The organism is Nostoc sp. CALU 1950 (assembly GCF_051172895.1).
Classification (GTDB): domain Bacteria; phylum Cyanobacteriota; class Cyanobacteriia; order Cyanobacteriales; family Nostocaceae; genus Nostoc; species Nostoc edaphicum_A.
Genome location: NZ_JBDNJQ010000006.1, coordinates 1 through 115,343 on the forward strand (window position 1 = coordinate 1; position 115,343 = coordinate 115,343).

Annotated in this window: 85 protein-coding genes (1 of these 85 running past the window's edge); 29 read left to right on the top strand and 56 right to left on the bottom strand. The window is 41.9% G+C overall.

Features of this window, described 5'->3' with window-relative positions; translation table 11 throughout:
• Positions 1 to 108 precede the first annotated feature (108 nt).
• Positions 109 to 2,271: a PhoX family protein gene (locus ABF638_RS03085; protein WP_435020163.1), complete on the bottom strand. Its 2,163-nt coding sequence runs from the start codon at positions 2,269 to 2,271 to the stop codon at positions 109 to 111.
• Between the two features lie 751 nt (positions 2,272 to 3,022).
• Between ABF638_RS03085 and ABF638_RS03090 the strand changes: the two genes are divergently transcribed.
• Positions 3,023 to 3,964, top strand: coding sequence for a glycosyltransferase family 2 protein (locus ABF638_RS03090; RefSeq protein WP_435020165.1), 942 nt, complete (start codon positions 3,023 to 3,025; stop codon positions 3,962 to 3,964).
• A 184-nt stretch (positions 3,965 to 4,148) separates the two neighbouring features.
• The gene (locus ABF638_RS03095; protein WP_435020167.1) at positions 4,149 to 5,018 is read left to right on the top strand and encodes a class I SAM-dependent methyltransferase; all 870 of its coding nucleotides are present in this window, start codon (positions 4,149 to 4,151) and stop codon (positions 5,016 to 5,018) included.
• A 166-nt stretch (positions 5,019 to 5,184) separates the two neighbouring features.
• Here the strand turns inward: ABF638_RS03095 and recG are convergent, their stop codons facing one another.
• The 6 genes from recG to ABF638_RS03125 form a co-directional block, all read right to left on the bottom strand.
• Positions 5,185 to 7,671: an ATP-dependent DNA helicase RecG gene (gene recG / locus ABF638_RS03100; protein ID WP_435020169.1), complete on the bottom strand. Its 2,487-nt coding sequence runs from the start codon at positions 7,669 to 7,671 to the stop codon at positions 5,185 to 5,187.
• A gap of 81 nt (positions 7,672 to 7,752) precedes the next feature.
• The gene (locus tag ABF638_RS03105) at positions 7,753 to 8,571 is read right to left on the bottom strand and encodes a hypothetical protein (RefSeq protein WP_435020171.1); all 819 of its coding nucleotides are present in this window, start codon (positions 8,569 to 8,571) and stop codon (positions 7,753 to 7,755) included.
• Positions 8,572 to 8,776: 205 nt separating this feature from the next.
• Positions 8,777 to 9,721 carry a translation elongation factor Ts gene (gene tsf / locus ABF638_RS03110; protein WP_435020173.1) on the bottom strand — a complete coding sequence of 315 codons (945 nt, stop codon included), beginning with the start codon at positions 9,719 to 9,721 and terminating at the stop codon, positions 8,777 to 8,779.
• A 231-nt stretch (positions 9,722 to 9,952) separates the two neighbouring features.
• On the bottom strand, positions 9,953 to 10,747 hold the full coding sequence (rpsB, locus tag ABF638_RS03115) for a 30S ribosomal protein S2 (RefSeq protein ID WP_190941341.1): 795 nt from the start codon (positions 10,745 to 10,747) through the stop codon (positions 9,953 to 9,955).
• Positions 10,748 to 10,960: 213 nt separating this feature from the next.
• Complete coding sequence (locus tag ABF638_RS03120) at positions 10,961 to 11,128, bottom strand: hypothetical protein (RefSeq protein WP_435020175.1); 168 nt, start codon at positions 11,126 to 11,128, stop codon at positions 10,961 to 10,963.
• Between the two features lie 464 nt (positions 11,129 to 11,592).
• Entirely contained in the window at positions 11,593 to 12,507 is a 915-nt protein-coding gene (locus ABF638_RS03125; protein WP_435020177.1) for a helix-turn-helix domain-containing protein, read from the bottom strand.
• A gap of 242 nt (positions 12,508 to 12,749) precedes the next feature.
• Here ABF638_RS03125 and ABF638_RS03130 point away from each other — a divergent pair, with 242 nt between their 5' ends.
• The gene (locus ABF638_RS03130; protein WP_435020179.1) at positions 12,750 to 13,460 is read left to right on the top strand and encodes a DUF4336 domain-containing protein; all 711 of its coding nucleotides are present in this window, start codon (positions 12,750 to 12,752) and stop codon (positions 13,458 to 13,460) included.
• An 86-nt stretch (positions 13,461 to 13,546) separates the two neighbouring features.
• On the opposite strand, the gene ABF638_RS03135 is transcribed toward ABF638_RS03130, so the two are convergent.
• Both ABF638_RS03135 and ABF638_RS03140 read right to left on the bottom strand, forming a co-directional pair.
• On the bottom strand, positions 13,547 to 14,266 hold the full coding sequence (locus ABF638_RS03135) for a Uma2 family endonuclease (protein WP_435020181.1): 720 nt from the start codon (positions 14,264 to 14,266) through the stop codon (positions 13,547 to 13,549).
• 50 nt (positions 14,267 to 14,316) lie between these two features.
• On the bottom strand, positions 14,317 to 15,114 hold the full coding sequence (locus ABF638_RS03140; protein WP_435020184.1) for an HAD family hydrolase: 798 nt from the start codon (positions 15,112 to 15,114) through the stop codon (positions 14,317 to 14,319).
• Between the two features lie 105 nt (positions 15,115 to 15,219).
• On the opposite strand from ABF638_RS03140, the gene ABF638_RS03145 reads away from it, so the two are divergent.
• A complete protein-coding gene (locus tag ABF638_RS03145) occupies positions 15,220 to 16,038 on the top strand; it encodes a hypothetical protein (protein ID WP_435020186.1) in 819 nt (272 codons plus the stop codon).
• A 68-nt stretch (positions 16,039 to 16,106) separates the two neighbouring features.
• Here ABF638_RS03145 and ABF638_RS03150 read toward each other — a convergent pair whose 3' ends face one another.
• From ABF638_RS03150 to ABF638_RS03165, 4 genes are all read right to left on the bottom strand, one after another.
• The gene (locus tag ABF638_RS03150) at positions 16,107 to 16,811 is read right to left on the bottom strand and encodes a DevA family ABC transporter ATP-binding protein (RefSeq protein ID WP_435020309.1); all 705 of its coding nucleotides are present in this window, start codon (positions 16,809 to 16,811) and stop codon (positions 16,107 to 16,109) included.
• A gap of 131 nt (positions 16,812 to 16,942) precedes the next feature.
• Positions 16,943 to 18,097, bottom strand: a complete 1,155-nt coding sequence (devC, locus tag ABF638_RS03155) for an ABC transporter permease DevC (RefSeq protein WP_435020188.1) — start codon at positions 18,095 to 18,097, stop codon at positions 16,943 to 16,945.
• A 275-nt stretch (positions 18,098 to 18,372) separates the two neighbouring features.
• Positions 18,373 to 19,797 carry an HlyD family efflux transporter periplasmic adaptor subunit gene (locus ABF638_RS03160; RefSeq protein ID WP_435020190.1) on the bottom strand — a complete coding sequence of 475 codons (1,425 nt, stop codon included), beginning with the start codon at positions 19,795 to 19,797 and terminating at the stop codon, positions 18,373 to 18,375.
• 1,303 nt (positions 19,798 to 21,100) lie between these two features.
• Positions 21,101 to 21,838: a phycocyanobilin:ferredoxin oxidoreductase gene (locus ABF638_RS03165; RefSeq protein ID WP_420758973.1), complete on the bottom strand. Its 738-nt coding sequence runs from the start codon at positions 21,836 to 21,838 to the stop codon at positions 21,101 to 21,103.
• Positions 21,839 to 22,039: 201 nt separating this feature from the next.
• On the opposite strand from ABF638_RS03165, the gene ABF638_RS03170 reads away from it, so the two are divergent.
• The gene (locus ABF638_RS03170) at positions 22,040 to 22,267 is read left to right on the top strand and encodes a hypothetical protein (protein ID WP_435020192.1); all 228 of its coding nucleotides are present in this window, start codon (positions 22,040 to 22,042) and stop codon (positions 22,265 to 22,267) included.
• Positions 22,268 to 22,330: 63 nt separating this feature from the next.
• Here ABF638_RS03170 and ABF638_RS03175 read toward each other — a convergent pair whose 3' ends face one another.
• The 6 genes from ABF638_RS03175 to ABF638_RS03200 form a co-directional block, all read right to left on the bottom strand.
• On the bottom strand, positions 22,331 to 22,924 hold the full coding sequence (locus tag ABF638_RS03175; RefSeq protein ID WP_435020194.1) for a Maf family protein: 594 nt from the start codon (positions 22,922 to 22,924) through the stop codon (positions 22,331 to 22,333).
• A 134-nt stretch (positions 22,925 to 23,058) separates the two neighbouring features.
• Complete coding sequence (psbP, locus tag ABF638_RS03180) at positions 23,059 to 23,604, bottom strand: photosystem II reaction center PsbP (RefSeq protein WP_435020311.1); 546 nt, start codon at positions 23,602 to 23,604, stop codon at positions 23,059 to 23,061.
• A gap of 199 nt (positions 23,605 to 23,803) precedes the next feature.
• A complete protein-coding gene (locus ABF638_RS03185; RefSeq protein ID WP_435020196.1) occupies positions 23,804 to 24,427 on the bottom strand; it encodes a GDSL-type esterase/lipase family protein in 624 nt (207 codons plus the stop codon).
• A gap of 143 nt (positions 24,428 to 24,570) precedes the next feature.
• Positions 24,571 to 24,900 (bottom strand): ribulose bisphosphate carboxylase small subunit, encoded by a 330-nt coding sequence (locus ABF638_RS03190; RefSeq protein ID WP_069072884.1) that lies wholly within the window; start codon positions 24,898 to 24,900, stop codon positions 24,571 to 24,573.
• A 45-nt stretch (positions 24,901 to 24,945) separates the two neighbouring features.
• Positions 24,946 to 25,356: a RuBisCO chaperone RbcX gene (gene rcbX / locus ABF638_RS03195; protein ID WP_069072883.1), complete on the bottom strand. Its 411-nt coding sequence runs from the start codon at positions 25,354 to 25,356 to the stop codon at positions 24,946 to 24,948.
• A gap of 100 nt (positions 25,357 to 25,456) precedes the next feature.
• Positions 25,457 to 26,887: a form I ribulose bisphosphate carboxylase large subunit gene (locus ABF638_RS03200; protein ID WP_181930930.1), complete on the bottom strand. Its 1,431-nt coding sequence runs from the start codon at positions 26,885 to 26,887 to the stop codon at positions 25,457 to 25,459.
• 824 nt (positions 26,888 to 27,711) lie between these two features.
• Between ABF638_RS03200 and ABF638_RS03205 the strand changes: the two genes are divergently transcribed.
• The 4 genes from ABF638_RS03205 to ABF638_RS03220 all read left to right on the top strand — a co-directional run bounded on the left by ABF638_RS03205 (position 27,712) and on the right by ABF638_RS03220 (position 31,779).
• Positions 27,712 to 28,818 (top strand): ligand-binding sensor domain-containing protein, encoded by a 1,107-nt coding sequence (locus tag ABF638_RS03205; protein ID WP_435020199.1) that lies wholly within the window; start codon positions 27,712 to 27,714, stop codon positions 28,816 to 28,818.
• A gap of 106 nt (positions 28,819 to 28,924) precedes the next feature.
• Entirely contained in the window at positions 28,925 to 29,695 is a 771-nt protein-coding gene (gene panB, locus ABF638_RS03210) for a 3-methyl-2-oxobutanoate hydroxymethyltransferase (RefSeq protein WP_435020201.1), read from the top strand.
• 521 nt (positions 29,696 to 30,216) lie between these two features.
• Positions 30,217 to 31,053 carry a 4-hydroxy-tetrahydrodipicolinate reductase gene (gene dapB, locus ABF638_RS03215; protein ID WP_435020203.1) on the top strand — a complete coding sequence of 279 codons (837 nt, stop codon included), beginning with the start codon at positions 30,217 to 30,219 and terminating at the stop codon, positions 31,051 to 31,053.
• Positions 31,054 to 31,092: 39 nt separating this feature from the next.
• Complete coding sequence (locus ABF638_RS03220; protein ID WP_435020205.1) at positions 31,093 to 31,779, top strand: phosphate ABC transporter permease; 687 nt, start codon at positions 31,093 to 31,095, stop codon at positions 31,777 to 31,779.
• 350 nt (positions 31,780 to 32,129) lie between these two features.
• Here the strand turns inward: ABF638_RS03220 and ABF638_RS03225 are convergent, their stop codons facing one another.
• The 3 genes from ABF638_RS03225 to ABF638_RS03235 form a co-directional block, all read right to left on the bottom strand.
• A complete protein-coding gene (locus tag ABF638_RS03225) occupies positions 32,130 to 33,545 on the bottom strand; it encodes a right-handed parallel beta-helix repeat-containing protein (protein WP_435020207.1) in 1,416 nt (471 codons plus the stop codon).
• 100 nt (positions 33,546 to 33,645) lie between these two features.
• Positions 33,646 to 34,275: a precorrin-8X methylmutase gene (locus ABF638_RS03230; RefSeq protein WP_435020209.1), complete on the bottom strand. Its 630-nt coding sequence runs from the start codon at positions 34,273 to 34,275 to the stop codon at positions 33,646 to 33,648.
• A gap of 125 nt (positions 34,276 to 34,400) precedes the next feature.
• Positions 34,401 to 35,210: a TPM domain-containing protein gene (locus tag ABF638_RS03235; protein WP_435020211.1), complete on the bottom strand. Its 810-nt coding sequence runs from the start codon at positions 35,208 to 35,210 to the stop codon at positions 34,401 to 34,403.
• Positions 35,211 to 35,567: 357 nt separating this feature from the next.
• On the opposite strand from ABF638_RS03235, the gene ABF638_RS03240 reads away from it, so the two are divergent.
• Both ABF638_RS03240 and ABF638_RS03245 read left to right on the top strand, forming a co-directional pair.
• Entirely contained in the window at positions 35,568 to 35,888 is a 321-nt protein-coding gene (locus ABF638_RS03240) for a DUF2281 domain-containing protein (RefSeq protein WP_435020213.1), read from the top strand.
• Entirely contained in the window at positions 35,888 to 36,199 is a 312-nt protein-coding gene (locus ABF638_RS03245; RefSeq protein ID WP_435020215.1) for a type II toxin-antitoxin system VapC family toxin, read from the top strand. Before ABF638_RS03240 ends, ABF638_RS03245 begins: the two co-directional genes overlap by 1 nt.
• Before the next feature lie 56 nt (positions 36,200 to 36,255).
• Here ABF638_RS03245 and ABF638_RS03250 read toward each other — a convergent pair whose 3' ends face one another.
• The 3 genes from ABF638_RS03250 to ABF638_RS03260 all read right to left on the bottom strand — a co-directional run bounded on the left by ABF638_RS03250 (position 36,256) and on the right by ABF638_RS03260 (position 37,921).
• The gene (locus ABF638_RS03250; protein WP_435020217.1) at positions 36,256 to 36,795 is read right to left on the bottom strand and encodes a DUF948 domain-containing protein; all 540 of its coding nucleotides are present in this window, start codon (positions 36,793 to 36,795) and stop codon (positions 36,256 to 36,258) included.
• A gap of 11 nt (positions 36,796 to 36,806) precedes the next feature.
• Entirely contained in the window at positions 36,807 to 37,157 is a 351-nt protein-coding gene (locus ABF638_RS03255) for a YtxH domain-containing protein (RefSeq protein ID WP_435020219.1), read from the bottom strand.
• Between the two features lie 428 nt (positions 37,158 to 37,585).
• Positions 37,586 to 37,921, bottom strand: a complete 336-nt coding sequence (locus tag ABF638_RS03260) for a hypothetical protein (protein WP_435020221.1) — start codon at positions 37,919 to 37,921, stop codon at positions 37,586 to 37,588.
• A 793-nt stretch (positions 37,922 to 38,714) separates the two neighbouring features.
• Here ABF638_RS03260 and ABF638_RS03265 point away from each other — a divergent pair.
• Positions 38,715 to 39,707, top strand: coding sequence for a metal ABC transporter solute-binding protein, Zn/Mn family (locus tag ABF638_RS03265; protein ID WP_435020223.1), 993 nt, complete (start codon positions 38,715 to 38,717; stop codon positions 39,705 to 39,707).
• Between the two features lie 190 nt (positions 39,708 to 39,897).
• On the opposite strand, the gene ABF638_RS03270 is transcribed toward ABF638_RS03265, so the two are convergent.
• From ABF638_RS03270 to ABF638_RS03290, 5 genes are all read right to left on the bottom strand, one after another.
• Entirely contained in the window at positions 39,898 to 40,425 is a 528-nt protein-coding gene (locus ABF638_RS03270) for a GrpB family protein (RefSeq protein WP_435020225.1), read from the bottom strand.
• A gap of 65 nt (positions 40,426 to 40,490) precedes the next feature.
• The gene (locus ABF638_RS03275; protein ID WP_435020227.1) at positions 40,491 to 40,988 is read right to left on the bottom strand and encodes a DUF427 domain-containing protein; all 498 of its coding nucleotides are present in this window, start codon (positions 40,986 to 40,988) and stop codon (positions 40,491 to 40,493) included.
• Between the two features lie 103 nt (positions 40,989 to 41,091).
• Positions 41,092 to 42,675 carry an HlyD family efflux transporter periplasmic adaptor subunit gene (locus ABF638_RS03280; protein WP_435020229.1) on the bottom strand — a complete coding sequence of 528 codons (1,584 nt, stop codon included), beginning with the start codon at positions 42,673 to 42,675 and terminating at the stop codon, positions 41,092 to 41,094.
• Positions 42,676 to 42,770: 95 nt separating this feature from the next.
• The gene (locus ABF638_RS03285; protein WP_435020231.1) at positions 42,771 to 45,779 is read right to left on the bottom strand and encodes a peptidase domain-containing ABC transporter; all 3,009 of its coding nucleotides are present in this window, start codon (positions 45,777 to 45,779) and stop codon (positions 42,771 to 42,773) included.
• Positions 45,780 to 46,596: 817 nt separating this feature from the next.
• Entirely contained in the window at positions 46,597 to 49,290 is a 2,694-nt protein-coding gene (locus ABF638_RS03290; protein WP_435020233.1) for an FG-GAP-like repeat-containing protein, read from the bottom strand.
• A 1,057-nt stretch (positions 49,291 to 50,347) separates the two neighbouring features.
• On the opposite strand from ABF638_RS03290, the gene ABF638_RS03295 reads away from it, so the two are divergent.
• Complete coding sequence (locus ABF638_RS03295) at positions 50,348 to 54,442, top strand: malectin domain-containing carbohydrate-binding protein (protein WP_435020235.1); 4,095 nt, start codon at positions 50,348 to 50,350, stop codon at positions 54,440 to 54,442.
• 140 nt (positions 54,443 to 54,582) lie between these two features.
• On the opposite strand, the gene ABF638_RS03300 is transcribed toward ABF638_RS03295, so the two are convergent.
• The 4 genes from ABF638_RS03300 to ABF638_RS03315 all read right to left on the bottom strand — a co-directional run bounded on the left by ABF638_RS03300 (position 54,583) and on the right by ABF638_RS03315 (position 64,926).
• Entirely contained in the window at positions 54,583 to 61,998 is a 7,416-nt protein-coding gene (locus ABF638_RS03300) for a CHAT domain-containing protein (RefSeq protein WP_435020237.1), read from the bottom strand.
• A gap of 338 nt (positions 61,999 to 62,336) precedes the next feature.
• Entirely contained in the window at positions 62,337 to 63,386 is a 1,050-nt protein-coding gene (locus ABF638_RS03305; RefSeq protein WP_435020239.1) for a S1 family peptidase, read from the bottom strand.
• Positions 63,387 to 63,417: 31 nt separating this feature from the next.
• Complete coding sequence (locus tag ABF638_RS03310; RefSeq protein ID WP_435020241.1) at positions 63,418 to 64,332, bottom strand: S1 family peptidase; 915 nt, start codon at positions 64,330 to 64,332, stop codon at positions 63,418 to 63,420.
• A 21-nt stretch (positions 64,333 to 64,353) separates the two neighbouring features.
• On the bottom strand, positions 64,354 to 64,926 hold the full coding sequence (locus ABF638_RS03315; protein WP_435020243.1) for a COP23 domain-containing protein: 573 nt from the start codon (positions 64,924 to 64,926) through the stop codon (positions 64,354 to 64,356).
• 328 nt (positions 64,927 to 65,254) lie between these two features.
• Between ABF638_RS03315 and ABF638_RS03320 the strand changes: the two genes are divergently transcribed.
• From ABF638_RS03320 to ABF638_RS03330, 3 genes are all read left to right on the top strand, one after another.
• Complete coding sequence (locus ABF638_RS03320; protein WP_435020245.1) at positions 65,255 to 67,024, top strand: ShlB/FhaC/HecB family hemolysin secretion/activation protein; 1,770 nt, start codon at positions 65,255 to 65,257, stop codon at positions 67,022 to 67,024.
• A 281-nt stretch (positions 67,025 to 67,305) separates the two neighbouring features.
• Positions 67,306 to 70,314 (top strand): UPF0182 family protein, encoded by a 3,009-nt coding sequence (locus tag ABF638_RS03325; RefSeq protein WP_435020247.1) that lies wholly within the window; start codon positions 67,306 to 67,308, stop codon positions 70,312 to 70,314.
• 109 nt (positions 70,315 to 70,423) lie between these two features.
• Positions 70,424 to 70,606, top strand: coding sequence for a hypothetical protein (locus ABF638_RS03330; protein ID WP_435020249.1), 183 nt, complete (start codon positions 70,424 to 70,426; stop codon positions 70,604 to 70,606).
• 58 nt (positions 70,607 to 70,664) lie between these two features.
• Here ABF638_RS03330 and ABF638_RS03335 read toward each other — a convergent pair whose 3' ends face one another.
• The 8 genes from ABF638_RS03335 to ABF638_RS03370 form a co-directional block, all read right to left on the bottom strand.
• On the bottom strand, positions 70,665 to 71,132 hold the full coding sequence (locus ABF638_RS03335) for a hypothetical protein (protein ID WP_435020251.1): 468 nt from the start codon (positions 71,130 to 71,132) through the stop codon (positions 70,665 to 70,667).
• A gap of 104 nt (positions 71,133 to 71,236) precedes the next feature.
• The gene (locus tag ABF638_RS03340; RefSeq protein ID WP_181930907.1) at positions 71,237 to 71,539 is read right to left on the bottom strand and encodes a hypothetical protein; all 303 of its coding nucleotides are present in this window, start codon (positions 71,537 to 71,539) and stop codon (positions 71,237 to 71,239) included.
• A 260-nt stretch (positions 71,540 to 71,799) separates the two neighbouring features.
• Positions 71,800 to 73,203: a glycoside hydrolase 100 family protein gene (locus ABF638_RS03345; protein WP_435020253.1), complete on the bottom strand. Its 1,404-nt coding sequence runs from the start codon at positions 73,201 to 73,203 to the stop codon at positions 71,800 to 71,802.
• A gap of 62 nt (positions 73,204 to 73,265) precedes the next feature.
• On the bottom strand, positions 73,266 to 74,075 hold the full coding sequence (locus tag ABF638_RS03350; RefSeq protein ID WP_435020255.1) for an SDR family oxidoreductase: 810 nt from the start codon (positions 74,073 to 74,075) through the stop codon (positions 73,266 to 73,268).
• A gap of 271 nt (positions 74,076 to 74,346) precedes the next feature.
• Positions 74,347 to 75,006 (bottom strand): class I SAM-dependent methyltransferase, encoded by a 660-nt coding sequence (locus ABF638_RS03355; RefSeq protein ID WP_435020257.1) that lies wholly within the window; start codon positions 75,004 to 75,006, stop codon positions 74,347 to 74,349.
• 155 nt (positions 75,007 to 75,161) lie between these two features.
• Positions 75,162 to 76,520: an APC family permease gene (locus ABF638_RS03360; RefSeq protein WP_435020259.1), complete on the bottom strand. Its 1,359-nt coding sequence runs from the start codon at positions 76,518 to 76,520 to the stop codon at positions 75,162 to 75,164.
• Positions 76,521 to 76,770: 250 nt separating this feature from the next.
• A complete protein-coding gene (locus tag ABF638_RS03365; RefSeq protein WP_435020261.1) occupies positions 76,771 to 76,899 on the bottom strand; it encodes a hypothetical protein in 129 nt (42 codons plus the stop codon).
• Positions 76,900 to 77,136: 237 nt separating this feature from the next.
• Positions 77,137 to 77,565 carry a hypothetical protein gene (locus ABF638_RS03370; RefSeq protein WP_181930902.1) on the bottom strand — a complete coding sequence of 143 codons (429 nt, stop codon included), beginning with the start codon at positions 77,563 to 77,565 and terminating at the stop codon, positions 77,137 to 77,139.
• A gap of 1,100 nt (positions 77,566 to 78,665) precedes the next feature.
• Between ABF638_RS03370 and ABF638_RS03375 the strand changes: the two genes are divergently transcribed.
• Positions 78,666 to 79,307 carry a hypothetical protein gene (locus tag ABF638_RS03375; protein WP_435020264.1) on the top strand — a complete coding sequence of 214 codons (642 nt, stop codon included), beginning with the start codon at positions 78,666 to 78,668 and terminating at the stop codon, positions 79,305 to 79,307.
• Between the two features lie 172 nt (positions 79,308 to 79,479).
• Positions 79,480 to 80,805 carry a hypothetical protein gene (locus tag ABF638_RS03380; protein ID WP_435020266.1) on the top strand — a complete coding sequence of 442 codons (1,326 nt, stop codon included), beginning with the start codon at positions 79,480 to 79,482 and terminating at the stop codon, positions 80,803 to 80,805.
• 307 nt (positions 80,806 to 81,112) lie between these two features.
• On the opposite strand, the gene ABF638_RS03385 is transcribed toward ABF638_RS03380, so the two are convergent.
• Positions 81,113 to 81,916 carry a superoxide dismutase gene (locus ABF638_RS03385; protein ID WP_435020268.1) on the bottom strand — a complete coding sequence of 268 codons (804 nt, stop codon included), beginning with the start codon at positions 81,914 to 81,916 and terminating at the stop codon, positions 81,113 to 81,115.
• Between the two features lie 42 nt (positions 81,917 to 81,958).
• Positions 81,959 to 82,195, bottom strand: a complete 237-nt coding sequence (locus tag ABF638_RS03390; RefSeq protein WP_435020270.1) for a hypothetical protein — start codon at positions 82,193 to 82,195, stop codon at positions 81,959 to 81,961.
• A gap of 778 nt (positions 82,196 to 82,973) precedes the next feature.
• On the opposite strand from ABF638_RS03390, the gene ABF638_RS03395 reads away from it, so the two are divergent.
• On the top strand, positions 82,974 to 83,363 hold the full coding sequence (locus ABF638_RS03395; protein WP_069071832.1) for a hypothetical protein: 390 nt from the start codon (positions 82,974 to 82,976) through the stop codon (positions 83,361 to 83,363).
• Positions 83,364 to 83,452: 89 nt separating this feature from the next.
• Here the strand turns inward: ABF638_RS03395 and ABF638_RS03400 are convergent, their stop codons facing one another.
• The 4 genes from ABF638_RS03400 to ABF638_RS03415 form a co-directional block, all read right to left on the bottom strand.
• A complete protein-coding gene (locus ABF638_RS03400) occupies positions 83,453 to 84,583 on the bottom strand; it encodes a site-2 protease family protein (RefSeq protein ID WP_435020272.1) in 1,131 nt (376 codons plus the stop codon).
• Between the two features lie 356 nt (positions 84,584 to 84,939).
• Positions 84,940 to 85,398 (bottom strand): TspO/MBR family protein, encoded by a 459-nt coding sequence (locus ABF638_RS03405; protein ID WP_435020274.1) that lies wholly within the window; start codon positions 85,396 to 85,398, stop codon positions 84,940 to 84,942.
• A 102-nt stretch (positions 85,399 to 85,500) separates the two neighbouring features.
• Positions 85,501 to 86,064, bottom strand: coding sequence for a 3'-5' exonuclease (locus tag ABF638_RS03410; RefSeq protein ID WP_181930897.1), 564 nt, complete (start codon positions 86,062 to 86,064; stop codon positions 85,501 to 85,503).
• Positions 86,065 to 86,217: 153 nt separating this feature from the next.
• Complete coding sequence (locus ABF638_RS03415) at positions 86,218 to 86,652, bottom strand: hypothetical protein (RefSeq protein WP_435020313.1); 435 nt, start codon at positions 86,650 to 86,652, stop codon at positions 86,218 to 86,220.
• Between the two features lie 149 nt (positions 86,653 to 86,801).
• Between ABF638_RS03415 and petN the strand changes: the two genes are divergently transcribed.
• The 6 genes from petN (at position 86,802) to ABF638_RS03445 (ending at position 97,105) form a co-directional block, all read left to right on the top strand.
• Positions 86,802 to 86,891: a cytochrome b6-f complex subunit PetN gene (gene petN / locus ABF638_RS03420; protein ID WP_012408302.1), complete on the top strand. Its 90-nt coding sequence runs from the start codon at positions 86,802 to 86,804 to the stop codon at positions 86,889 to 86,891.
• A 7-nt stretch (positions 86,892 to 86,898) separates the two neighbouring features.
• The gene (locus tag ABF638_RS03425) at positions 86,899 to 87,060 is read left to right on the top strand and encodes a hypothetical protein (RefSeq protein WP_094350864.1); all 162 of its coding nucleotides are present in this window, start codon (positions 86,899 to 86,901) and stop codon (positions 87,058 to 87,060) included.
• A gap of 155 nt (positions 87,061 to 87,215) precedes the next feature.
• Positions 87,216 to 90,368 (top strand): GAF domain-containing protein, encoded by a 3,153-nt coding sequence (locus tag ABF638_RS03430; protein WP_435020279.1) that lies wholly within the window; start codon positions 87,216 to 87,218, stop codon positions 90,366 to 90,368.
• A 668-nt stretch (positions 90,369 to 91,036) separates the two neighbouring features.
• Complete coding sequence (locus ABF638_RS03435; RefSeq protein WP_435020281.1) at positions 91,037 to 92,329, top strand: ATP-binding protein; 1,293 nt, start codon at positions 91,037 to 91,039, stop codon at positions 92,327 to 92,329.
• Entirely contained in the window at positions 92,319 to 94,082 is a 1,764-nt protein-coding gene (locus ABF638_RS03440) for a tetratricopeptide repeat protein (RefSeq protein ID WP_435020283.1), read from the top strand. The genes ABF638_RS03435 and ABF638_RS03440 overlap by 11 nt, the downstream gene beginning before the upstream one ends.
• 254 nt (positions 94,083 to 94,336) lie before the next feature.
• Complete coding sequence (locus ABF638_RS03445) at positions 94,337 to 97,105, top strand: NACHT domain-containing protein (protein ID WP_435020285.1); 2,769 nt, start codon at positions 94,337 to 94,339, stop codon at positions 97,103 to 97,105.
• 59 nt (positions 97,106 to 97,164) lie between these two features.
• Here ABF638_RS03445 and ABF638_RS03450 read toward each other — a convergent pair whose 3' ends face one another.
• The 4 genes from ABF638_RS03450 to ABF638_RS03465 all read right to left on the bottom strand — a co-directional run bounded on the left by ABF638_RS03450 (position 97,165) and on the right by ABF638_RS03465 (position 102,607).
• Positions 97,165 to 97,935: a transposase gene (locus ABF638_RS03450; protein WP_435020287.1), complete on the bottom strand. Its 771-nt coding sequence runs from the start codon at positions 97,933 to 97,935 to the stop codon at positions 97,165 to 97,167.
• Between the two features lie 212 nt (positions 97,936 to 98,147).
• A complete protein-coding gene (locus ABF638_RS03455; RefSeq protein ID WP_435020289.1) occupies positions 98,148 to 99,224 on the bottom strand; it encodes a PstS family phosphate ABC transporter substrate-binding protein in 1,077 nt (358 codons plus the stop codon).
• Between the two features lie 158 nt (positions 99,225 to 99,382).
• The gene (locus ABF638_RS03460) at positions 99,383 to 100,627 is read right to left on the bottom strand and encodes a protein kinase domain-containing protein (protein WP_435020291.1); all 1,245 of its coding nucleotides are present in this window, start codon (positions 100,625 to 100,627) and stop codon (positions 99,383 to 99,385) included.
• A gap of 1,353 nt (positions 100,628 to 101,980) precedes the next feature.
• A complete protein-coding gene (locus ABF638_RS03465; protein WP_181930890.1) occupies positions 101,981 to 102,607 on the bottom strand; it encodes a cytochrome c oxidase subunit 3 in 627 nt (208 codons plus the stop codon).
• Between ABF638_RS03465 and ABF638_RS03470 the strand changes: the two genes are divergently transcribed.
• Complete coding sequence (locus tag ABF638_RS03470) at positions 102,606 to 102,773, top strand: hypothetical protein (protein WP_435020293.1); 168 nt, start codon at positions 102,606 to 102,608, stop codon at positions 102,771 to 102,773. The two genes, ABF638_RS03465 and ABF638_RS03470, sit on opposite strands and share 2 nt — an antisense overlap.
• Here ABF638_RS03470 and ctaD read toward each other — a convergent pair.
• Together ctaD and ABF638_RS03480 are read right to left on the bottom strand one after the other, a co-directional pair.
• Positions 102,751 to 104,487, bottom strand: a complete 1,737-nt coding sequence (gene ctaD, locus ABF638_RS03475; RefSeq protein ID WP_435020315.1) for a cytochrome c oxidase subunit I — start codon at positions 104,485 to 104,487, stop codon at positions 102,751 to 102,753. The two genes, ABF638_RS03470 and ctaD, sit on opposite strands and share 23 nt — an antisense overlap.
• A gap of 67 nt (positions 104,488 to 104,554) precedes the next feature.
• Positions 104,555 to 105,667: a cytochrome c oxidase subunit II gene (locus ABF638_RS03480; RefSeq protein WP_435020295.1), complete on the bottom strand. Its 1,113-nt coding sequence runs from the start codon at positions 105,665 to 105,667 to the stop codon at positions 104,555 to 104,557.
• A 404-nt stretch (positions 105,668 to 106,071) separates the two neighbouring features.
• Here ABF638_RS03480 and ABF638_RS03485 point away from each other — a divergent pair, with 404 nt between their 5' ends.
• Positions 106,072 to 106,992, top strand: coding sequence for a COX15/CtaA family protein (locus ABF638_RS03485; RefSeq protein WP_435020297.1), 921 nt, complete (start codon positions 106,072 to 106,074; stop codon positions 106,990 to 106,992).
• Between the two features lie 323 nt (positions 106,993 to 107,315).
• Positions 107,316 to 108,269: a heme o synthase gene (locus ABF638_RS03490; protein WP_435020299.1), complete on the top strand. Its 954-nt coding sequence runs from the start codon at positions 107,316 to 107,318 to the stop codon at positions 108,267 to 108,269.
• A 185-nt stretch (positions 108,270 to 108,454) separates the two neighbouring features.
• On the opposite strand, the gene ABF638_RS03495 is transcribed toward ABF638_RS03490, so the two are convergent.
• Positions 108,455 to 109,591: a hybrid sensor histidine kinase/response regulator gene (locus tag ABF638_RS03495; RefSeq protein ID WP_435020301.1), complete on the bottom strand. Its 1,137-nt coding sequence runs from the start codon at positions 109,589 to 109,591 to the stop codon at positions 108,455 to 108,457.
• The gene (locus ABF638_RS03500; protein WP_435020303.1) at positions 109,588 to 114,435 is read right to left on the bottom strand and encodes a GAF domain-containing protein; all 4,848 of its coding nucleotides are present in this window, start codon (positions 114,433 to 114,435) and stop codon (positions 109,588 to 109,590) included. The genes ABF638_RS03495 and ABF638_RS03500 overlap by 4 nt, the downstream gene beginning before the upstream one ends.
• Positions 114,436 to 114,921: 486 nt before the next feature.
• On the opposite strand from ABF638_RS03500, the gene ABF638_RS03505 reads away from it, so the two are divergent.
• Positions 114,922 to 115,343: the 5' portion of an MBL fold metallo-hydrolase gene (locus ABF638_RS03505; protein ID WP_435020305.1), read on the top strand. 454 nt of this gene lie beyond the right edge of the window; only the first 422 of its 876 coding nucleotides appear in the window; it begins with the start codon at positions 114,922 to 114,924; the stop codon falls past the right edge of the window.

A 115,343-nucleotide genomic window follows, 5' to 3' on the forward strand; every position in this document is an offset into this window, starting at 1 on the left:
GCTTGACAAGAGGCAGAGCCTCTTTTAAATACATTCCCAGCCTGGAGGCTGGGAATGAGATGACACAAGCCTTTGGGCTTTTCTTAGTGCCATTCGTTCCTATCGTCTTTATAGACCACCAATAACACCACCGTCATTACGAGTAATTACTACCGTTGATGAACGTGGGCGACCTGATGGGCCATAACCTTGACTGTTAGGCCAATTGCTCACTAACGTGGGATTCGAGGTAGTCCCACCATCACCTGGGTGCTGGATGTTGACAAACATCGCTTTGCCATCGGGTGTAGTGATCACACCAGTTACCTCACAATCTGTAGGGCTGGTCAGGAAGCGTCTAACTTGTTTGGTGTTGGGGTCAGCACATGACATAGTGTTGCTACCAATGTTTGTCAAGTCACCGCGACCATCGCCTGCATGGTCAGTCTGAACCCAGAGGCGGCCAAAATCGTCAAACCATAGACCATCTGGTGAACTTAAGTCGTCACCTTTAATGTTGCCCTGAAGATTTGGTTCAGGTCTGGTTTTGTCGCCAGCTTCAAAGAAAATATCCCATTTGAAGGTAGTTGCTGTAACACTGCGTCCATCTTCGCGCCAGCGAATAATATGACCGTAACGGTTGTCAGGACGTGGGTTGGAAGCATTTACGGCAGGACGCGCACCGCCTGCTGCTGTTGTGCCATCTGGCTGGTTGGAGGAAACTGGAGTTGTGCCACGACGAGTATTATTAGTCAGTGTGCAATAGACTTCAATCTCTTTATATCCACCAATCCGAGGACGTACAGCTACCCACTCTGGGCGATCCATCATGGTTGCACCGACTCGATCACCAGCTTGTCTTGTTTTAATGAGTACTTCCGCTTGGCTTCTGAAACCATTCTCTGGTGTCAAACCATTCTGACCGTAGACCAAAGGAATCCACTTACCAGTACCGTTGTCATTGAATTTAGCAACGTACAGAACACCGTTGTCGAGCAAATCGCGGTTAGCAGCAGGATTTCCGGGATTTAAAGGTTGGGCACAAACGAACTTGTAGATATACTCGTTGCGCTCGTCGTCACCCTGATAGAAAGCAACACGGTTATTGTCATCAACAACAACCTGAGCGCTCTCATGCTTGAACCGACCAAGGGCAGTACGCTTGACTGGTTTGCTTTGTGGATTGTAGGGATCAATCTCAACTATCCAACCGAATAAATGGGGTTCAAGTGGGTTGGTGCTGGCATCGAAGCGTGGATCAACTTCCGGCCAGCGATAGCTAGATGATGTTGAAACGCCGTAGCGATTCTGTCCTGCCAGGATATCAGACTTTTCGATGCCTGGAATTGCAGCTACATCCCCTGTGGGGTTAGCAAAGTAGCCGTTCCAGTTCTCCTCACAGGTCAAGTAAGTGCCCCAAGGTGTGTAGCCGTTGGCGCAGTTGTTTATTGTACCGTATGCAGTGTAACCGTCGTTGAGTGTGCCAGTGTCAACAGAGCCAGTTGGCTGAATTGAAAACTTTTTCGACTTTAACAATGCATCGCCAGCCGCAGGCCCCGATACTCGCATCTCGGTGTTGGCGGTAATGCGGCGACCATAAGACGAATTACGATTAAAACTCCACTCATTGCCGTTTTTGGAAATTTCTACAACAGACACGCCATGAGCAGCTTGAGACTTCCGTACCTTGGCAATTGTGACTACATCTAAACCATCAGGATGCAAAATTGATTCCTGGGTGTACTCATGGTTGACGCACAGCAGACCAGTATTGATGGGCTGATTTAAAAAGCCTCTTAATGATCTTGCTTGTGAACTTACTGTCCGACCAACAACATTCCCTGGCTGTAAAGGGAAGTAGTGCATCCCATCATTGTGCATACCAAACTGCTTTTCTTGAGCAGCCGCATCTTGGGAGGCATCTGGTAGCCAAGTTGGGCCACCAGGTGCGATCGGATCTCCCCAAGCAATCAGCACTTTAGCTGTGTAACCTTCAGGAACACTGACAAGATCCTTTTCCAGAAATCCTGTAGCTGGGTTAAGTAGATTTGGTGGAATGCTCTTGAAGCCTATGCCAGCAAATCCAGTTCCCTTGGGAATAGGGGCTGCATCAACACTTTGAAGAAAGCCACCGATGGAAACATCACCCAGAACAGTTAGCACTGATGTACCCACAGCCGTCATGATAAACCGCCGCCGACTCAAACTAACGCGGTCAATCACATCACGAATTGACTCGTTACCGGATGGGTTGAGGGTCAAATTGTTTTTAGGGTGAAAGCGTCCTTTCATTCTTTGTTCTCCGTTTTAAGGCTTACGAGATTGCTATTCAGTTCATCTCTCAATAAGATGAGTAATTTGGTAAAGAAAAACTCTACATACTTACATCAATTACCTAGATATTTATTGAGATTTGACACATTTTTAACAGCCAATAAATAGCAGTGAATAACAAATCAAGACTGGCTGATGCTGCTTACGCAGACTAAAATAATCATGTTTTCTTTAACTTAAGTACTAAGTATTAACGTCAGGTTATATATTGATTAATTTAAATTTATCAACAAATTTTTTTGATGAAAAACATATTGTTCACTAAAAAATAACGATTTCGTGATGAATAATCGTCACGCTAAAAAAATAGAGTTATTAAAAAGAGTGCAAGATGTCAGGTTAAACAAATTTGACGCGATAATTTTTGGCAAAGGACGTTTAAAACATCCTCCGACATACCACACCCACTCTTTAACATGGTTTAAATTAGTCCGATGAACGACAAAGTTTTTCCGCCCATTATGGACAGGATATGTACCAAAATCCAGTGACTAATGGCTAATTAACTCTGAATTACTTGGTTTTTACGAATAAATATAATTAATTGATTGGTTAGCACAGTTCAAAATAATTAAGCTGAGATTATATGTTGATTAACTAAAAATTATCAACCCCTTGCTATTTCCTTAACTCAAATTAGGTAAGGAACAGTGTCAGCGCCCCATCTGTCCTATCCTGGAGATGGATAAATAGTGTTGTGGGTGAGACTGTGTTTTTCAGCGTTGTGATACCGACTTATAATCGCCAACCGATTTTAGAAAAGTGCCTCCGCGCCTTGGAGGTGCAGGAGTTGAGTAAGCCAAGTTCGGTTACTGATTACGAGATTGTTTTGGTAGATGATGGTTCTACTGATGGCACATTGGAGTGGTTGGCAGCACACAAAGAAGAGTTTCCTCATGTGCGCTGGTTTCAACAAGATCATGCTGGCCCAGCTGCGGCCCGGAATTTGGGAGTAGAACAGGCACTGGGAGACACAATTATCTTTATTGATAGTGATTTAGTGGTGCTGAAGAATTTCCTGCAAGCTCATGGTAACGCGCTAGTGGAGGGGAAAAAGAAATTAGGGAGCGATCGCTTTTTCACTTACGGTGCAGTTATTAATACTTGCAATTTCAACAATCCAACAGCTGAACCCTACAAAGTCACAGATTTTTCAGCAGCCTTTTTTGCTACGGGAAATGTAGCGATTCCTAAGTATTGGTTAGAGAATGCCGGACTTTTTGATACCACCTTTCAACTTTATGGCTGGGAAGATTTAGAATTAGGTGTGCGGCTGAAAAAATTAGGTTTGACACTAATTAAATGTCCAGAAGCCGTAGGATATCACTGGCATCCAGCATTTAACTTAGAGCAAATTCCCCGATTGATTGACCAAGAAATTCAACGCGGACGTATGGGAGTTTTGTTTTATCAAAAGCATCCCACATGGGAAGTGCGAATGATGATTCAAATGACTTGGCTGCATCGCTTACTTTGGGGCATTTTGTCACTGAATGGTGCGTTAAATGAACGGACAATGGCTCCGTTATTGCAATGGCTAATTAACTTAGGTAAACCGCAATTGGCTTTAGAAATTGCCCGAATTTTTCTTAACTGGTATAACGTGAAAGGTGTCTATGAAGCGTATGCTCAAATGCAGCAAGCATTGTGATTTAAACACCTTTAGAAAGTACCACCGTGTAATGATCGAGGATGTTGGCTAATGTGGGTTAAGCGACATAGGGTAAAAAGCTTCTACTCTAAAGCATTTAGCGCCAGATTAACTTGCAAGCGATAGAGTCAGGTAATTTTCGGTAAACATATTAACAGACAGATCGTTACACTTGACCTGAAAAATGAAAAATCATCGCCACTGTAAACTTCCAGAGAATTGGGATAACCATGAACAATGGAATCAGTATTGGGCTAATCAATCAGATGCGCTCCCCCAGCCTCAAGTTTGGTCACCCTGGCGCAATGAACCTGAATTGAGATTTATAGACTTCGTGAGGAATCAATCACAACGCAAGGTTTGGTTTGCAGGTTGTGGAATCAGTTTTGCACCTATTTTTTATGCCTGTGCAGGTTGTAATGTGCTTGCTAGTGATGTCTCTGTTGCGGCGATCGATTTTTTGCGACAGGTGAATCAGCAGGGGATAACATCTTTAGTTTCCAATGTTGAAGAAATGAATGCTGACCTTAAATTGGAGGAGACGCAAGCAACTAATCTGCGTTTTCTAGTTCATGATTTTCGTGAGTCATTGGATGAATACGACTTTGATGTAATACTCAACATTAAAGCTTATCAAGGTCTTCCTACAACCAGTATGAAGCAAGCTGCAACTACCTTTTATAACGCTCTTAAAACAGGTGGTTATGCTATCTTCGATACTCAAAATGTTCAAGGGGATTACCGCAATCAAATTGAAGATTCATTGCTTGATGTAGGTTTCTATATCCCGTTTCACAAAAGTGAACGTTGGCATAGAGAGCAATTGAACTCAACAGGAATTGTTTATGTAATGGTGCTTGGTGGTCCCATAATTCCTCAATGGGGGCAATATGGTGATGATGATTGGAATACTAGAGCATCTCAAGACCAAGAAATTCTGTATTCACTTCACAGTGAATATCAAAAGAAACGGGAACAAGAGTCAAAAGAGGTTCAGGAAATATTAAAAGGCAAGCAGACTAAAATAGCCCATGTTGTCTACAATACTGGTTGAAGCTCTGATCGGGCAATAGAGATGCACAGCACTGGTTCTCATAACTCTTGCTCTGGCTCGTTTGCGGCAACTACAGGAAGAACCTCTAGGGGACTTCCAAGGAATAAATTAGTTTTAAAAGTTAGGAATGCATAGTCAGTTTCTCTCTTAAACTAACTGAGATATGTTATGTCAAAATCGCCCCACCCATTAAGCGCTCATATCGATACTTCAATTCTTCTTTCATCAAATACCAGCGCTCTAAACTAACATCCATCTCGATTATTTTTTCCGCTGCTTGCCGCGCTAAAAGTAAAACTTCCTCATCATCAACCAAACTTGCTAAAGTAAAATCTGGCACTCCAGATTGACGAGTTCCCAGTACTTGCCCTGGTCCACGAAAACGCATATCCATTTCAGAAATGAAAAAGCCATCCTGAGATTGTTCCAACACCTTCAACCGTTGTTGAGCATCAGGACTTCTAGAACTGCTCATCAACAAACAGTAAGATTGAGCCGCGCCACGACCGACGCGCCCCCGCAGTTGGTGGAGTTGCGATAAGCCAAATCGCTCCGCATTTTCAATCAGCATAACTGTCGCATTAGGTACGTCTACACCAACCTCGACAACGGTAGTAGAAACCAAAATTTGCGTTTGGTTATCACGGAATTTGGTAATAGATTCATCTTTTTCGGCTGAACTCATGCGACCATGCAACAGCCCTACTTGAAAGTCGGGAAAAACGCTTTCTTGTAGCTTTTGATGCTCATCTACAGCCGATCGCAAATCTAATTTTTCTGATTCTTCCACTAATGGCAAAACCACATAAACTTGTCTACCTTGGACAATTTCTCGGCGGATCAGGTCATAAGCATGGTTGCGTTGCTGACCTGACAATACTGTTGTCTGAATCTTTTGCCGTCCCGGTGGTAACTCATCAATTTGGCTTACATCCAAATCCCCATGTATTGTCAGTGCTAAGGTTCTGGGAATTGGGGTAGCTGTCATAGTTAACACATGAGGTTGATTGCCTTTTTGCTGTAAACGTGCCCGTTGTTCTACCCCAAAGCGATGCTGTTCATCTATGACTACTAACCCTAATTGCTGGAAGTTTACAGGGTCTTGAATCAAGGCATGGGTTCCCACTAACAGAGGTAATTCACCAGTTCCTAACTGAGAATGTATTTGTCTTCGTTTAGCAGCTTTAGTCGAACCTGTAAGTAATTCCACTGGTAAATGCAGCAAGTTAAACCAGCCAACTAACTTGCGATAATGTTGTTCTGCCAAAACTTCTGTGGGAGCCATCAGCGCCGCTTGGTAGCCAGATTGAATTGCTGCAAGGATAGCTAGCACAGCAACGACTGTTTTACCGGAACCGACATCACCTTGCACCAAACGATTCATTGGTACAGGTTTTTGCAAATCGTTGAGGATATCGTTGAGAACTCTTTGCTGTGCGCCAGTGAGTTGAAAAGGCAGTATTTCGTGAAATTTCTCTACAAGTTGACCTCGTGGGACAAGGATGGCGCTGGTTTGAATCGCTCTTGCTTGCTGTTGACGTTGGAGTAACCCAAGTTGTAGGTAGAAAAATTCATCAAAAACTAGGCGACGACGGGCAACTTGTAGGGCGGCGCTATCACTAGGAAAATGGATATTAGCGATCGCATCCTTCAATTCCATCAAACCATACTTCTGTCGCAAACCACTTGGTAAAGGGTCTTTCAGGTTAGCCGCAGCAGGTAAAGCAGCAATTACCGCCTGTCTGACTGTATTCGCCACCACGCCTTCAGTTAGTCCATAAATTGGCACTACCCGCCCAATATTCAGCGATTCAATCGTATCTCCTGGACTTGCTAAAACCTCTAATTCTGGATTATCCAGTGTCAAGCCGTATTTACTTTCTTTCACCAATCCACAGGCCGCCAGAATACTACCTACTGCATAACGGCGTTTTAAACTTTCTTGCCAAGCGCGACTGCTAAAGCGTGTACCTGCGTAAAAACGACCAATTTTGATTTGACCGCTGTTATCTTTGACTATCAGTTCTAAAATTGATAATTTCTGATTTTTAGGGCTAGTAAAGCAGTTGCAACGTTTCACTGTAGCGACTATTGTCACCGTCTCACCTGCCTGTAACTCGCGGATATTCACCTGACGCGCGTAATCAATGTGGTCACGAGGATAATAAAAAAGCAAGTCGCGGACGGTATGTAAACCAAGCCGTGCCAAATTATCAGCTTTTTTGAAGCCTATTTCTGGTAAATCACTGAGTTTTTGCTCAATGTTCGGGGCAAGCCTCCGACTCACCTCAGCAACAATTGGAGATTTCGGATTTTGGATTTTTAATTGATTAATTTTCCCCTGCTCCTCTGCTCCCCTGCTCCTTTGCTCCCCCTGCTCTCCCTGTTGTAGTTGAGAGAGATACCTGCGAGTCTCTGCTACTAAATGTTGTCTTTCTTCCAGTGCTAGATGTGGATAACTAGCAAATTGCACCGCTAATCCTTGCCAACGGCGGCGTTCAGTTTGGGGCAAGCCTGTTGGGAACTTACCCAAAGTTAGGCTCAGAAATTCACTGAAGCGGTATTGTTTGCCTACCAAGTCTGTAAAGCCACGTTCGGCTTCTATTGCCAAGGCTTTGTGCAATCGTATCCAATCTGGTTTTTCATTAGTCATTGGTCATTAGTCATTAGTCATTGGTCATTGGTCATTGGTCATTGGTCATTTGACTCTGGACAAAGGACAAAGGACAAATGACTAATCCTCAAACCAACTAGCACGCCATGCAGCTTCTGCTTCAGCGATCGCCATTTCTCTATGTTTCTTTTGATACTCTCGTCCGAGCTTATTTAGCTGAACTAAAATACTGCGGATTTGCCTACGCTCAGAAGAGAGTGTCACATCAGCAAATTCAATTTCCCCTAACCGCAGGTTAATAGCCATAATTTGTGTCAGACCAGAATCTTCTGACTGCTGCTCATTTTCAATTTCAATTACTAAGTTTAATAAGTTGGGTGGCCCTGGCATTACCTCCGCTGATGCTTCTGATGCAGCTGCTGCCGCTGCTGCTAAAATCGGCTCTGGTAATTTTTTGGGTAATACCCCGGCTTTTTGTAATAAAAGATTAGCATCATGGGAAATTTTTTTCAGTATTTCTTGCGTAACCTCTTCTAAGTTCTGTTGCCATTTTGCCAGTTCTATAGGATTCGAGGTATCTGGAGACAAAGGGGACAAGGAGGAATTTAGTTCCTCATCTCCCACATCTCCCATATCTCCCTCATATCCCACTGCTTCTTCACTTTTAATATAAGTGAGCAATTGTTCAGCTGCCAGTTGACCTAAGCTGCGGAAGGCTTGTTGCAATTGTTGACGCTGATTCAATGACAAATGCAAAAAGTTTTCGGGATACCCTTGGGTACAGAGGTGGTAACTCGCGAGAATCAACTGTTTTCGTACAGCTAGTCCCAAGGTGGCTAGATAACTAGCATAAGCGGTTTGTAGTTCTACTGCGATCGCCCGAATCGCTTCTTTCAGTGCTGCAATATCCCGTTCAATTCGCTCGATTGCTCTTGCCATATCTTTTCGTTCTTGCCCATCTGAACCATTACATAGTACAAATGTACAAATTTATTTTAGGATAACTTTCCAGAGAATTTTAGATTTTAAATTAAATGCGATATTTCGCGTCTTTACTAAATAAAATACAGGTCAGCCTATTTGCTTGACCTGTATCTTAAAGAGTCATTAGTCATTAGCCCTTGGTAAAGACTAATGACTAATATTACTTGCTGCCAATTTGTGCAGCGACTTCATCAGCAAAGCTCATTTCTTGCTTTTCAATGCCTTCGCCCAGTATATAGCGGACAAAGCGGGTCACTTGAATTTCTTCGCCTACCTGCGCCTTCACTTGCTTTACCAAGTCTTCCACGGAAATACTCTGGTCGCGAATGTAAGGTTGATCGAGCAAAGCCAATTCTTTCAGGCGTTTTTCAATCCGTCCCTGAACAATCTTTTCTTTGATATTATCTGGCTTGTTCGCCAAATCATCCTTGCCCATTTCAATGTCTTTTTCTTTTTGAGCAATTTCGGTAGGGATTTGGTCTACGCTGACATACTCGACATTTGGGCAAGCCGCAACTTGCATTGCAGCGTTTCGTGCCAAGGCTTGGAACTCTGAATTAGAGGCCACGGACTCCGTTTGGGAACCGAGTTCTACCAACACACCAACTCGACCGCCAGTGTGAATGTAGCTGTCTACTACACCTTGCGTGCCCTCTGCTAAGGGAAAGTTGACAAAGCGACGCACTTGGATATTTTCACCAAGGGTGGCAATGGTTTGCTTGATAAATTCTTCTACAGTCACGCTTTCATTTTCAATATAATGTTGAGCCAACAAAGACTCGACACTATCAGCGGTCGCTGCTTGCTTTGCTAGGTTCTTAACTAAAGCTTTAAAAGCCTCATTACGAGCAACAAAGTCAGTTTGGCAGTTCACTTCTATTAATACACCCACTCGACCTCCGGGCTGAATGTAAGTGTCTATTAGACCTTCTGCCGCAATGCGATCGCTTTTCTTCCCCGCCGAAGCGATGCCCTTTTTCCGTAGCCAGTCTATGGCTTCTTCTACGTTGCCATCAGTCTCTTTCAGCGCCTTTTTGCAGTCCATCATGCCAGCACCAGTTTTTTGGCGTAGCTCTTGGACGAGTTTTGCAGATATTTCCGCCATGTTGCCTCAATTCCTAACTTGACCTCGAGTTGTAATCGCTCACCTAATTTAGTACTGAGTACTGAGTTTTGTTAGCGTAAGCGGGGCGTTTAGCCCGTGCTGAGTTTTGAGTGTTCAGTTATCAATTTTATTCTTCATTGACAAATCAAAACTTCAAAAATCAAGACTCAGCACTATCCAATTTGCTGAGTCTTTCTATCTTACTCAGCACTCAGCACTCTTCACTCAGGACTATTCCTCTGTTTCCTCGTCGGGAATTACCGCGTCAGTATATTCGGTTTCTTCGTAGTCATCGTCATACTCACTACCGTCGTAATCTTCGTAATCCTCTTCAGCATCCAGCTGACCGTGACGACCTTCATAAATGGCATCTGCCAATTTTCCGACTATCAGCTTAATTGACCTGATAGCATCGTCGTTTGCTGGGATGGGGATATCGACTACATCGGGGTCACAGTTTGTATCCAACATGGACACGATAGGAATATTCAGCTTTTGGCATTCTTGAACTGCGTTATATTCCCGCCGTTGGTCTACAATCACCACGATATCGGGTACTTTCCGCATTGTTTTAATGCCGCCCAAGTATTTCTGAAGCTTCGTCATTTCCCGACGTAGCATTGATGCTTCTTTTTTGGGTAATAAATCTAGTGCCCCAGTTTCTTCACGGCGTTCTAAATCTTTCAGACGATCTACCCGTGTTTTGATGGTTGCCCAGTTGGTCAACATTCCACCCAACCAGCGTTGGTTAATGTAGTGGGAACCACAACGGCTGGCTTCTTGGGCAATAATTCCAGCTGCTTGGCGTTTAGTGCCAACGAAAAGAAACTTCTTCCCTTGTTCTGCGTGCGATCGCATGTAGTTGTAAGCATTATCCATCAACTGGGCAGTTTGCACCAAGTCGATAATATGCACACCATTGCGGGAAGTATAAATGTAGGGAGACATTTTTGGGTTCCAACGCCGGGTCTGATGCCCAAAGTGAACCCCTGACTCCATCATTTGAGCCAATGAAACTACTGGCATATATTTTCTAACTCCGATTCGGGTTAAACCTCCATCCAAGTGCATTTCCCAACTGGGAAACACCCGAATTCTCAGATGTGCGAGATTAGTTAACCATACTAGGTTAGCACATTCGGAAGAGTTGTAGTTGCTTGACCGAGTGAGGGCGAAAAAATAGCGCTACCCACTCAACAATTGGGAAGCGCCATGTTGTATTAAACCCAAAATACCTATCTACTCGCGATCTTCTTGATCTTTGGGTTTGGGTTTTTGCCGCCGTTGTTCTACCTGCTCGTCGATAGTTTCTCTCATTTTCCGATCAGCAGCGTCCATCGCAGAATACTTAAAGCGGTTGACTATACCACTGAACAAGTTGCCAAAGAATCTTTCAATTTCTTGCATAATTTGATACCTCAATATTTAAAGGTAAATTCTTGACTCTACATTGGTCTTGGACTTTCTAGTGGAAGTAGGAAATAAAACGCTAACCTGTCCTTGAAGTATCTGTTAGTCTCTTAGCGTCTCTGGGTCCTTAAAAGGCTGGCGGTTTATTTATCCTTTGATTCAGTTTTGCTTACAAATGACTGTATAAAACAGTCTGATCAATTAAATCAGTATTGTTGAGACTTACTAGGTTGAAACGCGCTGGAGATTTATCTATTGTATTCTCTCTAAGGTAATAAATATAGCAAAGATGCAGGTAACAAATTGTTTACTTGGCATTGGGTTGAGATATAACCAAAAACCTGGAATATGATCTGGAAAGGCTTGATTTGCTGTTGTGAAAAATTCAGATATAGCAAGTTTTCAAACCCAGACAGGATAAAGTTTTTCAGACCGTCTTGCAGAAAACTACACATAAGGTTTTATGTATGGTCTAAAATACTACTCATTTCTTGCTGGTAACGCTTGGGAGTTGTGCGTAGCATTCGTTGAAACACAGATGTCATGTGACTTTGGTTGCCAAATCCCGCTTCTGCGGCTACCTGTGCTAGCGATCGCTTTTGGTTTTGTAAGAGTTTTTGGGCAAGTTCCAGCCGACACCGGAGGACATATTGATAAGGCGATAGTCCAGTTGTGACTTTAAATGCTCGTGCGAAATGGTAGGGACTGAATCCTACCGTAGCAGCAATCTGGTTCAGGTTAAGTTCCTCGGATAGATGCGCTCTGATGTATTCCAAGGCAGACTTTAACAAATTTGGGTCTAAAAACTCTGGTGGACGTTTGAGCCGTCCAGATAGATTTGAACGTCGGTGAATAATCTGTGCTAACACCGCCGTTGCAACTGATTCTAAGTAAAATGCACCACCAATTTGTCCATTATAAAAAAACTCTTGCATAGCGATCGCAGCACTCAAGCCCCAATGAGTCTTCGGAATTTGCCCTGGCTGTAATTCAATTTTCTGTCCCTCTGCTTCCACTTTGACTATCCGCTCTAGAAAAGATTGAGAATATCCAAACACCACAAAACAAGAAGCATCTTCCACCGAACTATAAGTACTGCCTTGAGGCACAATATCAAAACCTCCTGGTAGGGCTTGGTAAGGTTGCAGTCGATCAGCATTGAAGGCAGCAATCCCACGAGTTTCCCCAAAACTTGTTACCACCAGGTTAAGTGGTGAGCGAATATTGACTTCTAAATGTCCTGGCGGAATGATTGCTACCATCAACTCTGGTGTTTCTAGCCAGTGTCCCCACTGCGGTAGAGCTTCTAGTGGGGGCTGATCAAGAGGAATTTTACATTCTGAGGGATTGAATAAAAACTCTTTTAGCAGATTCATGGGCAGAGGCAATCAAGTATTAACAGCAATTTAAATACTTCAACCCGATTGTCTCAAAAAGTAGATTTCGATATTCCGCAAGAATTGAAAAGACAGTAACAATTGCAGGCAAGTATTTTCAAAGTTAGGATTTTGATTCGAGTGATACTTGGCTAGTCTATATCGTCGGTGGTCTGGCTTGTCTTTACTACAGCGTGCAGCAATTTTTATAGTCCAGCGACGGTTCTAACTCAAAAATTATAATGCTTAAAGCAATTGATACTGACCTTTGGGTTGCTGAACAACCCCTAAAATATTTTGGCTTGGAAGTAGGGACGAGGATGACTGTGATTCGTCTAACCAGTGGCAAATTAATGGTGATCTCACCTATTGGCATAGATGACGCAACTATCAATGAGCTAAATCAATTGGGAGAAGTTATTTACATTGTCGCCCCCAACTTGTATCATCATTTATTTGTTGCTGACTTCAAGCTGTGCTATCCTCGTGCCAAACTATGGGCAGTATCTGGTCTAGAGCGCAAACGACCAGATTTGCAAATCGACCAGATTATTAGCGATCGCACTATTCACCTGATTGATGGGGTCGAATATTTATTAGTACAAGGCTTTAACACACTGGATACTAGTGGACTTTCACCACTCAATGAATGCGTCTTTTTTCATGTCAAAAGCCGGACTTTGATTGTCACTGATACAGTTTTCCATTTTGATGATCAATGTTCGCCAAGCACAAGGTTAGTAGCCAAACTTCTAGGTGGTTACAACCAACTTCGTCCATCGTTATTGGAGAAATTTGCAACTCAGGATAAAGTCAAAGTTAAATGGTCAATTCAACAGCTTCTCACTTGGGATTTTGAACGAGTAATCATGGCGCATGGCAGCATAATTGAACAAAATGGTAAATCTCAGTTTAAAGCTGGTTATGAGTGGTTTTTAGAAACTCCTTTGTAGTGATACTTTACTCACATAAAATATATAATTCTGTTTTTGAACTTTACACCAAAATAAAATTAGTCTTTTCAAAAAAGCCGCACTCGTTACTGAATAGTATCGGGGTCTACATTGAGCGATCGCAACCTCGCCTTTAACTGTTCTATTTGCAATTCTGCCTGTTCTGCTCGTTGGCGTTCCTGTTCTACCAGTTCTTCTGCTTGCTGTCTTGCTAAAACTTCCTGTCGTAAAGCCTGTGCCAGTTCACCAGGAATCAGTAATTTTTCCCCTGTATCCTCTCGATAAAACCCAATTAGTTTTCCCTCAACCACCAAACGCAGTTGTAATGGTTCACTGCGTCCATCCTCTATAGGTTCGTAGATTTCTCCCCGCAAGCGATAGCCACGTAACTGTTGTTCCACCCACTCGCTTTTAGGGTCAAATAGCCAGTATTCCTTGACACCTAGCTGCTCATAGAGGGTCTTTTTGAAGATTTCGTCTTGTCCCTTAGTCCCAAAAGATGTCATCTCAAAAATAACTGTGGGTACTTGACCCTCTTCCCAGATTTTATAGTTGTCTCGACCGCCGGGTGCGACATCAAAAATCACCATCACATCTGGCGCTACCCGCAACTTGGGAAAGCCTTGTGCATAGTAAAGAAATTGATTTGCCAAGACTGTTGCCTGACGATTTGCCAAATACTGTTTCAGGACTTCTAAGGTAGTTAGTAAAGCATAAAGGTGGTCGTAGGTTTCTGCCACTGGTTGACCATCAGCACTGGGATAGAAAATTTCTGATTCGACACTAACAGGTAAAGTAGCCATCATGGTTGTAAAATCAGCGCTACAAAATTATTGTAAAACAACTCTAGTTCTTCCTAACTTGGGATGTACAAGCTTTTTAAAATATAACTAGATAACTCACAAAATCCTTCGCCTTCAGCAGCGCTAGTAATATAAGCAGGGTGATATTTCAACTGATTTATATATTCCAGCACGTTTGCCACGCCTACAGAAAGAGGAAAATAACGCTGATCAAATAAACTTTCATCATTGGGACTATCACCCACAGTGACAATTTGTTCTGATGAGTACTGGGGCAAATATTCGCGCAATACTTGCAACAATCCCACAGCTTTATCTTGTCCTTGGGGTTTAATGTGACACTGCACGTTGCTATAGGTAAATCCCCAACCCATTTGTTGACAAAGACTATCTAGGGTTTGTATTTCATCTTGAAGCAAACCAGCTACATCAAAAGTCCAGTCGGTGGTGCGAAAGCGATTATCAGCAGATTCTTTGATTTGGGGAAATTTAGTTTGTAAATTCTCAAAAGTTGTAGCTAACTGCTGGCGATGTTTAGCTAAATCGGGAATGGGTGTTAAAACTACTGGTTTATGGTTCCCCGGTGGAAAGTACAAACCGCCATTTTCTGCGATCGCACCTGCTACTGGCATCAAACTACTCAATCCACTCACCCATCCAGCAGAACGTCCTGTGACAATCAGCACCTTAATGTCAGCTGCCGCTAAATCCTCTAAAGCTTGTAACAGTGCGGGAGTAAATTTTCCTCGTCTGGTTAGAGTGCCATCCATATCTGTGGCTATCAGACGAATATGAAGAAAGCTTGTAGATGAAACTTCAGACAGGGCAGGGACGCTCTGGTGTCTGGACATAGGCAGTTTGTAAAAAGCTGTTAAAAATATTAATGATACAGCAAGATGACCTTGAAGATTTGGGCATCCTAAACATCAGGAGTCAAGTTTTTCAGTTTTCCAACCATGCCCACTTCGATGTTTCTTGCCCAAACCCCAGGAAAGCCTAAAAAAGCATCCCAGGAAGTGCCAGCAAGTAATCCTCAAATGCCACCATTATTGTTGGTAACTTCTGGAGGACTGGCTTTAGCGGTGATTGCTTTGATTGTGTATAGTAAGCTCCAGAAGGATAAGCTGGAGAAAAAACTTAAGTTTGAACAATTCCGCGCCAAAGAACTAGAGAAAAAGTTTAAGCTGGCGCTGGAAACGATTCGCAAAATGGAAACTAATCCCGATTTGGTCAACTCACGGGACTTTAACCTGGATTATCTGCGAATGCGGATGTCAGAGGAGGTGTTTCATTTTGCAATCCTTAATCAAATAAAGATTCAGATCAAAGAAAAAATTTCTCAAGCTCTACGTCCAAATCAAGCCCAACAAGGATCGGTTGGAATTGCTAATAGCGCTGGACGGCAAGTAGATGAAACTTTTGATGTAGAGTATGAAACTGGTAGTCCAGGGAACTCTGCCAAGCGAGTGCTGTTTCGGATTCAAATCCGGTTAATGAAGTTACCGACACAAGCAACTTCTGCGACTATTAGTCAAATTATTGATTGTATAGAAACTTACCTAAGCCCCATAGAAGATGAAGATAGTTGGCAACCCATAATTCAAGGTCGGATTGCTACTATGCATTGGGATCAAAAAGCCAAACCTACGCCTCTATTGGTGCTGGAGCAATCGAATGAAGGCGTGAATGTAACTTTCCGTACTAGTCGCCAACCAAATACCCCAACTCCGCCAAAGTCACCTGGAATGAAAAAATCAGGTTCGGCTAGATTATAAATTATGCCTGTCATTGGTCATTTGTCGTTTGTCATTGGTCATTCACAAAGGACAAATGACTAAAATCATTACTGAATAACTGTATTTGGGGAATTACGGGTTAAAAGACCATCTTCCATTTCTACGATGCGATCGGCTATGTCTAAAATGCGGTTGTCGTGTGTCACTAATAAGATAGTAGTTCCCTGATTTTTAGCTAGACTCTGCATTATTTCCACAACATCGCGTCCTGATTGTTTATCTAATGCGGCTGTTGGTTCGTCTGCTAGCACTAGTGGGGGACGATTTACTAGAGCGCGAGCGATCGCAATTCTTTGTTTTTGTCCACCAGAAAGATTGTCTGGGTAGTAATCAACTCGTTCTTCTAGACCAACGGAACCCAGCATGGCTTTTGATTTAGCTACTGCTTCTGTTTGAGAAATATTATCATTCAGCTCTACTGCCATTTGCACATTTTGCTTTGCAGTCAAGAACCCTAGCAAATTGTGAGCTTGGAAAATATAACCAATGTTGCGTCGCATCTGCACCAGTTTGTTTTGACTGACGCCAACGAGTTCTTCACCTAAAAATTTTAAACTTCCCTCTTGTACAGACCGCAAACCACCAATTAAGCTCAGTAATGTGGTTTTACCTGAACCTGATGGGCCAGTCATAATGACAATTTCACCTGGATAAATGTCTAGGTTAATGTCAAACAATATCTGTTTTCTCAGTGCGCCTTTGCCATAGTAGTGGTTGAGATTTTTAATGGCGATTACAGGTTCTTTTTCCATCATATTTTTGTTAGTTCTAAGTTAGATTTTTCAAGACTTAACTGTAGTGAATTTCAGGAGTTAAATTTGTTTTATTGCCCTTATAATCTATGGCGATAAAAAATATTTATTATCCATTAATTTGAAATTAATTAAAAGATATCTGCTGGATCGGCAGAACGTAATTTTCGGACTGCGATCGCACCGGAAATGATACACATCAGTATAGTCAAAATCAACACCATTACCGCTCGATCAAAACTCATAAAAACTGGTAAAAGTGTTGCGTTTCTGGCACTGTCATACATAAATAAAGTAAATATTATTCCAGGAAAATATCCTAAAACTGCTAATAACAAAGCTTCCTGAAGAATGACTGTTAATAAATAGTTTTGTGTATAGCCTATTGCCTTGAGAGTAGCGTATTCAGCTAAGTGATCTGCAACTTCTGTATAAAGGATTTGATAAACAATCACAGTCCCCACAATGAAACCCATGATAGTTCCTAGTGTGAAAATAAATCCAATAGCTGTACTATTTGCCCAATAATTCCGCTCAAAATCAATAAATTCTTGCTTAGTTAAAACATTTACCTCGTTAGGTAAATACTTTCGTAATTCTTGGGCGACAACTGTAGCATTCGCTCCCGGTTTTAATCTAATTAGCCCAATATCAATTAATCCTTGTTGACGATTGTTGAATATTCGCAGAAAATTGATATCACTTGTAATTAAATTACCATCTGCGCCAAAGGATGCACCTAATGTAAATAATCCTTCTACTTTAATTCGCCGCCTTCGTACTTCTGATGTTACAGTCTTTCCTTGATCATAATTAGCAGCAATTGGGCCATACTCCACCCTAGAAGAACGGTCAAATAAAACTACATCGGGTAGTTTAAGTTTATCTAAATTCTCCTGAACTCCAGGTAAGTTAACTAGATTATTTTCTGGGTTCATCCCAAAGATTAGGATACTCCGAGGACGGCCTGTTACAGGATTTTTCCAGATTGTAAAGTCCAAATATATCGGATGTACTGATTGGACTGCGGGTAACTCTAAAGCTTTATATAAGCGTCGTTGAGAAAAGCTTCTCATCGCCAGGACAGCGCTAGATTGACTGTTAATTAAAACAATATCGCCTTGCAAGCTGTTATGAAATCGAACGTTACTATAATACAGAGCATCCCGGAAGCCGAGTTGCATAAACATTAAAATATCAGCAAAAGAAATTCCTGCTAAAGCCACTGCTAGGCGAGTTTTTTCCCTTGTCAGTTGTAGCCACGACAGAGGTATTTTTTGATTCATTTTATAGGCATCCAAGCACAGTTAAATAATTCGTAATGGGCTACGCCTCGCTTCTCTACGAGACGCTGCGCGAACGCTAACGTAATTCGTAATTGACTGTTGCTATTGATTTAAACCCCCGATATTAGTTAAAGGTTGAGATTTTTCACTCAATTCTGGCAAGGCTAGTATCGAAGTTATAGAATGCTTAAACTTAATTAAACAGTCTACTGAAGAATATTTATCATCCAAAGTATCAAATCAGAAATTGATATTACTGCTCATCCATAACTTAATTAGTTATTAATTTCGACAACTACTTTGGCGTAAGTCAAACCAGAAACTTTCTCGCTATCTTCTGGAGGTAGAGCAATTTTAACTTCTACGACTCTGGCATCCACATCTGCTGCTGGATCTGTATTCAGCACATCTTTTTTACCAATTTTTCTACCAATTTCAGTGACAGTTCCTTTTAATTCGCCGCTAAATGCTCCATTGTCGCTGCTGATAGTGGCGTTTTGACCAATACGCACTTTACCAATACTGTCTTCGGCGACTTCAGCAATCACAAACATTTGGCTGGTTTGTCCAATTTCAGCAATGCCATTGGCACCAATCGCTTCGCCTGACTTGCTGTAAACCTTTAGAATCTCTCCGGCTATTGGTGCTTGAACGTAGCTCAATCTCAGCTCTGCTTCGGCTCTTCTAACATTTGCGAGGGCATTACTAACTTGGGCTTGCGCTACTTGCACATCGGTAGGACTAACGTCCACAATTCTGCTCAGTTTGGCCTTTTCTTCATCGATTTGTCTTTGCAAAGTTGCTACAGTTTTATCGCGGTTAACTTTGGCTTCGATTAGCTGCTGTTGCAAAACTGCTAAATTTTGTATTTGGTTAGCTCTAGCCTCAGCAAGTTGCTGTCGCAGGGTTGCCAATGTCTGCTTTAAGGTAGCCTGGCTTTCGACAACCTGCTGATTAAAAGTTACTGCACTCAAGCGTCTTCTGTCCCGCTCTTGCTGAGAAATAGCACCTTCTCTGTATAAAAAATCATAGCGTCCAGCATCAACTTGAGCATTGCGCTGTTCGGCTTGGATACGTGTAATGGTCGCTCTTAGAGCATCTCTTTGCCCACTAAGTTCAGCTTCTAGACGATTCACGGTTGCTTGTTGGACAAGTTTATCACCACTTAACTGGGCTGCAATCCGGGCGATCGCAGCTTGTTGAGCATTCCTTTCGCCAATTAACTGCGCTTGTAGGCGAGCAATAACTGCTCTTTGGGCTTGAATATCTCTTGGAGATCCAGCCCTAACTTGCGCTAAATTCGCACGGGCTTCTTGCACTTTGGCTTTTGCCTCTTCTAGTCCGGCTATTTGGGTATCACGGTTATCCAAAATTGCCAAAATTTGACCTTGCTTTACCTGTTCACCCTCTCTCACCAAAAGTTGCTGAATTCGTGACGATGGTGCTAATCCTGATGATGGGGCGGACAATTTAACAACTTCACCTCGCGGTTCCAAACGCCCTACAGCACTAATGCTATTGGTAGATGGCATTACAGGGGCAGATGTAGTTAGTTTTCTCAGCTGCTCGATTTTAGCTGTACCTAGTATCCCAGCGGCGATTACTATGGGCACAGCTACAGCGATGCCCCACCAAATTTTAGGTTGTTCTTGGTTAAGTGCCTGCTCACTTGGCTTTGGCTTTTCAGTCACCCTTGACATAGTATGTTGCCCATTTACCTGAATTGTGCTGATGGAAGTAAAAATAAAAGGGTTTTTAATCAACAGCCAGCCGCTTAGGACAAACAACAGTGGTTTAAAGCTGGGTATGGCTTAAAAATCCATTGCGTGATGAACGCTCAACACTATGGCTTTGTAAAATGGTGTTTTCTATAGCGATGTCTACGACGGGCTACGCCTACGCTAGTTTGTATGCAATACATTGACCTCACTTCCATTCCTCTCTCCTTTTAGGCTACGGTGTACACACAAGTCGAAAAAAGCTTGATTTTCCATTCTTCTCTCGTTTATCTCGTTTACCTCGTTTTTATCTCGTTCCCATGTTCTACATGGGAATGCTCCTCGTGGAGGCTCTGCCTAGGCTGTTGACTCTGTACCTTTTAGCCCACAAGACTTCATGCAGAAATTGTGTTTTTTATTTTGGCGTAAAGATGGCTGTTGCGGGCGCTTTCACACAAGCAAAAACCAGCACAAATAATTTTTCGGTAATTCCCAAAAAAATAGCCAAAATCAACAGCCTAGGCTCTGCCTCCAATCTGGCATTGAGTCAGAGACTCAATGAATGCATTCCCAGTCGGAGACTGGGAACGAGGAAATGCTTATCAAGCTAGGTTTTTAGGACTTGTGTGTACACCGTAGCTCCTTTTAGGAGAGACGCTTTGAAGCTTACTTACTCCCCAACACTAGTAGGCAAGGGGCTGGGGGTTGGGGGTTAGGTCTGTATTGAAACTGAGAAACGCTATAGTAGCTGGCTATTCAATAACTCTGAGTATTATTGAGACATGAGTGCAATGGAAGTTAGCAGAATTCACAAGCAGTATGAATCTAGATGCAGAGACGCGATATATCGCGTCTCTACACAAAATCCCAAAATGGTATGATGCGGTACTTTACTGCTACATTGACTACGGCTACAGTTAGTTACAAAATTGAAAAGAAACGTCAAAAATAGACTGTTGCCTTTGCTGGATACAATCTTGCTACAAAAGTTAGTCTTCCTTAAGTGAATCAACGATTAACGGACTAAAAAATATCTGTCAACTTGAGCATTCCTAACATCAGAGTTTCCTTAACTTTCTGGTCAATGAGTTAGCTGTCTCTAGTTGCTTGCACACTACCAAGACAACAAACCATTTTGTGATATTCGCTTCAAAGACCTTACTATTCTCCCTGTTGCTGTTTTAGGACTCCATTAAACTCTCGTTGAATGAATTCTACATTTATCCGTTACCTGAAAACGTAACAGAGCCTACAGATGAGGGAGATGGGGGGATGGAGGGGATAATTAAGTTGGAAGGTCGAATAAAACTGTGGTCATGTAATTTTCTGCCCAAGCTGGCCCAAAGGCTTTTTCTAGTACGCGACGGGTTTTATCGTTTTGCTGCTGTTTGGTGCAATAGTTGTGTTGTCCGGCGAGATTTTGGGTGACTTGTTCGACTGAAACAGGATGTGAGGCGATCGCTTGGGTACAATGAATGTCTAAAAATTCTCGCACCCGCGACAGAAACATTGCTTCTTCTTCGGGAGAACTGGGGCGTACAAAAATGCAAAAATCCGAAAAAATATTTCCCCATTCAGGTAATTCACGGGGTTGGGAAAAGTTAAGCACTGTTAGCTGTGTCAGTTCAGAAGTATACGATTCTGGTAAGGTACGCTCTAATTGAATTGGAGAAAGGTCTGCGATCGCTGCACTAATTTGTCCTCTACCCCCAACTAAATCACAACCAAACATCGGCAGGTTGTATTCTGGACGGGGAAACATGACGCAGTGCAAAATATCCAGCATATTTCCAATTTTTGCCAGTTCCAAATGCATTTTCCGAAACTGGGGCGTTTGATAGCAGCGGTTTTCAATCGTCAGTTTTTCGCCTTCTAGTCTACCTTCCACATACCCCAACTCATCAGGCAAATGGTAGGGCGATAAATCCAGGTGCTGATGCCAAGCTGCCTCAATACAATCAGCTAGCTGACGAATTAGGGGATGTTGTTGCTCACGCAGCGAGGGCATAGAAGTAAATGACATATTCTAGTTGGGAATGCGATCTAGTGGCCAGTCTACAACCTGTTGTGCCATACCTGTTGTGGTCTGCAATATAAGCAAACACTTGCACCCAGCCAACGTAAATTTATAAGACAGATGCTTTTCACAAGGATTATTTATTTTGTAGTCTAGGTTACAGAAATAATTTTAGATTAGCCCATTTGTGAAGGCTAATAGAAAGCTATGAAACTAGATTCTCATAGAACAGATTTTGCTGTGCAAACAAGAAGGCAGACTCTGAGGGGTTTTCAGCAGTTAAGAGCTTCTACTTGGGTGAACCTTTTGCTACTTCCCAACCCCTTTAGTTTTGACGAAGCACTTTTATTATGTCCGGTTTCAGCAGATGAGTGGTTAGCCTGGATTCCAGATCATGGAGAGGCAATACTCAATATTAGGCAATTTAGTTATTAGTCATTAGTCATTAGTCATTAGTCATTTGTCATTTGTCATTGGTTAATAACTTTAGACAAGGGACTATTGCCAGAAATCAGTGACATCGTATTCCAATTCACTTAGCATCTGCCGCAGCATGGGTAAACTGAGGCCAATGACATTACTGTGACAGCCTTCAATTTTTTCTACGAAGAAACTACCAAAACCTTCAATTGCAAAGGCTCCAGCACACTTGAGGGGTTCACCAGTGGCAACATAGGCTTCAATAGCGCGATCGCTCATTTGAGCAAAGTAAACTCTTGTAACTTGAGACTTGACTAAAGTATGGTTTTGTCCGGGGTCAATTAAGGCGTGACCTGTGTACAAGTCGCCAAAGTTACCTTGCATTATCTGCCAACGTGCGATCGCTTCAGAAGCATCTGCTGGTTTGCCGTAAATTTCACCATTCATGGACAAAACTGAATCACAACCCATAATCAAAGCCGATTCAAACTGCGGTGCTACAGTTTCCGCTTTGTACTGGGCAAGAGTTTTGACCAATTCTGCTGGTTCACTGAGTTCAATTTGCGACTCATCAAAGTCACTAGGTTGAACTATCGGTTCAATACCAACAGTTTGCAGCAAGCGGCGTCGGGCTGGCGAAGCTGAGGCAAGTACAAAAGATGGAATTTTCATGATCTAATAAATTTGTTAATTGGGTATTGGGCTTTGGGTAATTTAATTTTAGATTTTGGATTAAATTCCAATCTAAAATCCAAAATCTAAAATCTAAAATCTAAAATTCTTACTCCCTATTCCCCACTCCCCAATTAATAGACAGAAAAAGAATTGACAACCTCATCAATCATCCGTTTAACTTTCTGCCAGCGTTTTTCAGGAATTGAGGCATTGAAGGTAAAAAGTTTACCACGGCTCACAGCAACACTGGCGATGTTGTGTCGTTGCTGTTGATTGGGGAGTTTAACTTCATACTCTAAAAGGTAATATGTTTTACCATCTACTTCTCGCTCTGCGGCATTGACTAATTCAGCCGAACGACCAGAGTCAGGAGGCGCGAGAGCCGCTTTTCCTAATTTGTATCCTACTTCTGTTGGGGTTCCCAATTCTGACAAAGTTTTGCCTTCTGGAACTGGGCTAATCACAACTGAAACATTTTCAGACACCTCAATCAAATCGTGGAAAACCACATCTGGCCCATCGGCAACTTTAACTGGCAACCAGCCGTTAGGATATAAAAACTGATAGCCATCACTACTGTCTACAAAGCTTTTGAGTCCAGATGCAACCGCTACATCAGAATTACTCAGACTGAAGCTCAACACCAATAGCAAAATTAATACAATTCGTTTCAACATTTCTACAGTTTCCTTTGGGCTGGAGACAACACTAGCCAGTTTGTCCAGAAAGCGGGGAGCGGTATAATAACCCATGAGCTTGTCTTATGAATAATTAACACTTCTGAAGTTAATGTTAAGTTTTTTTGAGTACCGCGATCGCTTTTTTTTCACACAAGACACAGTTTAGCGGTGTGAACAGCCGTAATCAACCAAAATATTATAGAAGAATGTTATGGGGAAACCAATTTAACCAAGCGTCCCAATTTTCTACAATTTGGGCAAATTCTGCATAACCGCCTGCTTGCGGATGAACACCATCATTAGCTTTTGCTTCATTTATCCAGATGTTTGATTTTTCTAATATCAGAAAAACATCTAAATAAGGTACATTTAATTCCCTACAAATTAAAGCAAACTGTTTAGATAAATCAGTAGTTCTCTGCTTTCTTCCTGGGTCTTCTCGTTCTTCGTATGGTGCTAATCCAACCATCAAAATAGGATACAAGGATTTTGCTTCACTTAAAATTTCACGGGTATTTTTGATAGAATCTGTAAAATCTACACGAGTTTTACCGTTTTCTACTGTTGTATCATTCAATCCAAAGGAAAATATAACTCTGCCATCATATTCTTTGGGTAAGCGAAGTGATACTTCCTGTAACCAACGCTTTGCGATATCGGTACTAGTATCTCGCCTAATTCCTAAATTATAGTAGGTAATGTCATAACCTTTTTTATTAGCATTAGTGCATATTCTACCTGTCCAACCAAGACATTCAGGATCGCCAGTACCATTAACAAAAGAGTCACCAACAAAACAAATTCTTACTTCTTTTAGCATTATCAGTGTCTTCGGAAACGTATAGGTACATAGAGAATAACTCCGCGTCCCTCTACGTTTCAAAACAAATTTAGTAAATAGGAGAGGTAGATAATTCTACCTCTCCTATGGGGATAAACTAATTACTTAAAGCTAGTGAGCTTTTAGTATCTGTTGGGTTTGTGAACAAGAAAGCTGAGAACTTGGCACTGCTTGATGTTGTCAAAACCTACAACACGGATATAGCTGTTGTTGAATTGAGAACGGCATCCTTGAACTTCGCTCAATACTTCTTGAGTGGATTTAGCACCGAACAAAGGCAACTTCCACATTGTCCAATACAATTCTGTTGGCTCAGAAGTTTCGTTAAACTCGATCGCAGGAATGTAACCTTGATTCAAGATGTACTGGACTTGTTTAGCGATTTGAGCATCAGACAGAGGGGGAAGATAAGAAAGGGTTTCGTAACGACGCTCTTTTGGTAAAGTTTGCATAGCTTTTGATAATGGGTTGCGATTTTTACTACTAGGTTGACCGAACTAATTGGATAAGTTATCCAAATTCTGATCTGAAGTTGTTTGCTGTTCTGGTTGCAGACTGGGGTTAGATGTGTCTACTACTTGTGTGATGCGTTCTAAATGCTGGCGACGCTGCTCCATATTGGCTTGTTGAATGCCAGTGCGAACCATTTCAGGTAAAAATTCTGCAATTTCTTCCGCAATGTGTTCTCTGACAGTCATGATTCGCAAAGCTAAATCTGGTTTTTCTCGCAGCAGTTGCTCAAGGAATGACTCACCATTTTGAATTTTGCCAGACGAAAAGTTATGCAACCAAAGTTCTAATGGCGGATTAGTTTCGCCTAGCTGTGCCAATACTGTCCTTAGAGCCTGATAAGTCAGATAGCTTTGGAGAGTTTTGGCTGTGTCCTTCGCAATTTGCTTAAGATTCATGCTTGACCCCAGCCCTGAAGAGTTATGAGTTATGAGTTATGAGTTATGAATTAATGCAAATCCTAACTCTTAACTCTTAACTCTTAACTGTTAACCCAGATCAGACGGTATCCATTGCTTCAAACTCGAACTTGATTTCTTTCCATAGTTCGCAAGCAACAGCTAGTTCAGGAGACCACTTGGCAGCTTCGCGGATGATATCGTTACCTTCACGAGCCAAGTTGCGGCCTTCGTTACGAGCTTGAACAACAGCTTCTAAGGCGACGCGGTTAGCGGTTGCACCAGGAGCGTTACCCCAAGGGTGTCCCAGAGTACCACCACCGAATTGTAGTACGGAGTCATCACCAAAGATTTCTACCAGCGCGGGCATGTGCCATACGTGGATACCACCAGAAGCAACTGCCATTACACCAGGTAGAGAAGCCCAGTCTTGGGTAAAGTAGATACCACGAGACTTGTCTTGCTCAATGTAGTTTTCACGCAATAGGTCAACGAAGCCCATTGTGATGCCGCGCTCACCTTCCAACTTACCAACTACTGTACCAGTGTGGATGTGATCACCACCAGACAAACGTAGGGCTTTAGCCAATACACGGAAGTGGATACCGTGGTTCTTTTGACGGTCAATTACAGCGTGCATAGCACGGTGAATGTGTAGCAAGATACCGTTGTCGCGGCACCAACGAGCCAATGTGGTGTTGGCGGTGAAACCTGCGGTCAGGTAGTCATGCATGATGATGGGCTGTTTGAGTTCTTTAGCGTACTCAGCCCGTTGCAACATTTGTTCACAGGTGGGGGCGGTGACGTTGAGGTAGTGACCTTTGATTTCACCGGTTTCTGCTTGAGCTTTGCTGATAGCTTCAGCTACGAACAAGAAGCGATCGCGCCATCTTTGGAATGGTGCGGAGTTGATGTTTTCGTCGTCTTTGGTGAAGTCCAAACCACCGCGTAAGCACTCGTATACAGCGCGTCCGTAGTTCTTAGCGGAAAGACCCAATTTGGGCTTAATGGTACAACCCAGTAAAGGACGACCGTATTTGTTTAACTTGTCGCGCTCAACTTGGATACCGTGAGGAGGTCCTTGGAAGGTCTTGATGTAAGCTACTGGGAAACGGATGTCTTCTAGACGTAGTGCCCGCAGAGCTTTGAAACCAAATACGTTACCGACAATTGAGGTCAATACGTTGGTTACAGAACCTTCTTCAAACAAGTCCAAAGGATAGGCAACGTAACAGATGTACTGGTTGTCTTCGCCGGGAACTGGTTCGATGTCATAGCAACGACCTTTGTAGCGATCGAGGTCGGTGAGCAAATCTGTCCACACAGTTGTCCAAGTACCTGTGGAAGATTCAGCCGCAACAGCCGCACCTGCTTCTTCGGGAGGAACACCAGGCTGAGGTGTCATGCGGAACGCAGCTAGAAGATCGGTATCTTTTGGTGTGTAATCGGGTGTGTAATAAGTTAGTCTGTAATCTTTAACCCCGGCTTGATACCCAGACTTGCTCTGAGTCTTCGTTTGAGCGTAAGACATATTTTATCCTTCCCTGAAATCACTCTTAATTAATTATCAAATCACGTTTTGTGCAACTTCCCCTCACCCCGGCTCTTTCCCGCCTAGATGGGGGAGAAGATTAGGAAAATTTTTATTAAGGGTTGCCTTTGGCAGAGGTTAGCAGTTTTTTTGCGGCGGACACTTTGGTAGCGGTGGTAGCCCTCCTCACCAGTGTTCTCCCCTTCTAGGGGTACACGACCTAGCGCTTCTACTGTTCCCTCTTGCTAAAAATCAAAATTCTTTTTTACTTCTTCTTCGCACCCAACTAAACCTTCTCAATTTCACCAAAACTTCCGCGTTTTTGCGGGTAGCATTCAGATAATTCCCCCATAAACTGGGATATTCAGGGGATTGGGCTGGCTGGCACACATTCCCGGCTTTACACTCCCTATATCTTTCCCCTTGATGGAAAAGATACCAGAAAAGAATTTACTTGACAGAGATTTAGCGGAGTGGTGAGCGAAAGATAAAAGAATTGCACACCACGTAATTTGTAACTTGTTTCACAATATATCAAGAATTCGATAAGTTATTCTTTGAAAGTTTTTAACTTATCTATTTAATTTTGTTATTACATAAAGATTTAAACTTTTTGTTACAAATACTTTACAAAGTGTCATCAATGGTTATGTGGGGACTGGGTATTCGGGACTGGGTATTGGGTAATGAGAAAGTATTCCTAAATATTTATTTCCTAGTCCCCAGTCCCCAGTCCCCAGTCCCTATTCTCTAATCCCCAATGTTTAAAAAATCCCAGCTAGGGGAACACTGGAATTAACCCAAAGCCAGTTTAGGTAACGGCTATGGGCACTGTCTCCAAAGGAAATGTCACCGTGGTATTGTTTTGCAAGCGTAATAGTTTATTGATTACTTCTATCCTCCTGGGGTTGATAGCTTTGCCAAGTATGGGATGGGCACAAAAAACCCCTGATGTTAATTCATCTGATTTAACCCCTGCTTACCCAGCTTCCCCACCGCCACCGCGAGTAGAACCCTTACCCGATGAGCGGGGAGTGCAAGAAAATTCGCCAGAAACTGATTATCGTGTTGGTAACTTACTGGGAGATGTTACAGGCAATCTTTGGGTAGGTTCTTGGCGGGGACTATCGCGGATTGATCCTAAAACGGGCAAGATTATTTCTCGTGTTAGCTTACCGAATATTGCCATTGGTGCTTTAGCCCAAGACAAGGTAGGACGTTTGTGGGTAGGAAGTTATGGCGGACTGATGCGAGTAGACCCCCGCACTAACGAAATCACCGCGCAGAATTTATTTTTGCCTTCTAAACGGATATTGTCGCTATTACTTGACAAGCGGGGTTATTTGTGGACTGGAACCGATAGCGGTTTAGCTCTAATTAGTCCCGACCAAGGCTTGATTATGACAACATTAAAAAATCTGCCTGGTGTCAGCGCCAACACCCTGACTTTAGATGCTGAAGGTCAACTGTGGGTTGGCACTCTTGATGGATTAGTCCGGGTAAATACTGCTAGTGCTGCGATTATGAAGCGGATTGCCAATTTACCAGGGACGACTGTACAAGCTTTAGCTATTAGTCCAGAAGGATTAATTTGGGCCGGAATGCCAAATAATTTGCTAGTTATTAACCCAAAAACTGGTGCAGTTTTGCGGTCTGTGACTCGGCTGCGTGGGCGTGACGTAACAGCAGTACGTTTTGCTAAGGATGGTAGTGTCTGGGTCGGGACTAACAATGGTTTGTTACGATTAAATCCAAATACAGGAGCTGTCTTAGATGCAGAAGTTGCTGGACTTCCTTCTAGTCGGGTTCTTGCCCTTGCACCTGACATCGGCAATAAATTATGGATTGGCACTAGTGAAGGTCTAGCTTGGTTAATGCCCAAAACAGACAGTGCAAAACCCCATATTGCTTTCAGTCGCGCTGTTAAATGAGGGAATGGGGAGTGGGGAGTGGTGAGTGGGGAGTGGTGAAATTCCCTAATTCCTAATCCCTCATCCCTACTCCCTACTCCCTACTCCCTACTCCCCACCTAAAAAAATGGCAATCACTACCCAGCAATTAATTCAATGGAAACAACAGGGACGTTCAATTGTGGCGTTGACCGCCTGGGATTATGCGATCGCTCAACTCCTCGACGCAGCTGGTGTAGACTTAATCCTCGTGGGTGATTCTATGGCAGTAGTTCTAGGGTATGAAACAACACTGCCAATCACTTTGGATGAAATTATCTATCATGCCAAATCAGTGCGGCGTGGGGTTAAACGGGCATTAGTAGTTGTAGATTTACCATTTCTGACGTATCAAGAAAGTCTCCAACAAGCGATGCATTCAGCTGGGCGGGTACTGAAGGAAACGGGCGCTCAAGCTGTAAAATTGGAAGGTGGCTATCCAGCGATCGCAGAAACAGTGGCTCGTTTAGTACAAGCTGGAATTCCAGTAATGGGTCATGTGGGTTTGACACCGCAATCAATACATCAACTGGGTTTGCGACAACAAGGAAAAACGCAAGAAGCCAGTGAGAGAATTTTACAAGAAGCGATCGCTCTCGAACAAGCGGGTGTATTTTCTCTAGTGTTAGAGCATATACCCGCAGATTTAGCAATGCAGATTTCACAAAAATTAAGTATTCCCACAATTGGTATCGGTGCGGGAATTCACTGCGATGGACAAGTTTTAGTTACCTCTGATGTCCTTGGACTTGCAGAGAAACATCCACCATTCGCCAAAGTTTACACAAATTTGCGCGAGACGATTACCAAAGCTGTGCAAGATTATGCGGTGGAAGTGCGAGAGCGCAAGTTTCCTTGAAGAAGAATTCCAAATCAATAGAAAAGTTAAAGCAATTAGCGGCTAATCGAGAACACAAAAAACCCCGACTTAATAGCCGAGGTATATAGGAGAAGTCCAAATGTCGATGGGATATTGCAATACCGAAGTCTATTTTTCTTAGTTAACACCCAACGTAACCAAAACTACATAGGTAGTATATAAGGTGCAATTTTGGCTATGCAGCTTATTTTTGGGTTTTCCTAAGCTATGTAAATAAATATAACAATAATATTACAAATGGTCAACTAGACTTGACAAATAAAGGCTGATAGCAATTATAGGCAATACTTATCAAAGCAGCATGAGCGGAAAATAAAACGGGTTACTGGCTAAAATAATGGGATGAAAATGAGAATCGCTCTTTTGGGGAGTAGAAAAAATAAGAGATTAGTTACACAAATCAGGGTTGTCGGAATTAAGCCAGAGATTTGAGAAGCTAGCTACTAGATCGCGAAAGTCTTTACAATTCCTTTGTTGACTCAAAAAGTATTTCTCGATTTATGATAAATCAAGCTCCTATCCCGATTATTGTCAATGGTGCTGCTGGCAAAATGGGCCGTGAGGTAATTAAGGCGGTGGCGCAAGCGCCTGACTTAAACCTAGTGGGTGCAATTGACCACAGTTTGGAACATCAAGATAAAGATGCTGGAGAATTGGCAGGTTTAAGCGAACCGCTGGAAGTGCCAATTACTAATCAATTAGAACCGATGTTGGGATATGTGGCTGGCGACAGACAGTCTCCTCCAGGGGTGATTGTAGACTTTACCCATCCCGATTCAGTTTATGACAATATTCGTAGTGCGATCGCTTACGGTATTCGTCCTGTAGTTGGTACCACTGGCTTAAGTCCAGAACAAATTCAAGACTTGGCAGACTTTGCCGACAAAGCTAGCACTGGTTGTCTAATTATTCCTAATTTTTCCATTGGGATGGTACTGTTGCAACAAGCTGCGATCGCAGCCTCCAAATATTTTGACCATGTGGAAATTATCGAACTGCATCACAACCAAAAAGCTGATGCTCCCAGTGGTACTGCCATTCAAACGGCGCAGTTATTAGGAGAATTGGGTAAAACTTTCAACCCTGGTCTTGTAGAAGAAACGGAGAAATTACCAGGAGCTAGGGGCAGTGTAGCAGATGAAGGGATTAGAATTCATAGCGTCCGCTTGCCAGGATTGATTGCCCACCAGGAAGTGATTTTTGGCGCAGCCGGACAGATTTATACTTTACGACATGATACGAGCGATCGCGCTTGCTATATGCCAGGAGTGTTACTAGCGATTCGCAAAGTCTTAGCGCTAAAGTCGTTAGTATATGGATTAGAAAAGATACTTTAAACTTTAAATACATTATTCAGCATTCATTACTCAGCACTCATGTTAGTACCACTGACTCGCCAGAAATTTGAACAAGTTGTCCCCCTAATTGCCACTGGTTTGCAGTACAAGTACTACTGGGGGAAGTTCTCAAATTTTTTGCAACGGCTGTTAATTTCTGTAGTTGCAGTAGTTGTTATTTTGCTTGTAACAGTCGTTTTCAAGCTTGAGTTTGCTTCAATAGTATTTGTGCTAGGGATAATTAGCGCATTTTTTTGGCTGTGGTATCCAGTGTTTCAAGCAAGTATGCGGAATTTACAATGCCGCCGTTATAAGTATGGCGGCTTTTTCCGTGGTCGAGTCTTAGATTGGTGGATTACAGACCAGTTGATGGGTAAAACCGAAACAGTCAACAACAAAGGCGAATTAGTAATTATAGAAAACCGAGAAAAACAGATAAATTTAGAAATAGGAGATGACACAGGATTTAGCATTGAGTTTGTAGCACCATTACGTTCTGCTCACAAAGTTATTACTCGTGGTCAAATTGCAGAAATGGTAGTAATGTCAAATCGCCCAGATTTAAGTAGTATTGAAGAATTCAGTGATATATACTTTCCCAATAGTAACTTGTGGGTAAGCGATTATCCTTATCTGCGGCGGGATTTCTTTAACGAAGTCGGTCGGCGCTTGCGTGAAGACAAACAACAAAAGCCGCGTCGGCGGCGTCGTAGAGTAGAGGATTAATGAAGCATAGGCTTCTCTTGCAGACACGCGCAAGAAACATACCGACACTAATTAACCAGCTGCCTATTGTAGGCCTTTTAGTAGTTTGTTCTTAACTACAAGTCCCCCTTAAAAAGGAAGGAAACAATAAATCCAATTCCCTCCCTTTGCAACTACGGTGTACACACAAGTCCTAAAAACCTAGCTTGATAAGCATTTCCTCGTTCCTCGTTCCCAGTCTCCGACTGGGAATGCATTCATTGAGTCTCTGACTCAATATTTGACTAGAGGCAGAGCCTCTAAACAGGCATTCCTATGCAGAGCATAGGAACGAGATATCTGAAACTCGTTTCATCAAGACTGGCTAATTACTAACGAGAACATCCAACTTTTATAAGTTTCCCTTGCAAGCGATAAGTCACTGTCCCACAAACAAAACCTGCCGACTGAGGTTCTACATAAGTCCGCTTTGGTGGGTTTTGTTTATCTAGCCGCAACTTCCAATCGCCAGAGATTTTTTCTAGAGTAGGATACTTACTTAAAAATTGTGAGTCTGCAACAATATCACGAGGGCCCTTAACACTTACCTTAGAACTATTGATGTAGATATTATAATCATAAACAACATTTGTATTTTTAGTATTATTATTAACCTGTTTTCCAGGAAAAGCATAAAGAATGTTCCTAAGAATTCTGACATCAGATGACGTATGAGCAAATATTTGCCCGCCATTAATTTCTGGACTTTGATTATTTAAAACAGCTGTGTTATTGACAATATCAACATGCTCACTCAAAAATGCATGAATACCTGATCCACCATTATTAAATGTAAGATTGTTTTGAACTAGAGTGTATCCTTTATATGCACCCAATTTTGAGTTATTCTGATCATTTCTTGTACTATCGATAATAATGCCATTACCGTCTGTGATCTTTCCAACTGCAATCCAAGGGATGTACATGCGATTGTTGTAGGACTTGTTGTTGGTAACAAACATCTTGTATCCCCGGTTGTTGTCAGAATTCCAATTGTTCAACATCGAAATGCCGCTGCAACCATAAACGCTGTACCAGGCATTATCGAACACCACATTATTATCTATTGTCACATAGTCTGATTCAATCGCTGAAATGCCTGCTCCTCCACACTTGTGTACCTTGTTATTGACAATACGTATATGGCGGCTATGACCATTTGTTCGTCCATCTACATTGATGCAGTTTCCATTCGTTAGCGGGTTTAGTTTGTTAGTTTTCTGACTCATCGCATAATCAAGGGTTATATTGGCATTGTTTCCTATGACTTCTAGCCCGTTGATCTCGATATATGAAGCTCCATTTGAAACTAAGATACCGTTCCATGTATTGTGCTGAATTTTTGGTAAATGCCCAGGATATGCTTTATATTTAATCCATGCTTTTGCAGTTCCAGAACGTTTAATATGTACTACACTCCCAGCCTTTGCTGAATTTGTGTACACTCCATTCATAATCAATACTGTATCGCCAGGGTTAGTTAGATTTGCTGCCCTTTGAATAGTTCTAAAAGCGGATGAAGTAGAGAGTCCGCTATTTTTGTCGTTTCCAGCACCACTAACATAGTATGTTTTCGGTGTTGTTTGAGCACTAATTAGCTCACGGCTGGATAGGAGCATTTCCTTGTTAGTGGATATCTGATGGACGTTTTCAACTAAAGGTACTTTTATACTTTCTCCCTCAGCTAAAAGACTTAATACTACAGGAATTGCAAGATATGCGCTTAAACTGAAACCTTGAATTACCACAAAAAAAGGCTCCTTGATATGCACTACTTAACAAAAATATCAGGATATCCAGTGATTTTGAATACTCTTTTGGATACAGAATACAATTGAGCCGACCTGACTAGCTTCCCCGATTTCCATCTTGTCCATAGGCTTGCCAAGCCAAGTCTACCAATCCATCAACGATCGCAGCTGCTACAACTGCGTTCCCTTTGCGACTGTCAATTGTAATATGAGGCACTAGAGAGTCTTGTAAACGCTCCTTAGCTTCATCAGCATTTACAAATCCCACTGGAGTCGCAATTATTAAAGCAGGTCTAATTTCTTCAGCTTCAATTAAATCTACCAGTGCAGTTAGTGCCGTTTGTGCTTGACCCACCACAAAAATACCTTCTGGATAACGTTTTGCTAAGGTTTCTATTCCCCATGCTGCGCGAGTTTTTTCTTTTTGGGGGCGTGTTAAAGCTTCCATGCTGCAATACAGCGGATTAGCAAAGGTGTTTTGAATATCAGATGCAATACCTACTTGTACCATCGGCACATCTACCACAATCGTGGTACGCGCGGCTAGTGCTGCGGCTCCAGCTTGCAAGGCACGCTCAGAAAAGCGAATCAAAGACTTATACTCAAAGTCAGCCGTGGCGTAGATTACCCGCCGCACAATCTCATACTCTGCGGGTGAAAAGACATGAGCACCAATTTCACTATCAATAATTGCTAAACTTTGAGCATCAGTTACGTGCCATTCCATTTTTGTTGAGCTTCTCAAATATTAGCTTTCAGCTTATCAGCTTCAGGGAGTGAGTAGTTAGGAGTTAGGAGTTAGGAGTTTGGAGTTATAAGTTAATTAAAAACTCCTCACTCCTAACTCAGCACTCATAACTCATTACTGGAAGAAGGCCGACTGAAAATAGGAGATAAGTAGGCAACCAAGACGCCAATGAGAAACCCAGAGATATTGCGAACTAGAGGTAACCAGTCACTTGTGCGTGTCACCACTGGCCCAATGCCAAAGGCAATAAACAAGATTCCCCACAAAGGTGAGAAAATTAAAGCCCATTGCCAAGCAAAAATTTGTCCTTTCTCGCGGGGTTGAGCTGCAAATCCACAAATCACCCCACCAATAACTGAGGTAATCAAGGTGAGAATCCACTGTTCTCGTGGCAGTCCGGGGACAACATTGCAACCACCTTTGATTAAACAGCCTTTAACCGATTCTAAAGCTTGCAGAATGGCTTGGTCTTCGCCTTGTTCGCGGACAAAGTACAAATTACCAAAACGGGTTTGCAATTCTATCCAGAAAGTCCGGGGTAAAAGCTTATAAACAGCATCGCCGACACTAAAACTGAGAATGTTACCGCCACGAGAATCGGCAACTAGTAAAATACTTTTGTCATCCAAGCCCCAATATTTTATAACTGCGCGACCTGGGGTGCGATCGTACTGAGTCAATACTCGCAGTTTCCAGCCCGTATCGGCTTCAAACTGCTCTAAATCTTTGACAAGCTTTTCTTCTTGCAGCACAGGCAGAGATTTAGCTAAGTCTACAACTGGGGTAAAGGTGTTAGGGAGTAACTCAGGATTGTCATAAGCCAGTGCTGGGGGAGAATGCATGACCCAAATTGACCCAGCCAGGAAAAATATTGCAATAGATACGAGAATTCGTCGCCAAAAACAAGATTGCATGGACGTTTTTATACAAATATCAACGGTAAAAGCGAACAGGTTGTTTTAAAAGAGTACTAGAAAAATGATAGTTCTTTACACTTGTTTACTTTACTCTAATCTAGGGGATCAAAGCAAAGGGTTTTTGGGGAGTGGAGAATAGATTCTTCTTTAATCCAGATTATGCGTATTTTGTCAATCAGTTAAAATACTCAAAATATCCTTAATGAAAATAATAATCGTAGCTGGGGACAGGGGTCGCAGATAAGCATCTTTCACCTCTTAAATCATGATCGTCAAAGTTTTTAACAACTCAAAATCGACTAAGCCATAGCGGAGTTCCCCATACAATAAAAGGGGAATGATTAGAGGTGAGAAATGACTAACAAAGAATTATTAATCCAAGAAATAGAAACTTTACCGCCGGAGTTGCTAACAGAAGCACTCGATTTAATACGTTCTATTAAGGTTAACTATATAAAAAAGGAGTTGGAAGAAGGTAAGCTTGAACCTATCCCTTTAAGCGATTCTACAGAAACTTCTAGCGAGCAAAAGCAACTTACATATCGTCCTGCTTCGGGACGCTCCATTCTTCGACATGCTGGCACTTGGGAAGGTAACGACTTTGAAGAATGCCTTCAAGCAGTATATGCTACTCGTGGTCAAGCTAAATTTGATGACGAAAACCTATTTGAATAATGTATTTACTCGATACAAATCATTGTAGTGCCATTATTTTAGGCGAATCAAATGTTATCCGTTGCGTGAATGAAGTTGGAGAAAATAACATTGCCACTTGTGTAATTGTCCAGGGTGAACTAACATTCATGATGGAAAAATCTCAACGCAAGGAAAATAATCTGGTTCGCTTGACAGAATTTTTAGAAGATATTCGTATCTACCATATAACAGAAGAAACAGCAACAATTTACGGTCAAATTAAGGCAGCTTTATTCAATCAGTTTGCACCCAAAGATAAAAAAACGCTTTTTTTTAAGCTAATGAAATAGTCCGTTTTGACACCGCAACAAAGAAGATTAGCAATGCCCCATGTCCTTTTTTTTAATCAATCTTCATCATCAAAATTGTTTTCCCAGCTAGCGGCGTCGCTGTAACCGTCATTGACGCGGTATACTTCTGCTTTGCTCCGACGATTTTCTTGCTTTAGCACTTCTCGTTCTCGCAACGTTAGTGGTGGTTTTTCATTGCTTGGTAAGCGATCGCCTGTTCGTCTCGCAGGTTTTTGGCGCGTGAAATTTCTCCAAGCAGCTTTCACGCCAACAAAAATAGTCCGTGTACCTACTTGCAGATTTTGAGCCTGAATTCTTGCACTATCAAGACTTTGGTCAACTTGTTTCACTACTTGACTAGCACTTTTTACACCTTCGCCCACATCATCAGTTAAGTCAGTGATTTCTAAGCCAGTTACGCGGATGGCTTCTAGAGTGGGTGGTAACTCCCGTGAGAGGGTATCAAATAGCTTTTCTGCACTGCGAGCAGCGCGTGCTAACTCCTGCAAAGCCGGTATTGCCGCCACTAAAACCGCAGTCAAGCTTGTGGCGACTAAAAGTAAGGAAAGTCCCAACCAAAACAGGGGTTCAATCACGGTTGTATCATTTATGAGCGTTCTAATTCCTGGGGAAGCGAATCTGAGTCTTCCACAGATGCTTGTCGCTTCAAGACTTGGCTTTCTCGCTGACTGGCATCTACACCAGCTGCGATCGCTTCCCGTAATCTATCTAAAGTCTCATCCCAGTTTCGTAGTGCGCTAGCAGAAAGACGATCTGCCTGGATTTGCACACTCGTTGATAAATCTTCTGCCAATTCTGGGATAGCATTAGCAGATTTTTTCAAAATTTTACGCGTTTCGCGCCCTGTGCGTGGAGCGGCGAGCAAACCGGTCAAAGCACCGATAGTAGCCCCCAGCATCAAACCGCCAATAAATACTCCAGAACGGTTATTAGACATCTTGTTATTTCTCTCCTTACACCCATTTTAGGTGGGTTGTCTCCCCTTGCAAGACTCAACCGATTTTATCCAGTTAATCTATCGTGACAAAATATCAGCCAGAAATGTTGCTTTTATTCATTAATATCAAAAGCATTAATTACTTAATAATCCAAAAATATCCGTATATCACCAAGTTTAGAACCTCCGGCAAGCCTTCTGGCGGGGTTTCTTTGTGTTAGCACATCTGTTGTAGTTCTGTACCCTTCTCCTGACGGAGACGCTCTTGCTAGCAAACTTAAAGAGTAAGGGATGAGAAGGGGGAGCGATGCCTGCGGCGGGCTATGCCTACCCCAGAAGCTAATGCACTATAAGGGATCTTACTACGGACTCCTCTCAGTGTCCCTCGTCAGCCCTAATTATAAATGTTCATGTGAACCTGACATAACTCATTTTGCAACTGTTCTTTTCCCGGTTATTAACTCTAGCTTCGGAAAATAACGCTGCCAGATTTGCCTTCCTAGCAAAAGTAGACTGATAATTTGTCGTACTTGCTGAATTTGTATTTGTAGCGCTTGATTTTTCTGCCGTAAGTTATGGATATTCTGCTGACTGAGATAAATATTTTCGGGTGCTTTATTCAGTGCTGTATAGGTACAACTTTCATAGGCGGTTAATCTATCTGCTATGTATGCTAGCTGCTGCTTGAGTTGCCACACCCGCCAAGCCACATACAGTAGTGTCAGGGAAATGAGGGTGTTAATTATGACAACTAAAATTACCATTGTTTATCTTCAATATTAGCTTTGAGGATTTGTTCTATATACTTTATTTGGCTCTTATTTAATGATTAAGAAACTAGAGGGTGAAAATTTAGTCTAACAAAGGCTGATGGCTAAAAAATCGCCAATTTGCCAATTTTGTAACAACTATATGTCCACACCTCGCAAAACCACAGCTACAATTACTTTAGATTCACGACTCGGTTTGCGAAATCAACCCGTATGCTCAATAAGCCTCATCATTACTACGTCCCACTCCTTAACCTGATAACTCTATTCAATTTGCGATCTTTGTGGTGTGCAAGCACAATGGTATAGCCCCTTCAACAGACGGTGAGAGAACTACACTACACTCCTTGAAGGCTTACCAGCATCGTCTTTATTATTGTGCTCCTACCTCTACCAGTTTTCCAGCCTATTGCGTGAAGTTAACTAAATATAGGACTCGTATTTGATTTTTGAAAAAAACTCAGTACACTTTTATTCCTTCTTCCCTGTTCCCCGTTCCCTGTTCCCTCCCTACGCAAATAATTTCAGGAATCAAAGCGGATTCCTATATTTTGCCTGTAAAAACCTCACTAATGGTTCACCAACCAAAAATTGCTGGGTGTGGACTGGGGAACAGGGAAAGGAAAGAGTCTATTAATTCCTCCTCCCTTAAGCTTTACCCTTTTCTCAGCCGAAGGCTTACCTGTCTCCCCTTAACCTCTTCCCTGCTGAAGACTTCCTCTTGCTATTTCACTAATACTTTACCGATAATGATTATCTTTTTTTATACATCCAGTAGGAGTTGAGGATGTCAAAAAAATCACCATTGAATAATTTCTTCCGAGCTACTTTTGTTACTTTGACAATTGGATTTGTTGGGTGTGGAAATCAAGCTGCAAGAACCACATTCACTCAGACTACCACCCAGGTAGATGAGAATCTTCCTCAAGTCGTAGCGACTACAAGCGTACTATGTGACTTAACCAGACAGGTTGCCGGAAATACAGTTAACCTCACCTGCTTAATTTCTCCTACTGCCAACCCCCAATTTTATAAACCAAAACAGGAAGATCGTGAAGCCATTGAGCAAGCTAATCTTATTCTTTATACTGGTTATAATTTTGAACCAAATCTGATCAAATTAATTAAAGCGACTAAAAACCCAGCACCGAAAATAGCCGTTGGTCAACTAGCAGTGCCTAAGCCACAAAAATTTCAGGCAGGTGGTAAGAATGTAACTGATCCTCATCTTTGGCACAATACCAAAAATGCTATCAGAATGGTGGAGGTAATTAATAGTAACTTGAGAAAATTAGAATCTAGTGATGCAGAGGCTTATACCAGCAATACCAAAAAAATTACAAATGAACTGACTCAACTAGATAGCTGGATTAAGTCAAGAATTGCCAGTATTCCTGCCAAACAACGCAAGTTAGTTACAACCTATGATGGACTGGGTTATTACGCCAAAGCATACGATATTCCATTAGCGGGGGGATTACAAAGTATTAGTACTAACGAAAAACTCACAGCCGCACGAGTCAAAAATTTAGCTACAAATATTAAGCGAGCTAGAGTGCCAACAGTTTTTGCTAAGGTAGAAATTAACCCTAATTTGATTGAATCTGTAGCCACAGAAGCCGAAGTGAAAGTTTCTAATAGAAACCTGTATGCTGAGGGACTTGGAGAAGCAGGAAGCGACGGGGACACTTATCAAAAAATGATGATTGCCAATACACGCACAATTGTGGAAGGTCTAGGAGGGACATATTTGATGTTTGAAGCGAAAGCTACCAGATAGCAATAACATCAATTTAGTAATCCTATAAACCAATACAGTTCAGATAAGACCAAAACACTTGTAAAGACGGCGATTTATCGCGTCTCGAAAACCCACAATTTTGTACACTTAGCCCTTAACTGAACCGTATTGGTTTTTAAACCTATTTTTTAAGATAAAATTCGGATTTTAAACGTTAAAAAAGATTGTTTTATTTAGACTTATCAAGTTTACACCACACCAATGCTTTCCTTTGCATCTCTTTGATAAAACCATCTTTACCATCCATATATCCGATGATATCTTTAGGATACTGCTTCGCTAACTTACATTTTAATTCACTATATTTCTGTGCATCTTCGGGATGTGCAATCATGTAATCCCGAAACGCTAAGTGTCGTTCTACTTCCGATGATTTGGCTTTGAAGGTGTGGACATGATGCGTTCTTGTGCCTGTTTCATTATCTTTACGGAAGAAACGGCGACCTGGAATACCAAACTCGCCCATTGCTTCATAACCTAATGCTTCCATGCCCAAAATACAATTATCTACTTTGGTGATGTTTTCAACTTCAATCAACAAATCAATAATGGGTTTCGCGTAGATATTTGGAATTGCTGTGCTGCCAATATGGTGAATAGCAACTACATTTTCACCTAGTATGAGCGCAACATCCTTTGATTCATCCTCAAATTTACTGTGCCATGTGGAATCATGCGGCACTACTTCTACCTTCATCAGGATTTAGAAACAACTTTCTTGAATTTGAATCCAAAATTTACAATCCAAAATCTAAAATTGACTCACCATCCCCAAGTACCAGGAGCGCCTTTAAATGGCCCAACAATATCACTGGTTATCCAACCGCCGTAGAAGTTACCGGGTTGTGGTTGCACCTCTTCACTATTCACGTAGCATTTATCCATTAAATGAGCGTAAAAAGCTACGTAGTCTTTAATAGATTCAAAGACTGGTGTGGGTTTGGGATAGAACCAACAAGCATTATGAACTTCTTTGTCTCCAACTTGAATTCTGTAGTAAAAAGCACCTCCTTTCCACTCACAAAAGCTAGATTGTGGTGTCATCTGTAGATATTCCATTTTGATATCCGCAGGAGGAATGTAGTAAGAAGGAGGATGACTAGTTTCTAAAACACGTTTGGCGTTGTGGGTATCTGCAATTATTACGCCGTTAAAGATTATTTGGATATGTTTGCTTGTGTCCTCCAGACGAGGAGGACGGGGGTAATCCCAAACTGATTCTTGTCCGGGAGCGGGTTCGATGCGTTGAGAATTAACCATTTTAGATATCAGCAATTAGTAATGGCTTATATTTTTTAATATAAACCATTACTAATGCATTACTTATTTTCCAGCTTCTCACAATTTCCAATCTCAAATTTGTTTAACGCACCTCTTTAAGAGTATCAATTTGCTTGGTAAACAACTCAGTGAATAAACTAAGCACAGTCCGTTCTTCACGCACTTTTATATTGGCGCTGATGGACATACCTGATTGCAAGGTAACATTTTTACCCCTAATCACTAAGGATTGCTTATCCAATGACACTTTTGCCGGGAATCTATAAAACTGATGGGTTTGGTCTGGCGGTAATGCGTCTGACCCTATGTCACTCACTTCCCCTTTGATATCGCCAAACTCGCTGTAAGGAAAGGAGTCAATTCTGACATCTACCTTCATGCCTTTCCGTACAAAACCGATATCTTTGTTGGTGATGAAAACTTCAGCTATATAGTTTTCATTGGGGACAATTTGCAGCAGTTTTGTAGTCGGATTCGCTACAAAACCAGGGTTTTTTGCTTGCAAATCAAAAACTGTTCCAGCTACAGGTGCGCGGAGTTCTTGATATCTAACGTTTAACTGTGTTTGAGATATTTTACTATTGACATCTGCCAAACGCTGTTCATTATCTAGGAGAACTTTCGTGAATTGACTATCGATTTCGGCAATGCGTTTTTTGTTATTAGCTATATTGTCTACAATGTTTTTATCAGAAACAGCTACAGTATTACTTAGCTCTTGCCGTCCTTTTTGAATATCAAACTGGAGGCGTTTCTGTTCTTCACCTAGTTGTGCTACTTCCGCCGCGAGTGTTTGTACTTGTTGTTGTTGGTTGAGATATTGAAGCTGAGAAATACCGCCTTCTTCTGCTAATATTTTAAGTTTATCTAAAATCTGCTGTTGGATTGCTAAACCTGCTTTAGTATCTTCTAGTTTGACTTGGTTTTGAGAAAGTTGTTTCTTGGTTTTCTCTATTTCTAATTCTGCCGCAGCTGATCGAGAATCTAACTCTCTTTTGGCAACTTCTAGACGTTGCTGTTCATCAATACCTAGTCTAGAATCTTGACCAGAATTTTTGAATTGAGTCCGCAATAAGTCATTTTCTGCTACTAATGCTGCCCGACTTTTCAGCAGAAAAGCAGTTTCTTGTGGCAAATTACCGCGCAAAAATAACAGTTCTGAGCCTGTGGCATTACTTGCTCCCATTAATCGGCGATAAATCTGGTTTTCTTTCATTAATGCAATGCGAATCTGGTTCAAAGAATTTAATTCAGCAACAGGGGCTATGGAATCAAAGGTCAGCAGCAAATCTCCTGGCTTTACCTCTTGTCCATCTTTGACGTTAACTGTTTTTACAACTCCACTAACAGGAGCCTGAACTTCTTTGATTGTTCCTTGTGGCTTTAATTGCCCTGTTGCTGGCACTACTTGCTCAATTTTCGCAAAATAAGCCCAGGTAATTCCAAAGCAGGCTAAGGCCATAAGAGTAACCATGATTGTACGCGACCAAATTGGAGATTGGCGCAAGACAACAGATTGCTCAAATTCTTGAGCACTTGAGTTAATTAAAGACTCTTGATCAGCTTTCTGTTGTTTTGTAAGTATCGGTGAATCTTGTTTGGCTCCATTTTTCTGATTGCCATTTTTTTGATTACCGTTGAGATGATTCCCATTAATTTGAGTCATAACGATTTTGGATTTTGGATTTTGGATTTTAGATTTTTTGTAGGGTGGGCAATGTTTACCGATGCCAAAAACCTTTGCCCACAACTAATGACTAATTACAAGTTCACATCTTGTTGTTGATATAGATAATAATAATGACCTTTAGTAGCCATTAATTCTTGATGGCTACCTTGTTCTATAACCCTGCTATTATCCATTACGACAATCATATCTGCGTTACTCACGGTGTTCAGGCGGTGAGTAATAAAAAATACTGTATCGCCCTTGAATGCTTTGGCTAAATTCAGACAGATTTGCCGTTCTGTGGGATAGTCTAGGGCGCTAGTTGCTTCATCCAAAACTAATAATTTTGGTCGTTGTAAAACTGAGCGAGCGATCGCAATTCTTTGTCGTTGTCCACCTGAAAGTGCCGAACCGCGTTCTCCCACCCGTGTGTTGTAACCGTTGGGCAAGTTCATGATAAACTCGTGGGCGCACGCAACCTGAGCCGCTTCGATAATTTCTTCGGTTGTCGCATCGGGATTGGTTAGGGCAATATTTTCCTGAACACTGCCATCAAACAACAACGTTTCTTGAGGAACTACACCAATTTGTCGTCGCAGTGAATAAAGTTCAACTTTGGCGATATCATAACCATCAATCAAGATTCTGCCAGACTCAGTTTCGTAAAGTCTCAGCAGTAATTTCATCATCGTACTTTTACCAGAACCACTTTGTCCGACGATGCCGATAAATTTCCCTGGTGCAAATTCGAGGTTGACATTAGAAAGTTGTAAAGGGCCACTTGTACCAAAACGGAAGGAAACATTTTCATATTTCACTGCTCCCTTGATCGCAGGTAAGGGTATGTTGTAGCGGTCTGTTTCTCCTTCTTGTGGTGTATCGACAATATCGCTTAAACGCTCTAGAGACAAGGCAGTTTCTTGGAAGCTTTGCCAGAGTTGAGCTAAACGCAATATGGGGCTGGTGACGTAACCCGATATGATTCTAAAAGCAATTAATTCACCTAAAGTTAATTCCCCTTGAAGTACTAGATAAGCTCCTACCCACAAAACTAGTAAACTGCTGAGTTTGTTGAGAAAGTTACTGGTAGAGTTCGCGAGGGTAGAAGTCACAACTGTTTTAAAACCAGCGGCGACAAACCGAGCATAACGCTCTTGCCAGGAAAAGCGCGATCGCAATTCGATATTTTGCGCTTTAACTGTTTGAATTCCTGACATCACCTCTACTAAATAAGATTGAGTTTCGGCGTTGCGTTCGGCTTTGGCGCGTAACTGTCTACTAATGGTAGGAGAAGCAATTAAGGTGATCACGATAAACACAGGAATTGTGCTTAAGCCTACCAAGGTGAGTTGCCAACTGTAAATCAGCATTACACCGATATAAACCACCGAGAACAGAGCATCTAACCCCACCGTTAAGGCAGTACCCGTCAGGAATTGGCGGATATTTTCTAGTTCGTTGATACGAGTAGAAAGTTCACCCACTGGTCGGCGTTCAAAATAACGCAGCGGTAAACGTAGTAAGTGGTCGATGATTTGCGACCCTAACCCCATATCGATCCGGTTAGTGGTATCGACAAATAAGTAGGTTCGTAAGGTAGTCAGGACTGCTTCAAATAGTCCGACTACTAATAGTAAAATCCCCAAAATATGTAGTGTACCAATACTATTTTGAGTGATAACTTTGTCGATAATTAACTGGACAACTAGCGGATTTGCCAACGCCGCCAACTGCACGAAAAAGGAAGCAATAAAAACCTCTATTAAGACTCGCCGATGCTTTGACAAATAGGGAATAAACCACCGTAAACTAAAGCGTTCTTGGGGTGTTTGGTTGGTAGCAGTAAGCAGTAATACTCTCGCTTGGGGTGGAAAGTTGGTTGGATCAACATCTAATTGTTCAACCAATTGAGCAGGTTTGCAACGCACAATTCCTTTAGATGGGACACCCACTACCACGGTATTTGCATCCGCTGCATATAAAACTGCAAAATTATCACCATAGCGAATCAATGCCGGTGTAGGAATGCGCGTCACTGAAGCAACTGGTATATCTACCAACTGCGCCTTAAGTCCGATTAACTCCGCCAGGTAAGCAGTAACTTGAAACGATATAGTACCCTGACGTTTGACTTGCTCGGTTAAGATGCGGCGAACCACCTCTCGGCGAAACGGTATCTCTAGGTGCTTTGCGACCATTTGGAAGCAGGCGAAGGCTGTATTTAGTTCTCCCTTACCACCAAAAAACGGGTATTTCTGTTTTGACGAAATATTTGAGGTCTGGGGGGCAATCTGTGGAACTATTTCGTCTGATGCATAAGGGATATCTAATTCATCTTCATCTTGGCTATCTGATTTGGTGTTACTTACCGCAAGTACTATCTCATGGCTATCTTCCAAGATCAAATTTGAGGGATGTATACCAAGCAAGCGTGCGGGATTTTGACCTATGACCTGGATTTTGTCTCTGTCATCGTCCGATTCTAAGCGATCGCCAGGTGATAAATTCGTGACTGTCCCACCGCCACTTACAAACCAGACGCTTTCACTATTCAGTTGGTTGAATGCAGTTTTTCCTGGGGGTAAGTATTGTACTTTCGCCTGTGGTAAAGCTTTTTCTGCCAGTTCTCTGAGGTTTAAAGTCGCGATCGCTTGTTTTTGCCAATAGGAACCGAGAATATCGAAAACTTCTACCAAATAACTGCGGTTCTTACGAGCTTCGGCAAAAGCTGGATACGAAGCCAGAAAGCTAAAATATGCTGATGCACTCAAGGTTAAACAGACTACTTCGGTAGAAGCGATCGCTGTTTCACAGGCGATATCGCGCAACAAACCAATTTCGCCAATAATTTCTCCCGGTTGCAGTAATTTTAGGGTAATTGGCATTTGCGTCTGGGGGTCGTATCCCAACAGGCGCACTTGTCCCTCATAAATAATGGTGATGCGTTCTGGGAGACTTTCTTTACCGATGATTTTCTGACCTATGCGATAGCGCCAAGCTTGCAGCTGTTCTGATAGATTAGCGATCGCTCCATCTGGTAACTGTTCAAACCCTTCTAGGGTGGTGATAAATTCGGTAAAAGTGTTCTTAATATAAGTCATATAAAACAAGTTGAAGGTAAAAGTGAGGAATAAAGTGGAAAATATTAGAGAGTATCTTTTTTACTAACAGTGGCAGTGTTTGGTTTTATGCCACCAGCAGCAAGACTTTTATGGCATTCAGTGTGGCTCAATATGTATAGATACAGAGGGTATTTTAGTCTAATTGCATACCTGCACTTACATCAGATGGTTTCTATTTTTATGCATTGTTCAGAACAAGATAGTGTAAATAGATCGAGAGCAAGTTATCACTTGGTTAACGCTACATAATTTATACAAGTTTAAAATCAATATTTAGCATTGCAACTATGAACGATGGATACTTATGATCAACCCAAGACACAGAAAAGCGGTTGTTAAATTTAAGGTTGCCTATTTGAATTTATGATAATCAACATGAAAGTATCACAGATGCCTTCCTAAGTAAATACCCTATTAAGAATTATGTAATAAAAAAACCTTTAAATTTCTGAGTTATGTTTTACAAATTCTTTAACATAGGGATTAACAGTATTACGTATGGCAAAAGACAGTGAGCTTTCTTGATAAACAGCGTGATACCCGATTATGAAAGAATTTCCCATCACTTTTTGGTAGCTTAATTTAATAAAAATTAACTGGAAAAGTAAAGGTGAAGATTTTTGTCACCCTAGAGGAATCAACCATTAAATTTATGAAGGAAAGACAATAACTGCCTTCAGTAAATTCACTAGTTTAATTTATATCAAGCCAATTTAATCACCATGCATTAAACAACCCCACCCCGCAACCGGGATGAGGTTGTTTGATTTTGCTAAGTAATTACTCGCGTTTGATACTAGGCAGGATTAACACTCAATTTTACCTGCACAATCACATCGTTGTAATCTTTGTCACCACCATTTGGCAAATCCTCAAAACCAAAGGTATTATTTCCCAACAGTCGAATGTGATCTACTTTATCTGAGTTAGCGCCCAAGAATGAGAAGTAAACCTTCTTATTGCCATTGCCATTGAGAATAGCATCGGGTTTACCATCCACAATAATAAATGGTGCAAACAAAGAATTCGGCCCGAAAGTGCCAGTGTAATTTGCAGTACCCTGGTTGTCCGCTACCAAGTCAATGCCTGTAACACGCCCACGCACAGCGGCTTGGGCGTAACCAGCCTGACCAACGAGAATATCTGCTTTGCCATCACCATTGGTGTCAATACCACCATTTTCATCAGCCACTTGATAGAAGCCGACAAAGTTGTTGTAAGCTGCTTCTCTGTTGACTGTAAACTCGGCTGTTACTAACTGCGTCACACTTCGTAAATCAATCAGTTCGCCTTGATATTTGCCTTGCAAACCAGTACCTAAAGATACCTCTTCTTCTGTTGTCTGAACTGTCACAGTGAAATCCTTGAAGTTGAGAGAAAATCCTTCCTCTTCTGTGTTGTTACTTGTAGCTGAAGAAAAAACGACACTTGAGAAAGAACTTTTTCCAGACAGTACAGCCTGAGTAGTACTGTTGGATATCAGATAGAATCTGAGTTTTGTACCAGACTCGAATTCTAAGATATTTTTCAGGTCATCGTTCTTAAAACCCTTGGGCAGTTTAGCGATGGAGGAAAAAATCACCTTTGAACGCTCCAGAGCCACTCGCGTATAACCCTCTGCACCAGGGGCTATGCCGTTAATTCTACCTTCATCATCGTCAACAGCAAATACACACAGTTCATTCACCTCTTTAGAATTGTTGTTTTTAATCTTAAGAGAGAGCTTTCCTTTTTTACCCTTAACTTTACTGTTGACGACAAAGATATTCTGAGTAATATTGACCAGTTGGAAAATTGTTGTTATCTGGGTATTTGTAGTAGACCCAAAGCCATCAATATTAACAACTAAATCCTTTTCAAAAGAAAGTCCACCCAGGTCAGTAGTGCGGACGCGGATGTTGTAACTAGATTTAGTCGCCTCAGATTTAATTTTTAAGCTATCTCCCTCGATGATGAATGCATCAGTATCGCCACTACCTGCTACCAAACTATAAGTGTGCTTATCGTTTTTATCTGGGTCAATGGTGCTGAAGATACCGATGATTTTTTTATCATCATCATCGTCGTCATCATCTCCATCATCTCCATCACCACCATCGTCATCATCGTCGTCATCATCGTCGTCATCGTCATCGTCATCGCTGATAGCGCTAAATATCAAGTCTGTAGGCTTTTCGTTGAGGTCATTGACATTAATAACTAAATCTTTCTCAAAGATAAATCCAGAAAGGTCGGTGCTGGCTACCCGAATGTTGTAAATTGATTTGCTTTCAAAATTGGGGGAATTATTTATTTGTAGGCTATTGTCAACAATGGTGAAGAGAGTATTATCAGTATCGCCAATACCCGCTATTAAACTATAGGTATACTCCTCATTGATGTCTAAGCTAGTGGTGAAAGTGGCAACTTCAGTTGCCGCAGCCACATTCTCATCTACACTGCTAACATTCAACATCAAGTCTCTATTTAGAAGCACAGAGATATTGTTGGAACCGGAATTAGCTACTACCAAATCTAACTTATCGTCACCGTTAAAGTCTGCCACGGCAACGGACTCAGGATTTGAACCGACTGTGAAGTTGGTGGCAGTGCCAAAGCCGCCATTGCCATCGTTCAGCAGCACAGAGATATTGTTGGAACCGGAATTAGCTACCGCCAAGTCCAGCTTGCCGTCACCATTAATATCTGCTACCGCAACGGAACGAGGACTTGTCCCGACTGCGAAGGTGGTGGCAGCGTTAAAGCCGCCACTGCCATTGTTCAGTAGCACAGAGACATTGTTGGAACTATAATTAGCTACTACTAAGTCCAGGTTGCCGTCACCGTCAAAGTCTTCCACAGCAACGAAACGGGGACTTGTCCCGACTGTGAAATTGGTGGCAGCATTAAAGATGCCACTGCCATCGTTCAGCAACACCGAGACATTGTTAGAATCGGAATTAGCTACTACTAAGTCCAGGTTGCTGTCACCGTCAAAGTCTCCCACAGCAACAGAACGGGGACTTGTCCCAACTGTGAAATTAGTAGCAGCGTTAAAGCCACCACTGCCATCGTTCAGCAACACCGAGACATTATTAGAACCGGAATTAGCTACTACCAAGTCCAGGTTGCCGTCACCGTCAAAGTCTTCCACAGCAACAAAATTAGGACTTGTCCCGACTGCGAAGGTGGTGGCAGCGTTAAAGCCGCCGCTGCCATCGTTCAGCAACACCGAGACATTGTTATCAGCAAAGTTCGTTATTACAAAGTCTAGTTGGCTGTCACCGTCAAAGTCGGCTACAGCAACCAAACTAGGACTGCCACCAGCTGAGTAGTTGGTGGCAGTGCCAAAGCTGCCATTATCATCGTTCAACAGCACTGAGACATTATTGGAACCAGAATTAGCTACCACCAAGTCCTTTTTACCGTCACCGTCAATATCTTCCACCGTAACGGAAGTGGGATTTGTTCCAGCTAGGAAGTTAGTGGCATTGGTAAATGATGCGGTCATAATTGTTTTGAAGTATGATATTTGGTTGCCTCACACCTGTTTTTATGGAGATTGAAAGATAGTTAATAAAGGTAATATTCTTTGCTAGCAAGGTGAGGAATGCACTATATAGTTTATTGTATAAAACAAGATAAACCCTCAGTAAATACACTTATCAGAATCCTGTTTAGAACTGATGCAAAGGCTTTATTAGCGATCGCATCGACACATATATAGTTGAAGTTATTACCCGCAAATAAAACAACCCCATCCCGCAAGGGAGATGAGGTTGGAAAGCTATCACTAAAACAGAATTCAGAAAGAACTTTAATCAGGTAACGAAGTTTAAAGAGTCAGAAGTGAGAAGCAAAACAGGTTTTATATCTGGCTTATAGAGTTAAGTTTTTTACTTCACTGAGTTACTTCTTTCCTATGGTTTCTGCAATAATTTGATCTATGCAAGCCTACTCAATAACCTCTTCAAGGGTTTCTGAGTCTGTTAAAACCAGTTCTGATGATGAAACAGTCAATTTTTTCAGCCAATATGCTTGCTACACGCTACTTTCATCATTTCATTTTTTGAAATCTTTCAGAGCGGTATAAACATTACTTATTGATTCAGTAAAATATAGCACGTTAAACTACGCATACTTAATTAGCGATCGCTTTTTGGGAAAAACTTTTTGGTTTACTGTGGATAGTTCAATAACAAAAGCTGATTTTGCAGGACTAAAACTAGCGATCGCTTCTAAAGTAAATGCAAATTATTGTTGTCGTTTTATATAAATTGGTGCTGTTACAGAAATTTCAACCCGATTGGTTAAAAATTTTGTGCTGCTAATTCTCCAGCATATATAACTTTATTATAAATTGATTAAATCCTTACAGTAAGTTAATAAAAAATACATAAAATATTTATCTAGCTTTATACAATTTTTAGAAGTATTTGATTAATATAATGTTCAAAAAAAATTAATATATTTTTTAAATAAAAAACATCATAAATTTATATAAACCCTTGTGCGAAGTATGTCTTTTACGTGAGATTGAGTAAGCAATTACTCGTAGGTAGAACATCATGGTTGCTAAAGCTTCTTTTTTCATCGATGATGCAAATGCCAATAGCATCAATGCCAGTACCTATAATTCCGGCTCTTTTAAGATTGTTAATAATTCCACATCTCAAGAAAAAATAAACAAAGTAGTAATTGACCTCAGCACTAGTATTCTTCCAGATTTAGTCTTTGATCCTTCGGGAACTGCTGGTGACCTTGTAGCGAAGAACTTCACAGTAGATAGTGAAGGCGGAACAGGATTTGCTGCTTTCAAGTTCCTCAAAGCTCGTGACGGTGGTTTTGATGCCGTAGAAATCACTTTTAACAGCTTCGATCCAGGTAAAACATTCACTTTTTCTGTAGATGTTGACCCAACCAGTATCAAAGGTTTACCTGCTCCCGGGCCAAATGAGTCAGGAAGTGTTTCTGGTCTAGAACTAATAGGTACAACGCTCACAGTCGATTTCTCTGATAGTACCAGTTACACAGGAAAGACTTATAGAATTCCCAATAGTTTAGATGGCTCACAGGTTGTTATTCAAGCAAATGCACCTACCCAACCAACAATTCAGGTTTTGGGTCTAGCCTCAACTGCACCCACAACTGTTTCAAATGCCAACCAAACAGTTAAAGTCAGCGGTACTCCAGGGACTTCAGTTAACTTACTAGTGATGGAGGCTGGCTTATTTAAAAATAACGGCGGTGGCTTTGATCTAGATCCTTTTGAAGCCAACTCAGCGATCGCTGTTAATGAAAAGTCTGCCACGATTGGGGCAGAGGGTTTTGTCGATATTCCGATAACCCTCACACGTTCTCAAACGGATGCAGGATTGAACCATATCGTTGCGGTCACTAAAGCCGCCGATGGAACGACAAGCTTACCATCTGTCGTGCAGATTTTAGATTATCAGCCTAACGCTGCACCCGCACCTCTACCTGATTCAGGTAATACTCCACCCAAACCCAACGCAATTCGGATCAATGCAGGAGGTGGAGCGTACACCGATAGCTTAGGTCAAGTTTGGAGCGCAGATCAATATTTCGTTGGGGGCAATCCTTATTCCACCACAACAGCGATCGCCAGTACTGTCGCAGACTCACTTTATCAAACAGAGCGTTGGTTGAGTAACCTGGACTATGCGATTCCAGTACTCAACGGAGACTACACAGTCAAACTCCAGTTTGCAGAAATATACTGGAATGCCGCAGGTCAGCGCATCTTTGATGTCAGTGCAGAGAATCAGCTAGTCGTTGATGACCTAGATATTTTTGCCCAAGCTGGCGGTAAAAACATTGCTCTGGACAAGTCCTTTAATGTTAACGTCAAAGATGGCACACTGAACTTGAATTTCTTGGCCAGTAAAGACAATGCTAAAGTCTCGGCTATTGAAATCATCCCTGTGAGTGCGACTGGGCCAAAGGTAATTGTGCAAGAGACTGGCGGTAATACTGCGGTTACCGAAGGAGCAGCTACTGGTGATAGTTACTCGTTAGTTTTGAATACCAAACCTACAAGCAATGTAACGATTAACTTAGCAGTTGGTAATCAAATTACCCTAGATAAGCCCAGCCTAATCTTCACACCTGATAACTGGCATATAGCCCAAGCTGTTACTGTTAAAGCTGTTGATGATAGCTTAGTAGAGGGAACTCAAACAGTAAATATTAGTCACACCATTACCACTACAGATAACAATTACAAAACTCTTAGCATTCCTAATGTTGCTGTTAGTGTTATTGACAACGATAGTTCTCCAGCCACAGGCAAAGCCATTCGGATCGATACAGGCTCAACTAAATCTTATACCGATACCAAAGGCCAAGTTTGGGAAGCAGATAAGTATTTCGTAGGAACAAGCAATACCTATTCCACTGCTGCTCCAATCGGCAAGACGGAAGACGACGCTGTGTATCAAACTGAGCGTTATGGCAAAAACTTGGCTTATCAAATTCCAGTAGCGAACGGCAACTATGCCGTAAATCTACACTTTACAGAAATTTACTGGACTGACTTTAATAAGAGGATATTTGATGTTTCTCTAGAAGGTCAGAAAGTTTTTGATGACATAGACATTTTTGCCAAATCCAAAAATGCCTTCTTCACAGGTAATAACTCTGCCTTGGTTCTATCTGCCCCAACCCAGACTGTGACTGATGGCATCCTCAACATTGATTTCGCAGCCAGCGTTGAAAACGCTAGTATCACAGGTATTGAAGTCATTGCATTGACTGGGCCACAAGTAGTTTTGCAACAAACAGAAGGCAAAACTGAGGTCACGGAAGGAGGCGCTAGTGATACTTACTCCTTAGTTCTCAATAGCCAACCCACAGCGGATGTGACGATTAATCTTGTACCTGGCAATCAGCTCAGCGCCAACAAGACTAGTTTAACCTTCACTGCTGCTAACTGGAATGTTGCTCAAACAGTCACTATCAGTGCAGTGAACGATAATGTGGCAGAAGGTGCCCAAACAGCCAACATTACTCACACGATCACTACTACAGATAACAGCTACAAAAATCTTACTGTTCCAAATCTTGCTGTTGACATCATCGACAATGACATCGTTGCTATCAGCTTTGACAAGAAAACAGTAGCTACAGTTAGTTCTCCTACGGTAGGAGCTTGGGGCCCAGATGGTAGGTTTTATGTGGGCACTTACAGTGGTGAAATCAAAGCATACACCTTTGATCAGAACTACAACATTACTGCTACCCAAACAATCACCACTATCAAGAACCTAGATAATAAGCAAATATTAGGGATCGCTTTTAACCCTTACGATACCTCTGGTGCCCCAAGTATTTATGTTGCTCATAGTAAGCTATATGCCAATAATGGTGGTAAAGGCTTTCCTAAAACTGAACTTTCTCCTTATAGTGGTGAAATTTCAATACTCGAAGGAGCTAATTTTTCGCAACGGAAATCTTTAGTTTCAGGGCTACCGGTTTCCAACCATGACCACGGCATTAATGCTTTAACGTTTGATAACAAAGGCGATTTATACATTAATGTTGGTGGCAATACTAATGCAGGTATTACCAATGACAATATAGGCGGTGTTCCAGAGTCTCCTTTCTCAGCTGCTATCCTCAAAGCTGAAATTTCAAAATCTAGCTTCAATGGGCAGATAAAGTATGAGCTACCAAATCCTCTACCAGCTGGTTATGAGATTCCTAGTGGATTAACTTTTAATCCGGCAGATAGTCAGGTCTTTGGAGATATAGCAAAAGTCAAATCTGGTGTAGATGTTTCCGTATACGCTAGTGGACTTCGTAATGCCTTTGGTGCAGCTTTCACAACACAAGGATTACTTTATGCCACAGAGAATGGTTATAACGCAACATTTGGAGACATCTCTACCTCGGCTACAACTCAAAAACCAACAACTGTCGGTTCTGCTCCAGATGAACTCAATCTGATCAAAGCAGGTGAATACTACGGTCATCCCAATCGAAATCGTGGAAGCTCTGACAATCGCCAGAATACTTATTATGGGTTAAGTGACCCCAGTATTCCAGGAGTATATACAGCTCCACTAACAACTTTTACTCCTTCAACTAATGGGCTTGATGAGTACCGTGCCACAACATTCCAAAACCAAATGCGAGGTAATTTAATTGCCCAGCAATGGAATGGCAAATTCTATAACATCAAACTCTCACCAGATGGCACTCAGGTGCAACAAACTACTACCCTGACTGGTGTTGCAGATGGTTTAGATATCAAGCATGGGCCTGGAGGTGCAATTGTTGGCGTTGATTTGACTGACAACTTAATTACGGTTGCACTTCCTAACGATCCTGGGGTGGTAGATCCTACTGTCTACGATTTATTCCCCTGGAGAGCGCCAGCAGTAGGTGGTAATACATTTGTCATCGGCGGTAAGAACTTCGGTACTTTGGGGAATACTCAGGTTTCCATTGGTGGACAATCTGCATCTATTACCTCAGTTTCTGATCAAAGAATCATTGGTACTCTGCCAAACTTTGTCGGCAAACCGCTCATTGACCCCAACGCTAACGGATTATTAGATTTGGTTGTTAATAGCAATGGTAAGCAGTCAGTAATGGCAGATGCATTCTTGCCACTAACTGGAACAGCCTACTTCGTTTGATGAAATAAAGTCTGCAATCTAGCTGTTCTAGATTGATTATAGAATAAGGGCATAAAAATCTTATGCCCTTATTTTCGTATCACACTGTACCTTCGCTCATTTTGAGAGGACAAGAAGAATAAATACTTGAGGAACTTTTCTTACCACGGACTACCAATCATAGTGAATGGTGCCCAATAAAACGGATGGGAGAGATTACCAACGATATTTTGTTGTAAGTAGGTTACCATTTGCGGTGGCAAAGATACGCCTCGATTTGTGCCAGTTAATTGATTGCCTTCAATTCGCACTTTCCCCTGAATCATTGCTAACTGTGCTTGTCGCAGTGCTTCTGCTTTAATTGGTGCAGTCTTTAACTGGCTGTAAAACTCTGTCATTAGTCCTAGAGTTCCGGCATCCGAGACATACCACAAACTGGCAATAGCCGACTTCACACCCGTCTGTATTGCTAACCCCGCAAAACCCAACTCCGCTTGTTCATCCCCAAAAGCTGATTTACAAGCACTTAAAACCAATAATTCTACTGGCGGCTTATTCCATCCCAACTGGCGTACTTGATCTAACCGCAGTTTGGTATCATACAACTGGATGTATGACTTACTAGAGTTTCCAGACACAAAGTCTACATGGGTTGCTAAGTGAATCATCCCAAAAGGATTTTGTCGGCGTTGTCCTTTGAGATTCTCTAAGGTAAAGTCTTTATTGAGTAAGAACTTGCCCCGCCATAGTTTCTCGACGATAGTAGAAACTTCCAAAGGCACCGCTTGTAAAGGACTTTGATTTTGCTCTTTGGTAAATTCACTAGCCCCCATTGCCAACAGTTGGGAGGTTTTGATATCAGCATAGCTAGTGTCAGTGAGGCTGAGACTGGGTAACATTCCCAGACTGTATTTTTCAATGAGAAACTGCTTACCATCGTGAAGGGCGGCTAAAGGAATAGAACGTAAACCTACGTCCATTACAAAAGCCAGATTTTTAATGCCTTGCTTTTGCAACTCTACTTCTTGGGGCGCAATTAGCCATTGATATAGTTGCTGTGCTGGGATTAAATAGCTGGTGGTGCCAGCTTTGTTAACATCTGAAATTTGATTGTAAAATTTTTGAGCTACTCGCAAAACCTTCGCTCTAGTTACCCCAGGAAGCCGCTTACGGATAGGTTTACCCTCAGCAGTGACGAGGACTAAATCAAGTATGTCTTTATCTTTTGTCGATATATTGCTGCTAGGAGTAAACTGTGCATAGACAATTGCTGGTTTGACGCCTGTTTGTGCCTGAATTTCGGCAAGGGCGGCGCGTGCATCTGCCAAACTTTTAATAGAAGTTTTGCTTGATTGTCCCAGATATTGATCAAACTGGCGTGTAGCTTGTTCATCTACTTCGGCAAAGGCTGTGTCAACTAAAGCTAAAGAATTGTTATTGGTTATTGGCGGGAGAATCGGTGGAGTGGGCGGTTCGGGTGGTTTAGGATCGTTGTCTGAAGAAGATGCGGTAATTATTTGAATATTGCCTTGCGTGTAATTACCCGTATAAAATTTGTTAGGCGAAATAGTATTGTTAGAGTCTGTGGTGATAGCCCCTGCTGTGCCGTTGGTGGTACCGCTACCAACTACAAAGGGTGTGGTGCCGTTACCGCCGTGGCGGATGGTGACTGCACCGCTACCAGTTGCACCAGATGTGGAGATACTAGCATTGATGTTATTGCGATCGCTAAATGTCCCAGTAGCTCGGAAGAACTTTTTAGTTGTAATATCTACATTACCGCCAGTGCCATTACTTCCACCTTGGGCATTGATAGAAGTAACTTCAATATCATTATCTGGATCTAGGGTTACGTTACCACCATTACCAGTGGTAGAACTGGAATTTAATACTCCAGCTTTAATACTGTCCTTCGCCTCAAAAGTAATTCCTCCACCATTAGTTGTAATATCTTGAGTTGCAACCGTTCCTGTAGAGCTTTTGAGGGTGACATTATTATTAGTAGTGACAATACTATCAGTAGTCACTCCCAGAGGCGCAATCAGGTTGACTGCTCCACCCTTGCCATTAGTAGCATCTACTAATAACGAATAGGTGGAGATAGAGCCATTGGTAGAAGTCATATCAATATTTCCTCCACCAGTAAGACTTCGCGTGCTTATGGAACCAATAATTTGGATGTTTTTATCAGCATTGAAATTAATGTTGCCACCATTTTCATTGTCAGACTGAGTGAAGGCATTAACAAAATTAATCATTCCACTACGGCTAGTAGCTGTGATATTTCCACTATGCGTTCCCAACAGGGAAGTTGTAGTATATAAACTATTTCCAGTAATATTACCTTGTGCATCAAGGGTGATTGACCCACCTGCGCTATTGAAAGAACCAGCACTAATACTACCAGCAGTAATATTGCCATTGGTGCTTGTAATTTTTATGTCACCGGAAGATGAAAAAACTGAGCTTGTAATAATATCGTTTTTCGCTAGTAGGGTAATTGCACCTCCACCACTAGTAGGTCCAGAACGAAGAAAATTTATTGTATTAATAGCACCATTGTTACTGGTGATAGTTATATCCCGGTTATTTGTAAAGATATTTTCAACTGTAATATCCTGATTTGCTAATAGATTAATTGAGGCGTTATCTATACCGTTAATTGCGCGATTTAGAACTGGGCTATTCGCTCTTATAGAACCTGAACCAATAGGTGATTGAATTTTAACTGGGTCGTTGAATGTGACACCGTTACTATCGATAGTAATTGCACCACTACTATCATTGCGTCCGATGGTTATGGAGTTGAAGCCATTTTGTAGGGCGGTTAAGTCAGTTGTCGTTAAGTCTAGGGTATTTGCACCACCATCGCTAGAGCCACCAAGCGTAATATTTTGACTAGGGGTGAAGGGTTGAAGCAGTAAATTACCTGAACCAGTTAGCGAATTAGCAGTTAATGGTAAGTTAATCTCATTGGCAGTCAAGGTGAAGTTGTTGCTGCCAGTTGCCAAAGAGTTATTTAAGGCAATTGTACCTGTGCCAGCCTTAAATTCTTGACTACCACTGCCACTCAGAGTCAGAGGGCTGCTGATGTTGATATCGCCAGTTGTGGTGATGTTAGCGGGAACAGTTGTATTGGCTGCACTTGTGATATTGAGGCTTGAAAAAGGAGTAACACCGCCTAAAAGACCACCAAAGCTAATATTGCCACTACCAGCAACTAAACTCAAATTACCAGCCCCGTCAATTGTACTGCCAAAGGTAATATTGGCATTGCCAGAATTGAGAGTGGCATTAGCACCATTTTCCAGTAAAACTTGATTAATAAAGTTGATAGGTTGGTTATTAGTGGTAATATCAGCCTTAAGAGTTGTTGCTATGGCATTGAGAGTTAGTGAAGCGTTGTCTGTACTTGTAATTGCACCATTGGCAGCGATGTAACCACCAGGAGAAGTAATTGTTACAGGGTCGTTAAATGTGACGGGGTTGATGATAATTGCACCACTACCATCATTGCGTCCAATAGTGATGGAATTGAAGCCATTTTGTAAAGCAGCTAATTCTGTATTAGTTAGGTTTAATTTTCCAGGATCGTTATTGCTAGTTCCACCAAGGGTAATATTGCGACTAGACGTGAATGGTTGCAGTACTAAATTACCAGTACCAATCAGGCGATTTCCTAATGAAGATGAATCTGGATTAATTTCATCTGCTATTAATGTTAAATTATTACTACCCGCCGTCAACTGACCAGGAAAAACTATTTTGGCAGTACCAGCGTTAAAAGTAGTGTCATTATTTAAGTTAATCCGACCAATAATATCTATATCACCGTTTGCAGTAGTGATGTTACCAGAAATTTGTACATCTTCTGATTCAACGATGAAACTTTTTAAAGGTTGAGTATTACCAACTGCACCATTCAGAAAAACATCACCCAATCCAGCAAAAGTTGTCAGCTTTAAGTTATGGAAACCATTAACCGTACCGTTTAACGTGATGGCGTTCCCTGTACCCGCATTGAAAATGGCATCGTTGTTAAGAGTCAGTGGACTGACAATACTGATATTACCATTTGTAGTGATGTTACCAAAGATATTTGTGTTAGCAGCACTGGTGATGTTGAGGCTAGTGAGTGGTGTTGTTCCACCAATAATGCCACCAAAGTTAATATTACCTGTCCCAGCAGTTAGGGTTAAATTGTCATATCCACTGTTACCTCCATCAATTGTGGTAGTAAAGTTAATATTTCCTGGACTATCGCTACCAGTGCTAAAGGTGACATCACTACCAAGGATAACTTTACCATTCAAGTTGATGTCGTTGCCTTTGGTGGTTAAATTGCCAGTAGTGATGTTGCCACTATTACTGGTAATGTCAATATTTTTCCCAGTTACACTATTAGTGTTGATATTACCATTGCTACTGGTTAGACTTACAGCACCACTACTAATATTATCTTGTGCAAAAATATTATCTGTAGTGATGTCGGTAAACGCATTTAGAGTAATATTTCCAGCATTTTTAATCGGTACATTGCCAGTGCCCGTGTAACTACCGCTTGCCAAGAAAGCATTGACATCAATATATCCAGTGTTAGCAGTTAGACTAATTGCACCGCTAACTCCAGGATTACCACGGGAAGAATAAGAAGTAGAATTAACTCCAAGTACAGGATTAGCATTAATTGTTATATTTTTGCCAGCATTAAAAATAATATTACCGCCATTGCCAGAATTACCACTACTAGCGGTAGATGCAGATGACACTCCACTTACGGAAATATTCCCACCAGCATTAATAGTAATTGCTCCACCATTCCCAACACTTGAATTTTGATCGCCAGTAGCTCTAGAAGATATCTCGCCTGTGTTGATGTCTCCAGTAGCAATCAGAGAAATTGCTCCACCATTGCCACCAGTATTCAAGTCCCCAGAAACATAAGATTCTATACCTGGAAATGAGCCTGTCATGTTAATGCTACCGTTCGTAGCAGTTATGTTAACTGCTCCTCCATTACCAGAAGTACCAGAATTGCTAAAAGTGACCGATTGTATACTACCAATGCTAACGTTACCATTCGTAGTAGTTATATTGATCGCACCACCATTCCCAGAATTACCTTCATCAGTCCCAGAACTAGATCCAATACCTCCTGTAGTTATATTGCCATTGGTAGCACTAAGAGTAATGTTACCGCCATTACCTGCATTGGATGAAAGTGTATTAGATCCAGAAACTAAGCTATTTGTAATAATGTTACCGTTTGTGGCTGTAAGACTAATATCACCGCCATCAATAGAGCTATCAGTACTAGTACTAATATTGCTAAGATTTATGCTTCCTCCCAAAATAGCGATCGCATCACCAACAGTACTGACTCCTCCACCTGTAACAGATCCCAAAGTGCGGATTGTCACTGGATCTTTGAATGTGACATTACTAGCTATATTAATTACACCATTACCATCATTACGTCCGATGGTGATGGAATTGAAGCCATTTTGGAAGGCGGCTAAGTCAGATGTAGTTAGGTCTAGGGTGTTGGTATCAATATCTGTAGAACCGCCAATAGTAATATTTCGACTGAGTGTAAAGGGTTGAAGGACAATATCGCCACTACTAAAAACGGGAAAACCAACTCCTCCAGTAAAGTTTATTTCATTCCCGGTAAGACTAATGTTTCCTCCACCACCAGAACCATATGAAAAAATGTTGCGTATATTAATAGTGTCAGAAGCATTGACATTAACGGCTCCAGCTTTTCCCAACACAGCACTACTATCGATTCCATCAATTGTGATGCTCCCAGTATTACTCGTGACGGTTACGGTGTTTCCATCAGTATAACTTCCAGCAATTTGAGCAGTTGACTGCAACTCCCCTGTAATTATGTTTCCACCGGAACTTAAAATGTCTATTTTTCCAGCAGTGCCTGGTAAACCTGAATTATTGATAGCAGAAATACGATCTGTAAGAATATCACCTGTAGCAGTCAAACTAATGGGGCCACCATCACTATTTGAGTTATTTGTGCTAATGTACCCCACCTGAATACTTCCAGGTGCTAAACCCAACGCACTTATTGGCGATTGGAAAGTAGTTGCTGGCGAACCTTGAGATGAAGGAAAATTCTCAGGTGTAACTGAAGCCAAACCCGCCCGCAAAATTAAAGCACGGCTGGTAGTTAAGGTTGTAAAATCTGGATCTGAAACCGGAATACTCCCACTAGTATCGGGCGAATTAATTGTAATATCGCCACCCTTAATACTCCCCGTCGCCTCTATCTTCAGTGCTGCACCTGTATAATTCCCAAATTCTACATCGCTATTAGCCCGAATAATGGGGTCATACAAACTAACAAAATTACCCGCGCCTCCCGCCAAATTCTGAATTGAAAATTGCCCACCACTGAAAAAATGAGCATCCCCAGAAACATTACCATCGCTAATTAAACTCAGATTTCCACCACTGACAAAGGGTGTCTGCGAATGATTCAGCGCCAGGATATCAATGTTTTGATTTCCCTGAATCTTGAGATTTCCGCCAGCTTGTGCCAAAAAGGAATTTGCTACACTATCGCGCACCCGTACCGTGTCTTTAGCTAACAGGTTTAAATCTCCTGTTGTCAGCAGTTGACTGTCTGGTAATGTCAAATTACGTGCAGCTGATAGTGTTGCTGTCCCAGATGTGACGTTTTTGGCTACGACATCCCCAGAATTTATCCCAATCCCAGAACCAGTGAGTTCTACCTGTCCGTTGCTGTTAACTCTCAATTCATTGGCGTTACCCACACCAGCACCTGTTAACAATTGGGGTAGAGTCGCGGGGTTAACGGATGTCGCTGCTGGGGGTTGAATTTCTAAACTTAGCAGATGTCCGGGTTGGCTGATGCGTAAGAGGTTTTCGCCAGGGACGGCGGCGACGGTAATGTTACCCTTTGGTGCTGATAGCTGTCCGGTACTGGTGACGGTGCCACCGAGTAAATTTAAATTGTTGCCAGTACTGACTGCTAAATTGCCAAAATTCACAATACTCCCTGGTTGAGAGGTTGTGAAAGCAAAGGTATTGGGGGTTCCTACGAAATTTGCGTAATTATTGCTACCAAGTGCGTTAAAGGAGTTTGACCCAAAACCGATGCTGTTGGCGGTGGTGGCGGTGAAATCAGCAGGTACGTTTAAGCTGGCGTTGGCACCAAATACAATACCAGCCGGGTTCATGATGAATAGGTTGGAATTCCCGCCTGTGACTTGCAGAAGTCCGTTAATTATTGAAGGATCGCCACCAACTACACGTCCCAAAATGTTTTGAATATTGGGGTTGGAGAGAAAGTTTGCGATCTGGTTGGAGTCGAGTCCAAGTTTTTGAAAGCTGTGAAAGAGATTCGCGCCATCTCTAGAAAGACTACCTCCACTGATATCTAACTGGTTGCCGTTGGGGGTGACGATAGAACCTGTACCATCAGTAGCTGGTGTAATAGATTGTGCTTTCACTAAAACGATCGCCTGGAAAACAGCAACCAAAGCGATCGCTTGAGTTAGCAAATATAAACCAATTCTTTGAGCTACAGAATTCATCTAAATCCTTGTATAAATAAAACTCCAATCTCAATACAATGTCGCCTATGCAACAACATAAGCGACATCAGTACAAGTATGGAAGTTTGCAAAAAGATGAGATAAAATCTCAATAATAATACTTAAAAATCTTTCTTACCTATAGATATAACAGATACCATCAACTGCCTCACACAATCTTGATTTGAGGTTTTCTGTGCGTTCAATAAAGGCGGTTGTAAACTATGTCTACACGAAACTGGGTACAAATACTCTTAGTCCGTGGAGGCTGAATTTGCCTGTATAGCTGCGTTCACGCAGTGTGCCGCAGGCAATTTCATTCGCCTCCTATGATCAGATCACCATGCACGAGAACCAGAGGGAACGGGAGCAGTATTTTGGGTGGGTGCAGCCTGAATAGATGTTGGGCGAGATGGTGTGCTGTTCTCCGAAGCGTCCTTGACAACCTCGATGCTTCCATCTTCTTCTTCGCTAATATTCGTATTGGGTGGGACTTTTGAGGAATTATTACTACCACCTCTCAAGGCAACAAGGTTATTGAATAATCCCGGTTCCGAGCTATCAAATTTTACACCCAGTTTTTGGACAGCATTCGGCACTAATTTGAGAAAAATCTGAATGGGAATACCCAAGTTAAATCCAGTTTTATCGGTAATGCTTTGAGCGCCACTTTCCTGATTTTCTTCAAGTGATGCTGGGCGGCTACTGACTTCCTCCCTATCGCCTTTGCCGTGAATACCTACAAGCCTTCCTGACACATCAAATACAGGACCGCCACTCATGCCTACTCTAGTAATACTTGTATAAACTAGTGCATATCCATTTTCTACGTCTGCTGCTTCTTGTTCGCCCTCAACTGAACTCTCATCTAAGCGACTTGAAACCAAAGAAGAAGTGAACTGAAACACACGCTTTTTAATCGCTGCACCAGGGTTAGGAAATCCAGCAATATAGACACCAGCGCCCTCAGTCGTATAATTAGAATCACCAAGAGACGCTGTTTCATAAGTGCGATCGCTCCGAAACTTCACAATCGCTAAATCTACACCAGGTAGCTTCTGAATATCTTTCTCAGTTGAAATTGCAATTTTCTGGCGTTTTCTGCCTCCTTTTGGCAAAGGTGTAACGACGGAATATTCATCATCGTCGTATTGCACAACGTGGGTGGCTGTCAGCACCACGTAAACATTTTTTCCTCTTTCCTGGTAACGTCCGATAATCACGCCTGAACCTGGAGAATTAACTGTAGGCTCAATCCGGACTACGGTTGATTTAGCAATACTAGCTACATCAGTCGGTAGTAATGCTTGTTTAGCCATCGCTGGACTGATTAGGGTTACCATTGCTACACCAACAAAGCAACCTGGTAAAAGATATTGATTTAGCATGATGCTGATTCCTTAATGACTCTTAACTGCGTTACCAAAATGAACTTGGAGAGGTTTGATTAGTTGCTGGGATTGGAAAACTTGGTGTTTTCTCTGGAGATAAGGGGTAATCGGGAAATTCAGGAACAATAAGAATGGGAAAGGAAGATTGTACTTTCGATGGAGATATAGTCCCAGTGGCAAATTGGGGAGCAAGTTGTACAAATGTTTGGACTGGAACAGCCCAACTGGATGCATCAAATTTTTGTCGAACTTGTAAAACGGGGGTGGAACCATCTTTAAAAATATAAGTATTCCCCCAGAGAGGGTACTTATGTTTGCCGTTAATTCCTACAAGTTCACCATGACGATTTAGTAATGGGCCACCACTCATCCCTTTAAAAATGTCGTTGCTGTAACCAACTTGATATCCACCTCGAAAAGCTTGTGGTAGTAAATATTCAACTTTACCTGTTGTGAAAACTAAGCCTTGTTGTTCATCAGGATAACCAGTTGCAAAGGTTTCATCGCCAATGGACAGAGATGAACTAGCGATCGCTGCGATCGCATAATTATTCGCACTCCTAAAACTCAGTAATCCTAAATCATCATCTGGAAATTGAGCAGATTTAATTGTCTGTGCGGTGTAAATCTTCCCATCAGCAGTTTGGATTTGATAACTCTTACCAATTCTCAGGACGTGGGCGTTAGTTATAACCGTGTAAACTTGACCTTGTTTTTTAATTAAAATTCCTGAACCCCAACCCTGTCCTGCTAGCACTTTGACAGTAATTGCGCGACCGCGATCGCGTAATTGGTTCAATGACAATTGCGCTTTTGCTTGACTAGTTAGACTGGCACTCAAAACACTAGACTGGGAAGCTACTTCTGAAGAAAATGCTTGTGTTGATAGTGTCAACGGTAAACTAACAACACAAGCAAGCATAGAAAAAATACGAAATTCCATTTTGTACTTAATAAAAATTCCTTAGAATGCGCGACCAGGCTTTGTTGGTGTAGCGGCTGCACCTCTAGAACCAGTTTCTACTCCTGATGCGTTCAGAGGGGCTAATTTTTTTGTCAGGTTAACATAAGTCCGACCTTTAGATTCATACAAAGCAGGACCAGCACCATCACGCACATCAAATAGTCTTTGCAAGGTTTCTGCCGCATTCACACCACGCTTAAGGGTGAATAGCAAATTTCTAGTGTTGCAACTACCCCCTGGAGTGGCTGCACAAATCACAGGCATACCGTTAACTACACCTGCGGTGATGTAATCTAAAGAACCATTGTTGTGAGCTTGTTGAAATCTTGCAGACACTTGCTGGCAGCGAGTTACTGGGTCATATCCAGAACCAGTAAAATACTCTGAGTACCAGCGAACTACTGACAAACTTGCACCTGTAGCGGTATTGGTGGCCTTCGTTGCAGGTAATTCGCTGCTAGTAGTATCGCAAGAAAACTGAATACTTGCTGCGTAGCTGGGTGTGTTAAAAACTGCTCCTAAACCACTTAAAAGTGTAACTCCACTCAGAATAGCTAAAGATTTTCTAAACATCTGACTGTCTCCCAACACATATTTGGTTATATTTCTTATCCAAGATAGCTTGTAAAAAATACAACCCAATACAGAAATACCACGTAAGTACGTACTTGATATTTTTCAGGCAAAGTATGATTTTCTTTACGAATAAACGACAGATTCTCAGATCATACATGCAGAACCATAGTATTAAATATCACTTAGCTGTTTAATCCATATTTGGATTAATTCTAGAAAAAGCCTGTAAAATTCAGCCAACACTGCATCATAGTCAATGTCGTGTGTTAACTTGGAAACCTCCTAGTTATCTACGTAGACAAAATCAAAAGAGAGTAGTAATTGTATGCGCTGGTATTTAAAGTTTAGGATGCAGTGTGTATTTTTAGTTCATGGTGTGTTATGGCTGGCATCCATATCGCCAAGTTATGGTGATTGGTCTAACTCATCTGTATTTTTAGAATTACCAGATCAGATATTGGCGCAAGCAGCAAATCCAGAAGGCGATCCAAATCTGCAAAGGTTTCCGCAATCTGCACCAATCCCAGAACCGCTACCGCCAGAAACTCAAACACCTGTGCAACCGATTCCTACTCCAGAACCATCGTCTGTGCCTGTTGTTGAAAGTATTCAGGTTAAGAAAATTGAGGTGATGGGCAGTACAATTTTGAAGTCAGAGCAACTGAATGCCATCACTAAGCCAGTTGAAGGACGTTCGGTCAGCTTGGAAGAACTCAGAGAAGTTGCCGATACAATCACCCAAATCTACCTTGAGCGCGGCTACATAACTTCAAGAGCAATTTTGGTAGACCAAGCAATTACCGATGGTGTGGTACAAATTCAGGTAATTGAAGGTGGTCTAGAAAAAATTGAAATCCAAGGAACAAAACGCCTCAATCCTGATTATGTGCGATCGCGCATCTCTTTAGGCGCTAGCAAACCTCTTTCCACAGCTAATTTAGAAGACCAATTAAGATTGTTAAAAACTGACCCCCTAATTTCAAACGTAGAAGCTAGCTTACGCACAGGTAATGAGGTTGGTCAAAATATTCTGGTAGTTAGAGTTACCGAAGCCGATCCCTTTGATGGGACATTCAGCATTGATAATTATTCGCCGCCCAGCGTTGGTTCTGAAAGATTGGGCGTCAGTGCTAGTTACCGTAACATCACAGGTATAGGAGATAAATTTGCAGCGTCTTATTACCGCACAACTCGTGGAGGCTCGAATATCTATGATTTTAGCTACCAAGTGCCGCTAAATGCGATGAATGGTACTTTACAGCTACGTACCACCATTAACAACAACGAAGTTGTCCAAGAACCTTTTAAGAGCTTTGATATTCGTGGGGAATCACAATTATATGAAGTAAGTTATCGCCAGCCTTTGGTGCGATCGCCCCGTGAAGAATTCGCTTTATCATTAGGCTTTACTGTCCAAAATGGTCAAACATTTACCTTTGCAGGCCCAACACCCTTTGGCTTTGGCCCCGACACAGAAGGTAACAGCCGCACCCGTATAATTAAGTTTGGTCAAGATTATGTCCTACGGGATATAAAAGGTGCATGGGCATTGCGATCGCTATTTAGTTTAGGTCTTGGTAGCTTTGATGCCACCATCAACTCTAACCCTGTTCCAGATGGTCGCTTTTTCAGTTGGTTAACGCAAGTCCAACGAGTGCAACGGTTGAATACTGATAATCTCTTAATCGCCCAGGCTGAGGTGCAACTAACACCTAATGGTTTATTACCCTCTCAGCAGTTTGTGATTGGCGGTGGTCAATCTTTGCGCGGTTATCGGCAAAACGCCCGCGCTGGGGATAACGGAGTCCGATTTTCACTAGAAGACCGCATCACTCTAGAAAAAGACGAATCTGGAAATTCTATGCTGCAACTTGCTCCATTTTTCGATGCGGGAGTTATCTGGAATGTAAATGATAACCCCAACCAATTACAGAAACAGCAATTTTTAGCAGGTGTGGGACTAGGAGTTCTATGGGAACCTTTACCAAATCTAAATATGCGGCTGGACTATGGTCTTCCTTTAATTAACTTAGATGACCGAGGTGAAAATGCTCAGGATCATGGCTTTTATTTTAGTTTAGGATATAGACTTTAAGGCATTGCGAAATTCGGCTATTGTAGAAAGTAGTGATAATTTTTGGAAAGGTATTAACGAGTCACATCGAAGAGTCTCCCACCAACAAGTAAGTATGGTCAGGGAGAAAAGCCGCTCTGGGACTGGGTATTGGGGACTGGGAAAACATTCCAAAATATGTTCCGGATTAGAGCCAATTTCATAATTTTTCGTTTGAAAACCCAATCCCTAGTCCCCAATCCCTTTGACTACTTTCCTTAATGCGGTAAGGTTGACTTTGCAGATAGTTTGGCTGCCAGTGAATGTATTGGAAATGGGGCTTTAGACTATTAATCGGATTCTTGGGGCTGTGGCTACTACTGGATCTGGGTTCCCGCATGGGAGCAGAGATTTTGTGGTTTCAGGAAGTTGGCTACCTCCAAGTATTTCTGTTGAGGGTGGTAACTCGTGGTGTTTTGTGGATAATGGTGGCTGGAATAACTGCTGCCTATCTACTACTAAATCTGTCTTTAGCACAACGGCTAAAATATTCCCAGTCTCTGAAGATTGAGGAATTCAGGCGTGAGGAAGCAAAACTCACCAGTGAATTAACAAATTTTCTCAGTCCTCAGAATCCAAGACACAACGAAACTCGGATACTTTCGCCGCAACGCTTTAAAAAATTGAGATTGCGCGGGTTATTACCCCTAAGTCTTTTACTGAGTTTGTTAATTGGTTTGATACTGGCTCATTATGGTCAAATTGCTCTTTCCTACTGGAATTCTCCAGTTAATCAGGCTAGTCTATCTATTCCCACCCTATTCCGACCAGAGACAATCTGGCAACTCTTGAGGCAGATTGTCTCACAAGTCTGGTATCTCGGTTTAATTGTGGGAGTAACGATCGCAATCTTAATTTATCCCCAATTTTTATTAACTGCGATCGCAATTGTATTCAGTCCCATGTTTGGGTTTATCTTATTCCAACACTGGCCAAAGGTGCTGCAATATTTCCAGCCCACTCTTTTCAACAGCACTGAGCCTTTATTTGGTAAAGATATCAGCTTCTACGTCTTTTCTTTACCCGTTTGGGAACTGCTTGAACTCTGGCTGATGGGATTATGTTTGTATGGCTTCGTCGCCGTTACTCTCACTTATCTCCTGTCAGGGGATAGTTTGAGTCAGGGTATTTTCCCTGGTTTTTCTCCCCAGCAGCAGCGTCATTTATACGGTATGGGTGGCTTGTTGATGCTGGTAGTGGCTCTGAGTTACTGGCTGAGTCGTTATGAACTTGTGTATTCTAACCGTGGTGTTAGTTATGGTGCCAGCTACACGGATGTGATAGCCCAGTTGCCAGCTTATACCGTTTTGTGCATTGTGGCAGTAGCGATCGCAATTTACCTACTTTGGCGAACATTTTTCTGGAAACCCAAATCCCAGTATCGCCGCTTGGTATTTTACGGATTAGGGGTTTATCTAGTACTAGTTGTATTAGCTGATGTTGTTGTACCTACTGTGGTGCAATATTTAATTGTCTTACCTAATGAGTTGCAACGGGAGCAACCCTACATTCAGCGGACTATCGCCTTGACTCGCCAAGCATTCGATTTAGAGGCGATCGATTCCAGAGGCTTTAACCCTCAAGGAACACTGACTGAAGCTGATATTCAAACTAATGACTTGACAATTCGGAATATTCGCCTTTGGGATCAGCGACCACTGTTAGAAACTAACCGTCAGCTGCAACAAATTCGGCCATATTATCGGTTTCCCGATGCCGATATTGATCGGTATACTCTGAAAACAGATGTAATTTCCCGCCGACCATCTGCCCCTCGAAAACCACCAGAACCTCAGCAGGAAGCAATTGAATCAACAGAACGGCGGCAGGTACTGATTGCTGCACGAGAATTAGACTACACTGGCGTACCACAGGAAGCTCAAACATGGGTTAACCGCCATTTAATTTATACCCACGGTTTTGGGTTTACTGTTAGCCCAGTTAATACAGTTGGGCCGGGTGGGCTACCAGAATATTTTGTCAAAGATATTAGCGGTGATAGTAGCGCTTTGACAACTTCTAGTGAAGCCATTCGTGACAGTATTCCCATTGGGCAACCCCGAATTTATTACGGTGAAATCGCTAATACCTATGTAATGACTGGCACAAGAGTTCGAGAGTTAGATTACCCCAGTGGTAGTGACAACGTTTACAACTCTTACAATGGTCTGGGTGGTGTTGAAATCGGTTCAGCATGGCGACGGTGGTTATTTGCCATGTATTTGAAAGATTGGCAAATGGTGCTGACGCGGGACTTTTTACCAGAGACAAAGCTGCTACTGCGGCGAAATGTCAAGCAAAGAATTCGAGCGATCGCACCTTTTCTCAAATTTGACAGTGACCCTTATTTAGTAGCTGCTGCGGCTAATGAAGATTTCCCCAAAAATCCTAGTTATCTTTACTGGATTGTTGATGCCTACACAACAAGCGATCGCTATCCCTATTCAGACGCTGGTAGCGATAGTATCAACTACATTCGTAACTCGATCAAGGTAGTGATTGATGCTTATAACGGCAGTGTGAATTTTTATATTGCCGATCCCAGCGATCCAATCATTGTCACTTGGTCAAAAATATTTCCCAACACCTTCAAACCGCTCAATGCTATGCCAGTTAGTCTCCACAGTCATATCCGGTATCCTGTGGACTTCTTTAAAATTCAATCTGAGCGGTTGATGACTTACCACATGACCGATCCCCAAGTATTTTACAACAGGGAAGACCAGTGGCAGATTCCTAACGAAATCTATGGCAGTGAAACTCGTCCGGTAGAGCCATATTATTTGATTACCAGTCTACCCACCGTACCTTTTGAGGAATTTATTCTGCTTCTACCCTATACTCCCAGACAGCGAACTAATTTAATCGCTTGGTTAGCGGCGCGATCGGATGGCGAAAACTACGGTAAATTATTTTTATATACTTTTCCCAAAGAAAGACTGGTCTACGGGACAGAGCAAATCGAGGCGCGGATCAACCAAGACCCAGTAATTTCTCAGCAAATTTCCCTGTGGAATCGCCAAGGGTCGAAAGCCATTCAAGGCAATCTACTAGTAATTCCCATTGAAGAATCGCTGTTGTATGTCGAGCCAATCTATCTAGAAGCCACACAGAATAGTCTGCCAACCTTAGTGCGGGTAGTGGTGGCTTACGAAAACCGGATTGTCATGGCCCAAAGCTTAGAACAAGCATTGCAGGGAATTTTTCAACCAGAAGTTACACCAGCCCCGGCGATTATCCGTCCCTTTGAAGAAGCAGCCCCGCCTGGTTAAGGGATTCTAAAACACATAGCAGCCGATAGTAAGACATCGCCATTAACAAAATTTATTGCAACAGACATAGTTTAATGGTTCAACATAATGTAATAGGCACTAAAAGTTAATGGACATGCTACAAAATAACCAACTAGAGATCCGCCACATTAGTCCTGAAGTGAGGCAGTTGATTAAAATGTATGCCGATGTTAATAACTGTACGCAGTCTGAGATGTTGGAACGCATGATTTTGGAGTGGAATGCCCAACAAAGTGAGAGCGAAAGACCGCCAGGAGATGAAGATGAATAATTATTTTGCTACAACCCCTAATCCAGTTCTAGCGAGAGGTTTTCATTAATTTGGATCTCTAGTTCAAGAAAAATTTTCCAGAGATTGGGTCTTTTTTGAGGGATTGAATAAAATCCCTCAAAGTCATCATGCTACCCGTTAAGGTGAATTTAGGAGTACCATTTTGAGCAACAATTCTCACTTCACCGTCTTGGATCTGAATTTTATTTTTAATGCTATCCCATAGAGTATCGAAGCTTTCATCATCTTTGCAACCATTGGCTTCCAGGAATCTTTGACGTACTTCTGTTTTTAGTGCTAGTGCTTCTGCTGCTTGAGTTCGCGCCTCAAAATGCTTAACTACATCTTCATAAGAACTCTCTCTCAGAGTCTTGTTTTCAGCCTGAACTTGCTCTAACTGAGTTTTTATAGCTTGCAGTTGGGATGCTAAAGCGGTTGATTTCTGGTATTCAAGTTTTAAGGCTTGCTTTGCATTGGCTAACAAGACTTTATAATCTAGCTGATCTTGATTTTTTTCGGATTGCATTTTTATCTCTTGATCAACAGATTTAAGGCGATAAACTCTCGTCAGTTATCTGACAAGAACTGGCGAGAGTTTAGTAAATATTATGTGGGTTATCTAAGTATTAGTTATTTCACCAATAATGGTGTTTCAGAGGTAGGATTTTCCTGGATACTACTTAAACAAGAACTAATATGCAAACGGATAGCTCGCTCATAAACACTAGTCTGCTGAGTGCGTACCCCTACAGCCTGATATATTAAGTTCACTTCTGGAAATTCAGACCAATACATCAAAAAAATGTCTTTAGCTGGGGTAATAATTTCATAATTATTCTCTTGTCTTTTCTTTCTGAGTTTACAATTATTTAGTTGGAGTTTTTGTCTGAATAGTTTTTCAAATTCTGGAATTAAATCTGAAGTAGTTTTCATGTGTTATCCACGTTAAAACGTGCTAATTATGCAAAGACTATCTGGTGATATTACTAAGTATGACACTTCAGATACCTCTTACAATATAGTGTATCAGTTATCGAGTGTTTGAGAATTTGAGGTTACTTGTCCGTTCTGAGGAGCGAGGACTGGGGATTGGGGACTAGGGATTGGGAAAATAGTTAGCAGAGACACCCTGATAATTACACTGCTAAATATAAATAATCTTCCGGGTCGCAGCCCTGGAGGGCATTGAATACCTACAGACTACAGCCTGGGACTTCAAGACCCTCTGCAAAGCTGATTAATTCCAAGTGATCTGGGTTTTCCAGCAACTTTTTGGCTGCTAGCAATCCAGCAATGCTCCAAGTTTGATAAATTCTGGCTTCTTTGCCAATCAAACGAGCATTGTGTCCATCGTAGTATTCCGGGAATTTATCCTTAAATAAACGTTTTTCGGCAATGGCGATCGCTGCTTGGGCAAGTTCTGTTCGATCTGCTTTCAGTGCCGCAGCCGTAAATAACCACAGCAAAACGGGCCAGTTACCGCCGTTGTGATAAGACCAAGCCCTGTTTTTAGAATCACATCCTGTCACAATTCTCCACTCTAAACCTTCCAAAGCTGGAAAGCAGATTTTAACAGGCATATAGCCGATCAAGTCTTGCCAACGCTGGGCAAATAAATTCATAATGCTTTGAGATTCTTTTTCGCTTGCTAAGGAAGCTAAGATTGCCATCAGATTTCCCAGAGCAAAAAAGCGAAAATCTATCCGTCCCGGCCCCAGATTTCCCGCTAAATATCCTCCAGTTTCGGGCAACCATTCGGTCAACCAAGTGGGGATTGATTCTGAGTTGATGTTGAATTTATTAACAATTTCTTTACCAAATTCGTTATCTTTGTAACGATAGATTTCCCCCAATCGCTTCAGGTCTAGCCAATAATAGTTGCGGATATGATATTTCAAAGATCCCAATCGCCTGTTGACTTTGCCGAGGTAGCTATCGTCATCCCCATCTGGTAAAAGCAATTCAGTAGCAGCCCTGAGAGACGCATAGAATAACACCTGAATTTCTAGAGGATGTTCGTAGACTCCCATACGACGGTCAATCATAAACGCGCCATCGGGAACTAACATTGTTGGGAACATGGAAAACCGATGTACCAGACAAAGATCCAAAATGAGTTTGATTCCTGCTTGAAAATCTGGCTGACGCGCTAGGGATAAATCGCCCGTAGCTTTTTCATAAGCCCGTAGCAGGAGAATCCACCACATACAAGAATCAATTGGGGGAACACGAGCGATCGCCAGTTCACCAAAATCAGCGACCAAAAATTCCTCATTCCCCTTGGAATGTACTTTGAAACTTGCAGGCATTAATCCCGCTCCTGGTTCAAAGCAGTCTATCTGCTTTTCATGACTTTGTAATTTCAGTGTTTCTACTAAGAAGTTACGCACAATTTCTGCTTTGCCGTACATCAGAAACACCAAGGCAGAAGGGACAAAATCGCGGAGGAAGCACTGGTCATAATTGAGTGCATCTGACTCCGGATCGTGGGCGGCTACAGTCCCAATGGGTTTTCCCTGGTAATAAATTATCGACTCTTCCAACAATTCCCAGGCTTCTGCTTCCAGTTGACTGTTCTTTTCGATTGCGCTAGTCATGGGCGTTTAATTCCACTAATAGTATGTATCGGCTCAATTGTGGAAAGTACGCCAGCCTTACCTCAAGCTGACCAGGTTTCCCGGAAGTCAGCATACAGAGTCAATCCACCATCTACAAATAGCGTTTGTCCGGTGATGTAGGCGGCTTCATCCGAAGCTAAAAAAGCTACTGTGGCTGCCATCTCCTCTGAGGTGCCAGCACGCCCCATTGGAATGTGACTTTCCACGATCGCCTTTTTTTCGGGGTCATCTATCCAGTCTTGATTTATTGGGGTGATTGTTGCTCCGGGGGCAATGGAGTTGACACGAATACCTCGGTTGGCATATTCCAATGCTAAGGTTTTGGTCAGGTTTTCCATCCCGCCTTTGCTAATGGAATAGCTAATATACATCGGTCGAGGAATAATTTCGTGAACGCTGGAAATATTAATAATCACCCCCGAACGATTTAGAGACAGGAGGTGTTTAATAGTTTCACGGGCGCAGAGATAAGCACCCCGGAGATTAACTGCAATTACCCGGTCAAAGTCTGCTGTGGTAACTTCGTGGGATGGACTTTCTGTTTGAATGCCAGCATTGTTAACTAGAATATCTAGACTGCCAAATTCCTTTACTACGGTGTTGACCATCTCAACAATGTCTGATTCTTGGGAAACATCTCCTTGAACCAGCAGTGATTTAACACCACAATTTTCGATATTTCCGCAGGCTTTTTGCAATGCCATCTCTTGTGTGTCTACCGCAGCTTCAGGGCTTTTGCGGTAATTAATAGCGATGTTGCACCCTTCTTGAGCGAGTCTGATAGCGATCGCCTGACCGATTCCTGAAGTTGCACCTGTAATTAAAGCATTCTTCCCTTTTAACCCTATCATATTTCCTCCCTAAGCTGCCTTTGCTTGAATTTACGCTCAGTCAAATAACTTTGGATGCTAGATTTTAGATTAATCTTTCTGATATCTAAAGTTGCTACTGTCAACCCCCTTTAGAGGTAATTTAAAATTTAAAAATAGGTCTTTGATTATTTTGAATTTCTGATATTTTTTGGCGAAATTCCTGTTAAAAATAAATGTGTAAGGGCATACAGTTGTACACCCCTACAGCCGATTTACTTGTTACAAGAATTGTTGAAAATGCTATTAGTATCTAGCGCAAATTCGCTGGTACTTGTTCAGGAACTACCCAATAGTAAATAGTTTTGCCATCTACAGTTAGAGTCTGCTCTGGTTTCCAATCACCCATATCAAAAGCGTGGGAGACAATGCGAGTCCCTGGTTTGAGTTCACTCAATAGCTTGGGACGAAGTTTGGCGTTTACCTCTGGCAGTAAGTAAAGTGTAACTACTGTTGCTTCACTAAAGTCAGTGGTGAACAAGTCTTGTTGGACAAACTTGACGCGATCGGTAACTCCTGCTTTCTGGGCATTATCATTAGCTTCTTGGACGCGTTCGGGGTTAATATCTATGCCGACACCGCGCGTACCAAACTTTTGTGCCGCAGTATTGACAATTCTCCCATCACCACTACCAAGGTCGTAAAGTACATCATTCTTACCCACTTTTGCCACTTTCAACATTGCATCTACAACTGGCTGTGGTGTAGGTACATAGGGAACATCACCGGGGCGTTCTTGTGGTTGAGTTGTGGGAGTTGTCGCAGATGGTGTTTCGGTTTCGGTCTGACCCGTTAAAGTAGAAGGTTGCGTCCCGGCTTCCAAATCTTGCTGTTGCGGTGTACACCCAGCAATTCCCAAGCTCGTGATACTAACGCTTGTAGCCAGTAAAAACAGAATTTTTTTGAAGTTCATGAATTTTCTCCTTGATTCAGTAGCTTGTGGTCAGTAGTTAGGAAAACAACTGATAGTCATAGAATTTTGAATTGCTTACTGTGTGAGGTTTGGTTTACACAATCCAAAATCAAAGTTGCGCTAGAAGCGCACCAAAGGTGCGACGCAAATTCGTATTAAGTCCTACGTTGACGGTAGTTATTCCAGAACAACACGGGGATACCTGCTGCGACAACTAAAACACCAGCAATTGCTCCCACACCTGTATAGGCCAAGCTGGAGTAGAGCAAGTAACCACAGACGGCGCAAAAGAGTAATGGTGTGAAAGGATAAAATGGCACACGGAATGGGCGCACTATGTGGGGTTCGCGGATTCGCAATACCATCAGTGATATGCCGGAAAGCAAGAAGAAGAACCAAAATATGGGGGCGGTGTAATCCACCATTGTTTCAAAGCCTTTGCGGGTAAGCGTGCCTAAAAAAACCAGTGCTAAGGCGATCGCTGCTTGCAAAAATAAGGCATAGGTAGGACTGCTAGGACGTTGTTGCCAGCGTCCCATAAAACCAAATAGGGCAAAATCCTGTCCCAGTGCGTAGTTAGTACGCGCTCCAGTAAAGATTGTAGCGTTGGTTGCTCCCAAAGTAGCGATCGCAATCAATACACTAATGAACAAGGCTCCCGGTGCGCCCCAAATAGAGCGCATTAAATCTGCGGCTACTGCTTCTGACTGTGACATGTTTGCTAATCCCAGTCCTCGCAGGTAAGCCAGATTGATTAGCAAGTAAATGGCGGTGATAATGCCAATACTCCACATTAGCGATCGCAGAATATTACGTCGTCCATTTTGAATTTCTGCGGAGATGTAAGCCGCTTCATTCCAGCCGCCGTAAGATAGCAACACAAACACCATCGCCAGTCCCCAGGTTCCTGATGATGCAGGTTCCACAGGGGGGGCAGAATTAGGAATGGCCGTAAGCCCAAGAATTACTACCAGCAACAAACCTAGAACTTTGGCAGCACTTAGCAAGTTTTGCGTCCACTTACCCTGCTGTAAACCGACAATGTTCAAAGCAGTTAAAAGTGCGATCGCTATAGCTGCATAAATAGAAGACGAAAACGTTCCTAGCCGCCATATCTGAGAAACATAATCACCAAAAACAAATGCCAAAAGAGCAATGGAACCAGTTTGAATCACTGTCATCCGCGCCCAGGCAAATAAAAAGGCGACTCCCCGCCCGAATGCACGTTTCAAATAGTAGTAGACACCGCCGACGTCGGGATAGACAGTCGCCAACTCTGCATAGCACAAGGCTCCTACCAGAGACACGACACCACCCATTAGCCAAAGAAACATTACAGCAAGATCACTGCCTGCTTGACTTGCCACTAGAGCCGGAGTTTGAAAAATCCCTGCCCCGATAACAATACCCACAATCAGAGCTACTGCGTCTGATAATGTTAGGGATGGCTTAGGTACTCCTACTTCAGTTGATGTTGTCTGCTCAAGCAAATTGTAGTCTTTAGGTCTACTCACATTACTCCGTTATTTAGTGTTGAGTTGGGACTCTTGGCTTGGTTTTATAGTCTTTATTCAACAAAGGAATTATCTTATGTACTCCAAATTTGGGAACTCACCATTCACCAAGACCTTTGAGGTTGTGAACTACTAGCCCAAAAGCTAGCCTTCGGGTAGGTCAAATTTTAATCACTGTTTTACTCATACCCACTATGGTAAAAAATAAATGTGACGGGAAAGTGACAGTCACCTATGAGATGTCCTCAAATTATTTGGTAACATTCAGATTAATTTCCCTGTGTAGCTTGCCGCCGTAGGCATCGCTCCAAATTCTTTTGCTAGACAACATCGTGATGACAATAGCATAGAAAATCTGACTCGCTAACACTTCTTCCACGAGTGAGATTTTTAGTAATCTAGAGAATGATTGACTAATAACAGGTAAACGTGCTTTCTTTGGTCATAAAGCTCGTAATTCCCATACCATACAGGTTTCATTGATTTAGAATGGGTGGTTTATTTACATCCTGCTGTACTATAAACAGCGATCGCTCAAGATTTCAGATTAAGTAGGGATTCACATCTATGCGCTTCTACTTAATAAATAGTATATAGACTTTTTATCCCTCATTCTTTAGTATCGGCTACTGGGAAAAAGTAAAATATCTATTAATTCACCTACTACCAAACCCAAGACAGCTAGGACTGTTATAATCCAAAATGAATCTAGTTTGTTTAAGCCAGAAAAGCGCATTTCCAAATCAGCTAAAAGCGTAGTGGCTAAGGGAATGATAAAGAGCCTTAATAATATCGACCAAGTTGCTACTAAAGCAATTGATATACTTAAAAATAAGATGACAACTAAAATTTTAGAGCCAAATTCAATTAAACGTTCTAACCAATAAATACTTTTTCGCACTACAGCTATAACCATAGCAGCGACAAAAGCCCCCACCAACCAAATAATATGATGAGCAGCAAGATACCATCCCAAGAGAGTATAAGCCAATAAGAGTAATACTAAAGGCATCAAAGGAATCCTGTTAAAAAATTCCACATTCATACTGCCAATACTTGTAAAAATACCAAGTTATTCTCTTAATTTTAGTCAAAAGTTGTTACTAATCAAACTTGTAAATATACCAGCTTTGCTCAGGATACTTATCTATCTACAGAGCAAATTTAAGGACGTATTTTTTCATCGTGACAATATATAGCTCTACTGAATCATTTGTACAAAACAATAGAAATCGAGAATCTGAGCCTTAGACGCTTATCAGGTCTGTAGCAACAACAGCATATTAAATCGCAAATTTTAGATTTGTAATCTAATTTAACTTTGTTCGATACGATTGCTTTGCAGCATAACCAGGAACTTGGGTTAGCGATCGCAGTAGATTGCTTATACGTATTGAAATTATAAGTAAGTTATATTTAAGACCTACATTTATTAGTTTAAGAACAATAGTATTGGAGAATCTAAGACTAGTGAGGTCTAAATAGATTGCTTTGGCTCTCACCTATTTGCCATGAAATTTAATGAAGAGGTGGTTCCAATTCACTGTGTACAACTTTGACAACTGTCCACAATACTGTTGCATGTCTCAAGCTCATGGTAATATTATTTTACCGTCAGGAGATATTATTTTATACATTAAGTTGCAACCATGCGGAAACAGTTAGTTAGGTGTGCTACCTCCAAAAAAGAAAAAACTATTCAATCCACCGAGGAAATCAACAAAAGCCCCAACGTGCAAAGCACAGAGCTTTTGAGAATCTGCTTATATAAGGTAATAAATACCTAAAAAAGCCTTGTTTTAGTAATCCTAACAGCTAGTTAAGAAGGCATAAAACCCTCTTCCAATGGCAAAAAATTAGACAAGAGTAAATAGAAAAGTTTTGACATAGAGTCAATTGTTTTTTGTATATGTAAAAATATCAAAAAGCCCAATTTGTCTTGCAAATAAGACATTATTATTGTGTATTTTATTTAGATTTAGTTACCTATATATAAAAGTCCTATTTGATTGGTGAAAACTTCAGCTATCCTCAACCAAATGAGGCAAGCTCTTAAATTTAGCAAATGATTTAGGACTGCTAGATCAATCTTGATTTAGTAAACACTCGATTATTGACAACGCAAATCAGAGTAACAGGAAAAACATGAATATCATTGTTCGTTTGTTTGGAGCGATCGCTCTCCAAATATCTGTGTTGGCTGCGATGTCTAGCATGGCAATGTCTGATGACAAGCCCTTCCGCGTCAATACCCAGCAAACTCCTGCTGTTTCTCAACGGAAAACAACACAGAGGATTTGCTCTTTAGATCCCATTGAGGATTTATTACCTCCACCACAAACTAAAGCAAGTAATTCTTTGCTTTCTTATCTTGCTGAACAGGGTTTTACACAGAATCAAGAGGGTTCCTGGGTCTGTTATGCGAATGATCCTAAAAAAGAAGGGCGTTACTTTACTCTGTTTAAGGTTAAACAAGTTAATGGCAGGCTTATAGCCAGTTCTTTCCTAGATGAGGGCAGCCTGATTCAGGGGCAGGAAAATCGTAGTTTGGACTTCTTTATGATGCTGGTTGAGCGTCATATGAATCCTAATCAAGAAAACCGTCAAGGTATACGTAGATATTTAGAAGCCTTTGTTTCCTTAGTCAAGCAAGGGAAAATCAAACCCACGCGTCGCGGCTTTCTTTTTGACCAACCAAACCGGGCATTGGTCTTATATCACCCACTCTCATCAGGAAATCTCAAAGGTACGGGAATCACAATCAACATTCATTTACCTAAGAGTTGAATTGGGGAGTAGGGAGGATGAGGGAGATGGGGGAGCAGGGGACAAGGTTAAAGGGAAAAGGATAAAGAAACAAAGCCCTTCCCCTTTACCCTTCTCCCTTCCCCTTTACCCTTCTCATAATCCCCCATGCCCAATTCCCAATTAAATTGCTGTCGTTTAGTGGAGGTGCATCTTGCCTAAATCAATTGTTCAAAGAATTGCGATATCGAAGGCGGTTCGCTTTGCAGCGATCGCATTTTCATCTGTTGCAGTAGTACTCACTACATGTCAGTCTGCTTTTGCACAGTTAAATGTTGGACGCTATGGCATCCAACAAGGACTGGAGTCTGAGTATCTCCAGTACCAAATTAAGAACCAGAATTTGAGCCGGATGCGAGTCATTCCTGCATGTGATGTGGGATTTGGTCTGACCTGCAATAAGACTGGATCAGTACTCCAACAATTAGTGGAGTTCAACAATGGGACTAGTTATCAAAACCTTCTCATCCGAGCAGCCGGTGGGGAGAAAAACTTCCAGAATTTCGCTAGCTTCTACGGCAATAATCCCAATCTCTCTGCCGTGCCTTACGCCTCATTTTGGAGAAATGCATCCCCCACAATCATGGATGGATCTCAATACCTTCTAGGACAACCTTTTGGTCGCAATCCAGTAGAAGGACTCGGACTTGTAACCAAGCAGTTTTACTGGGCACCATACTCAGGAGTCAATGACTCTGTTAGCCCCCGCAATGGATTACTAGACCTGAAATTGTCATACGGACGACTGCTGTTTGAAGAGGCCTCAAAAATTTCTAACATTCAAGAGCAGATTCAGTCTCTAGGTCTGTCGCCAGAGATGACAAATTTCTATTTAAATAAAATCTCTACAGGCTTGAATGCATTGAATTCTGGAGATCAGAACCAACTCCAACAAAAGATTTTTGAAGTACTATCCTTTCCATACTCCGAAGATGGTGGGGAACTCGGACGGCCCAATAATGCGATTCCACAGGAATTTAATCAGCTCTTAGGAGAAGATATCGCAGGAGATACTTTGCTAAGTGACAATCCACTAGCCTTGGATGGAGAAACAATAGCTTTTGATGCTTTCCCTGCCTCTGCGGGAGATGTCTTGGTACCAGACAGTTCTGATTCCTTTCCACTCTGGCCAATAATCGGAGGTGTGGGTCTTGCTTTAGTTCTGTTTCTACTACTGGGTGGTGATCGTTCTTCAGCTCAACCATCTGTTTCTCCATCTCAACCACCTGCACCTGTTTCTCCAGGAAATGTACCTTTGTCTCTCACCAACAAAGGTGAATGCGATCTGACTCCCAGTGGTAATGGTTCTGATCACACACAGATCATTGAGGTTCCGTGTAATGTTACTCCTCAAACTCCTACGGAAGTGAAGAGGGTAGTGGAGCCATCAATGATCAAAGCGCTTGTGTTGCTAATTGTTCTACTATGTATAGTCCGTCACAAACAGAGGGCTTTGAAAATTCGTAATTATGTTACATAAGCCCTTGATTACCTACGGTGTACACACAAGTCCTAACAACCTAGCTTAAAAAGACTTTCCTCGTTCCCAGTCCGAGACTGGGAATGCATTCATTGAGTCTCTGACTCAATGCCTGACTAGAGGTAAGCAGCCTCTAGTCAGACATTCCCATGCTCTGCATGGGAACAAGATAAACGAGAGAACAAAGGGAAATCGAGCTTTTTTAGACTTGTGTGTACACCGTAGCCCGTGATTACAGAAACTCCTAGTTGAGCCGTAGGCAACTAGGAGTAGTTCACACATCCGAAATCACCCTTCACATAGCGGTTCAGTTCACAGAGCGTTCCGTAGAGGAGGAAAGGTATCGCCTGTTAATCTGCGGCCAATTCACCACATTCCACCAATTATTCAAATACTCAGCCCGACGGTTGCGATATTTTAGGTAATAAGCATGTTCCCACAGATCATTACCCATAATCGGATATGAATCCTCCATAATTGGGTTATCCTGATTTGCTGTGGTGACAATCTGGAGTTGATTTTGGGGATTACGTACTAGCCAAACCCAACCACTACCGAAACGAGCTGCACCCGCTGCATTAAACTGTTTTTTAAAGGCATCAAAGCTGCCAAAAGTTTTGTTAATTTCTTGAGCGATCGCTCCTGATGGTTGTCCACCACCTTCGGGACTCATTAGTTGCCAAAAAATTGTGTGGTTGAGGTGACCACCACCGTTATTGCGTACCTTTGTCCGAATATCTTCAGGTACGCTGTTCAAATCCACCAGTAAAGCTTCAACACTTCTTTTTTGCAAATCTGGATACTGCTTCAATGCATCATTTAAGTTCTTTACGTAGCTAGCATGGTGTGCATCATGATGCAATTTCATCGTCTCAGCATCAATAGCTTTTCCTAATGCCCCATAAGCATAAGGCAATGGTGGTAGCTGTGCAGGAGAAGCACTTAGTGCCCTATTAGGATAAGCTACAGGGGGAAATGACCTAGCAGGCGTTGGTATTGGTGTAGAAGATTGTGCCTCAGCTATTGGTACTGGTTCATGAGAAATCAGCAGAATTGCCAGCAAAATTGTTGTGAAGAAAAAAACTATTGTTTTTCGCCAAAACTTTATCATAAATTGTAGCCTCAAAATCAATATTATTGGCTTGTAATCAGATCATGGAATGTTGTTTTGCAGCCAAATAAAGCCAAATATTATATATATTACCTTAGTTATCAGGTAATTCGAGGCAAAATACTCAAGAGAATAGAATTTCACGGCCAACTCAGTGGAGGCATTTAAAAGACTCCAAAAGCACCATCTTAAGCGAAAATGCTCTACTACATAAGCTGTCAATGCAAAAATAATTGTATTTAAAATAAACAAGAATAAGCCCAGATTCAGGATAATCAAGCGAAATATAAAAAACTGAGTATTGAGAGCAGAATTGCATTTGAAATTCCGTAAACAACACCATATATCGCTTTAATAAAAGTATCAATTTTAATAAATAAAGGTAGCTTAAAAATAATTAAAAAGCTGATAGTGATAACTAATCAAGTGGATATAATACCAAACATCATAATTCCTTATTTTATTGATTTGAGTCGATAATTTTAACTATGGATTCAGTTGTAGTGATCAAGATGACATAGTTTTAATGTCTATAAAAGTTTGATAAATTATTTCTACATATTATAACATATAAATAAACATCTATGTCTCTCTTACTTAATTTATTCCCTTGGATATATAAGGACAAATAACAAGCAAAACTCTTGACAGATATAGCTAAAAATTTATTTTGCTAAACCTATAATTAAGAACTTGTAAGCATTAGAATCTGACCTACTGACAACTTGACAACTGTGTAGTGATTTTTAGTTAATTAAAATACACATGAATAAACCAAATCCATAAATACCCTTATTTCCTGGTTGGCTTTGAGCGCTACACCTCTAATATGGACGTTTTTCAACTTTTTTACGATTAACCTAAGATTCAGTACTTGTTTATAAGCATTTTCTGAATTTATTTGCTTACTAAACGTCTATATATTTCAAATTCAAGAGTGTTATCAAACCTAATTACGATAAAACAGGAATAGAACATGTCTTTTCACAAATTACTAGTTAATTACCCGGCGATCAAAAATCAAGGCAATAAAGACATATAACAAAAGGTAAATAATATGCATCCTAATCAAATCAGGCAAAAAACTGTAGTAGTCAATAGTAATTTAGAGCAAGGAATCCGGAGTGAAGTCAAAATTGATCAAGCACAAATGCATGAAATAACTATCCGTGATCTAGCGATATCTTTATCTCCTGTTGGCTTTATAATTGGTTGGATAGGTTTTTTTCTAATATTGCAAAAAATCCGAGCATTTTTAGATGAAAAGATGGTTTTATCCATCAACAGTGCACACAGACTTCCTTGTAAAAACTGCCGCTTTTATTCCAATAATCATTATCTAAAATGTGCAGTAAACCCTTCTATTGTTCTCACTGAAGAAGCGATGAATTGTTCTGAGTACTCATCCAGTAAGAAAAATTTTTCTTCTAAAAAGCCCTTTAGCTAAGAATAATAATTATCAATCTTAGGGCATAAGATTTTCACATTTTGATTTGCGGCTAAATATCAAAGCTGGTGCTAATTTTTTCCATTTATTTATCCCATCTGGTTGCCTAAGTCTCGCTGTCGCCGTAACCAATGTGCGACATCGTTAGCGGTAATAATGCCTTTGAGTGAACCATTCTGAGTCACCAGTACCCGACGAACTCCCGATTCTTGCATTTTTTCCAATACCTGCGACATCTGCTCTTCCGGACGAGCAGTAACTCCTGTGTCTGTGGGAATCATGGCATCTCTAACAGTACGATAAATCCATTCTTCGCGCGGGATATCCTTGACCTGATTTAAGGTAATAATCCCTATAGGATGACTATCTTCCGTTACTGGGAAAGACTGGTAGCGACGACTGAGGAAATATTTATCCACTAAATCTTGCAGCGTCAGGTCAGCATTTACCGTTTCTGGATGGGGAGTCATGATTTCCTGTGCCTTTACTCCTTCCAGGCTTGTGCGGATCAAAAGCTCCTCGTAACCAGCTTCTGCGGCATTATATAAGAACCAACCAATCAGGATCAACCAGAGTCCACTCAACAAGGCTGAACCGAACAACTCCCAGAAACCAAGGGCAATAAGCAAATAAGCTAACCATTTACCGCTCGTCGAGGCAATTTTGGTAGCCTTTTTCTGATTGCCAGTATACTTCCAGATTAGCGAACGAAAAACACGACCGCCATCTAGAGGAAACCCAGGCAGCATATTGAATATGGCTAAAATGAGGTTAATTGTTCCGAGGTAAGATGCGACACCCGTAACTACAACACTCCATCCAGCATTTGTGCCGATATACGCAATTAAACCGAAGAAAGCAGCCAGTACTAAACTGGTAAAGGGCCCAATGATCGCAATCTGAAACTCATCATCAGGATGTTCGGCATCCATACGAGTGCGCGACACCCCACCAAAGATAAACAGGGTGATGCCTTCGACTGGAATTCCTTTTGTCCTAGCCACTAAGGAATGAGAAAGCTCATGAGCTAGCAGCGAGGCAAAGAAGAAAAATGTTGCTACTAGGCCCATACCGAAATAAGTTGCATTGGAAAGTCCTGGATAGTTGGCTGGAAATAGACCTGCACTTAATGTCCACAGGATTAGGAAGACAATTAACAGCCAGGACAAGTCTATTCGGATTTCAAACCCGAAAATAGAACCTAAGCGAAAACCCTGCATATATTCCTCTTTTTCTAAAGCAGTTTTTGTCTAGAAATACTGTTGCTGAAAAAAATTAGAGTGAAAATATAGGACTAGTATTTGATTTTTGAAATTACTTGTAGAGATAAAGAACTCTTAACAAGAAAGAAGGAAATTAGAGGTGTACAGATTTTTTTTCAGAAATCAAACCGGATTCCTATAGGTGAGCGATACTAAATCACCAAAAGCATAGAAAATCACAATCATTGCTTCCTCTAGCAAACGATAGATATTGCCAAATATCAATAGTGGTCTGTTACATTAATTTTGTGAGGTTTGTAGTTAGCGATCAATCGCTTAATTTTCAGTGTCGAAGTCTTTTATCTGCCTGTGCCCTAATTAAGTTGAATTAATAGCCAAGTGAGATAAGTACCGAAAGGGCCCCAGAGAGCATAAGGTAGGAACAGCCACGAGGCTTTTTGGGAAATTGGCTTAACCAAAAATGCCAAAATATAGACGAGAAGTGTTGCCAAGCCACCGACAATCATTCCACCTGTTAGGCTGCGAAGTTCTACCACAATGGGACTGTAAACGGAGGTCAAAAGAGCGATCGCTGCGTACAAACCCATCAACAGCCAAGGACGAGAATGTTTTGAGCTTCTCTCCCAGACGATAATTGCTGAAATTGTCAGACAGATCCAAATGAATGTCCAGATAAATGGGATGAGGAATTCAAAGGTTAACCAGTCGGGACGCTGCAAGTTCTGAAACCAAGGGTCACGCAATGATGTGAGCAGGCTACCGCCGAAAAATAGTGCTGCCGAAACTGCTGTGATAATCCATCTAGCTTTCACAAAGGTTTCCTGCCATAGTTAGGATTACACTTATAGTCTAGTTCAGGGCTGCGTTAGCGTTCGCAAAGCGTCTTGATTGCTGAATTCTGTATTCTTCTTCAATCAGCTTAATTTTTTAGTTTTAATCTGTCTGTAGATAGATGCAATGTTATGGGCATCATCAATTCCACGATGATGTTTGCCTTTCAATTCTATTCCTAGCTTATTGAGAGCCTCTGCCATGCCAAATTTTTTGGATACGCCAAGATATTCTGAAAATTCCTCTTTGATATTTATGTGCTCTGAAGTAAAAGGATAAGGGAAATTATGAAACGCGCAATCTTGAATAAATTGCTTTTTGTCGTAACTGCCCCAAGAACAAAAAATATAATTGGGAAATAAATCAATCCATTCTTTGAAGCGAGAAATTACCTCTAAAAATTTGGGTGCTTCGTCAACATCTTGCTGCCGAATGCTAGTCAATTCAGTGCAAAAACTTGTCAGTTGTGGATGTCTCACAGGTTGGATGAATTGCTGAAACTCTGAATCAATTACCCAGGTTGTTCGATTGAGCATCACTGCACCGATTTCGATGATTTCCATTTCGTGACGAGGAATAGTCTTACTGTTACAGCACGTAGCCTCCAAATCGACTATTAGATAGTAGTGGGATATTTGAGATTTCATATTAGGTAATAAATAATCTTATTTAATAAGAGTAGTTGTTTATACGTATTTTTTAAGGCTTACAAAATACTTTTGTAAGTCATTGTAGTCAATATAATACAAAGATGCGGTATTTACAACCTTTTTCATGTATTTGAACTACAACCTGCCTGTTTAGATTGATGAAAAAGGTTTAACCCAACGCAGTTGAATAGCAACATCAAGAGCGATCGCAGCTATTCCAAACCACAATACACTTTCAAAAGCCAAGACCACAAAAGGCCAAATTGTGCTATGAGAATTCCACCCAAGTTCTATTTGAGTTAATCCTCGCACCAAGCCAAAGGCTAGCACACCACCAGCTTTGAGTTGAGGGTTTTTATCTGAGCGGATGATGTAGCGGTAGGTGACACCAAATAGCAAACCAGCAAAAGTTGCGATCGCACCACTCACCCACCAATGCCAATTAACATTACTTTGCAGACTTGCGAGTGTTGGAAAATACTTTGCCAGTACTAAAGTATTCAACAAACTAGCGATCGCAAAAGCGAAACACACAGATAAACCCCCAATTATTCCAGCTTTCAGGGATTCTAGGCGTTCTGCCATCAGTTGAACATCTGAAGTTTCGTTCACTTTGCGTCCTTGAGTAAAATTTAAGAGTGCAGCGATCGCACCAACACTGCGGAAGGATTAACCGCCCTTTCCCAGTATGATAAATATTAGAAACCTTTTGTAATTATTTGAAAAGTGGGACTATGGAGATTTTGACACTAGGTTGGGTATCACTGTTAGTTGTGTTTACTTGGTCAATTGCAATGGTAGTGTGGGGACGTAACGGACTGTAGAGGCATTGTGGAAAGTCCATTTTTGAGTATTTTAGCTTTATTTGCTGTAGTGCTACTCGTAGTAGTCACTGGTGGTATTGGTTATTTGACCCTGGCAGATTGGCGCGATCGCCGTCGTCGAGATGAAGAGAAACGCACCACCCGCAGCGCCACTCCTAAGCGGCGATAGTTTTCTCGTGGTTGAAAAATCTTTGTGTAGGGACGCGATAATTATCGTGTCCCTACATTGTTTTTTCTGGCATTTAAAGGAAATAATTGTTACCTTTGCGATCGCAACGGGAATCATGAAATAGAAGACTTTCAATATTTAAAGTCCCACTGGGAATGGAAAACTCCTCTACCACTCAACCCATAGAACCAAATTCAGAACAGCAAGAGTCTCATTCAGATGTGACAACAGCCTCCCTGTGTCAAAATGAGCAACAAAAAGCCTTGTCTGGAGTTATTGCCCACATTCGTGAGTCTCTAGATATAGAAACTATCTTCAAAATTACAGTCACTGAAGTCCGCCAACTTTTAAAAAGCGATCGGGTTGGCGTGTTTCGCTTTGATCCTGATTTGGTATGGGAAGGGGAATTTATCTATGAAGATGTGGGAACCGAATGGGATTCGGCACTAGCAGCCAAACTGCGTGACCACTGCTTTAGTGAGAAATTCGCAGAACTATATCAGCAAGGTCGGATTAGAGCAATAGCTGATATTTATCAAGTTAATGCTAGTGATTGCTACATCCAGATTCTAGAAAGATTTCAGGTACGTGCCAATATAACTGCCCCTTTGATGAAAGGTAAAGATTTATGGGGATTGCTGTGTATTCATCAGTGTAGTAGTCCTCGGCAATGGGAAGCATCAGAAATTGAGTTTGTGCAACTCATTGCTGAACATCTAGGAGTTGCTTTGCAGCAAGCAGATTACTTAGAACAAGTAAAACTACAATCAGCACAACTAGCACAAGCAAAAGCTAGAGAAAAAGCAGCCCAATGGCAAAAAACCATAGCCATAACCATTGAGAAAATTCGTCAATTCCTAGACTTGGAAAGCATTTTCCACACAAGCACCGCAGAACTTAGGCAACTGCTAAATGCTGACCGTGTGGCTATTTATCGCTTCAATCCCGATTGGAGTGGTGAATTCGTGTTTGAATCAGTGGCAGAGGGTTGGATCTCCTTGATCCATGAACAATTGCAGCGACCGGAATTGAGTGAAAATGTCAGTGAATGCAGCGCCAAAGATTTAGCTAACCCCCCAGTCGCTGATACCTACTTACAAGATACAAAGGGTGGTAACTTTAGTCGGTGTGAAGTGTATCGTGTTTGTAATGATATTTACAATTCCGGCTTTAGTGACTGCTACATTAAAATATTAGAAATTTATCAAGCAAGAGCTTATGTGATCATTGCCATTTACCACGGTCAGAAGCTCTGGGGCTTGCTAGCAGTATACCAGAACGCCAGAACCCGTGATTGGCAAAAAGATGAGGTTTACTTGCTTACTCAAGTGGGTACACAACTAGGTGTGGCTTTGCAACAAGCGGAATTTATCCAACAAATGCAAATCCAAGCAGCAGAGATCAGTAAAGCTGCTGAAAGGCAAAGGGCATTGGCGAACACCGTAGAAAAAATTCGTCAGTCCTTGGAAATTGAAGCCATCTTTAAAACCACAACTCAAGAAGTCCGTCGGCTATTAGAAGTGGAACGAGTCGCAATTTACCGCTTCTATCCAGATTGGAGTGGTGAATTTGTCGCCGATTCCATTGTTGATGGCTGGACACCAATGATTAAGGCGCAGCCTGTCACAGAAAGCATTCTTGTGCAAAAAAAGCAAGCGGGTAAGTATGCACGGAATGAAGTTTTTGTACCAATTTCTCAGGGCGAGAAATTGTGGGGATTGCTAGTAGCTTATCAAAACTCTCAACCCCGTTATTGGCAAGATGAGGAAATAAACTTATTGGCACAAGTTGGCGTTCAATTAGGCGTAGCATTACAGCAAGCTGAGTCATTGAAACAGGTGCAGGTGCAAGCCCAAAAACTGGCTAAAGCCGCCGAACGAGAACGCAAAGCAGCCGAAAGGGAGAAGGCCTTAGCCGCAACTGTGGAAAAAATTCGCCAGTCTCTTGATATTGACACCATTTTTGCTACCAGTACAGAAGAAGTGCGGCGGCTATTAGAAGTTGATCGAGTGACAATCTATCGATTCCGGGCTGATTGGAGTGGCGAATTCGTAGCTGAATCTTTAGTTCAAGGTTGGACACCAGTAAAGACAATTGTACCTGCGATGTCTACGACGGGCTACGCCTACGTAGATGATTACTTGCAAAAAAACCAAGTAGGAGACTTTGCTAATGGTAAAACTCTTGTCATTAAGGATATTTACAGCACCGATGATTCTATTCCTTATATTGCCTTGATTGAGCTAATGGAGGCTAGGGCATATATGATTGTGCCGATTTTTCAAGGTGAGAAACTCTGGGGATTATTAGCAGCTTATCAAAATATCAAACCCCGTGATTGGCAAGAAGATGAGGTAGATTTGCTGATGCAGATTGGTACTCAGTTAGGGGTAGGGCTTCAGCAAGCGGAATTACTCGAACAAACTCAACGTCAGAAAGAAGAACTCACCAACACTCTTAAAGAATTACAGCACACTCAGAGCCAGTTAATTCAAAGTGAGAAAATGGCAGGCTTAGGGCAGTTAGTTGCTGGTGTAGCCCATGAAATTAACAACCCGATTAGTTTTATTTATGGCAACATCACTTACGTTACTGAACATGCCGAAAATTTATTGAAATTACTCCGCCTCTATCAGAAACAGTATCCTAAGACAACAGGAGAAGTGCAAAAGCAAGTAGCAGCACTCGATTTAGATTTCATTAGTGATGACTTGCCCAAAATTCTCACTTCAATGAAAATGGGAGCAGATCGGATTTCTCAATTAGTCTTGTCGTTGCGAAGTTTTTCTCGACTTGATGAAACAGGAATGAAGCCTGTAGATATTCATGAAGGCATCGACAGTACTTTGCTAATTTTACAACATCGGCTGCAACCAGAGACTAATGCTTTTGCTATTGAGGTAATTAAAGAATATGGGGAATTGCCTTCAGTAGTCTGCTATGCAGCCCAGATGAATCAGGTATTTATGAATATTCTCAACAATGCGATCGATGCACTGGAAAACTTAGCAACTAGTGGAAAAATAATTGACAATCCTAAAATTTGGATTCGGACAGGAGTCATAGAAGGGAATACGATTCTGATTTGGATTGCCGATAATGGTTGTGGGATTCCAGAGATGGTGCGATCGCGCATTTTTGAACCTTTCTTTACCACCAAGCAACCTGGACAAGGTACTGGTTTGGGTTTATCTATTAGCTACCAAATTATTGTTGGAAAACACGGTGGTAATATCAAGTGTGTTTCTGAACCTGGTAACGGCTGTGAGTTCTGGATAGAAATTCCGATGAAACGGACAGTTAGTTAAAAAGAGCGTAGGTATAGCCAGCCGCAAGCATCGCTTGGTGTAATACATATCTATTACTATCTATTGCTGCTGTTGCAACCAAGCACAGAGAACAGTAGAAGAATCATTTGAGTACGGAGAGATAGACACAGCATTAAATTTTCAACCTCTTACTGAAGCCCAAATGCTTCAGCAGAGTCAATCCGTTCTTGAAGCTTACTGTTCCACAGGTTTAGGAATAGCCCACGATCGCGTGCGTGGGGAGACAGTTTGGGAACCGATCAAGAACGCTCATGCAAGTTAGACTGCTTCCGTAGGTTTAGAGATCGCTACTGTTGCAATAATAGCCAGAGGGTACATAAACACAGGATGCGGAAAATTTAATTTTATAAACGAAAATTTAATTTTATTTATTTGTTAGGTAACTTTCACTATCTCAAATGTATAATCTATTATTTATTTATATTTATTAAATGTATAATCTATCATTGATTTTTATTTATATTCGCCTCTATTACTTGTTTGTCGGTTGGGATTGTGGAACTAAAAGTATCGTCTTTGAAAACATAAGACAGTATCACCTAGTAGTCATTTATTGACAGAGGTAGAAAAATTGTAATTACCTAAACTTGTGCTTCAAAAATCATGAGCCATTATATGGATAGTTAGCACGTTTACGGCACTATCCAATGTCTGAAGACTTATTAAACTCCTTTCAAGAAGCATACAGCAATCTCGAACTATTTCCGTTAATGGAACGGAACGAAATGGAAAGATTTAGAGTCGAATATGGTGATGATTTAATTGCAGACCTGAACCAATTAGTGGAAGATAGTCCTAATGGAGATGGCAAAATTGTCTTTACAGGACATCGAGGATGTGGTAAGTCTACTTTGTTAGCTGAATTTAGCCGACAAATTCAAGATAAATATTTTGTAGTTCTCTTTTCTATTGCTGACAAAATTGAAATGTCAGCAGTTAATCATATTAATATACTGTTTGCGATCGCAGTTAATTTAATGACAGAGGCAGAAGCACGCAAAGTTGATATTCCGCAATCTACTAAAGAAGCTCTTTATAAGTGGTTTGCTACCCGCACTCGCACTGAAGAATTAAATTTGCAAGCAGAAGCTAGTATCGGTTTTGACCTTTTAAAATTGATTAGCTCTAAATTAAAAGCTGATGCTAGCGTTCGAGATGAAATTAAGCAAGAATTTGAACGCAAGTTATCAGATTTAGTTGCCAGAATTAACGAAATAGCTGCTTTAATTCAAGCTGCCACTAAACAAAATGTTTTAGTAATTATTGATGATTTAGATAAACTTGACTTAGGCAGAGTTAACGAAATTTATCGAGATAATATTAAAGCTCTTTGCCAACCTAACTTTCAAATTATTTACACCATCCCGATCGCAGTCCTTAGAGAAACATTTATTAGCACAATAATTGCCACTGAAACCAACGATCAAGTTGTGGCAATGCCTGTGTTAAAAATATTTGATAAAGGTAAAAACCGCTTTCCAAATGCCCAACCTCGCCCAGAAGCAACAAAGATTCTCGGTGAAGTTTTACAAAAGCGAATTTCCAGTGAATTAATTGCGGCTGAAACTGCTGAAAAAATTGTGATTTACAGTGGTGGCGTATTGCGAGAGTTAATTCGGATTTCTAAGGAATGTTGCCGTATATGTTTGCGAACGATCCGGCGAAATCCTTCAGCCAAAGTTATTATTGATGATAAAATTCTCCTTCAAGCAATCAATAAAATCCGTAATGATTTTTCCATACGCTTAGGAAAGGTTGATATAGATATTTTACAGAGCGTTTATGAACAATTTATGCCCAATGATCCCAAACAAGCAGAGTTTTTGGATTTGCTGCATGGGCTGTATGTTCTAGAATATCGCACCGATGAAACTTGGTATGATGTTCATCCAATTATTATCGAAAGCTTGAGAAGACAGGGAGCCATTAATGTTAAATGAAGATTTATTAGATGATGAAGGAGAAAATCAGGATGCGTATGATGATTTAATTGTTTCTATTGAAGCTCAAAAGCGGGGCTTAAATTTACTAATTGCGGTTTGTGATGATGCTAGCTTTCGTGATCAGATTATTGCTCAATATGAAGCTGAACTACAACCCGCCTTCCGTGCATATCGAGTAACTTTAGCACGTCAAGAACCTAGTCTCAAAGCTGCTCTTAACCAACTGGTACAACAAGAAGAATATCTCCGTCAGCATAAGCCGGCGGTGATTACTGTGACGGGTGCTGAACAACTTTATTTTCTCAGATTGGGAAATGAACAATCGGAACAGGAGAAATTTTTTGGCTACTTACAGTGGACAAGGGAAGGATTGCGCGAATTTCCTTTTGCGATCGTGCTTTGGGTAACTAACCAAATTTTAGTCAGCCTGATTAAAAAAGCCCCTGATTTTTGGAGTTGGCGCAATGGTGTATTCCGGTTTGAATCTAAAAAGACGAATGCTATTCCTGGTAAAGAACTAGAAAATATCCGCTTTGTTTTTAGAGACACAGAATTAGCCAGCACAGATACTAATGAAAATAACGCTTTTTTCTTACCCATCCAAGATTTACAAAGGCTAATCGAGAAAGTAGAACAGGAACAGGGAACTAAAGATCCTACCTTAGCTACCTTATATTCAAGGTTAGGTGATATTTACCGCAGCAGATTAGAGCGGGGTGAATCTCAAAATTATCAAGAAGAACAGGAATTAGCAATTAAATATTGGCGTCAGGCGAGTGAGCTACAAAATGAATTGGGTTTGCAGGTAGACTTAGCTAATAGCCTCAACAATTTAGCAGGAATATATCGTGCAACGGGACACTATAGCGAAGCCGAACCACTATATAAACAAGCTTTAGAACTGAGGAAACGCTTGCTAGGAGACAACCATCCTTCTTTTGCTACTAGCCTGAATAATTTGGCAGGACTCTACAAATCTACTGGACAATATAGTAAAGCAGAACTCTTATATCAAGAAGCTTTAGAACTGAGAAAGCTTCTGTGGGGAGAAAACCATGCCGATGTTGTGGCAAGTCTGAATAATTTGGCACTACTATATGATGAACAAGGACGTTATGACGAAGCAGAACCTTTATATCTGCAATCATTAGAACTCGAAAAACGTTTGCTGGGCGAAAATCATCCTTCTTTCGCTCTCATACTAAATAATTTAGCGCTACTTTATTATCATCAAGGACGTTACAGTGAAGCTGAACCATTGTCCCAACAAGCAATAGAACTAGATAAGCGATTTTTAGGAGAAGAGAATCCTGATGTTGCAACAGATTTGCACAATTTAGGTTTGATATACCGCGCTCAAGGACGCTACAGTGAAGCGGAATCTTTGTTTTTGCAATCATTAGAACTCAAGCAGCGTGTATTACAAAAAGCGCATCCACTTTTAGCAGATACTATCTATGCTTTGGGTTATATGTATAGAGAACAGGGACGTTACAATGAAGCGGAATCTTTATGTATAAAAGCATTAGAACTAGATAAGCTTTTGTTGGGAGAAAATCATCCTAATGTTGCGGAAAGTCTCAACAATTTGGCAGAAATTTATCGTGCAACGGAGCGTTATGGTGAAGCAGAGCCGCTTTATTTGCAAGCTTTAGATATTTGTGAACGAATTTGGGGTGTTGAGCATATTCGTTGTGTGGCTGTGCGGGAGAACTTAGAAAAACTTACGGCGGCGATGGGGAAGAGTTAAGAAGAAATCACGCAGAGATACAGAGAGAAGGATTAAGTTTTTGTAAATTTAGCGAAGCCGCTCTGCGTCTACGCTGCTTTCTTTAGAAGAGTGCGATCGCTTATACTCCAATACGGTTCAATTAAGGGCGACTGGCAAAAATTTTGGGTTTTCGAGACGCGATAAATCGCCGTCTCTACAAATGTTTTGGTCTTATCTGAACTGTATTGGCTTATACTCACTTTTATCAGCAGACTTTCGTCTACAAATCCAAAATGGCAGAAGACTCGAAAGACCAAAACGCTCCCTTGACGCTAGAAGGATTTTGGAAAATCCTAGACTCAAAGCTTGTCAGCTTAGGAACACCTGCGGCTTTGATTGGGGTTGCACTTGATTTCGCACGCAAGTCTCAATGGAAAGAAGCTGGACTTTGCTTGGTGGGAGGGTTTGCTCTGTGGATACTCATTCAGGTTGCTAATAAGCTGGCTCCACGTATAGATAAATTGCTGGACTGGATATTAAATAATGCTGAAAAAATATCTTTGGATTTGTGGGCAAAACTAACCTCCGACTTTGAAGGCAAATACTATGAACGACTAAAGTTTGATTGTCGGGAGTATGAAATTCGGGGAATCAACCGAGGAACTTTGCAACTAGAAAATCTTTTTGTTCCCCTGAAAATGGGACAGACATCTGCCGAAAAGGTTTCTCAGAATATTATTCAGTATCAACAGGCATTCGATCCACTCAAACAGCAAGAAATTGGAGACATTCTTGTACTGATGACAGGGGATATCAAGCAACGTTTGGTAATTTTGGGTGCGCCTGGTTCGGGAAAATCAACGCTTCTCAGACATATCACTTTGTTATATGCCACACGCAAACAACGCCGATTACATCGAAAAATTCCCAAGCTAATTCCTGTTTTGCTGCAACTGCGAAATGTCTACCAAGATATTATCCAAGAACCACAGCCATCTCTAGCATTAGTAATTGAGAATGCTGTTAAAAAACTGCAATCTAGCCAACCTCTAGAGCCGCGTCAAGGTTGGTTTGCCAAACGGCTTCGTCAAAATAAGTGTTTGGTTATGTTTGATGGATTAGATGAAATTGCTGATGATGTTCAACGACAACAGGTGAGCCAATGGGTGAGTCAACAAATCAATGAATACCGTAATACTCCTTTTATTTTGACTTCACGTCCAGAGGGTTATAAAAAAGCACCACTGCAAGGTAATTTCCTAGAATTAGAAGTACAGCCATTTACTCGTGAGCAACGCAATAAATTTATTCAAGACTGGTATAAGTGCCGCAAAAAAGAGGGGAATAACAATAAAGTAGACTTAGGAATTCGAGACAGTGCGATCAAATCGGCAAATAATCTGATTGCTCAAATTGATACATCTCAGTCTCTAAAAGTGATGGCAAGGAATCCCCTATTACTAAATATGATTGCCATCACCCATGACAGTGAAGTTACTCTGTCTACAAAACGAGTAGATTTATACAAAGATATTTGCCGGGTATTGTTAGAGGGACGACAGCGAGCCAAAGGATTATCTACATCCTCTACATCCCTTTCAGCCGAGCAAAAACAAGTTGTTTTAAAGTCACTAGCGCTGAAGTTAATGCAAGAGAATACCCAGGCATTTACTTTAGATGAAACTTCTACTCATGAAAAGACATTCAAGGAAGCTAAATCACTCCTTAAAGAAAAGTTAGACAGATTTCCTAATCAAACGCTTTCACCAGAGGACTTTATCAAAAAAGACGATCTGGGTGTGCGGGAGTTAATGAGTGAGAGAGAACAAGAGGGAATATATGAGTTGGCTCACAAAACTTTTCAAGAATATTTAGCGGCTGTTGAAATTGAGAAAACAAAGCAAGAAAATATATTGTTAGAAGCATTAGCCGACGATAAAAAATTTGCTTGGTGGAGAGAAACAATTCGCTTTTATGTCGCGCAAACTGATGCAACTAACTTAATTAAAGTTGCTCTAGATCATGCAACAATACCAGTGCTAACCCTTGTCTACCAGTGTTGGCAAGGCAAAGAAGCCCAACAAATTGATCGACTAGTTCAAGAGCAACTAAAAGCTAAATTAGAGCAGGGATTAGAATCTGATAAGCTGGATGAATTTACTTTGGCGGCTGAGGTGAAGCTGGCTTACCGCCTCAGTCAGTTGAATCAAGACTTGCAGACTTTAGACAGCTATTCTGAACAAGAAAGCCAAGCTATTGATCGCAGTTATATAACTTTTGCAGAATATCAACTGTTTTTAAATGAAACAAGTTCCCCTAGTATTCTTGCAAATAAAAAACGAGCTAGGGAACCTGTAATTAATATTAGTTTTTGGGATGCTAATGGTTTTTGTGCTTGGCTGAGTTTAAGAAGTCGCAAAGAGTTGGGTGAACCGGGAATCTGCTACAGACAAGTGACACAGATAGACCGACAACAGCATCCCTGCGAGGAAGATAAAGAGTACGCAGATAAAGAAGGAATTCGGCTCGTTAGGTTTCAAGTACCTACTCTTTATGAACAATTAGCCTACTACCTAGCAGCAGGTAAGTGGAAAGAGGCTGATGAAGAAACCGATAGACTTATGCTTCAGGTCGCGGGGCGAGAACAACAAGGCTACTTAGGACTGGATGACATCCGGCAATTTCCTTGTAAAGACCTGAGAACTATTGACCAACTCTGGGTACTGTACAGCAATGGACACTTTGGTTTTAGTGTTCAAAAAGAGATTTATCTCAGTGTTGGTGGAATCTTGGAAGGAAGTCAAGCAAATTCGCCCTTTAACAAGCTTCTGCTTCTCCCTCCTGTTAGATGGATCTATGTTCGTTTAGGTGGTAGAGTGATGGATAGAAATGACAAGACTTACGAAGCCTATATCCGATTTAGCGATCGCGTGGGATGGAAGAAGACGTTTATTTGGAATACTAGTGTCTCAAGGGGAAACTTACCCACATGTCACGGATTATTCAGAGTTGGGACTCTCATGATTGTTCTCTTCTCTCGCGTCCAGACTTGTAAACTGTAACATATAAAGCTTTCGCAAATTTCTAAACATTTATCACAGCCCCCTTTTCCACGCAATAATCAACATTTCCGAGATCCGATACCTGGCACTGTGGGCTGATAGTAATTCGCCTGAATAAATTTTTCAGCTACCTCATGCACCTCCGTACTTTCAGTTACTTTTTGGTTATTCCAAGGTAAACTCATTTGCCCAGGCGATGACTTTTTAGCCTTACCAGCCTTAATCATCGACGGCAAAAAGCGACTACCCCGATAATTTCTCTTCTCAGGCTTTGCTTGCGGTCGATATTTCTGACAAAACCTGCGATACTTCGCCGCGCATTCATCCAAAGTTCTGCCCAACTGCAAAAATGCTGGATGCCATTGAGTGATACCGTCATTACTCAAACGGTCATGAGTGCCATAATTGCTGAAGTCATAGAAAAAACCTGGCTGCATTTGGGCAGCTTTGGGGTTAGCGTGAATATATCTCAGGGTATTTAAAGCTCGTCGTTTATCGGTATTGGCAAAACCCGCACTGTGGTATCGCTTCTCCCAAAAATGCCCTGTTCGGTTCAACATTCGGTTAAAGCACATAGCAGTGTACCAGTTGAGCCAGTGCATGATTTTTGGTAATTCCTCTGGCTGTTTCGGTTCTAGCAAATAATGTACATGATTGCTCATTATGCACAGTGCATAGAGTTTAAAACCATACTTTTGCTGTGCCTTTTTGATGGCATAAAGAAAAACCTCACGGCATTCTAAGCGCGTGAGACGAAATTCTCGATTATTACAACGGGTGGTGATGTGGTAGCAGAAACCTGGTTGAAAGTTACGACGAGGACGAGACATAAAACACAAATTTATACGTCTAGATACCCGACTTCTTAAACTTAATTAAAAATGGGTGGATAATTCGACCCTTTTACAATTCAGTGAATTGTGCGTAGTTTACAGCCGTAGGCATCGCTTCCCCAAGATCCCCGACTTCTTAAAGAAGTCGGGGATCTGAATAATCTGTAGTGGAAAGTGCGTAGGCGTAGCCCGTCGTAGACATCGCTGTACTAGCGAACTCCAACGAAACCAGCTTGCTCAATAGCCCTTTGCCCCTGGTCAGTTAATAAAAGATTGGCATAAGCATCTCCAATCTGCTGTTCTGGACCTTTATTCTGCTTAATAATCACAAACAAATTAGCAATCATCGGATAACTGCCATTTTTGATCGCCTGACTATTTAGCTGGTTGCGCTGACGTGGACACTGTTCAGGCGACACCATCGGTTCGCGGTAGGGGGGAATTAACTGACCAGAAGTGTTACCCAACGGTAAAGCCTTCACACTACATTGAAAGACTACTGAACGGGCGGAAGCATAATACACACCACCAGGGGTTTTACTGAGTTGGCGCACTGCCTCTGTAGTAGAGTAAACATACTGCACGTTAGAGCCAAGTGCTTGCCCCTTTAAGTCGCTGTTAGTAGGGAATATTACTGTATCTGCGTCCTCTGGTCGTTGGGAAAAAGCTGTGATGGGTAGATTTGGCCCACCGACTTGATTCCAATTGGTAATTTTCCCCAAATAAATCTGCTGTAATTGTTCAACAGTTAAACCAGGTACATTGAGTGATGGGTTGACTACCACTGCTATCCCATCCATACCTACCTGACGTTGCTCAAGGGTGAAGCCTTGCTCTCTTGCGATCGCTTTTTCTTCATCTGTGAGAGGACGGGAAGACTGAGCAAAGTCTAGTTTCCCATCAAGCAACATCCGAATACCGGAGCTAGAACCAGGGCTGGCATTAACAGGATTTACATAGCGTAATTGTAGTTCCGGGCGATCGCTCTGGATCTGAGAATCTACCAATTGCCGGATAGATGCCCAAGCTGTACTGCCTCCGTAGTTGAATGAGGCAGGGGGAACATCAGCAACTGTCTGAAAATTTGATGTGTTATTAGATACACTATTAAAATTTTGAGCAGATGAAGAGTTAACGCTGTTGCGGGTCGATAAGTTTGGCTTCAATAACCACCAAAGTAATCCGCCAATAACCATAAGTGTCAGAACTTTACCAATAATCAAACCTCTGAGAAAGAGGGCGATTTCGCTGTTAATTAAAGCTTTTCTTTGATTTGTATTGTCCATATCTTTAAATTTTGTTTATTGTATTTATCTTACATGAATCTCTAAGTATTTATCCTACAATTATTTTTAAATATAAAGTAAACCTTTCATAGCTATTTAATAGATAGTTTTATGATTGCTACTAGATGATTAACTCTTTTGTAGTGAAATTAAAATTGCTATTTGGTAGTTTTTGTAATGGTGCAATTGCTTTGACAGATTCCTCTGTTAGCTGCTGATTTGGCTACTAGGTTATTCGTATTAGTTAACGGGAACTCAACAAATTTTTCCAGAAAACTCTTTAGTGGAGTAGGTTGGTTTGGAAGCGATGTCCCCGTATTAATGAATGTATAAATTAAAACTATTACTATCAAACTAGTAGTTGCGCCAAGACCGATACCCAGCAGTAAAATAAAGTTTCTATAAGTTAACAAATAGGTATCATCAGCCTTGTGGTTGATGTCAGCAGATTGTGAGGAATGTGACAACGCCACATCAGAATTAAGTGCTTGTAAAGCTTCTGTGGCAGACTGGTAACGCTGGTTGTAGCGATCGCGAACCATTGTATCTAAAATATTTGCCAGAGCGTCACTTACCTCTGCCTTGTCGCGCCAGATAACTTCTCCATTACTGGGATCTTCTGGTAGTTGCTCAGGTATTAAACCTGTCAAAGCTTGAATGCCAATCATCCCGACTGCATAGATATCGCTACAAAGTTTTGGCTTTCCCTTAGCCTGTTCGCTTGGCATATAGCCAGGAGTCCCAACAGCAATTGTTAAGCCTGCTCCCAAAGCACCAATTTTCTTAATACTGCCAAAGTCAATTAGTACAATCTTCTGATCAGAATACCGCCGCATTAAGTTTTGAGGCTTAATATCTCGATGAATAATATTGTGTTGGTGAACGAAGGCTAACACTTCCAGGATATCTTTTAATAAATTTAAGACTGTATTCTCGCTTAGACGTTGACCTGGTATAATTTCTTGAGTCAAGGCGTGACCGTCAATAAATTCCTGGACTAAATAAAAATCTCCATCTTCATCAAAATGGGCAAACAGTCTAGGAATTTGATCGTGGTCGTTGCCTAGCTGGTATAAAACTTCCGCTTCCCGATCAAATAGCTTTTTAGCAATGGGTAGAACAGCAGGATTGGAATCTTTGGGGTGGAAGTGTTTAACGACACAATGGGGTTGTCCTGGTAAATCCAAGTCAATGGCTAAGTAGGTATCACCAGATCCCCCGCTTCCTAAGTGTTTGACAATCTCAAAGCGATTGCGAAGTGTTTTTCTGGCGAGAGAGTATCGATGTCTGTTACGTATACCTCCTCCTAACAAGTAAGTATTACCATATCCTCCGCTTCCCATCAGTTTGACAGTCTCAAAGCGACTTCGGAGTGTTTTTCTGACTAGAGGGTTCTGGCTCATATGGCGTATACTACTTCTTATATTTACTGACCATTCAGAGCTTGGGTGAGGTTATAAATGCCTGCTGCTAGATTTGCTGATATTTGAGGCAGTCACCTTATCAGGCCTTATATTTATGTGCTTTGGAGCAGTTTCATGGTTAGCAGCTTTATTGGTTCATTTAATACCTTTATAGGCATCTTAATACAAAATTAATTTCTGGAATAGTTCAATAATCTTATCACTTAAGTAAATTTAACACTAATCCACAGTATTTAGAACTGCGGGCACAGGAGAACATTCATAGAGTCAGGAGGTGTATTTATTTTAACTTTTGGGTCTTATTACTGACAAAACATTGAACACAGGCAGTTAAAAGCACACATACCATTACAGTATCACCACAATTTGGTTACCAGATTTTAGTCATTACTAGCGCGATCGCATTGTAATATCAACATGAGTTCGACAAAAATAAAAAATAGCAGGTAATTCCTGAAGCTAAATATCTAGTGATGGTTTTTGAAGCAAATAGGTATAACTTGTCAATCACTCATGTTTTATTGTCTAAATGAGAAAGTATTTAATAATTTTGCTTATAGAAAACATCAAAAATAGAAATTAATAAGTATTTTTCCTTATTAAAAATATGATATAGGTCTCATCTTTGATTTCTGAAAAAACTCAGTACAACTAAGAAGCCTTCTTTCCTATTGCCTATTTCCTATTGCCTATTGCCTGCTTACGCAAATTCGTTCAGAAGTCAAAGCGGATTCCTATAATTAATATGTGAACTACTCAAATGAGAAAGCAAAATGGCGAATTACAATGCTTGCGCTCTCTCCAAGAAGTTAAAATTTTAACTTTACATTACTAGAAAAAATGTTAGGACTGCTTTCCCTTCAATTAAATCCGCGTAAATTTGCGAACTTCATTTATTGGTTTACTCTGTCCTTAACATCTCAAGCTACAGCATATTAACTGGTTATTCAATAGTTTCTATAAAACATCCGACTTTTCCGACTTTTCCCACTTTTTACTCGCTTCTGTATCAATTGCAATAACTCAGTTGCATTTCGAAAAAGTAATAGTGTACATTTTATCGAACAGAATTCAGGAGTCAGGAGTCAGAATTCAGTTGGGTATTCTGTATGACTGGCGGATAGCGCAGCTTTAGCGAGTCATTGAGCGTCTTGATTCTGACTCCTGAATTCTGACTTCTGAATTCTTCTTCAATTAACTCTTGTAAAACTGTTTTATAGGAAATTCAAGACAGCCATCTGCAACGGCAGCATTCTGTTAATTAAACAAAAAAGCCCCCTAATGGGGGCCTATTAAGTTGTTCGCGTGGAGTGAACAACTAATAATTAATACTCACAGTAGATACAGTAATCCGAACAAAATAATCCAAATCACGTCAACGAAGTGCCAGTAGATTTCGGCTGCTTCAATACCAAAGTGCTTTTCGTTACTATAGTGGCCCGGAACGCGCGATCGCCACAACACAGCAACAATTGCCAAAACACCGATTGTAACGTGCAATCCGTGGAAACCAGTCAAAACGTAAAATGCACTAGCAAATAAATTGGTAGTCAAACCAAATTCCAAATGGGTATATTCATATACTTGACCTATCAAGAAAATAGCACCCATTGCAGCGGTAATTGCTAACCAGATTCGCGCACCCTTTGCATCATTCTTTTTAATAGCAGTGTCGGCATTGTGCATGACAAAACTACTAGAAATTAGATTGATAGTGTTGACTCCAGGTAACAATAGTTCTAACTCTGGAGTACCTGCTGGCGGCCATGCAGGTAAGGTAGCACGGAAAGCCAAGTAGGCTCCGAACAGTCCCATAAAAATCATCCCTTCAGCAATCAGGAAGACATATAGTCCAAACAGGCGATGGTCTGGATGTTCTTCATGATGACCGACAGATGCTTCTGCCGCATGATGATGATTAAGTTCGGTTTTAGCTGGGTCAATAGTTTGACTTTGCATGAATTTTGATAAGTGGGGAATTGGGCATTGGGCATTGGGCATTGGGCATTGGGCATTGGGAATGGGGCATTGGGCATTGGGAAGAGAATTAATTAACCAGTCCCCAGTCCCTAGTCCCCAGTCCCTAGTCCCCAGTCCCCTGTTTATTTCCGATCTTCTGGATTAGCAGCAACCGCTGGGTCGGGTTCTGCTCTTAATACTGAGTTGGGGCCACCAGACAAAATGGGATTGGGATCAGACAAAGGTACACCTTCGTTAGCATGTTCCAAACCGTAATCGTAGGGGCCTGTAGCCAATACTGGGGTTTGATCGAAATTCTCGATCGCAGGTGGTGAGGTAGTCATCCACTCTAAGGTCAATGCTCTCCAAGGATTATTGCCAGCTTTCTCGCCGTACAACCAACTCCAAATTGCATTGATGATGAAGGGGAATGTCGAAATTGCCAGTATATAAGAACCATACGTGCAGATTTCATTTAGTGTGGTGAATTTGGGGTCATATTGGGCGATACGGCGATTCATGCCCATTAAGCCCAGTTTGTGCATAGGTAAGAAGGTCATGTTTAGACCGACAATTGTCAAGGCAAAGTGAACCTTACCCCAAAATTCGTTTATCATCCGTCCCGTCATTTTCGGGAACCAATGGTAAATACCAGCAAAAATCCCCAGTACGCTACCACCAAATAGAACGTAGTGCAAGTGAGCCACTACAAAATAGGTGTCGTGAACGTGAATATCAAAAGGCACTGCTGCCAACATCACGCCACTAATCCCGCCGATTACAAAAGTGCCAACAAAGCCGATGGCGAACAGCATGGCGCTGTTAAGCTGGATTTTTCCACCCCACATGGTGGCTAACCAGCTGAATATTTTAATCCCTGTGGGTACGGCAATGATCATGGTGGTGATCATGAAGAACATCCGCAACCAACCGGGGATACCACTGGTAAACATGTGGTGTGCCCAAACAATTAGCCCCAAAAAGCTGATTGCAAGAGACGAATAAGCGATCGCTTTATAGCCAAAAATCGGCTTGCGGGAATGCACCGGGATAATTTCTGAAATTGCGCCAAAGAAGGGCAAAATCATGATGTAAACCGCAGGGTGGGAGTAAAACCAGAACATGTGCTGGTATACTACTGGGTCGCCACCGCCAGTTGGGTTAAAAAATGTTGTCCCGGCAATTAAGTCAAAAGCCAGCAGAATCAAACCTGCTGCCAGGACTGGGGTTGATACCAAAACTAGCGCTGAAGTGGCGAACATTGCCCAGCAGAACAAGGGCATTTGATGAACGCCCATGCCGGGGATACGCATCTTCAGCAATGTTACCAGGAAATTTATCGCCCCCAAAATAGATGATGTACCCAGGAGCAAGACACTCATAATCCAAATGCCTTGTCCCACTTGCCCTGTTACCAAACTCAGGGGAGGGTAGGAAGTCCAGCCTGCATCCGGTGCATCGCCTACCGCTAAACTGGCAATCAGCAATATACCCGCAGGGGGGATCATCCAAAAGGCAACAGCATTCAGCCGAGGAAATGCCATATCTTTTGCCCCAATCATCAGGGGAATTAGATAGTTAGCAAACCCTGCGCCGGTTGGCACGATCCAGAGGAAAATCATGATCGTGGCGTGCAGTGTGAACAGACTATTGTAGACTTCCGGGGTGACAAAATCTACCTCTGGAGTTCGCAATTCCGTGCGAACCAAGTCAGCCATTACGCCGCCAATGCAGTAGAAAATAAACGAAGTGACTAGGTATTGAATCCCAATCACCTTATGGTCGGTTTGAAAGCCAAAGAAGTCTTGCCATTTTCTGACCCCTGGTTCCTCAAGAAGGGCGGGGATATTCGCAGTTTCTTGCAACTGAGCTTGTGTCATAGTCATTAGTCATTGGTCATTAGTCATTAGTCATTAGTCATTGGATTTTGACTAAATAACGTGTTGACTAATGGTGAACTTGATGAAGGATTTCTGGCTTGATTCCCATGTTCTTGGTGTAAGGAGCAAGAAATTCATTTGGGGATAGATCGGTAGGGTTAACAGCGATCGCTTGATTTAGCGTTTCTTTGCTGGCAACTAGCTGTTCTTGCATCCATTTATCAAAGGCTTCTTGTGGCTCAACAACTACTGGCGCTCTCATTGCACCGTGGTAGGGGCCACAAAGTTCAGCACAGATTAGGACATAATCTCCTGCTTTTTGGGGGGTGAAGCGAATCTCGCTTTGCCTACCGGGGATCGCATCTTGTTTCAGGCGGAACTCTGGCACCCAGAAAGCATGGATGACATCGTTGGCGGTCATACTGATTTCCACTTCTCGCCCAATGGGGACGTGCATTTCACCTGTAGTTATGCCAGTTTCAGGATAGGTGAAAATCCAGGCATATTGTAGACCAGTGACATTGACTTGTAATTCTGCTGGTTTACCTGCTTTTTCAGGAGTTCCCCCAATTGTCGGGGCAACACTACCTACACCTGGAGCATTCCGCAGTTGGGGAATTTGGTCAGCATTGCGGACTTCTGCGGTAGCTGGGTCTTGCATTGCCTCATCAGATTTTTCTTGATTGAGGTTGGGTGCGGTGCCAGGAGGTGTATCGCTTAAAGTTGCGGCGATTGCGGTTCCCGCACGCTGCGCGAACGCACTCCCATGCCCTGGCATTTTCATTGACTCCTGATTCATCGGTGCTTCATGAATAGAATGGGGATCAAAGCCACCCATTTCGTTGTAGACATCAAAGCTGTAAACAGAAATACCGATAACGATAATTGCTGGGATCGCTGTCCAGAGAATTTCTAGAGGTACATTGCCCTCAACTGGTGGGCCGTCTTCATTGTCACCTGCACGCCGACGATACTTAAATGCAGAGTAAATTAAAATACCTTCAACGAGCAGAAATATCCCTGTGGAAACGATCATCATCGTGTTGAATAGACCATCCACCAAGACGGCTTCATCAGTAGCGGCTGCTGGCAACAGACCGTGATTTTGACCGTACCAAAGGCTGGCTAGCGTTAGCACGATGCCAATGAGTAATGTCCAGATGGAACTTGGAATCTTCACGGCTTACTTAATTGAATTTACTATGTTATCTCGAAGCTACTCACTTACTAAGGTAGTCTAGGCTGTCAGACATGGGGGACAAAGGTCTGAAATTTTTATTAATTTTTTTGGCTATTTTAGTAATTTTGAGTATGAGTTTACTATCATACAACGCCAAAAATAGATGCAAACCAGTGAAAAAATTTAAGGAAAAATTTAGAATGCTTAAATTAATTGTGATTAATCAATTTCTGACATCTTGAAAAATACCTAAAGCTTCAGGCAAAACCTTTCTGGAGTGATTCAAAGTATAAGTGAGTGCTAATCTATAAACCCATAGCCTATACGCTAGGGTGGAGATAGGACACTAAAAGAAAATTGAAAATTTTAAGAGATCCACCAAGAGCGGGCAGAAGGTATCGTTCATGAGCGAATTTGTCCTACAACAACAAAATGAAGCGGCTCTTCAGCAGCAAAAGCCCAAGGAAATGATTCGGCGCTTGGTGTGGAAAATGTGCATAGCCACCTTAATTTTGATGGCCATAGGCAGTGCCACCCGCGTCATGAATGCAGGGCTTGCTTGCCCAGACTGGCCCTTATGCTATGGCGAACTCGTGCCAGCCAAGCAAATGAATCTCCAAGTATTTTTGGAGTGGTTTCACAGATTGGATGCGGCTTTAATTGGTGTAAGCGCGATCGCACTTTTTGGCTTGTCCTGGTGGCGTCGTCGCTTCTTACCCTCTTGGCTGCCTTGGGCATCCACATTCGCCCTATTTCTAATCGTCTTCCAAGGCATCTTGGGGGGACTCACCGTTACCGAACTATTGCGGTTTGATATCGTTACCGCCCATTTGGGAACGGCGCTGTTGTTTTTTACCACCCTCCTGATTATCGGCACAGCACTCACACCCTATCAGGGGAATGGAACCGTTGGTAAGTTGCCTTGGGTTGCTTTAACTGCCGCTGTTCTGGTTTACCTGCAAAGTATTCTAGGTGCTTTGGTAGGCTCTCGCTGGGCGTTACACCAATGCCTCGGCGGTTCTCAACTTTGTACTGTAATGTACAGTCATATTGCTGGTTTGGTGCCGCCAACAGTGGCAACCTTGGCAATGGTATTTATCTGTTGGCGGACACCAGCACTACATCCAGCCTTACGGCGACTGGCAAATATGGCTGGTGGGTTGTTGACCTTACAAATCTTGTTGGGATTTGCCACCTTCAAATTACACCTCCAAGTCGAGCCTCTCACCGTCTCTCACCAAGCTATAGGAGCTACTTTGCTAGGTACTTTGGTGGCTTTTACAGTTTTATCACTACGTGATTCAGTGAGTGTTGAGTCACGTTAGCGGTAGCGGGGCGTTTAGCCCGTGCTGAGTGCTGAGTAGGGAGTGGAGGAGATGAGGGAGCAGAAAAAGAACTCCTAACTCTTGTACAGACGCGATTAATCGCGTCTCTACTTTTAACTCAGCACTGAATGATACATCTGTGTTTTCATTTGCTTGAAAGAGCCAGCTAGAGCGGGGGCTGCATATACAGCAGATTTCAAGGAAAGTGTTGTACACAAGCTAAGTCTCAAAACCAGGTATAAAACCTGTTTTACTTCTGAATTCTGAATCCTGACTCCTGAATTCTGCTGTAAGTTGTTGAAAAATAAGGAACCAGAGCCAAAATGATTGAGACTAATGTCTCTCGCCACCACGAAACATTTTTACAGGTAGTTCAAAGCTACTACCAGCTAACGAAGCCTAGGATTATTCCGTTGCTTTTGATTACCACGGCTGGAAGTATGTGGATTGCTGCTAAGGGAGAAGTAGACCCATTGCTGTTGCTAGTAACTCTCACTGGTGGCACTTTGGCTGCTGCAAGCGCCCAGACGATTAACTGTATCTATGACCGAGATATTGATTATGATATGGAGCGGACGCGCCATCGTCCGATACCTTCGGGTAAAGTGCAGCCGCGCGATGCTCTAATTTTTGCGATCGCACTGGCGACAATTTCCTTTACACTCCTAGCAGTATTTGCCAACCTGTTAGCTGCCCTATTAGCATTCTCTGGCATCGTCTTTTATATTTTGGTCTATACCCACTGGCTAAAACGCCACACCACACAAAATATCGTTGTTGGTGGGGCGGCAGGGGCAATTCCGGCTTTGGTGGGTTGGGCTGCTGTCACAGGTACATTAAGCTGGTCAGCGTGGTTAATTTTTGCCATCGTCTTTTTGTGGACACCGCCCCATTTCTGGGCTTTAGCTCTCATGATTCGGGATGATTACGCAAAGGTGGGGATACCAATGCTACCTGTGATTGAAGGTGATACAGCAACAGTACGGCAGATTTGGTACTATACGCTGGTGACAGTATTTGCAACCGTGTTATTGGTTTATCCCTTGGGTGCAAGTGGAATTCTTTATGCTGCGATCGCCCTAAGTCTGGGAGGATTATTTATCCACAAATCTTGGCGGCTGTTGCAAAATCCAGAGGATCGCACTGTCGCTAGAGAGTTGTTTCTCTATTCCATCTCCTACATGATGCTGTTGTGTCTGGGGATGGTAGTTGATAGTCTTCCCGTTACCCATAATCTAATTAATGCGGTGAGCAATCAGTTGCATTTTATAGCTTAGGGGATGGAAAATTTAGCGATCGCGTTTGGTAAAGGGGCGCGATCGCATTTTAAATGATCAACCCAGAGTATGATTTTTGACCATGTTTATTTTCACACAAGTCAAGACTTTATTTTTGAGTAGATTTAGGGACTTGCAAAAAATAAGTTATCCCAAATTATTTCTAGATTTGTAGGGGCGCAACTTTATGTAAAATTGACAATAGGTAAGGCAATATGTACCGTTGTTTCTTGTTGATAAACACTGAAAATTGAGAACTGCCCACCACAAAGTTCGGCGATTTTTTTGACAAGCTTTAAGCCCATACCTATACCCTGCTGTTCGTAAAATTTGCGTTCAAACTGCATAAAAGCACCAATTTTAGATATTTGTTCTGCTGTCATACCCCGTCCTAAATCATGGACATAGACATTTAGCATTCCTGCCACCACCTGACTACTGATTTTGATCGCTGTCCCAGTTTGGGAGAATTTGAGTGCATTATCAACTAATTCATGGAGGACAATCGCTAAATATCGAGCCGATATTAAAACCTTAGCTTCTTCAATTGCAAATATTAGATCGTCGCTACGATTAACACCTTGAGCATGAGATTCCAAAGCTGCTGCGATCGCTGCCATAGAAAAATAAGTGGACTGAGGTTCGTTTTTTTTCTGCTGGTGTATTGATAGCTCTAGTTCTAAATAGATCAATAATTGTTTGGTTAACTTTTCTAGTCTCCGGGCGGATTGATCTGCCAACTCTAAAAGTTCCAGGATCTCGGCAATATTCATGCCATCAATATCTTCCATGAGTAGGCTGATAATTCCGACAATGCCATTTAGTGGTGTATTGAGTTCATGGGGTAAAGCAGAAGCCAAATTGCCGCGCAGTTCATTCAGTGTGCTTTCCAAGACTTTAATACTACTTGCTTGGATCTCTGATAAATTTTGGATTTTGTCATACTGTTGCTTAATCCTCAGCATTGAATGAATGCGTGCCCGCAGTTCAATAGCATTAACGGGTTTACTAATGAAATCCTCCGCACCTGATTTTAGGCAACGAGCGAGGTCTTCTTTAGCGGTGAGAGCCGTTACCATGATGATCGGAACAGGCTGCCATTTTGGTATGGCTTTGATTTGCTGACACACTTCTATGCCATCGGTTCCCGGCATCATCACATCTAGCAAAATTACATCTGGCTGAAATAGGTTGAGAGATGCGATCGCCTCTTCACCACTAGCAGCATAGTGCAGCAGATAATTTTGCTCACCTAAAAGTGTTTCAATGACATCAAAGTTATCGGGTTGATCGTCAACGACTAAAATAGAGGGCTGATTCATTTGTCATCCTTGGTTGCATTTAAAAGTTGTTGAATGGTGGTGGCCAGTTGCTTAAGCTTTATGGGTTTACTCAGATAGTCGTTGGCTCCTGCTTTTAAAGAGCGATCGCGATCGCCCGTCATCGCCAACGCAGTGAGCGCCACAATCGGAATATCAACCAAGTTAGAATCGAGGCGAATTTGTCTCATCGCCTCTAAACCGTCCATTCCCGGCATTTGAATATCCATCAAAATTAAGTCAGGGTGGTAAGTTTTAGCAACGTCGATGGCTTCTTGCCCATTCTGTGCCAACACAATGCGATAGCCCTTGGCTTTGAGGTAGCTAGAAACTGTACTGATATTGGCTTCGTTATCTTCTGCTAGCAAGATTAGGGGGGTAAGGCTTGCTGATTCGTCGGTGCTTGGAGAGTCCCGTTCTGGAGTCACGGCTGGTTGATCGTCTGCTGTCATTTCTGGTGAAACGCCAAAACTAGGAGTATAAGGAAGATCGATGGTGAAGCAACTGCCCACACCCAGTTCACTGATTAGCCCCACGCTACCGCCGTGAAGTTCGACAATTCGCTTCACTAATGCCAGTCCCAAGCCTGTACCTGCATATTGACGATTTAAGGCGCTATCAATTTGCACAAAGGGCTGAAATAGGTTCTTGATATTCTCTGGCGAGATGCCAATGCCCGTATCGGTGACAGCAAAGTGCAAAAAATGTTGCTCTGTTAAATCAGTAGTTGAGATGTTTCGGAAAAGTTGCGTAACTTCTAAGATAATGCGCCCCCTCTCTGGAGTGAATTTAACTGCATTGTTGAGCAGGTTAATTAACACTTGACGAATACGGCGTTCATCCACGAGCAAGTCAGGTAGATTTGTTTGAAGTTTGATTTCCAGCTGAATCCGTTTTTGCAATGCCTGCTGTTTGATAAACACCAAACTGGATTGGCACAGACGAGCCACTGAGATTGAGGTATAGTCTAGTTCGATTTGTCCGGCTTCAATTTTTGCCACATCAAGGATGTCGGTGATCAACTCCAGCAAATGAGAGCCGCTGCGCTCAATGGTTCGCAAAGCTTTGAGTTGTTGCTCGGTGACAACACCAAAGACTTCCTCTTGTAGCCCTTCGGTCATGCCTAAGATAGCGTTAAGGGGGGTGCGGAGTTCGTGGCTCATGTTGGCCAGAAATTCATCTTTGAGGCGAGTGGCACGAGCGAGTTCTTGGTTAGAAACTGCTAGTTGTTGATTGCTGTGGGTGAGCTTTGCTTCCGCCTGTTGTCGTTCGGCGAGTTCTTGTTGTAATTGCTCAAACAGACCCGCTTGCTGAATGGCGATCGCCAATTGGTTGGCAATTTGTTGCAAAAGTTGCGCTTCAGAGTCTTTCCAGACTCGTTTTTCTTGACAAGCATGGACAACCAAAACCCCCCAGAGCTTGTTAGTTACCCAAGGGGCAACCCAGCGATGATTTTCGCTACCTCGCACGTCTTGTAAAATCGGTGCGACAATTTTGGACTGGATTTGACCTTCGCGGGAGTATTCTACCAGGCACTCTGTCCAGATATCATTCATCACATCAGGAACGATGCGGGGCTTACCCTGCCAGTAGCAATCGAGAATTTCTTGAGACCACACTTCATTGTCCCAGTGTCGGTCTTTGAGGGCAGGGAACTCACCAGATACGGCTTCTTGAACAATTTGACTTCTACCGTCAGCAAACAGGCGGAAGACGATGACGCGATCGCTGTGCAGTACATCTTTAACCTGCTGAGTCACTGTTGCTAAAATCTCGTTAATATCTAACGACTCCCGAATTTTTTGGACGATTGCCCCTAAAGTTTGCTGTCGCCGCAGTTGCAGGGCAATCCTCGCTTCGGCTTTCTGCCGTACCAACAGTTCAGACTGGATTTGCTCGTAGAGATTCGCTTGTTGAATAGCGATCGCCAACTGGTTAGATAGTTGTTGGGTAAAGTCAATCTCAAACTGTCGCCAGTGGCGAGTTGTTGCACATTGATGAATGCACAGTAAACCCCACAACTTATCGCCACAAAGCAACGGCATTATCAGATTGGCTCGCACCTGAAATTTAGCTAGGATATCAGTGTGGCAAGTTTTCATCCCACCGTTATAAATATCATCGACGACATGAAATCTGCCCAAAGCATAGAGAGATGAATAATTTTCGCCAAAGCAATGGTCATGTATCCGAATTGCCACTACTGAAGGAAACCCTTCTACAACCGATTCAGCTACAAATTCGCCGTCGTCAAAGTTGCATTCAGGATAGAACTTGAAAATTCCCACCCGATCGGACTGAATTACTTGGCGGATTTCCTGACAAGCGGTGTCAAAAATGGTCTGGATATCTAGGGATTGACGAATTCGCTGGGTGATTTCTCGCAGCAGTTGTTCTCGTTCAACCTGTTGGCGAATGATTTCCTCGGCTTGTTTGCGTTCACCAAGTGCAGCTTGCTGTTCGCTAATATCCACTACTATACAAATGCTTTGATTGTCTGAGCCTGGAAGAATTGCCGCTCCAATCAGTACAGGAATCTTGCTACCATCTTTGCGGTAATATTCCTTTTCTCTGGGATTGATCGCGCTATGTTGTATCAGATGCTTCATTGCGACAAAATCAGCAGGAACATGTTCCGGTGGGGTCATTCCCAGCCAATCAATTGTCCCGGCATCTAAGTCATCCCTGGTGTAGCCCACCATCTGTAAGAAGCGCTCGTTGGCATCGAGAATTTTTCCCTGAAAATCGGCAAAGAGCATACCGACTACATTAGAATCAAATATTTGCCGGAAGCGCATTTCACTACTTTGCAGGGCAAGTTCTGCTCGTTTGCGATCGCTAATATCAAAGTTAACTCCAATCATTTTCTGGGGATTACCCTGAGCATCTCGCACCACCATGCCATAGGCTTTGATGAAATGGATGCTGTCATCGGGATGTACAACCCGAAACTCAGTATCGTATTCTACCTTTCCTAAAAGGGCTTGCTGGAGCAATATTTCGGTGGGGTTAAGGTCATCAGGATGTAGCCACTTTTCCCAAATCTCGTAGTTTACATAAGAATCAGATGTTTTCGTGACACCATACAGCGCGTACATCCGCTCATCCCAGAAGATGGTGTTTTCTTTAATGTCCCACTCCCAACAGCCGATCGCCCCAGAGTTGAGGGACAAGGCCAAGCGCTCCGATATTGTCTGGAGTTGCACCTCTCGTTCTTGGAGTTCAGTTGTGCGTTCTGCGACTTTGGCTTCTAGTTCTTGATTGAGAATAATATAACGCTGTTCGCTCTCCCGCAGTCGATTTTCCGCTTGCTGGCGCTCGATCAATTGCTCTTGCAATTTTTTGTGGGTGGTGGCTTGCTGAAGGGCAACTGCCAATTGCACTGATAAAGCTTGTAGCAGTTCGACTTCTTCCGGTTCCCAATCACGGGGGTGCTGACTTTCGGCGACATTGAGCAAACCCCATAGTTGATCACCGCAGAAGAGCGGTACTAAAATTTTGGCTCGCGTCTGGAGGGCAATCAGCATATCTCGGTGACAGTCTGAGATTTTGGCCTTGTAGATATCCGACACGATGCGAATCCGCCCCTGGTGGTAAATTTCAGTGTAGCCTTGTTTTAAACAGGTGTCACCAACGCGCTGACCCACCAGTGAGAGTGAAGAATCAGTGGACTCGGCAACGACGATAGTTTGCCAATCTGGTTCAAACTGCCAAATATTGACGCGATCGCAGCCCAACAATTGCCGCACTTCTGTGACGGTACTATCCAAAATAGTTTGTAGACTCAGGGATGAGCGAATTTGTAAGGCGATCGCTAGCACCAATCTCTCCCGTTCGGCTTTCGCTACTAGGAGCATCATTCGGGCTTCAATTTGTTGTTCTAGTTCAACGGTGCGGGTTTCAAGGAGTTCGATTTTCTCTGTTTCTAACCGTACTGACTTTTTGTCCAACACTTCCGCCAACTTGTATAGCTCTAACGGGTTGAGGGCTTGTAGCAAACTAGTCTGAGTGACAATTCCCAATAGTTCACCCTGTTTCCCCGTCACCGCCAACCTGCGGATTAAGCGTTGTTCCATAATCTGCTGTACCACCCACAGCGAATCATCAGGTTTTACGGCAAAAATCGGCGTACTCATTACCGCCTCTGCTAGACAATTTTTTAAGTTCAAGCTCAATGCCTGAAATTGCACAAGATCGCGCTCGGTGATAATTCCCACAGGAATTTGCAGAGGTTCAGTTTGGCTACCACCTGGCTGTACAATCACGATGGAACTAACCCGGTGTTTTGCCATCAGTTGAGCGATCGCCAGCATGGAACTATTTGGCGTAGCACAAATCACCTCACTCGTCATCACTTCACAAACCAGTCGCAACCGCAACAAATCCACAGGGCGAGAAGACTGCCGTAGACTTTCATTAGTTACCAGCCCCACTACTCGCTCCTGATCGTCCAGGATTGGTAAGTGGCGAATGCGGTACTGTTGGAGCAAATTAACAGCAAAAAATAAATCGGTAAAATCAGACTCGTGCTGGGTGAAGACTGGATGGATCATCACTTCCCGAATTGCCAAATTCTCAAAACAACACTGCTGGGCAGATAGACGTACCACATCCCGTTCCGTGAAGATACCTAGCAATTTCTCTTCTTCTACTACTAATACGCAGCTTGATCGTGCCTCTAGATAAAGTTCATCCAGTTGCCCATCCACCGTTTTAGTCGTCTCACAAAGAGTCCGCACGCCACTCATCTGAGCGATCGCGTCCATCACAGTTGTATCCGGTTTAACTATCAGGGGATGACGGATGATCGCAGATTTCAGTTCTGATGAGGTGAAACGGTTAAACATTGATCTATTGGCAAAGGGATTTATTCTTGATTGTTCCCATTAGCAACAGACAAGTTATACCAATTCTCTAAAATCCGGCAATAGTTGAAGTAGATACAGCAGATTTCAGCTAAAACTGGCGTAGGTTGGGTTGAGGAACGTAGCTTGCTTCCCGCAGGGTAACCCAACATTATCAAGGCTTTGTTGGGGTCGAATCCCCTTTCTGTTCTATCTCCCCTGCTCCCTGCTCCTTTTCCCCCTGCCTCTTTGTTGAGCAGATTTACTACTAATGGTATCTACAATCTAAAATCACTTTTGCTAGCGTAGTGATATGAGGTTTATCAAAAAAGCTTCATGTTCAAAACCTTGCCCGCAAGTGGCGCGAAAAATCCTTGTATTCTCTTGGTAGGTAAAAACCCCACCCCGAAGTGTCTGTCTGAGTTTAATTGCGAATTGCGAATTGGATTTATCGCTCCCCAGTAAGCGCCTGGAAGCAAAAGGATTAATATGGCTCATTTAAATCAGCGTCGCTCTCAAAATGTCAACGGCGATTTTTATGTAGATACTACCTGTATTGATTGTGATACCTGTCGCTGGATGGCTCCTGAAGTATTTTATGATGTTGACGATCAATCGGCTGTTTATCATCAACCAACCAATGAGGCGGAAAGATTAGCCGCATTGCAAGCACTTTTAGCTTGTCCTACCAGTTCCATTGGCACAGTTGAGAAGCCAAAAGATATCAAAGCTGTTCAACAAAGTTTTCCAATATTAGTAACAGAAAATATTTACCACTGCGGCTATCATTCGGAAAAATCTTATGGTGCTGCTAGCTATTTAATTCAACTTCCAGAAGGTAATATTTTGGTGGATTCTCCCCGGTTTACGCCGCCTTTAGTCAAGCGTTTAGAAGAACTGGGGCCAATTCG

Coding starts and splice junctions, on each gene's coding strand:
- ABF638_RS03085 (WP_435020163.1), bottom strand. CDS start 2,271: ATGAAAGGACGCTTTCACCCTAAAAACAATTTGACCCTCAACCCATCC.
- ABF638_RS03095 (WP_435020167.1), top strand. CDS start 4,149: ATGAAAAATCATCGCCACTGTAAACTTCCAGAGAATTGGGATAACCAT.
- recG (WP_435020169.1), bottom strand. CDS start 7,671: ATGACTAATGAAAAACCAGATTGGATACGATTGCACAAAGCCTTGGCA.
- ABF638_RS03105 (WP_435020171.1), bottom strand. CDS start 8,571: ATGGCAAGAGCAATCGAGCGAATTGAACGGGATATTGCAGCACTGAAA.
- tsf (WP_435020173.1), bottom strand. CDS start 9,721: ATGGCGGAAATATCTGCAAAACTCGTCCAAGAGCTACGCCAAAAAACT.
- rpsB (WP_190941341.1), bottom strand. CDS start 10,747: ATGCCAGTAGTTTCATTGGCTCAAATGATGGAGTCAGGGGTTCACTTT.
- ABF638_RS03120 (WP_435020175.1), bottom strand. CDS start 11,128: ATGCAAGAAATTGAAAGATTCTTTGGCAACTTGTTCAGTGGTATAGTC.
- ABF638_RS03125 (WP_435020177.1), bottom strand. CDS start 12,507: ATGAATCTGCTAAAAGAGTTTTTATTCAATCCCTCAGAATGTAAAATT.
- ABF638_RS03130 (WP_435020179.1), top strand. CDS start 12,750: ATGCTTAAAGCAATTGATACTGACCTTTGGGTTGCTGAACAACCCCTA.
- ABF638_RS03135 (WP_435020181.1), bottom strand. CDS start 14,266: ATGATGGCTACTTTACCTGTTAGTGTCGAATCAGAAATTTTCTATCCC.
- ABF638_RS03140 (WP_435020184.1), bottom strand. CDS start 15,114: ATGTCCAGACACCAGAGCGTCCCTGCCCTGTCTGAAGTTTCATCTACA.
- ABF638_RS03145 (WP_435020186.1), top strand. CDS start 15,220: ATGCCCACTTCGATGTTTCTTGCCCAAACCCCAGGAAAGCCTAAAAAA.
- ABF638_RS03150 (WP_435020309.1), bottom strand. CDS start 16,811: ATGGAAAAAGAACCTGTAATCGCCATTAAAAATCTCAACCACTACTAT.
- devC (WP_435020188.1), bottom strand. CDS start 18,097: ATGAATCAAAAAATACCTCTGTCGTGGCTACAACTGACAAGGGAAAAA.
- ABF638_RS03160 (WP_435020190.1), bottom strand. CDS start 19,797: ATGTCAAGGGTGACTGAAAAGCCAAAGCCAAGTGAGCAGGCACTTAAC.
- ABF638_RS03165 (WP_420758973.1), bottom strand. CDS start 21,838: ATGTCATTTACTTCTATGCCCTCGCTGCGTGAGCAACAACATCCCCTA.
- ABF638_RS03170 (WP_435020192.1), top strand. CDS start 22,040: ATGAAACTAGATTCTCATAGAACAGATTTTGCTGTGCAAACAAGAAGG.
- ABF638_RS03175 (WP_435020194.1), bottom strand. CDS start 22,924: ATGAAAATTCCATCTTTTGTACTTGCCTCAGCTTCGCCAGCCCGACGC.
- psbP (WP_435020311.1), bottom strand. CDS start 23,604: ATGTTGAAACGAATTGTATTAATTTTGCTATTGGTGTTGAGCTTCAGT.
- ABF638_RS03185 (WP_435020196.1), bottom strand. CDS start 24,427: ATGCTAAAAGAAGTAAGAATTTGTTTTGTTGGTGACTCTTTTGTTAAT.
- ABF638_RS03190 (WP_069072884.1), bottom strand. CDS start 24,900: ATGCAAACTTTACCAAAAGAGCGTCGTTACGAAACCCTTTCTTATCTT.
- rcbX (WP_069072883.1), bottom strand. CDS start 25,356: ATGAATCTTAAGCAAATTGCGAAGGACACAGCCAAAACTCTCCAAAGC.
- ABF638_RS03200 (WP_181930930.1), bottom strand. CDS start 26,887: ATGTCTTACGCTCAAACGAAGACTCAGAGCAAGTCTGGGTATCAAGCC.
- ABF638_RS03205 (WP_435020199.1), top strand. CDS start 27,712: ATGGGCACTGTCTCCAAAGGAAATGTCACCGTGGTATTGTTTTGCAAG.
- panB (WP_435020201.1), top strand. CDS start 28,925: ATGGCAATCACTACCCAGCAATTAATTCAATGGAAACAACAGGGACGT.
- dapB (WP_435020203.1), top strand. CDS start 30,217: ATGATAAATCAAGCTCCTATCCCGATTATTGTCAATGGTGCTGCTGGC.
- ABF638_RS03220 (WP_435020205.1), top strand. CDS start 31,093: ATGTTAGTACCACTGACTCGCCAGAAATTTGAACAAGTTGTCCCCCTA.
- ABF638_RS03230 (WP_435020209.1), bottom strand. CDS start 34,275: ATGGAATGGCACGTAACTGATGCTCAAAGTTTAGCAATTATTGATAGT.
- ABF638_RS03235 (WP_435020211.1), bottom strand. CDS start 35,210: ATGCAATCTTGTTTTTGGCGACGAATTCTCGTATCTATTGCAATATTT.
- ABF638_RS03240 (WP_435020213.1), top strand. CDS start 35,568: ATGACTAACAAAGAATTATTAATCCAAGAAATAGAAACTTTACCGCCG.
- ABF638_RS03245 (WP_435020215.1), top strand. CDS start 35,888: ATGTATTTACTCGATACAAATCATTGTAGTGCCATTATTTTAGGCGAA.
- ABF638_RS03255 (WP_435020219.1), bottom strand. CDS start 37,157: ATGTCTAATAACCGTTCTGGAGTATTTATTGGCGGTTTGATGCTGGGG.
- ABF638_RS03260 (WP_435020221.1), bottom strand. CDS start 37,921: ATGGTAATTTTAGTTGTCATAATTAACACCCTCATTTCCCTGACACTA.
- ABF638_RS03265 (WP_435020223.1), top strand. CDS start 38,715: ATGTCAAAAAAATCACCATTGAATAATTTCTTCCGAGCTACTTTTGTT.
- ABF638_RS03270 (WP_435020225.1), bottom strand. CDS start 40,425: ATGAAGGTAGAAGTAGTGCCGCATGATTCCACATGGCACAGTAAATTT.
- ABF638_RS03275 (WP_435020227.1), bottom strand. CDS start 40,988: ATGGTTAATTCTCAACGCATCGAACCCGCTCCCGGACAAGAATCAGTT.
- ABF638_RS03280 (WP_435020229.1), bottom strand. CDS start 42,675: ATGACTCAAATTAATGGGAATCATCTCAACGGTAATCAAAAAAATGGC.
- ABF638_RS03285 (WP_435020231.1), bottom strand. CDS start 45,779: ATGACTTATATTAAGAACACTTTTACCGAATTTATCACCACCCTAGAA.
- ABF638_RS03290 (WP_435020233.1), bottom strand. CDS start 49,290: ATGACCGCATCATTTACCAATGCCACTAACTTCCTAGCTGGAACAAAT.
- ABF638_RS03295 (WP_435020235.1), top strand. CDS start 50,348: ATGGTTGCTAAAGCTTCTTTTTTCATCGATGATGCAAATGCCAATAGC.
- ABF638_RS03300 (WP_435020237.1), bottom strand. CDS start 61,998: ATGAATTCTGTAGCTCAAAGAATTGGTTTATATTTGCTAACTCAAGCG.
- ABF638_RS03305 (WP_435020239.1), bottom strand. CDS start 63,386: ATGCTAAATCAATATCTTTTACCAGGTTGCTTTGTTGGTGTAGCAATG.
- ABF638_RS03310 (WP_435020241.1), bottom strand. CDS start 64,332: ATGGAATTTCGTATTTTTTCTATGCTTGCTTGTGTTGTTAGTTTACCG.
- ABF638_RS03315 (WP_435020243.1), bottom strand. CDS start 64,926: ATGTTTAGAAAATCTTTAGCTATTCTGAGTGGAGTTACACTTTTAAGT.
- ABF638_RS03320 (WP_435020245.1), top strand. CDS start 65,255: ATGCGCTGGTATTTAAAGTTTAGGATGCAGTGTGTATTTTTAGTTCAT.
- ABF638_RS03325 (WP_435020247.1), top strand. CDS start 67,306: ATGTATTGGAAATGGGGCTTTAGACTATTAATCGGATTCTTGGGGCTG.
- ABF638_RS03330 (WP_435020249.1), top strand. CDS start 70,424: ATGGACATGCTACAAAATAACCAACTAGAGATCCGCCACATTAGTCCT.
- ABF638_RS03335 (WP_435020251.1), bottom strand. CDS start 71,132: ATGCAATCCGAAAAAAATCAAGATCAGCTAGATTATAAAGTCTTGTTA.
- ABF638_RS03340 (WP_181930907.1), bottom strand. CDS start 71,539: ATGAAAACTACTTCAGATTTAATTCCAGAATTTGAAAAACTATTCAGA.
- ABF638_RS03345 (WP_435020253.1), bottom strand. CDS start 73,203: ATGACTAGCGCAATCGAAAAGAACAGTCAACTGGAAGCAGAAGCCTGG.
- ABF638_RS03350 (WP_435020255.1), bottom strand. CDS start 74,075: ATGATAGGGTTAAAAGGGAAGAATGCTTTAATTACAGGTGCAACTTCA.
- ABF638_RS03355 (WP_435020257.1), bottom strand. CDS start 75,006: ATGAACTTCAAAAAAATTCTGTTTTTACTGGCTACAAGCGTTAGTATC.
- ABF638_RS03370 (WP_181930902.1), bottom strand. CDS start 77,565: ATGAATGTGGAATTTTTTAACAGGATTCCTTTGATGCCTTTAGTATTA.
- ABF638_RS03375 (WP_435020264.1), top strand. CDS start 78,666: ATGAATATCATTGTTCGTTTGTTTGGAGCGATCGCTCTCCAAATATCT.
- ABF638_RS03385 (WP_435020268.1), bottom strand. CDS start 81,916: ATGATAAAGTTTTGGCGAAAAACAATAGTTTTTTTCTTCACAACAATT.
- ABF638_RS03395 (WP_069071832.1), top strand. CDS start 82,974: ATGCATCCTAATCAAATCAGGCAAAAAACTGTAGTAGTCAATAGTAAT.
- ABF638_RS03400 (WP_435020272.1), bottom strand. CDS start 84,583: ATGCAGGGTTTTCGCTTAGGTTCTATTTTCGGGTTTGAAATCCGAATA.
- ABF638_RS03410 (WP_181930897.1), bottom strand. CDS start 86,064: ATGAAATCTCAAATATCCCACTACTATCTAATAGTCGATTTGGAGGCT.
- ABF638_RS03415 (WP_435020313.1), bottom strand. CDS start 86,652: ATGGCAGAACGCCTAGAATCCCTGAAAGCTGGAATAATTGGGGGTTTA.
- petN (WP_012408302.1), top strand. CDS start 86,802: ATGGAGATTTTGACACTAGGTTGGGTATCACTGTTAGTTGTGTTTACT.
- ABF638_RS03430 (WP_435020279.1), top strand. CDS start 87,216: ATGGAAAACTCCTCTACCACTCAACCCATAGAACCAAATTCAGAACAG.
- ABF638_RS03435 (WP_435020281.1), top strand. CDS start 91,037: ATGTCTGAAGACTTATTAAACTCCTTTCAAGAAGCATACAGCAATCTC.
- ABF638_RS03440 (WP_435020283.1), top strand. CDS start 92,319: ATGTTAAATGAAGATTTATTAGATGATGAAGGAGAAAATCAGGATGCG.
- ABF638_RS03445 (WP_435020285.1), top strand. CDS start 94,337: ATGGCAGAAGACTCGAAAGACCAAAACGCTCCCTTGACGCTAGAAGGA.
- ABF638_RS03450 (WP_435020287.1), bottom strand. CDS start 97,935: ATGTCTCGTCCTCGTCGTAACTTTCAACCAGGTTTCTGCTACCACATC.
- ABF638_RS03455 (WP_435020289.1), bottom strand. CDS start 99,224: ATGGACAATACAAATCAAAGAAAAGCTTTAATTAACAGCGAAATCGCC.
- ABF638_RS03460 (WP_435020291.1), bottom strand. CDS start 100,627: ATGAGCCAGAACCCTCTAGTCAGAAAAACACTCCGAAGTCGCTTTGAG.
- ABF638_RS03470 (WP_435020293.1), top strand. CDS start 102,606: ATGAATTTTGATAAGTGGGGAATTGGGCATTGGGCATTGGGCATTGGG.
- ABF638_RS03465 (WP_181930890.1), bottom strand. CDS start 102,607: ATGCAAAGTCAAACTATTGACCCAGCTAAAACCGAACTTAATCATCAT.
- ctaD (WP_435020315.1), bottom strand. CDS start 104,487: ATGACACAAGCTCAGTTGCAAGAAACTGCGAATATCCCCGCCCTTCTT.
- ABF638_RS03485 (WP_435020297.1), top strand. CDS start 106,072: ATGAGCGAATTTGTCCTACAACAACAAAATGAAGCGGCTCTTCAGCAG.
- ABF638_RS03490 (WP_435020299.1), top strand. CDS start 107,316: ATGATTGAGACTAATGTCTCTCGCCACCACGAAACATTTTTACAGGTA.
- ABF638_RS03495 (WP_435020301.1), bottom strand. CDS start 109,591: ATGAATCAGCCCTCTATTTTAGTCGTTGACGATCAACCCGATAACTTT.
- ABF638_RS03500 (WP_435020303.1), bottom strand. CDS start 114,435: ATGTTTAACCGTTTCACCTCATCAGAACTGAAATCTGCGATCATCCGT.